Here is a 115,343-nt window from a genome sequence, read left to right on the forward strand (position 1 = left end):
GGTTCTGAGAAAACCGCCCCAGACATCCTCGAACAACTTTTTCGGTCCGCTGATGCCTTGTTGAGCAAACCGCGCCGCCAGCAATCCACCTTCGGCCGCTCGACCGCTGTGCAGCTTTTTACTCTGCGAGCCGTCGTGGATGAAGGCCCACAGCCCACCGCTGAAACTGCCAGCGATGCCCAGTGCCGACACGGTTTGCGCGGCGTCCAGTCCAAGGATCCGCGCGCTCGCCGCTGCTGCGCCGAACACCCCGCAGGTGGCGGTCGAATGCCAGCCCGCGCCGTTGTGCGCCGAATAGCCGCCGCAGGCTTCGAGCACGCGACGGCTGACGTCGTAGCCAATCACCACGGCGGTAATCAACTCGCGGCCGTTGACCGGTTCGGTCTGCATCGACACCGCAGCCATCACCGCCGGCAGCACCACCGCGCCGGAGTGGTCGCAGCCCCCGGTGTCGTCCAGTTCCAGGGCGTGGGCGGCGATGCCATTAAGGATCGCGGCCTGAGCGGCGCCCATGCGCAGATCAGTGCCCCAGACCAGGGTGTCACCGGCTTCACTTGCGAATACCTGACGCGCCTGTTTCGCCACTTCGCTGTCAGCCCCGGCCAATGTCACGCCGAAGGTGTCGAGGATGTGCCGTTTGGCTTGCGCCACCAGGGCCGGTGGCAAATCTTCAAAGCGCGTGTCGACGCAAAACTGCGCGAGTCGCTGCATGCGTTCAGTCATACGAGGTAATCCCGGTAATGCCGCTCATACACCGATGCCGGATGATCCTCGGTCACGGGGACTGCCGAATCGGCCCACCATTGCGCGACCTCGCCGGCCGTGGCGATCCACACGTCATCGTGCTGCTGCATGCCCTCAAGCAATTCACGCAACACGCCAATTCGCCCCGGCGTGGCAATGATTTCCGGGTGCAGGCGCAGCACGTAACACAGCCCAAACCGGCGAAACCCGGCGAAGTCCATTTGCAGGTTGCCCAGGGTGTGGCTGTAAGAGGCGATTCGCGATTGTGCCGGCGGCACCGCCGGGCTGAGGTTGAAGGCGAAATAGGGCTCGTCTTCCAGTTCGTAGTGCAACGGCAGCTCGATCACTTCGGGGGCGGTGGGGTGAGCGAACGGCAAATCATCGCCGCGCCACGACGAAGACCAGCGAATGCCTTGGTTCCTCAGCGCCTCGATGAAGCCCGGCGCACCGTTACCGGCCGGGATGCGAAACCCGCTCGGACGCTGGCCGGTCAGTGCCGCGAGCGCTTCGCAACCCTTGGCAATCTCGGCGCTTTGTCCGGCCAGATCGAGCAGGTCGTAGTTCTGGTGGCGATAGCCGGCGCAGGCGATCTCATGCCCGCCGGCCTGAATCGCCCGAAGGTGTTGCGGGTTTTCCTCGGCAACGATGCCCGGGATGCACCAGCTGCTTTTTACCCCGAGTTCGGCGAACAAACCGAGCAACCGCTCGACGCCGCGCTGGGTGCCGTAACGCCAGACCGACAGCGTCTTGTCGCGGCCGGCGACTTCAGGCGCCTGGGTCAGGATGCCGTGGATGTCGTTGTAGTCGACGGTCAGGACCACGGCGCAGCGGTAGCCTTTGGGCCAGACGGTGGAATCAGCCATGGTGATGCTCCTTGAGCCACCACTGGGCGACATCGCGGCAGGTGGCAAACCACACGTCGTCGCGCTGACGCATATGTTCGAAGAGCTTTTCCAGCAGCAGGATGCGCCCCGGCTTGCCGGTGATCTTGGGGTGAAACAGGGTGGTCAGGCACAGCCCTTCATTCATCGCGCCGTCGTACTCGCGGCACCAGTTGTCGAGGGTCAGTGCGTAGCTGGCGGTGCGGTCCAGCCCCGAGGGGAAGTCCGGCGCCCGGGTGTAGGCGAGGGAGGCGTAGTCGTCCATTTCCCAGCGGCCGGGGATTTCCACCAGCGGGGTTTCATGGCCCGGCACTTTCACGAGGTACGGGCGGTCATCGCCGCGCATGCTGCTGGAGTAAGTCACGCCGGCTTCCACCAGCATCGCCGGGGTCTCGGCTCGCCAGTCGCCGGAGGGGGTGCGGAAACCTTCGGCGCGGATGTTCAGGTGTTTCCAGAACACCTCGCGGGATTTGTTCATCACGTCCTTTTGCTGTTCCAGCGCCAGGGCGTAAAAGGATTCGTGTTTGTAGCCGTGGTACGCCACCTCATGCCCACGCTCGACAATCGCCTGGCACTGTTTCGGCCAGTTTTCCACGACCCAGGCGGGGACGAAAAAGGTCGTCGGGATCCGGTATTCGTCGAGCAAATCCAGAATCCGCGGCAAGGCCCGGTAAGGACCATAACCGCCAAAACCGAAGTACTCGGGCTTGCGCCAGATCGAACCGTTGAGCATCGCATCGCCCGTCGGGCCATCGAGGTCGAAGGCCAGGGCGAGGCAGGCTTTGTGCGGGTCGGGCCAGGAGGGTTGGGGGGAGGAGGACATCGTGGCGCTCCATTTTATCTATAAGTAAAACGCAGTTCCTGTAGGAGCGAAGCTTGCTCGCGAAGAGGCCGGTACATTCAACATCTCTGCTGACTGAAACACCGCCTTCGCGGGCAAGCCTCGCGCCTACAGGGCAAGCATTACTTGCCGGCGTTGATGGTCACGGTCTTGATCGCGCCCAGTTCCAGGTCCCATTTCTTGAGGATCGCCTGATAGCTGCCGTCATCGACCATGCTCTGCAACGCGACCTTCACCGCTTCACTCAACTCAGGCTTTTTCTTGCTCACGCCAAGGCCGGTGAACTGCTGGGAGATTGGCAGGCCCACGGTCTTGTACATGTCCTTTTCCTGGGTCTTGAGATACGGCAGGGTTTCGCTACCCTGCATGGCCGCATCGATACGGCTCTGACGCAATTGCGCGCGGGCATCGGCCGAGCCTTCGGTGCCGACCACCACGATCGCCGGTTTGCCGGCGCCTTCGCAGTGGGCCTTGCTGTATTCAGCAATTTCCGCCGGGAAGGTGGTACGACGGCTGGTGCCGACTTTCTTGCCGCACAGGTCGGTGATCTCGTTGAAGTCCTTGTTCTTCTGCAAGGTGTAGAACTGCGGGCCGCTGGTGAAGTAGTCGACAAAGGTCACGCTGGCCTGGCGTTCAGCGGTGTCGGTCATGCCCGACATCACCATGTCCACGCGGTCGGTGGTCAGGGCATTGATCATTTGCTCGAAGCCGGTTTCCTGCCACTTGATCTTCACGCCCAGACGTTCGGCCAGGGCATTGCCCAGGTCAACGTCGAGACCGGTGAGGGTGTTGGTGGCCGGGTCCTTGAAATCCATCGGCGGGTAGTTCGGCATGATCGCCACAACGACCTCGCCTTTTTCCTTGATGCCGGCCGGAAGCTCAGCGGCGAAGGTGAAGCCGCAAGCCATAACGCCTGCGAGTACTGTTGGGATAACTATTTTCTTCATGGTCGTTCTCTTATGAGTGTTGTGAGCGCCAAACGGCGCTTAGGTTCGAACGGCAGAAATGAAGCTTTGGGTGCGCGGGTTTTGCGGACTTATTAGTATTTCTTCGGGGCTTCCAGCCTCCACGATCTGCCCGCCGTCCATGAACACCATGCGGTTGGCAACCTCACGGGCAAAGCCCAGTTCATGGGTGACGACGATCATGGTCATGCCGGTTTGCGCGAGGTCACGCATCACCGACAGCACCTCACCGACCAGTTCCGGGTCGAGTGCCGAAGTGGGTTCATCGAACAGCATCAGCTTGGGACGCATGGCCAGGGCACGGGCAATGGCGACGCGTTGCTGCTGACCACCCGAGAGTTCGATCGGGTAGCTGTTACGCTTGTCGGCCAGGCCGACGCGAGCGAGCAATTCCACGGCTTCTTCGTGCGCCTCTTTGGGCGAACGCTTGAGCACCTGGCACGGCCCTTCGATGATGTTTTGCAGCACAGTCATGTGCGGGAACAGGTTGAAACGCTGGAACACCATGCCGGTGGACAGGCGTTGACGGGCGATCTGCGACTCATTGAGCTCGTGCAGTTTGTTGCCGACGACCCGGTAACCCACCAGTTCGCCGTCGACCCACAGGCCGCCCTTGTCGATCTTTTCCAGCTGGTTGACGCAACGCAGCAAGGTACTTTTGCCGGAGCCGGACGGGCCAATGATGCACAGCACTTCGCCTTGCTCGACTTCGATATTGACGTCCTTGAGCGCGTGGAACTGGTCGTAATATTTGTTCAGGCTCACGGCCTTGACGATGCTTCTCATGTGGGGCTCCTCAAGAACGCTTGCCGGCGCCGCGAGCGAAACGACGCTCCAGACGGCTTTGACCGAAGGACAGCACGGTGACGGTGGCCAGGTACCAGATACCGGCGACGATCAGCAGCTCCATCACGCGGGCGTTGGCGTAGTAGATGTTCTGGGCGTTGTAGAGCAGCTCCGAGTACTGGATGACGCTCGCCAGGGAGGTCATTTTCACCATACCGATGAACTCGTTGCCCACCGGCGGAATGATCACCCGCATGGCTTGCGGCAGGATGATCCGGCGCAGGGCTTGCAGGCGTGGCATGCCGATCGACTTGGCGGCTTCGTACTGCCCGGTGTCCACCGACAGCAGGCCGGCGCGCACCACTTCGGCGGTGTAGGCGCCCTGGTTGATGCTCAAGCCGAGCAGGGCGGCCACGAACGGGGTCATCAGAGTCACGGTGTCCATCTCGAACACGCCGGGAATGCCGATGGTGGGAAAGATCAGCGCCAGGTTGAACCACAACAGCAGTTGCAGGATCAGCGGCGTACCGCGAAACAGCCAGGTGTAGGTCACCGCGACATAACGCAGGATCGGATTGGCCGACATGCGCATGATCGCCGTGATCACCCCGAAGACGATGCCCAGGGCCATCGCCAGCACCGCCATGACGATGGTGTTGAGCAAACCCCACATGATCGCTTGCGAGGTAAGGAACTGGCCGATGTACGACCATTCGATCTTGCCTTCGGCGAAGGCGCGTACCAGCCCGAGAATCGCAATGACGATGACGGTGGCGAAAAAAATCCGCCCGTAATAACGCCGGGGCACGTGGTGGTATTGGGTAATGTCGAACTGGTTTTCCGCCAGTTTTCGCTCCCGCTGGAGTCGTTCTGCCTGAGTCTGGCTCATGTTGTTTCTCCGTACACTGTTCTTTCAGATCAACCAAAATCCCCTGTAGGAGCGAAGCTTGCTCGCGAAAGCGGTGTGACATTCAACATTGAGGTCGACTGACATGACCTCTTCGCGAGCAAGCTTCGCTCCTACGGATTTTTGCGTGCTGCTTCAGAGGCGGAAACCCTGATAGTTCTCGGTCCATTGCTGCTGCGCCGCGAGGGCGGTTTTCAGACGGCCGATCTGCTCGCGCACCTGTTGCGGCGCCGTGCCACCCCAGCCACTGCGGGCGGCGATGGCAGCTTCGAGGGTCAGACTCTCGCGCACTTCCGCGGTCAGGCGTGGATCAATCTCGGCCAGCAGCGCCGGCGATGCTTCCCACAATTCAATGTCGTGTTTCTCACAGGCCTGGACCAGCGCGCCGGTGATTTCATGCGCTTCCTTGAACGGTACGCCGCGCATGGCCAGCCAGTCGGCGACTTCGGTGGCCAGGGTGAAACCGAGCGGTGCCTGGCGACGCAGCTCTTCGACGTTGACCTTCATGGTTGCGACCATCCCGGCCATGGCCGGCAACACCAGCAGCAGCGTGTCGACGCTGTCGAGCACGCCGTTCTTGTCTTCGCTCAAGTCGCGGTTGTACGACAGCGGCAGGGATTTCAACGTCGATAACAACCCGGTGAGGTTGCCGATCAAGCGGCCAGCCTTGCCCCGGGCCAGTTCGGCAATGTCCGGGTTCTTCTTCTGCGGCATGATCGAACTGCCGGTGGCGTAGGCATCGTCCAGCGCGACCCAGCGAAATTGCCGCGACGACCACAGGCAAAACTCTTCGGCGAGGCGGGAAATGTTGATCCCGAGCATGCTGGCGATAAACAGAAACTCGGCGACGTGATCGCGGCTGGCCACGGCGTCAATGGAGTTTTCGCAGACGCCGCTGTAGCCCATTTCCTTGGCCGACTGCTGCGGCAGGCGCGCGATGGCGGAACCGGCCATGGCCGCCGCGCCGAGTGGCGACAGCGAGGTGCGATTGTCCCAGTCCACCAGGCGTTGCACGTCACGCAGCATCGATTGAGCGTGAGCCAGCAAGTGGTGAGCGAAGACGATCGGTTGCGCTTGCTGCAAGTGAGTGAAGCCTGGACAGATGCTCTCGATGTGTTGCTCGGCCTGATCCACAAGCGCTTGCTGCAAGGCCAGCACTTCGACGGCCAGGGTGCGCACGTGATCCCGTAGGAACAGGCGCAGGTCGTTGGCGGTCTGGTCGTTACGGGACCGCCCGGCGCGCAGTTTGCCACCGAGGGCGCCGAGGCGTTCGGTCAGCAGGCGTTCGATAAAGGTGTGGACGTCTTCGTCGTCAAGGGTCGGCGCAATACTGCCGGCGCGGAAGTCATCACCGATGCGCTGCAAGGCATCGAGCATGGTCTGGGTTTCCTGCTCGCTCAACAGCCCGGCGCGTTGCAGTTCACGGGCATGCGCCTTGGAACCGGCGAGGTCATACGGGGTAAGGCGAAAGTAGCGTTCGGGGCAACGGGACAACGCCGCCAGGGCTTCGGACGGGCCGCTTTTGAAGCGGGCACCCCAGAGACGGTCGGTGGATTGAGACATTGTTGTTTTCCTCGTCGTAGCCGGAAGTTAGTCATTAGTTTGGTGTGATGCCGAAGAGCTTCGCGGGCAAGCCTCGCTCCTACAGATCGGTATGCCGGACCTGGAACCCGTGCCGGGATCGTTAAAAAATCAACCGGGCGTGGTCAGGCCAAAGCAGTTTCAATAGGGGCAGTTATATCGTTGCGAGAGCTGATCGAAGTGTCAGCTTTTAATAGTTCGAAATCAGTGAGTTGGCACTGAAGTACGGGGATTATTAGCGGTTGCCAAGCCTGGTTTTCTGTGTTCATTATTATTTACCAGCACTATTTTTGTTGTTGGACACAGAGTGTTGAATAGGGCGCCAGAGGTAAATAAGCATTATGGAAACCCCACTTTCCAATTCCGGAAACCCGCCACCGAAAACGTCGCATCGGGCGCCGCTGGCCCTCAGTGGCCTGGATTTCAAACTGCTAAAAGTGTTCAAGGCCGTGGTCGAGGCCGGAGGCTTCAGTGCCGCCCAGAACGAGCTGAATGTGGGGCTGGCAGCCATCAGCAAACAGATTTCCGACCTTGAAATCCGCATTGGCATGCGCCTGTGCACCCGAGGCCGGGAAGGCTTTCATCTGACCGAAGAAGGCAGTCTGGTGTACCAGGCATCCATCGACTTGTTTGCCTCGGTTGACAACTTTCGTGATCGGCTTAGTTCGGCGCAGAATGAACTTGTCGGTGACCTTGGGGTAGGTGTTATTGACAATACAATCTCCGACGATAATTCACCGTTAGTGGCTGCGCTTAGAAGAATCAATGAAGAGTCACCTAAAGTAAGGTTCCAACTTCAGTCATCGCAACTGGATGAAGTCGAAAGAGGCGTCGTAGAGGGGCGGTTAGTGGCGGGCATCGTTCCTGTTTATCAGAAGCGTGAAGAGTTCGATTACTACGCGCTGTATGAAGAACGCTCGGAGGTTTACTGCGCGCTCGGTCATCCGCTGTTCTCGATGCCGGACGCCGAAATCGGCAGCCACGTGCTCAAGGATTACGAGTTCATCAACCACCGCTACGCGATTCATCGCGACAAACTCAATTTCGTCCACTACGACAGTTTTTCAGCCTCGGCAACTCAGGTGGAAGCCGTGGCATTGCTGATCAAGACCGGGCGTTTCCTGGGCTTTTTGCCGCAGCATTACGCCGCATCGATGGCGGCTCAGGGACAATTTCGCGCGGTGCGCCCGGACCTGATCAGCATCGTCACGCCGTTCAATCTGATCCTGCGCCACAACACCGTGCGCAGCCCGCTGGTCAAGGCGTTTGCGCAGGCATTGGGTGTGGATCTGAAGGCGCCGGTTTGAAAGTCAGACACATCTGATACGCAAGACAGGGATTATTTCAGGCTGCGCATCGTCATCTGTTTTAATCAATCTGATTTGTTTTTTACAGTACCTTCTCAAGTTTTTTTGGGAAGGCGATCAAAAGATAAATTGATAAGCCGATATAACAAGTCCCGCCCCTTATTCTGCGAATAATAGAATCAATATCTGCAAAGTCAGTAATCACGGAAAAAACAATCATGGTGTGGAAGCCAGCGCAAAAAATGATCAACAAGTAAATTCTTGCGAAAAATATTCTTCTTTTAAACTTGGCGGTGGCCAGCCGCCGAACGCTCGATGGCGGGTAGAGCGGCGTCGGTGGAGTGGGCACGGCGGGCAACGACATTGATCCGCGCACTTTAGCAGCAGCCTCACGGGCTCGGCATCTGCGAAGGCAGGTTGAGGTGCAGCAAGACGTAATCATCTTTGTCGAATCGGCCGCTCAACACCGGCGGCACGGCTGCGAACGGCGAGCCTTGCAAGGCCCGATAATCACGCGCGTCCATCATCAACCACGCCGGCAGTTGAAGCTGTTCCAGCTCCTGAATCGATTCGGTGAACAGCGGCTGTAAGTCCTTGTCGATATTGACCATGAACTTGATCGCCTTCGCGTCTTTACCCATGCCATGCAATACCAGCGGCGCCGGATCGTTTTGCACGAGCGCAAAGGCCGCGCGGCTGAACGTCTGGGTGTCGTAGAGCCGGCGTTCGACCGGTTCGAACACCAGAATGTACACCGACCACAACGCCAGAACCGCGCAAAACGCCAAGGTCTGTGCCCGCCATCGGGGCCTGAAAAGCGTGGCCAGTGCGATCACTTGCAGCGCGGCGAGGATGATCAGCATCGAAGTGATCGAGGTCAGTTGCTCGGGAAACCGTCGATGGGCGTACAGCAACACGCCGATCAATACGCAGGGCGTCAACAACCACACTCCTTGCATCAAACCGCGCAACCAAACGAAAACCCGCCCCCCCGCCACCTGGAACGGGTACGCGGCAATGATCGCGGCCATGGGCAACATCGGCAGCAGGTAGCGGGCCTTTTTTGCTTGGGGAATCGACAGTCCGACCATCACGATCAACGCCGCCGCCGTGCAGTACTGCAACAGGCGCAGCGCCGGACCTGCCTGGCGCTGATGGGGCAGCCAGACTGCCGCCAACACCAGCAGCGCCAACGGATACGCCAGCGCATAGTTGCCCAGCGATCCGGTGAAGTAATACAGCGAACCGCTCACGCCTTCACTGCCGTCCATTCGCCCCAGAAACTGCATGCGCACGACATCCTGCATGAACAGGGGACCGCCACGGCTTTCGGCCAGCCATAACAACATGCCGACGCTTGCGGCCAGCAGCACCGCCGCCGTCAGGCCGAAGCCGAACAGCCGCTGCCATTGGCGATTAAGCAGCCAATAACTGCACAGCATGCCAGTCGGGACCACCAGCCCGATCGGGCCACGAACCGCAAAGCCCAGAAGCAACAGGGCGAAAATCAGCAGCCAGCGCCGGGGTGCCGAAAAGTGGTCCGCGGCATAACCCAGATAGAACACTGCAAAGGCGATCGCCGCGAGCATCAGGTCCTGGGACACCGCTCGGACTTCGGTGACGAAGGTGTTGGTCATCAACATCAACGCGATGCTCAGCAGCGCCCAACGTGGGGAGTAGGGCGCCAGCAAGCGGTACATCAGCGTAACGATTACCGCCCCGGCAATCGCGCTTGGTAACCAGGCACTGAGGCTGTTGACCTGTCCGAAGGGCAATGACAGGACCCAGATGAACAGGGTCGAAAGCGCCGAGTAATCGGCGTAGGGCTGGCCATAGGTGGTCGGAAAAACCGTCGGCCCATGGCGCAGCATTTCCTGGGCAAACAGCACAAAACGCGAATCGAAACCGATGGCGGCCTGCTGATAAACCCCGGCGCTGAACAGCCCCAGCGCCAGCAGCCCCAGCCACAAGGACTGCCGGCGAATGGGCGCCGATACGGCGATCAAGCGACGACCTGATTCGCGGGCCACTGCTGGAACGGAATCGGCAATTTGCGTGATTCCCCACGACCTATCGGGAAGTACAGGAAACCGCTGCGTGCCAGGCGTTCGGCGTCGTACAAATTGCGTCCGTCGAAGATCACCGGCGCCTTCAACCGTTGCTGGATCAGGTTGAAATCCGGGGCCTTGAACTGCTGCCACTCGGTGCAAATGATTAGCGCATCGGCACCGGCCAAAACCGATTCCGGTGTGCCCATTAGCATCAACTTCGACTCCTCGGGATACAGGTGTTGGGTTTCCTGCATGGCTTCCGGGTCGAATGCGCGCACGCTGGCGCCGGCGGCCCACAGTGATTCCAGCAGCACCCGGCTCGGCGCATCACGCATGTCATCGGTGTTGGGTTTGAAGGCCAGGCCCCACACGGCGAAGGTCTTGCCGCGCAAGTCACCCTTGTAGAACGCGTTGATGCGCTCGAACAGCTTGTGCTTCTGCCGCTGATTGATCGCTTCCACTGCCTGCAACAGGTCGCTGGAGCAGTGCGCCTCTTCGGCGCTGTGAATCAGCGCGCGCATGTCTTTGGGGAAACACGAGCCGCCATACCCGCAGCCGGGGTAGATGAAGTGGTAACCGATGCGCGAGTCGGCGCCGATGCCCAGGCGCACCGACTCGATGTCCGCACCCAGATGCTCGGCCAGTTCGGCGATCTGGTTGATGAAGCTGATCTTGGTGGCCAGCATGCAGTTGGCGGCGTACTTGGTCAGCTCGGCGCTGCGCAGGTCCATGAACATGATGCGGTCGTGGTTGCGATTGAACGGCGCGTAAAGGTCGCGCATCACGTCGCGCACGTCATCGCTGTCGCAGCCGATGACGATCCGGTCCGGGCGCCGGCAGTCCGCCACGGCCGAACCTTCCTTCAGAAATTCGGGGTTGGAGACGATATCGAACTGCAGCAAGCGGCCGACCTTGATCAGGCACTTGTCGATATGCGCACGCAAGGTGTCGCCCGTGCCCACCGGTACCGTGGATTTCTCCACCAGAATCACCGGCTGCTCACGATGCCGTGCAACCGCTTCGCCCACCGACAACACGTAACGCAGGTCCGCCGAGCCATCGTCCCGGGACGGTGTACCGACCGCGATAAACAGCACCTGACCATGCTGCACCGCGAGTTTTTCATCGGTGGTGAATTGCAGGCGTTTGGCTTCCAGGCTTTCGCGCACCAGGCTGGCCAGCCCCGGTTCGAAAATGCTCACGTGGCCTTGTTGCAGCAATTCGACTTTCTTCTCGTCAATGTCCATGCAGACCACGTCGTGGCCGACTTCCGCCAGGACGGCGGCTTGCACCAGGCCAACGTAACCGCTACCAAATACACTGATTTTCATGAGGCACTCCTGCGTTCGGGCGCGCGAGCCGGACGTGAGTTGATGGTGATGACTCCGAGCATGACCAGGGCCACGCCGAGGGTTTTTGTAACGCTGAACGCTTCGTTGAACAGCGGCAGGCTGGCGGCCAGCAGATACACCAGCGCGTAGCTGATGCTCAGCAGCGAATAGGCCCGGCCCAGCGGCACATCCCGCAGGGCGGCGAGCCAGGACAGCATTGAAACTCCGTAGGCCAGAATCGCCCCCAGCACCACGGCGACCGCCACTGGATCGATGCTGGAAGTCAGTAGATGTTCGGGGGAAGGCAGGCGCGTCATGCTCCAGCGCATGCCCAACTGCGCCGCGCTGCCGAGCAGCACGCTGCCCATGGCGAAGCTGATTCCGCGACGCAGGCTCATGCGTGTTGCCCCAGCAGAATCACACCGCCGATCACCAGCGCCACGCCCAGCCAGTGCCGGCGGTCGATGGGCTCGTGGAAGACAAACCGGGCGATCAGGGTAATCAGCACGAAATTCAGGCTGAGCATCGGGTAGGCAATGCCGACTTCAAGGCGCTGCAACACCAGCAGCCAGACCAGCAAACCCAACCCCAGCGCAGCGAGTGCCAGCCACAACCACGGCGAGCGCAGTTTCTCGCCCCAGGCTGACGGCTTCGCCCGCCAACTGTCGACGGCGTACTTCTGGGCGATCTGGCCCAGGCAGGTCAGCAGGCACGCGGCCAACAGCAGGAGCAGGCTCATGACGCACCCTGAGGAAAGATCAGAATCACCAGATTGCCTTGTTCATAGCGCTTGCCATCCTTGGGCAGCCGTTCGATTTCTTGCAGCTCGTCCTCACCCTTGACCCGCATCACCACGCCGACCGAGCCGCTCTGACGGGCGTTGCGCATCCACTGCTGAACCTGATCGGGATCGACGCGCTGCTGCACCGAGTCAGGATAAGCAAGGCCATATTTCAGTTCGCCTATCGTGTTGTACAACGCCACGTCCGGGCGCTTCAGACGCCAGGCCAAGGCAGCCGCGGCGCCGAGATCGTTGCTCAACAGTTTCCCGGTCTGCGCCAGTTCATCGGCGTGATGGCGGATGAACTGGTCGGGCATCTTGTTGGCCACCACCGAGTCGGGCAGCCCGGCGGGCAGCAGACCGATCAGCAGCAGGCTGCCGAAGGCCGGTGCGGCCCAGCATTGCAGGGGTCTGAAAGCTTGCAGCAGGTTGGCCATGATCCAGCCGATCAGGCCGATGAACACCAGCACCAGGTTGTGCAGTTCATGGTTATACAGCGGCTTTTTCAGTTGCAGGTAAACCAGTGCGAGCAGGGCGGTCAGCCCCAGCAGCAAGTTCAGCAAACCGTTGAGGCCCAGCACCCGGCCTTGCTCCAGCTTGAGTCGGTCGGCCAGGGTATGCCCCAACAGCAAGGCCAATGGCAGCAGGCAGGGCAAGATGTAGCTCGGCAATTTGCCGTTGCTCAGACTGAAAAACAGCAGCGGCATTACCAGCCACAGCAGCAGAAAACCAATGCGGACCTGGCCACGGGTTGTCCATGCTTGCCGCAACGCCGACGGCAGCAATGCCACCCACGGCAGACTGAACGCCACCAGCAACGGCAAATAGAACCACCACGGCGCGTCATGCTGGGCGTCGTCACCGGCAAAGCGACGGATGTGTTCGTGCCAGAAGAAAAATCGCCAGTAATCGGGTTGCTGCGAGTGAATCGCCAGCGCCCACGGCAGACTGACCGCAATAGCCACGATGATTGCCACGGGGCCGTAGACCAGCAGCTCACGCCAGCGTTTTTGCCAAATCATGAAGGGCAGGGCGATCAGCACCGGCAGTAACCAGGCGAGAAAGCCCTTGGTCATGAATCCCATACCGCAGGCCAGCCCCAGCACCGCCCAACCGGTCAGGCGCGGACCCCGGCGGTCGCTGTCGAGCGCGAACCATAACGCGACCAGGCTCAGATTGACCCAGAAGGTGAATTGCGGGTCGAGATTGGCGTAGCCGGCCTGGCCCGCGACCACGGTGAAACTCATGTACAGCAACGCACAGGCAAAGCTTTTGCGCGGTTCGTTCCACAAACGACGGGCGATCAGAAAACACAACAACACACTCAGGCCCATGCTCAGCGCCGAGGCAAAGCGCACTCCAAACAGGTTCTGGCCAAACAAGGCCTGGCTGGCCGCAATCACCCAGTACCCGGCTGCCGGTTTTTCGAAATAACGCAGGCCCATGAAATGCGGCGATACCCAGTCGCCGCTCAGGAGCATGCCTTGGCTGATCTGCGCATAGCGGGTTTCATCGGGAATCCATAAGCCGTGGCTGCCCAACGGCAACAGATACGCCAACAGAAAAAACCCCAATAGCAGCGGCAGTCCCCAGCGTTTGCTCATGCGCCTTGCACTCCCAGCCAGCCTTCCCGGCCTTCGAGATGGCCGCGCACGACCCGGCCCGCTGGCAAGGCGCCCGGGGCTGCGGGAAGCAGGTCGCCCAAGGGTTTAAAGCCGATACCACGCTGGCGCGCATCGGCCAGCAGTTGACGGAAATCGTTGGCCATCAGAATCCCTTCTACTTCGGCGTGGATCGTATAAACGTTGAGGTGTTCAGGGGTGAAGCGATCGAGGATGAAGGCGTTGAAGTCCTTGGCCGCAACGGCAGGGCCCACCACTTCATCGAAGGTCGGCAGGTCCACCGGAATCTGCGGCGCCCCCAAGCCACCGCCGGCCAACCTTGGTTGGAACAGGCTCTGGCCGCGGCAATCGCTGTTGTAACGAAAGCCGAAGGCCTGCTTGGCCTCGATCACGCGTTCGTCCGCACGCCAACCGGCCGACGCCGAGCACTCAACGGCTTGCCCGAGGATGTCGCTGAGGGTGTCGACGCCCAGGCGGATCTGTTCGATCAGCTGCGCCTCGCTCCACCGCCCGGCATTGGCCTGCCAGCCATGGTGATCCCAGGCGTGCAGACCGACTTCATGGCCCGCATCCCGGGCCTGACGCATCAAGTGCCCGAGGTCGCGGCCGATCGGTTTGCCCGGCCAGGCCGTGCCGGCCAGCAGAATGTCCCAGCCGTACAGGCCGGCCGCGTTGGAACGGAGCATTTTCCAGAGGAATTGCGGGCGGATCAGGCGCCACAGATGGCGCCCCATATTGTCCGGCCCGACGCTGAAGAAAAACGTCGCCTTGACCTGCGCTTCATCGAGGATTTCCAGCAGTCGCGGCACCCCCTCACGGGTGCCCCGGTAAGTGTCGACATCGATCCGAAGGCCTGCCCGCATCAGCATGATTCTTCTTTGGAGTGCTCGGCAATTTCGAGCATGGCCTCGCGCAGGAAGAAATCCAGGGTGTTGCCGATGGTCTCGCTCATCTCCACCGTCGGCGTCCAGTCCAGCAGGCGCTTGGCGTTGGCGATGCTCGGTTTGCGGTGGGATACGTCCTGGTAGCCGGTGCCGTAGAACGCCTTGCTTTCCACGTCGCGGAAACCGGCGAACGGCGGGAAGTTGGCGCGCAACGGGTGCGCTTCGAATTGACGCAACAGTTCTTCGCCCAACTGACGAATGCTGGCCTCGTTGTCCGGGTTGCCGATGTTGATGATCTGGCCATTACAGGCATCGTTCTCGTTGTCGATGATCCGTGCCAGCGCTTCGACGCCGTCGGCAATGTCAGTAAAGCAGCGTTTCTGCTCGCCGCCGTCAAACAGACGAATCGGCGTGCCTTCCACCAGGTTCAGGATCAGTTGGGTGATGGCCCGGGAGCTGCCGATCCGCGCCGAGTCCAGCCGGTCGAGGCGCGGGCCCATCCAGTTGAAAGGACGGAACAGGGTGAAGTTCAGGCCTTTCTGGCCGTAGGCCCAGATCACCCGGTCGAGCAACTGCTTGGAGATCGAGTAGATCCAGCGTTGCTTGTTGATCGGGCCGACGACAAGGTTGGAGCTGTCTTCGTCGAAGTTCTGGTCCTGGCACATGCCATACACTTCGGAGGTCGACGGGAAGATCACGCGCTTGTTGTATTTGACGCAGTAGCGCACCAGTTTCAGGTTCTCTTCGAAGTCCAGTTCGAACACCCGCAGCGGGTTGCGGGTGTATTCGATTGGCGTGGCTATCGCCACCAGCGGCAGGATCACGTCGCACTTCTTGATGTGGTATTCGATCCACTCGGAGTGAATGCTGATGTCGCCTTCGACGAAGTGAAAACGCGGATGGCTGCGCAAGCGGTCAATGGCATCGGAGCCGATATCGAGGCCGTACACCTCGTATCGGTCGTCGCGCAAAAGCCGCTCGGACAGGTGATTGCCGATGAAGCCGTTGACGCCCAGGATCAGCACCCGAGTGCGGCGTGGCGCGCGGCCGGACTCGGCGCCACGCAACACGGAACCGTCGACCAGCCCCAGTTCGCTGGCCAGTTGCGGACCGCTCAGGTACAAGCCGTTGTCGTTACGCTGGCCGGAGGTGATGACCAAAGAGTCTTCGCCACAGGCAATGCGCAGCGGATCGACGCTGATGACCCGGCCCGGTGCCTGGCCTGCGTTGCCCTTGGCAACTTCTGCGCTCCAGACGATCAGCTTGTGTTCGCCAACGGCACAGAACGCGCCTGGGTACGGCTGGGTGACGGCGCGGACCAGGTTGAACAGTTCTTCGGCGGGGCGCTTCCACACAAGCTTGCCGTCGGCCGGGGTGCGACGTCCGAACACCGTGGCTTTGGATTCATCCTGCGGGGTTTCGCTGACGGTGCCTTGACGCAACGCCGGCAAGGCATCGCGCAGCAGGTCGATGGCGGCCACACGCAATTTGCCGTGCAGGCTCAACGCCGTGTCGCTGCGTTCAATGGCCACCCGTTGCTGGGCGATGATTGCGCCGGCGTCGGCGCGCTTGACCATACGGTGAAGGGTCACGCCGGTTTCACTTTCACCGTTGACCAGCACCCAGTTGGCCGGTGCCCGTCCCCGGTAGCGTGGCAACAACGAACCGTGCAGGTTGAACGCACCTTTGCGTGCCGTGGCCAACAGCGGTTCGCTCAGCAGCTGGCGGTAGTAGAACGAGAACAGGTAATCGGGTTTCAGCTTGCTGATGCGCTCGATCCACAACGGATGGTTGGCATCTTCCGGGGCATGAACCGGGATGCCCTTGCGCGCACACAGTTGCGCCACGGAGGCGTAAAAGGTGTTTTCCTTCGGATCATCAGCGTGGGTAAACACCGCGGCGATCTCGAAGCCTGAGTCGAGCAGGGTTTCGATGCCGGCACAGCCGATATCGTGATAGGCGAAGACAACAGCTTTTGCGCTCATGAGAGAACCTGATCGGAAGAAGTGTTAGTGAGGCCGTCGACGGTGACAACGGGTGCTGGCGTGGCGGGTTGGCTACGCAGGACTTTCTCGACGAAGAATCGGGGGCGGGCGCGGACGTCGCTGTACATGCGGCCCAGGTATTCGCCCAACAGGCCCATGCCGATGAACTGCCCGCCGGTGAACACAAACAGCACGGCGAACAACACGAATGTGCCGTCGCCGGCCCATTCGGCGCCGAACACCAGGCGCAGGACGATCAACGCCGTGGCGAACAGCAAGCCGAGTCCGGCCATGGCGAAACCGACGATGCTCAGCAACCGCAGCGGCGTGGTGGTCATGCAGGTGATCAGGTCGAACATCAGGTTGACCAGGCGCATGGGGCTGTATTTGGATTCGCCGTGTTCACGTTCGGCGTGGGTCACCAGGATCTCCGTGGTGTGCCGGGCAAAGCTGTTGGCCAGGATCGGAATGAAGGTGCTGCGTTCGCGGCAGGCGAGCATCGCGTCGACGATGCTGCGGCGGTAGGCGCGCAGCATGCAGCCGTAATCGCTCATGGCCACACCGGTCGAGCGCTGTACGGCCAGGTTGATCAGCTTCGACGGCCAGCGGCGCAGCGCGGAGTCCTGGCGGTTGTTGCGTACCGTGGCAACCACGTCATAGCCCAGCTCGGCCTGCGCCACCAGGCGAGGGATTTCTTCCGGCGGGTTTTGCAGGTCGGCGTCGAGGGTGATCACCACATCGCCTTTGCACTGCTCGAAACCGGCCATGATTGCCGCGTGCTGGCCGTAGTTGCGGTTGAGAATGACCGCCACCACCGGGCTGCACTCTCGATTGGCGGTCTCCTCGAGGATTTGTGCGGAGTTGTCGCGGCTGCCGTCATCGACCAGCACGATTTCATAGTCATGGCGCAACAAACGGCAGGCCGCTTCGGTCCGCCTGAGCAGCTCGGGCAGGCTGTCCTGTTCGTTGTAGACCGGGATGACGATCGACACGCAACGGATCGGATACGGTTTCACAGGCTTTTTTCCAGTGTGTTTTCGATGGCGTCGACGACACGATTGACGTCATCGGTGGTCATGTCGGGGAACAACGGAATCGAGCACAGGCGCTCCGAGTTCCATTCGGTGTTGGGCAGGTGAAGGTCAGGGAAACGCTGGCGGTACCAGGTGTGCAGGTGCGTGGCGATGAAGTGAATGCCGGTGCCGATGTTCTGTTCCTGCAAGGCCCTCATGAAGGCATCGCGATCCAGTCCGCAGCGCTCGGCGTCGATGCGCAGGACGAACAGGTGCCACGCGTGCCGCTGCGGATACGTCGGGATGGCCAGCGGTTGCACCGGTAAACCTTCGAGGCGTTGCAGGTAGGTGCGCGCCAGCTCGGTGCGCTTGGCGTTGATCGCACCCAGACGCTCAAGCTGCACCAGGGCGATGGCGGCATTGATGTCGGCCAGGTTGTATTTGAAACCCGGCTCCATCACTTGTGCCTGAGGTCTGCGACCGTGGGTCAGCCGATCGTAGGCATCAACGCCCAGCCCATGAAACTTGAGCATGCGTACCCGGTTGGCCAGCGCGGTGTCGTCGCTGACGAACATCGCGCCCTCGGCGCAGGTCATGTTCTTGATCGCGTGGAATGAGAAGATCGCCGTGCCTTTAGCGCCGACATGTCGACCTTTATAGAAGGTGCCTGCTGCATGGGCGGCGTCTTCGATGACGGGGATGCCGTGTTTGTCGGCCAATGCGTAAAGTGGATCAAGGTCGAAGGCGGCACCGGCGTAATGCACCGGAATGATTGCCCGGGTGCGCGGCGTGATCGCCGCCTCGATGCTGGCCAGGTCACACATGAGCGTGTCGCGGTCAACGTCGACGAAGACCGGTTTGGCACCCAGCAGGCAGATCATGTTGGCGGTGGACACCCAGGTCTGCGACGGCGTAATGACTTCATCGCCCGGACCAATGCCCAAGGCCAGTAACGTGATATGCATACCACCAGTGGCCGAAGAAAGTGCAACGGCATGACGGCAGCCGACATAGTGGGCAAATTGCTCTTCCAGTTGCTGGGTTTTCGGCCCGGTAGTGATCCAGCCGGAGCGCAATACTTGCTCTACGGCTGCGATTTCCTCATCGCCGATAGTCGGGCGGGAGAAGGGGAGAAACGCCGCATTCATAAGAATCTCCGGGCGAACGGCTTCCTTCAGCAAAATCGCCGAAAGAAGCGTGTTTTCAAGGGGTTGACTGTCGGAGCAGGTAGCCATCAATTGACTTTCCGGGCCGCGACCGGCAGCGTGACGACCCACAAGGGCTCGTCGGCTTGATTGAAGGTTATGCCCGATTTTGTGAAAGGAACATGAAAAACCGGTCTTCGAATCGTTTATCTGAAAGTCATACAGCCACTGTTCAGACTTCTGCCGTTTATCGCGATTTTTAGAAGAGAAGTCCTGCGGAAGTGTTCCCCTTTATATGAACAATGTTTCAATCCTTAGTTGTATTTACTGAATTGTTTCCACTCAAGGCCGTTTCGTTTGATTGACTTAGTTAATACCCACTCTGTTGCTTCGAAGACCAACCCGATGACTGTCTACCTGGCCCGACTGGCGCCCTCCAGTCAGTTGACCATGCGCTACGTTTTGCAGGATGCGGCCGACCGTTTGGGTTTCGAAGACATGAACGTCGAGGAGATTCCCTGGCATCAGCTCCAACCCGACAATGTGATTGCGCTGGTCGCGGCATTGCGCGAAGACGGCTACGCACCGAATACCTCGTCGCTGTACGTCAATGCGGTACGCGGGGTGATGAACGAAGCGTGGCGCATGAGCCTGATCAGTCAGGAACACTTGCTGAAAATGCGCTCGGTGAAAGGGATTGCCGGCACGCGTCTGTCCCAGGGGCGCAACCTCAGGCGCTCGCTGATTCAGGAGATGATGGCGGTGTGTGCCGCCGACCCGCGTCCTCAAGGCCTGAGAGACGCCGCCATCATCGGGATTTTGTACGGTTCGGGAATGCGCAAATCCGAGTCGGTGAACCTGGACCTGTCACAGGTGGATTTCAGCGAGCGCAGCTTGCGGGTCACCGCCAAGGGCAACAAGCAGTTGATCAAATACGCCCCGGCCTGGGCCTTTGAAAAACTGCAGGCCTGGCTGGAACTGCGCCGTTCGCACCTCAAGGAAGGCGAGGTGGACGACCCGTTCCTGTTCAACCGCATCCGTCGCGGCAGCCACATCACCCGCGAGCGCATCACCAAACACGCGATCTATTACATCGCCCGGCAGCGCGGTGCGCAGGTCGGGGTGAAGATCATGCCGCATGATTTCCGGCGCTCGTTCATCACCCGGGTGATCGAAGAGCATGACCTGTCGATCGCGCAAAAACTCGCTCATCACAGCAACATCCAGACGACGGCCAACTACGATGTGCGCGACGACAACGAGCGGCGTCGGGCGGTGGATCGCTTTGATCTGTGATGGCGTGGATTCAGGGTTCACTCAGCACATGGGCATGGCCGATGGTTGATACGTGAACCTCACTGCCAGCGGGCGGCGCGTACAGGCCAGAGCTGCGCACCATCAGTGATCGACCGTGCGGGTCGCCGGCGACGGTAGGCTGCAACTCCACGGTCAAGGTGCAGGTGTTGCCGCTGAAATCCCGCTCTGTCACCACGGCGCGGCACCCGGCGACTTCGGTCGGGCTGGGCTGAATGCTGACCAGTTGCAACTGCTCGGGGCGCAGCATGATCTGCGCCGCATTGTTGTTCCGGTGGTTGTTGACCGGGATGCGGCCCAGATCGCAATGGGCCCACCCGGCCTCGATCCTGGCGGGCATGACCACGGCATCTCCAAGAAACAGCGCGGTCTGTTCGTCGTCGGGATAGCGGTAAAGGTCCAGCGGATGGCCCGACTGCACCAGCCGGCCGTCACGCATTACCGCCAACTGATCGGCGAACGACAAGGCTTCGCTCTGGTCATGGGTGACCAGGATGGTGGTGACGCCGGCGTCGGACAGCAATCGCGCGACCATTTTGCGCATTTCGCCCCGCAGGCCGGTATCAAGGGCCGAAAACGGCTCATCCAGCAACATCAGCCGTGGTTGCTGCGCCAACGCACGCGCCAGCGCCACTCGCTGTTGCTGACCACCGGAAAGCTCATGAGGCCAACGTTGGGCCATGCTCGCATCGAGGGCCACGCTGTCCATCAACTCAGCGATTCGCTGGTGCTTCGCCTCGCCTTTGGTCGACAGCCCGAAACCGATATTGGCGGCCACCGTCATGTGCGGGAACAGCGCGCCGTCCTGGGGGACATAGCCGATCAAGCGCTGATGCGCCGGGACTTCATGGGTGTCGTCGACGAGTGTCTGGCCGTCGAGCGAAATACTGCCCGTGTCCGGGAATTCGAAACCGGCGATCATCCGCAGCAACGTGGTTTTGCCGGAACCCGATGGGCCAACGATGACTGTCCGGCTGCCTTTTGGCACCGACAGGCTGACGTTCTCCAGCGCTCGCTGAGAACCGTAATATTTGCAGATCGCGTGCAGTTCCAGAGCGTTCATCGTCCAGCCGTTCGTTTGGATTGGTAATAAAGAATTGCGGTCAACGGAAGCGACAGCACAATCATCAGCAGGGCGTAGGGCGCGGCGGCGGCATAGTCGATTTCGCTGGTCATGGCCCAGAAACCGGTGGCCAGGGTGCGCGTGCCGGTGGGGGCGAGCAGCAGGGTCGCGGTCAGCTCATTGGTGATCGCCAGAAACACCAGCGCGGCACCGGCGGCGGCCCCGGGCGCGGCCAGGCGCAGGGTGATCAGCCACAGTGCCCGCGCAGGCGAGCGGCCGAGGCTGCGCGCCATGTTTTCCAGTTCGACCGGTGCCTGCGCGATGCCCGCACGCAAACTCACCAGGGCGCGGGGCAAAAACATCAGCAGATACGCCAACAGGACGGTGATCGTGGTCTGGTAGATCGGTCGGGCGAAATGAATGGTAATGGTGACCAAGGCCAGGGCGACGACGATCCCGGGCAACGAGCTGGTGATGTAGTTGCAGCTTTCCAGCAAACGCTGCAGCCGACCCGGCGAGCGAATCGACAGCCAGGCAATCGGGATGGCGGCGCAGGTGGTCAGGACTGCGCCGCAAATCCCCAGCAGCAGGGTTTGTTCCAGCGCCGGCACAAGCTCTGCCAAGTCCCAGACTTGCGGGCCGCCCGCGATCAGCCATTTGCCCAAGGTGATCAGCGGCACACCCAAGGCCAGGGCGCAGGTGGTGATTTGCAGCATCAACCCCAGCACGGTGGCTTGAGCGTCCAGGCGCACCACCCGTTGTTCACGCGCGCTGCCGGAACCGACCCGGGCGTAACGCGCCGTACCGCGAGCGGCCGATTCGGCGGTCAGCATCAGCAGGGAACACAGGGCGAGCACGCTGGCCAGCATGTGGGCAGCGGGGCCGTTGAAGGTGGATTTGAACTGATCGAAGATCGCCGTGGTGAAGGTGTCGAAGCGGATCATCGCGTACAGGCCATATTCGGCCAGCAGGTGCAGGCCCACGAGCAACGCACCGCCACAGATGGCCAAGCGCAGTTGCGGCAACACCACCCGGAAAAAGATCGCCCAGGGCTTTAGCCCCAGGGATTCGGCCACGTCTTCGATCGCCGGGTCGAGCCGGCGCAACGTCGCTGCAATCGGCAAGTACAGGAACGGGAAGTAGGCGATCACCGAGACCAGAATCCCGGCAAACAGGCCGTGAATCGGTGGTACCAGGCTGACCCAGGCATAGCTGTGCACGAAGGCTGGCACCGCCAGCGGCGCGATCGCCAGCAACGACCAGCCACGTCGCCCGGGCAGGTTGGTGCGCTCCGTCAACCAGGCCAGCGCCAGGCCCAGGCTGATGCACATCGGAATCGTGATCACCACCAGCAACACGGTGTTGATCAGTAACTCGCCGACCCGAGGCCGGAACACCAGCGGCACCAGCGTTGTCCAGCCGGTTTGTATCGACACGCCGATGACGAAGGCAATCGGCATCAGTGCCAGCAACGACACCAGCACCGACAAACCGATTACCCAGGCGCCACCGCGACCGGCGAAGACGCTACGGGCGCGTCGTCGCAGGTTGACGGGTATCGCCGCGGGGATACCGGTTGGCAGGGATTCAGGGATCAATTAGAGCAGCCCCGCCTGAGTCATCAGGTCCACGGCTTTTTTGCTGTCGAGTTTCGACGCATCGACCACCGGGGCGTCGAGTTGCGACAAAGGCACCAGTTTCGGATTGGATGGCGCGTTTTTGCCCACGGCGTATTCAAACGACTTGCCAGTCTTGAGGATGTCCTGGCCGTCCTTGCCGGTGATCCATTTGAGCAACGCCTGGGCTTGTTCCTTGTGCTTGCTGGACGCCAATACGCCGCCCCCCGAGACGCTGACAAAGGCCCCCGGGTCCTTGTGCTTGAAGTAGTGCAGGGCCGTGTTGTTGCTGTTTTCGCCGGTCTTGGCTTGATCGCCGAAGCTGTAATAGTGATAGATCACGCCGCTGTCGATCTGCCCGGCATTCACCGCCTTGAGCACGGCGCTGTTGCCGCGATAGGCCGTAACGTTGGTTTTCATCCCTTTGAGCCATTCCAGCGTTGTGGCTTCACCCTTGAGTTCCAGCACTGCAGCGACGATTGCCTGGAAGTCAGCACCAGCCGGAGAAGCGCCCCAACGACCTTTCCACGCCGGACCCGCGAGGTCCATCAGTGATTTCGGCAAGTCGGCCTCGGGCAGTTTCGCAGGGTTATAGACAAACACGGTTGAGCGCGCGGCAATCCCGACCCATTTGCCATGTGCCGGACGATAAGCCGCCTCGACTTGCTCCAGCGTCGTCGGGGCAACCGGCGCAAACAGGCCGGCGTTGTCCACCAGCACCATCGCCGGGGAGTTCTCGGTCAGGAACACATCGGCCGGGGACGCGGCGCCTTCCTGCACGATCTGATTGCCCATCTCGGTATCGTCACCATTGCGCACGGTGACCTTGATGCCGGTTTCCTTGGTGAAGCCCTCGACCCAGGCTTTGGTCAGGCTTTCGTGCTGCGCGTTGTAGACCACAATGCCGTCATCCGCTGCAAACACCTGTGTGGCGCCGAGCAGGGCGGTGGCCAGCAAGGCCGCTTTGAGGAAGGAAGGGGTAGAGGTGAACATTCTGTCGGCAGCTCCTGTTCTTTTGGAAGGCATGCACGTCCATTCGCGGATCAATCAATGCGAACCATTTGCATGTTTGAATCGCAGGGAATGTAGAGCTCAAAATGAGAAAAAAACGTCAAAGAAACCGTTAATACATGTCATTTACATTCAGATTAGCAGCACCTCGGCCCCTTGCCCGATGGGTCTGAATCAAACGGTGTGGTCACTGGCTCGATGGGCAGCCTTTCGAAGTTCCGCCGGCCGCCTGATTGATCGCAGCGGCCAGACGCTTGACGTTGTTCTGATGGGCCACCACCAATTCATCAATGCTGGGACCGGAAGGTGACTGCAACGTGCTGCGGCAAGTAATCAGCGTGTTATCACTGTCGCCAAGGCTGCGCAGGCGCCATTTGACATCGATCAGCGCGTATTGCCCTGGAATCGAGTCGAAGCGCTGCACATCCAGGCGCAGTGACATTTTGCGTTGTGAGTGGCTGTTGAGCAGTTGGTCAACCATGGCGCTGCGCAATTCATCCACCAGGCTCGCGGCCCACCATTCGGTTTCGAGTATCGCCAGGCCGCTGTTGCCCTGGCGGATCACGATCTGCGGACGATCGACCTGGGGCGGCACGCTGATGCTTTCAATCTCGATCTCCGAGGTACCGCCTCTGGATTGATTACCCAATTGCGCCGGAATCAGGGTGTGAAACTGAATCGGATCACTGCGGCAAGCGGTGAGCAGTAACAGCGCGGTGACCAAGGTGATCTTCAGCGAAAAAGCCATGGTGTTGCTCCTGTGGTCAGTTGCGCGGTGGCGCCTGCAGATCCATCGGCGCGGCGTTGTTGGGGCGGCCGCGAATCAGCGATTCCGGATGCCGTCCCAGGTAATCCGAGAGCTCACGCAAGGAGCGCGACATGCGTCCGAGTTCGTCCAGGGTCTGGGTCAGCTGTTCGCGCTGCGGTGAGTCTTCGGCGAGCGTCGAACTGGCCGATTGCAGGGTTTTGCTGACGTCGGCCAGGGTGGTTTGCACGCCCGGCAGCGTCTTGGCGTTGAATTGGGCGAGGCCTTTGCGCAGTTCGACGAGGTTACTGTCAAGATTGCCGGCAATTCGCTCGATCGGCAGTTGGTTGATCTTGTTGACCATGCCTTCGAGTTTTTCCTGCAACTGTTCGAGGCTGCCGGGAATGGTCGGAATACTGACCGGACGGGCGCTCGGATCGAACGCGACTTTCTCGGCCTTGGGGTAGAAATCCAGTGAGATGTACAGCTGGCCGGTCAGCAGATTGCCGCTGCGTGCCTGGGCGCGCAGACCGTTCTCGATAAAGGAACCCATCAAGCGCACGGCTGCGGCTTCATCATTGGGATCATGATTGAGCGCCTTGAGCATTTTGGTATGGGCCGAACCCAGGCGCTGCGGGTAGATCACGATGCCAACGTTGACCGGGAAGCTGCGCTTTTTCGCATCGAAATCCAGATTGATCGACACCACTTTGCCGAACTCCACGCCGAGGAACTCCACCGGTGCATCGACTTTGAGGCCCCGCAGGGCCTGGTCGAAACGCAGGCTCAAGTATTGGCCCTTGCCACTGGGCGGGGCGAGGGCGGTTTGCTGGTCGGGGAACAGTTCATAGGCATACTCTTCGGCCGCCGGTTTATCGTTGGGGCTGTACTCCGGCGCGCGGAAGGCGATGCCGCCCACCAGCAGCGATGACAACGACTCGGTCTTCACCGCGAAGCCATTGGCGCCGACGCTGACATCAATACCGCTGGCGTTCCAGAACCGGGTGTTTTCGGTGACATAGGCATCGTTGGGCGCGTGAATGAACAAGTCGATGTTCACACCGTTGCCGTCAGGGTCCAGCGCATAGGCCACCACCTGGCCGACCGGAATTTTTCGGTAATAGACCGGCGAGCCGATGTCCAGCGATCCGAGGTCCTGGGTGTGCAAGGTAAAGCGTTTGCCCGGTTCGCCATAGGTAATCGCTGGCGGGTTTTCCTGGCCTTTGAAGTGTTTCGAGCGGGTGTTGGACTGGCCGATATCCGCGCCGATGTAGTCACCGGAGAACAGGGTATCGATGCCCGACACGCCGCCGGCACCGATACGCGGACGCACCACCCAGAACTGTGAGTCTTCACGGGTGAAGCTTTCCGCCTGTTTGGCCAGTTTGATCGTAGCGTTGACACTCTTCTGGTCGCTGCTCAGTTCCACGTCCGAGACCTGCCCGATCACCACATTGCGGTATTTGACCTCGGTCTTGTTGGCAGTCAGGCCGCTGCCGGTCTTGAACGTGACCGTGATGGTCGGGCCTTCCTGCATCATGCTGTGGACCACCAGGGAAATGCCCACCAGTACTGCGACGATTGGCACGATCCAGACCAGCGAAACGCTGAAACGACGAGTCTTGATTGGGGCCTGGCCAGGGGCTTGCGGCCCGTCAGTGGCTTGCGACTTCATCCATGTCCTCCTCGGTGTGTGAGTTTTTATCCTGCTCGTTATCCCAGATCAGACGCGGGTCGAAACTCATCGCTGACAGCATGGTGAACACCACCACCAGTCCAAAAAACAGAATGCCCGGACGCGGTTCGATATCGGCCAGGGCTTGAAACTTCACCAGTGAGGCCACCAGGGCCACCACGATCACGTCGAGCATGGACCAATAACCGATGAGCTCGACGAAGCGGTATAACGTCGATCGCTCCTTGCGCGCCCATAGGCTGTTGCGATGCACCGTAATCAGCAGCAGCATTAACGCGACGAACTTGACGCCCGGCACCGCGATGCTGGCGATAAAAATGATCAGGGCGATGTCCCAGGCACCGTGCTGCCAGAAATCCAGCACGCCGCCCATGATTGTGCTGTCAGCACCGTTGCCGACCATCTTCGTATTCATCACCGGCAGCAGATTGGCCGGGACGTAAAACACCAATGAGGTCAGCAGGTAGGCCCAGGTGCGGGTCAGCGAGTTGGTTTTGCGCCGATGCAACGGCGCGCCGCAGCGCTCGCATTCGTGCGGTTCACCTGTCATGTCGCAGGCCAGTCCGCAGCTGTGGCACAGGCAGAGGTTGAGTTCGCTGGCGACCGGAGGCGTTGTCATAGAATGTCCCACAGCTCACGGATATCGCGCCCGGCGATGCGGATCATCATCAGGCTGAGCACGGCCAGGGCAAACAGACCGATGCCGGGCAGCACATCCAGCAACCCGGCGAGCTTGATCACCGCGACCATGGCCCCCAGCAGACAGACTTCGAGCATGCTCCAGGGCCGCAGGGTTTCCAGCCAGCGCATGCAGAAGCTGAAACCGGGCGAGCGCCGGGAGGCGAGGGCATAGCTCAGCACCCAGATCAGCAACAACAGCTGAAAAATCGGCGCGATGATCATCGCGATCGCCGCCACCATGGCAATGAAGGTGATCGGCCCCAGGCTCAGGGCCAGCACCGAGTCCCAGAGGGTTGCGCTGTTTTTCAGGCCTTTGAGGCTGATGCTCATGACCGGGTAGAAATTGGCGAAAATCCACAGCATCAACGCCGTCCAGGTCAACGCCAGGCGTTGTTCCACCGTCAGGCCGTTATAGCGCTGGAGCACACCGCCGCAGCGTGTGCACAGGGTTTTTTGATGTTTGGCGAGCGTGACTTTTTCATACACGCAGTCGCAGTGCTCGCAGATGATCAGTTGGTCAGTCGTAGCCATTGGCCGCACTCGCCAGGACGCAGGAAAGTCAGAGCACCTCCTCAATATAGAAGTGCCTTGCGATTGAGCAAATCGAAAGGCCTAAACAACTGATTGACCGCGTTATCGTTTATCGCGAGCAGGCTCACTCCCACAGGGATCGTCGTCGTTCACAAATGCTGTGTCCGCCGAAAATCCCCTGTGGGAGTGAGCCTGCTCGCGATAGCGGCCTGTCAGCCAACCAGTTCGCGCAGGCGATACCAGAACATCCCGAGCGCCAGCAACGGCGAGCGCAGCATCGGCCCGCCGGGAAAAGTCATGTGCGGCACGGCGCTGAACACGTCGAACCCTCGACTGTGCCCGGCATGGATCGCTTCACCCAATAGCTTCGCGCACCAATGCGTGACGTTCAGCCCATGCCCCGAGTAACCCTGGGCATAAAACACATTCGGGTGCTGACTCAAGCGGCCAACTTGCGGGAAGCGATTGGCGGAGATGCCGATCCGGCCGCCCCATTGATAGTCGATGCGCACATCGCGCAATTGCGGGAAGACTTTGAGCATCTGCGGGCGCATGTACGCCGTGATGTCAGCCGGATCGCGCCCGGAATAATGGCAGGCGCCGCCAAACAGCAAGCGCCGGTCCGCCGAGAGCCGGTAGTAATCCAGGCCGACTTTCTGGTCGCACAACGCGAGGTTCTGCGGGATCAACTGCGCGGCAACCTCAGGTGCCAACGGCTCGGTGGCGATGATGTAGCTGCCGGCCGGGAGCACCTTGCCGCTGAGCTTCGGTTCGAGTTCTTCAAGGTGCGCGTTGCAGGCCAGCACCAGACTTCCCGCGCGTACCGTGCCACCGGCACAGCGAACCTGCACCGTGCTGCCATGGATCAACTCCAGAACCGGGCTCTGCTCGAAGATCTGCACCCCAAGGGATTGCGCCAGCCTTGCTTCGCCCAGCACCAGATTGAGCGGATGCAAATGGCCCGAACCCATGTCGACCAGACCACCGGCATAGACGCTTGAGTCCACCACTTGCTCACGGATCTGCTCCGGCCCGACCAGACGGGTTTCGTGGGCGTAACCTGATTCGGCCAGACTGTCGCGCTCCGCCTTGAACGCCGCGAATTGCGCCTTGGTGTTGGCCAGCTCGCAGAACCCCCAGCGCAGGTCGCACTCAATCCCGTGTTCACGGATGCGATTGCCCACCAGTTCCACCGAGTCGATCCCCGCACGCTCCAGATAGCGCACCCCGTCCTCACCGACGTACCGGGTGAAACCGCTGACGTCATGGCCGATGCCGCGGATCAACTGCCCGCCATTGCGCCCGCTGGCGCCCCAGCCAATCCGCCGGCCCTCCAGCACAATCACCGAGAGCCCGCGCTGAGCCAGCTCGATCGCGGTGTTGACCCCGGTAAAACCGCCGCCGATCACGCAGACATCGGCCACAAGGTCCGAGGCCAGCGTGGGGTAGGGCGTCAGGCCTTTGGCCGTGGCCGCGTAGTAGGAATGTGCGTGTTCGTTATTCATTTGTTGGACTTCACTTTGCTCCAGGAACGGGTCATCAGTCGCATGATCGCCTGGGGCGGGGTGGTCGAAATGTAGAGTTTGTCGAGGACTGCCTGAGGTGGGTAAACCTCAGGGTTGTTCACCAGCTCCGCGTCCATGTACTCCTTGGCGGCGGGGTTCGGGTTGGCATAGCCGACCGAGGCGCTGACCTTGGCAATCACTTGCGGGTCCAGAAGGTAGTTGATGAAGGCATGGGCTTCTTTCGGGTTGCTGGCATCGGCAGGAATCGCCAACAGGTCAAACCACAAGTTACTGCCTTCCTTCGGAATGGCGTAGGCGATGTTCACGCCGTTCTTGGCTTCCTTGGCCCGGTTGGCGGCCTGGAACACGTCACCGGAATAGCCGAAGGCCACGCAGATGTCGCCGTTGGCCAGGTCCGACACGTATTTGGAGGAGTGGAAATAGGTGATGTAAGGCCGGATGCTCAACAGTTTGGCTTCGGCTTTTTTGAAGTCTTCAGGGTTCTCGCTGCGCGGGTCCATGCCCATGTAATTGAGAATCGCCGGGAACACTTCATCGGCCGAGTCCATCATCGACACGCCGCACTGGCTGAGTTTCTTGATGTTTTCCGGTTCGAACAGCACTTCCCAGGAATCGATGCGGTCGATGCCGAGCACTTGCTTGACCTTGTCGACGTTGTAGCCGATGCCGTTGGTGCCCCACAGGTACGGCACGGAATGCTCGTTACCCGGATCGTTTTTCTCCAGCAGCGCCAACAATTTCGGGTCGAGGTTCTTGAAGTTGGGCAACTGCGCACGGTCCAGCTTGAGGAACGCGCCGGCCTTCACCTGACGGGCGAGGAAGTGGTTGGACGGCACGACCACGTCATACCCGGTACGCCCGGCGAGCAACTTGCCCTCCAGGGTTTCGTTGGAATCGAAGACGTCGTAGATCACCTTGATCCCGGATTTGGCCTGGAAGTCGGCGAGGGTGGTTTCGCCGATGTAATCGGTCCAGTTGTAGACGCTGACGGTGGGTTGAGCCTGGGCAACGGCACTGAACAGCACGGCAAGCGCGGCCGGCACCATGGATTTCAATAGACGCATTCGACACCTCTTTAGTTATTAGACTGTGTAGGAGCGAGGCTTGCCCGCGAAGGCGGCCTGACTGTCAACGACGATGTTGAACGGACCGGCCTCTTCGCGGGCAAGCCTCGCTCCTACAGGGGGGCGCGTGATCTCGCGTGGTTTTCAGACGCTAAGCATCAAGAACTCACGCTCCCAGGAACTGATCACTCGCTTGAAATTCTCGTGTTCGGCACGCTTGACTGCCACGTAACCGCGCACGAATTTGTCGCCCAGATACCGTCCGATGGTTTCGCTCTCTTCCATCTGCGTCAGCGCATCCTCGATGGTGATCGGCAGGCGCAGGTTGCGGCGCTCGTAGGCTCGACCTTGCACCGCCGCACTCGGTTCGACGCGTTCAACCATGCCCAGATAACCGCACAACAAACTGGCCGCGATCGCCAGGTACGGGTTGGCGTCAGCCCCCGGCAAGCGGTTCTCCACGCGCATCGAATCTGGCGTCGAGGTCGGCACTCGCAGGCCGACGGTGCGGTTTTCTTCGCCCCATTCAACGTTGACCGGGGCCGAGGTGTCCGGCAGGAAGCGGCGGAACGAGTTGACGTTGGGCGCGAACATCGGCAGCACTTTGGGGATGTACTTTTGCAGACCGCCGATGTGGTGCAGGAAAAGCTCGCTCATCGTGCCGTCGGCATTGGCGAAGATCGGCTGACCCGTGGCAATGTCGACTACGCTCTGGTGGATGTGCATGGCGCTGCCGGGCTCGTCGCCAATCGGCTTGGCCATGAACGTCGCCGCGACGTTGTGCTTGAGCGCCGCCTCACGCATGGTGCGTTTGAACACAGTGATCTGGTCGGCCAGGTCCAGCGCATCGCCATGACGGAAGTTGATTTCCATCTGCGCCGGGCCGTCTTCGTGGATCAGTGTGTCGAGGTCCAGGCCTTGCAGTTCGCACCAGTCGTAGACGTCTTCGAACAGCGGATCGAATTCGTTCGCGGCGTCGATGGAAAACGACTGACGACCGCTTTCCGCACGGCCCGAACGGCCCAGCGGCGCCTTGAGCGGCAGGTCCGGGTCTTCACAGCGCTGGGTCAGGTAGAACTCCATTTCCGGCGCGACAATCGGCCGCCAGCCTTTGTCGGTGTACAGCTGCAGCACTTTCTTCAGCACGTTGCGCGGCGACAGTTCGATCGGGTTGCCGAACTTGTCGAAGGTGTCGTGGATCACGATGGCGGTCGGCTCGATGGCCCATGGAATCACATACACCGCGTCGGCGACGGGCTTGCAGACCATGTCGATGTCGGCCGGGTCGAGCAGGTCGTAGTAGATGTCGTCGTCGACAAAGTCCCCGGTTACCGTTTGCAAAAGCACACTTTCCGGCAGGCGCATGCCTCGCTCATGCAGGAACTTGTTGGTGGGTGCGATTTTGCCGCGTGCAATGCCGGTCAAGTCACTGACCACACACTCGACTTCGGTAATCTTGTGATCTTTCAGCCACGTGAGGAGCTGATCGAAAGGGGCATTCATAAAGACCTCGTTATTGGTTTTTTTTAACGCCGGGGAGGACGGTTTCATCCACCGCACACTTCCCCTGAGACGCGTTGACGACTATCTTGGGCGAGCCTTGCGGTTCCATCTATCCACTTTCAGCAGCACCAAAACGCACCAAACGAGTGCGTAAGGTCATTCATGTCAGCGTCCAGTCCAATTCAGGTCCAAGCGTTCAACACCGACGATGTCGCTGCGCAAATCCGCGCCACGCCGGGTTGGGTTCAGCATTACCAGCAAATGTCGCCGGGGCATTTCGCCGGGCGTGTGCGCTACCTGGACCTGCAAGGCGTGGAGATTTACGAAGAGCAGATGAACACCCGGGTCGAACAGAATTTCAGCGCGCCCGAGGGTTCGCTGGCGTTCTGTTTCGATCGCAGCGACAACGCGCTGTATGTGTTGAATGGCGAAAGCCGCAACATCTGGATCACCCCGGAGAACTACCAGGAAGTCGCCGTGGTGTTTGGTCCGGAGTTCGTGCAGCGTCACGGTTTGAATGTTGCGCGGCTGGAAGGCTTGTTCATGTCGCCGCTGAACTCGGGGCAGAACGCCTTGTTCAGCCGCTGGTTGAGCGGCACCTTGACCCGCCTCGCCGAAACGCTCGACCCGCCGAGCAAAGAAGCGCTGACCCAGCAACTGCTCGAAGACTGCCTGTACATCCTCGACAACGCCTGTGTGTGCCTCGATCACGGCGGCCTGCAGCGCCGCACCGAAGAACGCGCAGTGATGAAGCGCATTGGCGAATGGGCCGCCGACTCACCGGAAGAAACCCTCAACCTGCTGGAGCTCTCCCAGGTGGCCGGGGTTTCCCTGCGGCAGTTGCAGCACGCGTTCAAGGCCTTCACCGGGATGACGCCCACCCATTGGCTGCGCCTGCGCCGCCTCAACAGCGCCCACCGCGAATTGCTTGCGCGAACACCGAATGACACCACCGTTGCCGAAGTGGCGATGAATTGGTCGTTCTGGCATCTGGGGCGGTTTTCCAGCAGTTACCGGGCGCTGTTCAAGGAACTGCCGAGTGAAACGCTCAAGCGCATTCGCCCGAGCAGGACCTGATTCGCAAGTTCAGCCTCGCCGAGAGGGCGCAGTGACTGGCTGAACGACCGGTTTTTTGTTCAAACCGTCGATGCAGGTTTCGCCAGTTCAATCCCGGCCGCACCCAATCGCTTGAGAATTTCAAACAACAAATCGCTTTTAGTCGTGCCGACGATTCTCGGGCTGCTGACGTAGCCCGTGACCGTCAGCGTGATGCCTTCGGGGGTCAGTTTGCTGAACCGGACGAAGGTAGCCGGTTTGTCGAGGATGGTTTCGTTCTCGCGGTACGTGTCGTACAGCAGGTTTTGAACTTGCTCCGGATCGATGTCCAGCGGGAACATCAGCTCCAGTGTCGCCACCCCTTGTGCGCTGCCGCCGAGGGTGACGTTGCGCAGGTTCTGCGAGATCAGTTGTGAGTTGGGCACGATGACGATCGAGCGGTCACTGAGTTGTATTTCGGTGGCCCTGACGTTGATGCGGCGGATGTCGCCTTCGACGCCACTGATGCTGATCAGGTCGCCGACCTTGACCGGGCGCTCGGTCAGCAGAATCAGCCCGGAGACGAAGTTCTTGACGATTTCCTGCAAGCCGAAGCCGATCCCCACCGACAGGGCGCTGACAATCCACGCCAGGTTGGTCCACTCGATGCCCAGGGATGACAAGGTCAGCAGTATCACCAGGGCGTAACCGATATTGGAGAACAGTGTGCTGAGCGAGGCACACATGCCGGGGTCCATGTCGGTCTTGGGCAGGAACTCGTTATCCAGCCATCGGCGCAGTGCGCGAATCAGGTAGATGCCGATGAACAGGGCCAGTAGCGCATTCAGCAAATGGCCCGGGATGATATTGAGTTTGCGCAGGCCATCGCCGCCGAGGATGGCGAACGTCTGGGTAAACAGTTGTCCCAGCGTCGTGCCGACGCCACCGACAAACAGTGAAATGACCGCCAGCAGCATTAAACCGGCGCGACCGACACCGGACAGAATGATCGACGCTTGCTCAAGGCGTACATCGCCGATTCCGAGCAATTGTTTGAGCGCCTTGCCGCTTGGACTCTTGGGTGAAAACAGGTACTCACAGCTGTCTCTGAACAATTGCGTCAGCAAGTAGAAGCCCGACAGGATGATAAAACCCCAGACCAGTTGGTACGTGATGAACCGTGCCAGGGAGATGTAGCCGATCAGCAGCGCAATCAGCGATACCACCGTCGCAAAACCGGCCAACGAATAAATCAGGCCGGCAAGGGTGGTACTCGATTCGGGCGCTTCCCCGGTAGCCGCAACGGCTCTGCGGACTCTGCTGGCTCGCCGGAACAACGTGCCGATAATCAGCGTGACCACCAGCGCGATCAAACCGCGGCCAAACAGAATGGCCGGCGGGCTCATGCCGGTGACGTTGGTGATTTGTGCCAGGCTGACCAGAATCAGCAGTGTGACGGCCAGTATCCTGGGGAAGGGCTGGATTGCCAGTGCCACGGGATCGGAGATGGCCGGCAGCCGCCAGGAAGGATGTCGGGTCGACAGCAGCGCCCGGCTCAGACCGGTAATCAGGATGCACACATAGATGATTTTTTCGAATTCATCGGCAAAGTTCTGAATCAAAGGCGACAACGGCAATTGCCGGGTGAGCGCATAAAACAGCAGTTGCATCGCAAAAGCCGTGGTCAGCAGCGTGGCCACGACAGAGGCCAGTGCGAGCGAGCTTCGACGCAAACGTCCCTCCGGCATTCGATGAATACACACCCAGGTCAGCCCGCGCTCCGCGATTCTTCGGCCCCAGGACCAAACACCCAGGGCCAGCACGATCAATGCGATGGTGAACAGGCGTTCGCCGGGTTGCCAGGCGGCCTTGATTGCGCTGGAAGCCTGCTGGATGAATTCGCTCAGCCGCTGGCGGTCCTCCTTCAGCGGACTGAACAATGGCGCCCAGAACCCCGGCCCCAGGATACTGCCGCTGCGCAGCGTGACTTCGCTTTCCAGCAGGTTGCGGCGAATACCGGCGATTTGAATAAGGAGACCGGCAGCATTGTTTCTGAGTGCTGTCAGGGTTTTGAGGCTGGAATCGACTTTGGTCTTTTGCTCGGAGAGATAGGCTCTTTGCGTCGCGATATCCGATTTCTCTGACTCTACATCGTCGAGTGATACCGGGCCCAACACATCAAGTTGGGCTTGCAGTTGCTTCTGTTCGGGCAGCAGGGATGACTGCAGGCTATCCACGTCGTTGATAAACGACTGAACAGCATCTTGCAGGCCGACCATCTGGGTGAGGTTATTGGCCAGCGAAATCTGTTGCTTGATTCGGTCAAGGCGGATTTGCAGGTTTTGCAGATCACTCTGAGAAATGACTAACGACGAAGTACCCGATGTAATACCTGCAGCCGGCAGTATGTCGGCGGCCGACAGCGCTCCGTCACTGGTTGCAAGCAGCGTGAGCACGACGAACATCATTGACTTCAATGCATTACGCATGGGGGTGCTCGACTCTGTGGTGGGTCGCTCAACCTATGAGGTTAGGCCATCACGCCAAAACGATCGAAAAGAATCCTGTTCGCCGTCAGGATCAGGCAATACCGTGCAGAGAGTGGGTGCCGCGTGATCTACACTCTTTGTTGCTGAATCAAGCCCGGGATCAGCTACCCGGGGTTAGTGCAGAGTGACGGGCTGCGTTGGAGGTCATTATGAGCAAGGTGTCATCCATCGGCCTGAGCATCGCATTGACGGTTGCGTGCACCCAGGGTTGGGCTGCAACGGTCGTTCCGATGAAAGGGCAGAGTTCGCAACAGACCCAGCTGGACATCAATGAATGCAACAGCATCGCGTCCAGTCAGGCCGCGTCGACCGCACAGCCTGCTTCCGGAGGGCGATTGCGCGGTGCTGCCGCGGGGGCCGCCGCGGGATCGGCCGGGGCAGAAGTGCGCGGGCGTCAGCATGACGAGTTTTATGAGCGCATCGATGACGACACGAAACAGGACTATCGGCAGGACCGCGCGAAAGAGACCGCCGTGGCCGGTGCAGTGGTGGGCGGCTCGCGTCAGCGTCAGGAGCGCCGGGCACAAGAGAAAACCAGTGCTGCAACTACCTCGACGGCGTACACCAGTTGCCTGCAGGGCAAGGGGTATCAGGTTAATCCCTGAGCCTTTCGCGGCCGCTGCTCGAGCAGATAAACCATCAGGCAGGCGTACAACGTGACGGCGAGGAACAAGCCCATGCGCACCGCAAACGCGGTGTACACGTCCTTGCCTGCGATGCTGTCCTGAACCGACTGGCCCAGCAGGATAATCAGCGTGATCAGGGTGTTGAGCCAGAACCCCGGGCTGAACCCGGTCGGGCTCAGCGCGTAGAGCTTGCGCGCCAGCACCAGGCCGAACAGCAGCATCCACAGAAAGAACATCCAAAGGTGCACAAACAGGCTGAGGGCGCTCCAGAACAGGATCGCCAGCAGGCCTGCGAGCAAGGTTGAGCCAACGAGTTCGCGACCGGCTGTGTGGGCGTTGGTCGTGGAGCTTTGTTGGCCCAGGCTGACGGCCTTGAGGATGATCGGCAGGTAACCGGCCGGGTCGATCAAGGCGAGCAGGAACGTCGGTAACACAATCAGGGTTGCACGTAGCGCCACTCGGCTGACCTCTTCGGCGGGCAACGTCGGGGCAGGCGGCGGGGAAGGGGCGTTGGGCGGATCCGGGAATAACCCGTGACTGACCGCCACGACCGCTACGGCGAGCAGCAAGCCCTTGACCAGGGCACCGATGACCATCGCCGCCAGATCGAATTCGGCAACGCCGGCCGAGGAAATCATCGTCAGGCCAATCACCAGAAAGGTCACGATCAGGGCATTTCCACCGCGCAGGCCAAAACGGAAGACCAGGAATAGGCTCAGACCGATCAGCAGCACGCCGCTGACGGGGTAATAACGCAGGATCGGGATCAACAACAGGCCAAGGCCCGTGGTCAACATCGCAGCCAGTGCGAGCACCACGGCTGCCTTGAACGGCAACGGGCGATTGATCGAGGCCAGCAGGATCAGGCACAGCACCGGCGCGAGAAAGGGGATCGGCAACCCGAGGCCGAAGCTGGCGGCAAGGCACAGCGCCGTGCCAGTGGCCAGGCGTAATGCGCGCTGTTCCCGGGGCGTGCGTTTAGTAGGCATAGCTCAGCCAGCTCATGAAACCCACAAACAGCCGACCCAACGGGTTCAGCGGGTTGCCTTGAGTCGGGAAGGCCATGACTTCGGCCTGCCCGCCAGCACGGATGGCGCCGCTGTCACGCAAGGTTTTTCGGGCGTCTTCGGAGAGCTCGATAATCACCGGAAAACGCTGGGCCGGTCGCAGCCAGTCGCGGCTGTTCTGGACACTGGGCAAGGTGCCAGGCGCCGGTGTCTGTCCGACACTGACGCCATAACCGACACTGCGCACGCGTCCGTCGAACACTTCGCCCGGGAATGCATCCAGGACGATCGCCACAGGCGTATCGACTTTCACCAGACCGAGGTTGTTTTCAGTCATGTCCGCGCTGATCCAGACATCGTGGATGGCAATCAGGGTCATGACCGGGCCACCGGCCGCGGCGAACTGCCCGGCGTCGGTGCGCAGGTCGGTGACCAACCCCGCCGAACGGGCGCGAATCTGCGTGTTGGACAGATCCAGCTCGGCTTTCGACAGCGCCGTGGCGGCGCTTCGCAGCAGGGCGTTGTCTTCCTCGCTGCCACCTTCTTGCTCGCGCGCTCGTTGCACTTCGGCGCGGGCGGCCGCGACCTGGCTGACCGCCTGTTCACGATTGGCGCGAGACACTTCGAGCAGACGCACGGAAATGGTTCCGGGGTCTTCGCGGTACAAACCTTCCAAACGTTGATTGTCTTGTTTCGCCTTCAGTTCGTTGGCCTGGGCCGCGCGCAAGTTGGCTTGCGCCGAAGCGATGCCGGCGGTGCTGGCGCCGATCTGCCGACGGGTCGATTCAAGGTCTGCGCGGGCGCGGTCGACGGCGATCTGATACGGCTGCGGGTCCACTTCGAACAGCACGTCGCCCGCCTGGATGTCCTGATTGTTGCGCACGTTGACGCGGATCACCCGGCCGGCGACTTCCGAGGCGACCGGAATGACAAAGGCGCCCACGCGGGCTTGTTGCGTATAGGGCGTGAAACGGTCGGCCGCCAGGTACCACGCCAGGCTCAGGAGGATCAGGAGCAGCACCCATTTGATGCCTTTTTTCGCCGGGTCGGCGGCAGGCTCAGGAGGCTTTGGGGCGGGCGCCTCGGGGACAGGCTGCGCGGTTTCACTCATGGCTGTTTACCTTGTGAGGCAGGGAGGGCGGCGGGCTCGCTCAGCAGGTCGCCCCAGTCGGTGCGTTTTTCCATCTGCTGGCGGGTGGCTTCATCGACTTTGGGCTGGGCGCTGTACCAACCGCCACCGAGGGATTTGTACAGGGCAATCAGGTTGCTCACCGCGTTGCTGCGGGCGACCAGGTAGCTGTCCTGCTGTTCGAGCAGTGCGCGCTGAGCATCGAGCACCCGCTGAAAGTCCGAGTAACCTTCGCGGTACTGCGTGCTGGCCAGCACCAGCGAGCGTTTGGCGGCCACTCCGGCTTCGCTCAGGATGCGTTCGCGCTCCAGCGATTTGATCAAACCAGTGGCGGCATCGTCAGCCTCCCGCGCAGCCTGTCGGACTTTGTCGCGGTACGCCTCGATCAGTTGCTGCAACCGCGCATCCTGGACGCGCACGTTATTGCTGATCTGGCCATGGTCGAACAGGTTCCAGCGCAGGCTGGGGCCGCCGATCAGGTCCAGGCTTCGGGACGTACCGTTTAGCGTGTCGGCCGACCAGACGATGCTGCCAAGCAAGGTCAGCGACGGATAGAAATCACTTTCGGCCACGCCAATCAATGCCGACTGGGCGGCGACATTCAGCTCGGCGGCGCGCACATCGGGCCGACGCAGCAGCAGATTGGCCGGCACATCCTGGAGCACGGCGCGATCGACCAGCGGGATCAAGCCTTCGTTGCTCACGAGCATCGGTAACGCGCCGGGCGGTTGCCCGATCAGCACGGCCAACGCATTACGCGTTCGTTGCAACTGGTCTTCGAGGGAGGGGATGGTGCTCAGGGTGCCGAGGTATTGGGTTTTGGCCTGTTGCAGGTCGAGTTCCGCTTGCTGGCCGCTGTTGAACAGTTTTTCGGTGATCTCGAAATTACGCTTTTGTTGTTTGGCGTTCTCCCGGGCAACGCGTAACCGGGCCTCGGTGGTGCGCAACGAAAAGTAGGTGTCCGCGACCTGGGCGCGCAGCAATACCAGCACGTCTTCATAGTTGGCCTGAGCGGCAAAATAACTGGCGTCGGACGATTCAATGGCCCGGCTGAAACGCCCCCAGAAGTCCAGCTCCCAGCCCATGTCGAACCCAGCGCTGTATTGCCAGAAATGGCTGTCCTGGGGATTGGTGCCACCCGATTGCCGGCGATTGAAGTACAAACTGTCGGCGCTGGCTTGCTGCAGTTGCGGGTACAGAGCGCTTTGCGCAATGCCCAGCTGGGCACGGGCTTCCATCACGCGCAAGCCGGCGATTTTCAGGCTGGAATTATTTGCATCCGACTCGGCGATCAGCTGATTCAGTAGCGGATCGTTGAAGACCTGCCACCACTGGCGGATATCCGGATTCGGTCCGCGTTGACTGGCGTGTTCAAGGGCTGCGGTATTCCAGTGTTCGACCCACGTTTCGCCCGGCGGCTGGAAGTCCGGCCCCAGCCGCACGCAGCCACTCAGGCCAAGTGCGCCGAGCAGGAGGAGGTGGCCTGGCAGTCTTTGCAAGGAACGGCCTCGAGGCATCGCGTATCGTCCAACCAGAGAAGGTCACTGGAGCATAGCCGTCCAAATGAGCAACCGGCTGTTAAGCTTCTCAGGCAACCTCAAACCTTCTGCGATCATTGATAGGCAGGACACTCATGAGTCTTTTTGTGCTGGGGGGGGAATTTCTGGGAGAAGGCGCGGACGTTGTTTATCCGCTCTGCCAAGGTGGTCAATCCCGAGGCGGTGTAAGGCGTGCCTGCTAGCGCGAAATGATCCCGTGATCGATCGCGTACTTGACCAGGGCTGCGGGTTTGTCGATGTTCAGTTTGCGGCGGATGCTCAAACGATGGGTTTCCACAGTGCGCACGCTGATGTCGAGCTCGCGGGCCATTTCCTTGTTGTTCAATCCTTGCGCCATTTTGTACAACACTTGGCTTTCGCGAGGGGTCAGCTCATTGTCGGTGCTTTTGTCGGCTATCAGCCGCTGGGCGATTTCGGCGCTGTAGAACGTGCCGCCACTGACGATGGCTTCGATGGCCGCAATGATTTCCCGCGACGGTGAGTTCTTCAACACATAGCCGCTGGCGCCGGCGCGAACGGATTCACTCACGTATTCATAATTGTCGTACATGCTCAGCATCAGCACCTTGAGCGACGGATACTGGCTGCGCAGCACGCGGGTCAGCTCAAGCCCGTTCATGTCGCGCAGGCTGATGTCGACCAGCAACAAGTCTGGCTGGCAGCGCCCGACCATCTCGATGGCCTGCGCGCCACTTTCGGCTTCGCCCACCACTTCCAGGGGCGCCATGACCGCGAGCAGCGCTTTGATCCCGTCGCGGACCAGGGAGTGATCGTCGACCAAGGCGACGCGGATCGGATAGGGCAGGTTCATCGCAGATATTCACTCTTGTTGTAAGGGGGTGGGTCAGCGTTTCGCACCGGGCATTTTCATCGGCAGCAGCACGTCCAGCTCACTTCTTCCAGGCATCGATATCAGGTCGAACCGCCCGCCAAAATGTTCGACACGCTCACGGATATTACGCAGGCCGATGCCCGCGTGGCGACGTTCGACCTGGGCGACATTAAAACCGACACCGTCGTCGACCACCGTCAACCGCACGGATTCCTGTGACCCATGCAGGGTAATCGAAACGTTTTTAGCCTGTGCGTGGCGTTCGATGTTGGTCAGGCCTTCCTGCACAATCCGGAACAGCGAAACCGCCGCGCCGTCGACCAGGTCACAGTCAAATTCATTATCGTCGTAAGTCACGGTGAGACCGCTGCGCTGCTCGAATTCGGCGGCGAGCTGCCCGATCGCCGCCGGCAGGCCCAGCGTGTCGAGCAATGACGAGCGCAGATCGTGAGAGAGGCTGCGAACCTCGCCAATCGCGTCGCCAAGGCGCTCCGTGGCATCTTTCAGCGTATTCAAACCCTTGTCATTGGCCTGGCCATTCTCCAGCAGCAGGCTGGCCAGTTCGAACTGGAATTTTATGGAGACGAGCACCTGGCTGATGCCGTCGTGCAGCTCTCGGGAAACCCGTGAGCGCTCTTCCTCCTGGAGGCTGACGATCCGCTGGGTCAGACGCTGGAGCTTTTTGTCCGCCAGGCGATGCTCGCTGACGTTGAGCGTCATGCCGCTGGCGAAGACAAACAGCACGGCCACGAGGGCCACCGCGGCAATCGCCAGCATGGTTTTGCGGATGCCGTGGGCCACTTCGTCACGCGCCTGCTGGGTGGCGCGCTCAACGTCTTCAAGGTAGATGCCGGTACCGAGCATCCAGCCCCAACGGTCCAGCATCACTACATACGCGAGTTTGTCGGTGACCTGGCCGGAAGATGGTTTGTTCCAGGCGTAGCGCTGAAAACCTTCGCCGGATTGCGCACTTTTGAGCAGTGCCTGAATCACCGGCAAACCTTGGGGATCTTTCATGTCCCACAGGTATTTGCCCACCAGTTCCGACTGGCGCGCGTGCATCAGGCTGCGACCCTCACGGTCGTAGACGAAGAAGTAGCCGTTGATGCCAAAGCTGAGCTTGCGCAGTTCTTCCAGCACCTGTTGCTGGGCGTGCTCGTCACCGTGGCCGTCGTCGTAGAGCGGCGCGATCAGGCTCTGGGCCATTTCCACGTAGTTTTTAAGCTCGGCGCGTTTGCTCGCCAGAATGCTGTCTTCAATCAGCTGCGCCTGTTGATCGCCGAGTTGGCGATTGAGGGAAATCACCAGCGCGCAGATCACCGCGATCGCCAACACCAGCGGCAGAATCCCGAGCGCGACGATTTTGTGTTTGAGCTGCATCTTGGCTCCTGACCGGACCGAGGGAAGGCGATGGCCCGGCATCATATGCCAAAGATACGCGCGTCCAGTAGCGGTGCTGGACGGAATGACCTGCGGCGGGGATGTCTGTCAGGTGAAATGCAAAACCCTTGTAGGAGCGAGCCTGCTCGCGACAGCGGTAGGTCAGAGGACATTGATGGCGAATGTCAGTCCACTATCGCAAGCAGGCTCGCTCCTACAGAGGAATCAGCGCATCTACGTAGAACTACGTAGACGCCATGTACGTAGTAACGCGGATTTATTTGTGGACGGCATGCGGGGATATTGGGCCAGCTCCGCACCGCGGACACAATTATAAAAAATTACCGCCGCAGTCCACTGGCTGTCGGCAGGAGACACGCTATGCCCCGTATGGCTAAACACCTCGCCTGGTTTGCCGTGGCTGTTCTGGGAGCGTTTGCGCTAAGTGTCGTGGCCTTGCGCCGCGGCGAAGCGATCAACGCCCTGTGGATCGTAGTCGCAGCAGTCGCTATCTACCTCGTTGCCTACCGCTACTACAGCCTGTTCATCGCCACCAAGGTGATGCAACTCGACCCCAATCGTGCCACGCCCGCCGTCATCAACAATGATGGCCTGGACTACGTGCCGACCAACAAACACGTACTTTTTGGTCACCACTTCGCGGCCATCGCCGGTGCAGGTCCGCTGGTCGGTCCCGTTTTGGCGGCGCAGATGGGCTATCTGCCCGGTACGCTTTGGCTGATTGCCGGCGTGGTGCTGGCCGGTGCGGTTCAGGACTTCATGGTCCTGTTCATGTCCACCCGCCGCAACGGCCGTTCCCTGGGCGATATGGTCCGCGAAGAAATGGGCCGCATCCCCGGGACCATTGCGCTGTTCGGCTGCTTCCTGATCATGATCATCATCCTTGCGGTGCTGGCATTGATCGTCGTGAAAGCCTTGGCCGAGAGCCCGTGGGGAATTTTCACGGTGATGGCGACCATCCCGATCGCGATGTTCATGGGCATCTACATGCGCTACATCCGCCCGGGTCGCATTGGTGAAATCTCCATCATTGGTGTGCTGTTGCTGCTCGGTTCGATCTGGCTCGGTGGGCAGATTGCTGCTGATCCGGTCTGGGCCAAAGCGTTTACGTTTACTGGCATTCAGATCACCTGGATGTTGATCGGCTACGGTTTTGTCGCCGCGGTATTGCCGGTGTGGCTGATTCTGGCCCCGCGTGATTACCTGTCGACTTTCCTGAAGATCGGCACCATCGTGGCCTTGGCGATCGGCATTCTGATCACCATGCCCGACCTGAAAATGCCGGCACTGACCCAGTTCATCGACGGCACTGGCCCGGTGTGGAAAGGCGGGTTGTTCCCGTTCCTGTTCATCACTATCGCCTGCGGCGCGGTCTCGGGTTTCCATGCACTGATTGCCTCCGGCACCACGCCGAAACTGTTGGCCAGCGAAGGTCATGCCCGTTACATCGGTTACGGCGGCATGCTGATGGAATCCTTTGTCGCCATCATGGCGATGGTCGCGGCTTCGGTGATCGAACCGGGCGTGTACTTCGCCATGAACAGCCCGGCGGCGCTGGTTGGCTCTGATGCTGTGTCGGTTGCTCAGACCGTCAGCAGCTGGGGTTTTGCAATTACTCCGGAAGCGCTGCAAGCGGTGGCCAAGGACATCGGTGAAACCACGATCCTGGCCCGTGCCGGCGGTGCGCCGACTCTGGCGGTCGGTATCGCGCAGATCCTGCATCACGTTCTGCCAGGTGAAAACACCATGGCGTTCTGGTACCACTTCGCGATCCTGTTTGAAGCGTTGTTCATCCTGACAGCCGTCGATGCGGGCACCCGTGCCGGGCGTTTCATGTTGCAGGATTTGCTCGGTTCGTTCGTACCGTCGCTGAAGCGCACTGAATCCTGGACCGCCAACCTGATCGCGACCGCTGGTTGCGTGGCAATGTGGGGTTATCTGCTGTACCAAGGCGTGATCGACCCTCTGGGCGGCATCAACACCTTGTGGCCGCTGTTTGGTATCTCCAACCAGATGCTGGCCGGTATCGCGCTGATGTTGGCGACCGTTGTGCTGATCAAAATGAAACGTCAGCGTTACGTCTGGGTGACCATGTTGCCAGCCGTGTGGCTGCTGATCTGCACCACCACCGCAGGCTTCATCAAGCTGTTCGATGCCAACCCGGCGATCGGTTTCCTGGCCCTGGCCAAGAAGTACAGCGATGCGCTGGCCAACGGCCAGATCCTCGCCCCGGCGAAGAGCATCGACCAGATGCACCACGTGATCTACAACGCCTACACCAACGCAACGCTGACCGCGCTGTTCCTGCTGGTGGTCTTCAGCATCCTGTTCTTTGCGCTCAAGGTCGGCATTGCGGCCTGGGGCTCCAAGGAGCGTACGGATAAAGAAGCCCCATACCAGGCGCTGCCGCAAGCGTGAGGGAGGAGGGCGCCAAATGTTCAATGACCTGAGTCGCCTCGGTAAATACCTCGGTCAGGCCGCGCGCTTGATGGTGGGCATGCCGGACTACGACACCTACGTCGAACACATGCAGGGCAAACACCCGGACAAGCCGGTGATGAGCTACGAAGTGTTCTTCCGGGAACGCCAGGAAGCGCGTTACGGGAGCAAGGCCGGGCCTAAATGTTGTTGAGGTAACTGGCGGCTTGATGCAATCCCCGTGGGAGCGGGCTTGTTCGCGAAAGCGGTGTGTCATTCAACACTGATGTTGACTGACACGACCTCTTCGAGAGCAAGCCCGCTCCCACTTTTGTTTTGTGTTGTCTTTTAAATCCTCGACGGCGTCCTCGGCGCCGGTAAATCTTCAACCATGGACTAAACTCAGCGAGCCAATCGACTGCGAGGTGTTGTTCATGGCAAAGGACAAGAAATCCACCAAGAAACGTCATTCCGTCGACATCGCGAAGATGTCCAACAAGGACTACCTGAGTGAACTGCGCCGACTGCATGTCGAAATAGTGAAGTTGCAGGAATGGGTGCGGCATGAGGGCATCAAGATCTGCATTGTCTTCGAGGGCCGCGACGGGGCGGGCAAGGGCGGCACCATCAAGGCGCTGACCGAGCGCGTGAGCCCACGGATCTTTCGCGTTGTGGCGTTACCTGCCCCGACCGATCGCGAAAAAAGCCAGATGTATGTGCAGCGTTATCTGCCACATTTGCCTGCGGCTGGCGAAGTGGTGATCTTTGATCGCAGTTGGTACAACCGTGCGGGCGTCGAGCGCGTGATGGGGTTTTGCACCAAAGAGCAGGCAGTCAGTTTCCTGAGGGCTGTCCCCTTGGTCGAGCGCGCAATCGTCGACTCGGGCATCATGTTGTTCAAGTATTGGCTGGAAGTCAGCCCGCAGGAACAGACCCGACGACTTGAAGCGCGGATTGAGGACGGCCGCAAAATCTGGAAGCTCACCCCAATGGACCTGAAGTCGTACAGCCGCTGGTATGACTACTCGCGTGCACGTGATGACATGTTCAAGGCGACGGATACCGGACATGCTCCCTGGCTGGTAGCCAACTCGAACGACAAACGACGGGCTCGTCTGAACATCATCACCGATTTGCTCAGCCGCATTCCTTATGAAGAGGTGCCGCGCGAGAAAGTGAAGTTGCCCAAGCGTCAGCGGCCAGGCGGTTATCACGAACCGGATTACCCACTAAAACGCATTCCCGAAAAGTTCTGAGTGCGTCGTCAAATCTTTCATGGGTACTAAAGCGAATAAAACTATTGATAAAAAGGTACATAAGCTTTAAACGGGAAGAACACTGGCGTATTGCTAGCAACTAAAAAGTGGATATCGCCAGTTTTGGCACAGGGAGCGCTGATGAGTTTTTGTCCATTGTCCGACTCCCCGCAGCAATCCGTTGTCGCCACGCTACCGAAGAGTCGGCCAGGTGCTGTCGGCACAGCCTGCAAGGGCCATGAAGAAACGGTTGAACAATTGCTGACCTCGGCTCGCCACTGGTCTCACACCACCGCATGGGGGGTGTACCGTGCCGGCGAACACATGCATCTGGTCGGGCAGGGCGACCCGCAGGCGAAGTGGCCGTCCAGTGTGGCGAGTGAAGAATTTGAGGCCTTTTGCCAGGCCCGACACTTGCACCGATGGCCCACCGGTCGAGGCGAAAGTGTATTGGGATGGCTGCTCGCGCCCATCAAGGATGCTGCGGAACCGGCGCTCGCCGAATTTGCCCAGCGCCTGGGCATGCAGGTACAGACCGATACCCTTGCCCGAGCGCAAATTACTCAACGGGTGCTGTATGAAATTACCTACCTCGCGAGTTCGACCCGCGACCGGTTTGTATTTCTGGTGGGGGTTCACCGGCTACTCGCCAGCCTGATCGACGCCGAGAACTTCTATCTCGCACTCTATGACCCGCACACCGGCAAGATTGACTATCCGTATTACGTCGACATCATCGACGTTGATGCCGTGGAGGCCGAACACTACGAGTACCTTGATGTTTCACACCTGTCGTTGACCGGCCAGGTGTTGACCACCGGCCAGCCGTTGCTGATCGACGCCGCCGGCATTCGCGCAGCTCAGGCCGAGGGCCGCTTCTACTGCGTGGGGGATCGTCCCGAGTTCTGGATGGGCGCGCCGTTGAAAAATGCCTCGGATGACGTGTTTGGCATGCTGGCCATGCAGGTCTACGACGTTTCCCGTACCTACAGCGCCGAAGACCGCGCATTGTTTCTGGTGGTGGTCCGCCACGTGGCCATGGCGCTGGACCGGATCCTGCACCGCGAGAATCTCGAAGGGATCGTCATGCGTCGCACCCTGGAGCTTTCGGCACTCAACGACGCCTTGAGGCAGGAAGTGGCAGAACGTGAGCGCGCCGAACATTTGCAGAGCGCGCTGTTCCAGATTGCTGAACTGTCAAGCCAGCCTGGCGATATGGCTGAACTGTTTCAAACATTGCATGGCATCGTCGGTGATCTGCTGTTCGCGCAGAACTTCTACATCGCACTGTTCGACGACACGACCACTGAAGTGACTTTTCCGTATTACGTTGATGATCGGCAGACAACTTGTCCGTCGGCACGGCGTGGACGCCGGGGCCTGACTGAGTACGTTATTCGTCAGCGTCGTCCTTGCTTGATTGACGCCGACGAGGCTGAACGATTGCATGTGCACGGTGAAATCGAAATTGCCGAAGAGTGTTACCGGTCCTACTCCTGGCTGGGCATTCCCTTGTTCGATGGCGATGTGGTGCGTGGTGTACTGGCGGTACAAAGCTATACCTCGCAAGTGCGGTATACCCTGCGTGATCAGGAACTGCTGACGTTTGTGTCGCGGCACATCGACACCGCGTTGTCGCGACGCACGGCCGCCGAAGCCATCCATTCCGCCAACCTCAAGCTCGAAGCCCGGGTGCAGAGCCGCACCCGAGAACTCGATCACGCCAATGCCAAGCTGCAACACGAAAACTCCCACGATGCGCTGACCGGGCTGCCGAACCGAACCTACCTGCAACAGCACCTCAATCAGGCCTGGTTGCGATTCGGCAGCGAAGGCGGGCACCTGGCGGTGATGTTCATCGACCTTGATCGTTTCAAAATGGTCAACGACAGCCTCGGCCACCATTTTGGCGATCTGCTGTTGAGGCAAGCCGCCCACCGTTTGCGCAGTTGCCTGCGTGACACCGACATGCTCGCACGACTGGGGGGCGATGAATTTTCGGTGCTCGCTCCCGACGCGCCGATGGACGTGGTGATCGAAATCGCCGAACGGATCCTGGTGGCGTTTGACCTGCCATTTTTTATCAATGGCCATGAGGTTTTTTCATCCTGCAGTATCGGTATTGTCAGCGCCGACAATCAGTTCCATCACGAACCGGCCGACTTGCTGCGCGATGCCGATGCGGCGATGTACCGGGTCAAGAGTGCCGGTCGCGACAGCTACGCGGTGTTCAATCAGGAAGTGCGCCGAGAAGTCTCGGACCAGATGGAGCGCGAAGGGGCCTTGCGCAATGCGCTGAAACGCACCGACGAACTGCTGCCGTATTTCCAGCCGATTGTCAGCGTTGAAACGGGTGAACTCCTGGCCCTTGAAGCGCTGATCCGCTGGCATCAGCCGGGCGGCCGAGTGATCGCACCAGGGGAGTTTTTGCCGAACGTCGAAGGGTTGCGCCTGATCGGTCGACTGGACCTGTACATGCTCACCAGCGTTGCAGTAATCCTCGCACTCCCTCAACACGCCAATTGGCCGCCGGTGCACGTGAATTGCTCCAGCTACAGCATGACGCGCCCGGACTTTGCCAGTGATGTGCTTGCCCTGTTGGCGCAGCACCGGGTCGCGCCGTCGCGGATCTGCCTGGAATTGACCGAAGGTGCCCTGGTGGCCGAGCCGGCTATTGCCCGGCAGAACATGCAGCAATTGGCCGACAATGGCATGTCGGTGGTGCTCGATGACTTCGGTGCAGGATTTTCATCCCTGAGCTACGTGCATCAATACCGTTTCAGCGGCTTGAAGATCGACAAGTCTTTCATCCTTGAACTGACCACCAGCGCCCGCAGTCGGGCGATCGTGCGGGCAATTGTGCGGATGGCCGAATCGCTGGACCTGAGCGTGGTGGCCGAAGGTGTCGAGGATGAAGCGACGCTGATCTTGCTGCGCGAAATGGGGGCAGGGCAGGCTCAGGGTTACTATTTTGCCAAGCCCATGGGGTTGCAGGCGTTGCTGGATACGTTACTTGTCTCTCGCTAAAACGGGGTGTGTTATTGCGGCAATGCATAGACCTTGAACAGCTTTTTAGCCGTGTCGTCGGCGCCCCCCAGGTATTTGTCGAATGCCTGCTCAATCTCGCCCGAGCGGTACATGTCACTTAGCGCGGTATCGACCAGCAAACGGAAGTCTTCATCGTTTCGATCCACTGCCATTGCAGTCGGTGCGTACTCGAAAATTCGGTCGAGCAAAACCAGATTGCTTGCAGACTTATCCGTGGCGAGAAGATTTTTCAGCACCATGCGTTCGGCGAAGAAGGCATCGGCCTTTCCTTCGGCGACCTGCTTGAGGCCTGCCGCGGTATTTTCGACAGTGACAAGCGTGGCCACGACCCCGAGTAATCGCATCCGCTCACGGATCCATGTCTCGGTGACTCCGCCTGCAATGGCGGCATAGGTCTGGTTGGACAACCCATGGTTGATCGTCGCTCGCCACGTTGGTCCGGTGTTAGCCACCTTGCCAGCAAGCGCATTGAGCAACGGCTGCGGTGCATCCTGACGCACCACTACCGAAAGGCCAGCCGTGTAGACCGGTACTGAGTAGCTCACCCTCTTGCGCCGCTCCAGAGTGGGGGCGGTCGGTGTACAGAGAATGTCGATTTTCCCCGAGCTGACGGCATTTATCTCGTCGGTGGGTGAGACCGACAGGTAGCGTATTTGCAAACCAGGCAGAGCCAATTCGGTCTTGACCTTGTCGGCGATCTTCAGGCACAGATCGATCGCATAACCGCTCGGTATATCGCTTGCCTGGGCGCTAAAAGGGGGGAAGTTCGGCAAGTAGCCGAGGGTGAAGGATTGAGTCGTCCGCACGCGCTCAAGCGTATCGGCACCCGCCAATACCGGCATCAGCGTGAGCAGGCAGACGAGCAGCAGGTTGTTGGCTTTGGACAATTTAACGTTCATATCCTGGTTCCCCGAATTCAGATGGCTGGCAGTCCTGAAGACGACGGTCAAGGGATGTTGGCCTGAGTCTGAGGCGGTGCAGATGGCTCGACAAACCGTTTGGAGAGGAAGCCGTAAAGCAGGTAGCCGAACGCCAGGACAAGGGCGCCGCCGAACACGGCTTCTTTGCCGCAGGCATACAAAGCGTACAAGGAGTAAGCCACGGCAATCAGTAACAGCGCCGTATTGCGGGTGTATACGCCTGCGCTGACTTTGGCTTTGTACATCATGACCAGCAGGCCGGTGGCCGCCGTCACATAGGGGATCAGGTTGGTCACTGCCGCCAGGCTGACGAGTTTTGCAAACTGAGCGCTGGCGTTGGGCGATATGGTCGACAGCGCCATCAAGGTCTGCAACACACCGCAGACAAGCATGCCGACAATGGGCGCGTTCAGCGCACTGACCTTGCTGAACAGTTTGGGAAACATGCCCTGGTCAGCCGTCATCTTGGCCGTTTGCGCCAGGGTGAACTGCCAACCCAGCAGCGAACCGACACAAGCCAATACTGCCAGCGCCATGATGATATTGCCGACTGTCGGGTTGAACATGTGTGCATAGACGAGCGCGAAAGGGGCCGATGAGTTGGCCAGTTCGGCATTGGGTATGATGCCCTGAATAACGGACGTCGACAGCACGTAAACCACTGCTGCACCGAGCGTGCCGAACAGGCAAGCCAGCGGCACCGTGCGCTTGGGATCGTCCACGGCATCGGAAGCCTGAGCCGCCGACTCCATGCCGAGGAAGGCCCACAGCGTCAGGGGGATCGCTTTGCTGATGGCTTCGGAGATGGGCAGTTCGTTGGGGTTCCATGCGGCAGCCAGCACGTCAGGCTTGAACCAGAACCAACCGATGATGCACAAGCCGGCCACCGGGATGATGACACCCCACACGGTGATCGCACCGATCTTGCCGGTGATGCCGGGGCCGCCAAAGTTGGCCACGGTGGTCAACCAGAGCAAGCCGACCGTTCCGATGAACAATGGAATGGCGCCACTTCCCAGCCACGGCAGGAACGATGTCATGTACCCCACCGCGGAGATGGCGACGGCCACGTTGGCGATAGCCAGCGAAAGGAAGTACAGGTACGAGCAGAGGAAAAACCCTGATTTGGCGTGTGCCTCTTCGGTGTAGGCAGACAACCCTCCTGGACGCGGGCAGAAAATACCGCACTGGGAAAAGCAGTAGGCGATGGACATTGAGCCAATGGCCGTGACGATCCATGACAACAATGAAACAGCCCCGAGTTGCGCCATGCTTGTCGGCAACATGATGATGCCTGAGCCCATCATGTTCACCGTGACCAGTGTGGTGAGCCCCATGAGGCTCATTTTCTTGCTTGAGTCGGCCATCGGAAACTCCTGGATCTGCTCGACGCATTGACCCTGTGCCCGACGCTTGGATACTTGTCGTCGGGCAAGGGCTTAACCTTGGTGTTTTTTTGACCCCATCTGCCTAGCGCTAATCAGGGTGGCTTTTCGCTGGCAGTGACAGTCAGCTTGTCCGCTTCGGTAACCCAGCCTCCGCCAGTGGCCTTGTAAACATCGACCATGGCGCTGAACACCGAACCCCGGGTCCGGGTGTAATTCAACTCGGCGTCGAACAAGCTGCGTTCGGCATCCAGTACTTCTATGTAGCTGGTGTACCCGTTGTCGTAGCGCAAGCGCGCAAACCGGGTGTAAGTACGCAACGCCTCGACCTGATTGGCCTGGGACACCATCTGCTCGCGGGATTTGCTCGCCGCCACCAGTGCGTTTTCAACATCCCTGAAAGCCGACTGAATGGTCTTTTGGTAGGCCAGCAAGGTTTGTTGCTGGAACGCCTCGGCTTGCTGGACTTCACCGGCGATGCCACCCGCGGTGAAAATCGGCATGCTCGCGGCGACACCATAGGACCAGGTGGCGGCCGGCCCGGTGAACAAATTCGAGAGTTGATCACTGACTGAGCCCAGTAGCCCGGTCAGGGAGATCGTCGGGAAATACAGCGCCTTGGCGGCACCGATGCGGGCATTGGCGGAAATCAGATCCAGCTCGGCCTGACGCAGATCGGGGCGTCGTTCCAATAAGTCCGAAGGCAAGCCGGCAGGCACCAACGGTAGCGTCAGTTGGGCCAGGTCACGTCCGCGCAGGATTGGGCCCGGGTTGCGTCCCAACAGCACGGCCAGGTTGTTTTCCTGCTGCGCAACCTGGGACTCGAATTGCGATACAGAGGCCTGGGTGCGCTGGAACTCGGAGAGGTTTTGCGCCAGTTCCATTTCGGAAATGGTGCCGGCACCAAAGCGCAGTTTGAAAATCTCGTAGGAGTCGCCGCGGGCCTTGGCAGTGGTGCGGGCGATTTCCAGTTCGCGGTCGAGATCGCGAAGCAGGATGTAGCTGGATGCCACCGACGACACCAGGCTCAGAATGACCGTGCGCCGGCCTTCTTCAGAGGCCAGCAGGTCAGCGCGTGCGGATTCATTGAGGCGCCGCAAACGACCCCAGATATCCAGCTCCCAGCTGACACTGAGGGTGGCCTGGTAGTTGTTGTAAATCGGATCAACGTTGGCATCCAAAGGCACCGGGCCGTTGTCGCGTGGCGCCCTGGACCGACTGCCTTGCGCGCCGGCGCCGATTTGCGGAAACATCTGCGAGCGCACCACTCCGTAACGGCCCTGGAATTCCTCGACCCGGGCGGCGGCAATCTTGATGTCTTTGTTTTCCGCCAGCGCCGTGCGAATCAGGTCATTGAGCGCCGGATCCTTGAACTGTTCCCACCACAGCGTATTGGACAGGTCATGGGCCTCCTGGTCTGCATAACGGTAGGTTGCCGGGGTGTCCGTGGTCGGACGCTGGTAATCCGGGCCGAGCATGCAGCCCGTCAGGCCCAGGCACACCACGAGGGGAAGATGAAAGGTGCGCATCTCAATCCCCCTCATGTCGGTGTTGCGCAGCGCCGCCGGGAATCTCCCCGGTCGACGTAGACGGCGGTGGCTGAGTGGTCTGCCTGACCGTGCCTTTTTTCTCGGTCAACCGTTCGACCAGGTAGTAAAACAGCGGGATAAAGAAGATTGCGATGACCGTCGCCGCCAGCATCCCGCCAATGACCCCGGTGCCGATGGAGTGGCGACTGTTTTCGGATGCACCGACGGCAATGGCCAGCGGGACGCAGCCAAGAATAAACGCCAGGGATGTCATCACAATCGGGCGCAAGCGCTCCTTCGCGGCGGTCATCGCGGCATCGTAGGCAGACATGCCGCTTTCGCGGTTCAGTACCGCAAACTCGAAAATCAGGATGGCGTTCTTGGCGGCCAGGGCCACCAGCATGGTCAAGCCGATCTGGAAATAAACGTCATTGCTCAACCCTCGGATCAGCACAGCCAGCAGCGCACCGAACAATGCAAAGGGCACCGCCAGCAGCACCCCGACAGGCAGTGACCATTTCTCGTATTGAGCCGCCAGGATCAGGAACACCATGATCAGGCCGAAGATGAACACCCGGGACGAGGCACCGCCGCTTTTTTTCTCCTCGAAGGCTTCACCACTCAAGGCCAGGGCGTAGTCGTTGGTCATGATTTCAGCGCTTATTTCTTCCAGCGCCTTGAGTGCCTGGCCGGAGCTGTAACCGGGGGCTGCGTTGGCGGTGAGTTTGACTGCGGGGAAGTTATTGAAACGGGTCAGCAGGTCGGGACCGGTGACGTAGCGGGTGGTCAGCACGGCTTTGAGCGGCACCATCTCCTGGTTTTTGTTGCGCACGTAGATCTGTTGCAGGTCCTCGGCCTTGAGGCGATAGCTTGGTTCTGCCTGCAGGATCACCTGCCACAGCCGGCTGAATTTGTTGAATTGCGACACATAGAGCGAGCCGAACATGGTCTGCATGGTGCTATAGACTTCTTCCACCGGCACACCCAGCGACTCTGCCTTTTCCCGGTCTACGTCGACCAGCAATTGCCGGGAAAACACGTTGAAGGTGGAGGTGATGGCGCCGAGTTCGGGGCGCTGCCTGGCTTTGGCGACAAACGTGCCGACCATTTCTGCCAGTTGATTGACGCCGGCATCCCCCTTGCTCTGAATCCATACCTCCATGCCGCCGGTGGTGCCAAGGCCGGGAATGGACGGCGGATTCACCGGCAGAATGATCCCGCCTTGAACGTTGGCAAAAGCATGGACTGCTTTCTGGATGACGGCGGGGGCGCTTTGTTCCTTGATTGTGTCCGAGTCCTTGTAGCGCTCCTCGAAATCCTTGAACCCGACAAAAAAGGCGCCGGCATTGTTCTTGTTCTGGCCGTCGAGCAGGCTGTAACCATTAACGATGGCAACGCCCTCGACGGCCTCGTCGTTCATGAAGAAGTCACTGGCTACTTTGCCCACCTCGCCGGTGCGATCGAGACTGGCGGCATCGGGCATGATCACGGCCCCCAGCAGATACCCCTGATCTTCCGGCGGCAAAAAGGCGCTGGGAATGCGCTGCGCCATGAGCAGAATCAACGCGATCATGCCGGCGAACAGTAACAACGCCATCACGAAGCGCTTGATCATGAAGGCCACCGAGCGCGAGTAGCCCTCGGTCATGCGTTCGAAGCTGTGCTCGAACCAGCGGAAAAAAGCATTTTTTTCGCCGTGTTGGGGTTTGAGCAGCAGGGCCGCCAAGGCAGGCGAAAGTGTCAATGCCACCAGACCGGATATCACCACAGAGATGGCGATGGTGATCGCGAACTGTTTGTAGAGCTGACCCGTGATCCCGCCCATGAAGGCCACCGGGATGAACACCGCGCACAGCACCAGCACGATGGCCACCACCGGGCCTGCCACTTCATCCATGGCTTTTTTCGCGGCGTCCTTGGGCGTCATCTTATGGACGTGCATGTTGCGTTCGACGTTCTCGATCACCACGATGGCGTCGTCGACCACGATACCGATGGCCAAGACCATCCCGAACAGCGTCAGCATGTTCACTGAAAAGCCCAATGCCGACATCCCGATGAAGGTGCCGACGATCGACACCGGCACCGCAAGCACCGGGATCAGGGTGGCACGCAGGCTCTGCAGAAAGATGAACACCACGATGACCACCAACACCAGCGCTTCGAAAAAGGTGTATATCACCTCGGAAATCGAGGCGCGGGTAAATGCGGTGGTGTCCATTACGATCTTGTATTCGATGCCCTCGGGGAAGGTCGTCTTCATGTCTGCCAGGGTCTTGGTAACCGCAGCAGACACGTCGAGGGCGTTGGCGCCCGGTTGTTGATACACCGCAATCAGCGTTGCCGGACGGCCCTGATAGGTGCTGCGCAGCGAGTAGTCTTTTTGTCCGAGTTCGGCACGGCCGATGTCCTTGAGACGAACGATTGCCGCCCCTTCGTTGCTGGCGCGCAGAATGATGTTCTCGAACTCTACCGGCTCGGTCAGACGTCCCTTGGTGGTCACGGCAAACGACTGCTCTACCGCCTGGCCGGTGGGCGACTGGCCAACGCGACCGACAGCAAATTGCTGGTTCTGATTGGACACGGCTTTTTGCACGTCTGCCGCAGTGATGCCCAACTGGGCCATCCGGTCGGGCTTGAGCCAGATCCGCATGGCGTAGTCGGGTGTGCCGAAAATACTGGCCTGGTTGGCGCCCGGAATACGCTTGATCGCATCCAGAATGTAGAGGTTGGCGTAGTTGGCCACATAGGTGCTGTCAAAACGATCACCTGCGGAGTACACGGCGAGGACCATCATGAAGGCCGAAGATTTCTTCTGCACCTGAATACCCTGGCTCTGAACCGCGGAGGGCAGTTGCGGCAGGGCCAGGTTGACCCGGTTCTGCACGTCTACCTGGGCAAGGGAAGGGTCGGTGCCAATCTCGAAGAACACATTGAGGGTCATGTTGCCGGTCGCTGAGCTCGACGAGTTCATGTAGATCATGTTGTCGGCGCCGTTGACCTGCTGCTCGATTGGCGCTGCCACATTATTGGCCACGACCTGGGCATCCGCGCCCGGGTAGGTGGCTGACACCGTAATCTGCGGCGGTGTGATATCCGGGTACTGGGCGACCGGCAAACTGACCATCGCCACTGCACCGGCCAAGGTGATGATGATCGAGATAACGGAAGCAAAAATGGGACGATCAATGCAATAGTGAGAGATGCTCATGGGCGACGCCCACTGTCTTGCACCGACGCGGTGGCTGTCGGTTTTGCCGTCGTCTCGGTTGCCGGGGGAGGGGGGGCGATGATATTCAGCGGCCCTCCGGGGGTCACTCTGATCGCACCATCGACCACGATGCGTTCACCGGCTTGCAATCCTTGGGTGATAAACCAGTCATTGCCATGCCAGTCACCCACTTCGACCACCCGTTGCTCGGGCTTGCCCTGTGCATTGATCACCCAGACGAAACGGCTTTTGGCTCCCTCCAGAACGGCCTTCTGCGGCACCGTAATGGCGTTCGGCCTGGAAGCCCCGATGGCCCGCACCCGCACGAACTGTCCGGGTCTGAGTAGGCCTGTCGGGTTGGCAACCACCGCCCGGACCAGAAAGGTCCCGGTATCCTGGCTATAAGAAGGCGCTGCAAAATTCAGGCGGCCACGCTCAGGGACAACGGTGCCGTCGGCCAGCACGACCTCTACGACGAACTCACTGCGCAGGGGAAAAATGAGGTGACCGGAAGCAATCTCGTCGCGGAACTTGAGCGTCTCGTTTTCCGAAAGACTGAAGTTGACGTAGATAGGGTCCATCTGTGAAACGGTGGTCAGCAGCCCGGATTCACCCGGCGTGACGTAACTGCCTTCCTGCTTTTTGGCAAAACTTGAAAGGCCGGTGAGGGGCGAGGCTATGGTGGTGTAACTGAGGTTCAACTGTTCGGTTCGAACCGTGCCCTCGGCGGCAAGCACGGCAGCCCGTGTCTGACGCTCATCACCGACAGCATTGTCCAGATCCATCTTGCTGACCGCATTCTGCGCCGCCAAGGGACGGACACGGGCCAGCGTAGCCTTGGCGACTTCCCAGCGTGCCTGTTGTTGAGCCAATTGGCCCTGAGCCGACAGCAATGACGCTTCAAAAGGTTTACGGTCCATCTGGAACAGCGTTTGCCCGGTTTTTACCAAATCGCCTTCGGTGTACAGCCGCTTCTCCAGGAAGCCGGCAACCCGGGCGCGGATCTCAACCTCGCGGGAACTTTGTGTCTGGGCAACGAATTCGAATGTTACCGGGGTGTCGCGGGCGGTGACCGTCATGACCGTCACATCGGGGGCTTGGCGAGCCAGGGTCACGGGCTCTTTGCCGCAACCGACCAGGCTCAAGACCCCGACCATAATGGCAACAGGCAAGCCGACGAGCTGCCTGACAACAATCATGTTTGCGCCCATTCTCACGCTCCCTAAACGCTTAGCCACGCTTTCGTAAAACGCTAACACCCGCAGACCGTGGCATTTCTGACAATAATCAATGAATACGACCGGCCAGCCGCGAGACCCATGGATTGGCGCTCAAGCCGTGCAGCAGCACGCTGAGTAAAACGGTACAGGCAGCGACAGATACCAAGGTGCGACTGGTTTCTAGAGGGTAGTCCAATATCATGACGGCGAAGACGATGCTGGCCAGGCCGCGTGGGCCGAACCAGCCGATGAACAGGCGGGTTTCGAAATCAAAGCCGGTTCCTGTCAGGCTGATCAGCACGGGCACTATGCGAATCACGGTCAGACTAAGCACTGCATACAGGCAGATGTTCAGGGTGAGATTGTTCCAGGCCCAAGGGATCACAATTGCGCCGAATACGACCCACGTGATGACCGACAGCAGACTGGCGAATTCTTCACTGGCTTCGAGCAGATGATGCTTTTGTTCGGTAAACAAAAAGCTGGCGAGCAACCCACCGACGAACGCGCCGATAAAACCGCTACCGCCCAATGTTTGCGCGGTGGCAAAGCACAAAATGGCGAGCCCCGGCAGTGTCAGTTGCGACCACATGGGGGCTTGCCAATGGTGTTTTGCGGCGTAACGCTGCAACAGCCAGGCAATGAGCGTAAGCGCCACACCACTGATTGCACCGATGCCCAGCTCCTCGATAACCAACTCTACCGCGAGTGAAAGCGGCGACTGCGTCTGCTCTTCGACCAGCAGTGCAAGGAACATCAGCAGCACTGGAACACAGATCCCGTCATTCAGCCCGCTTTCTACGTTCAGTCCTTCACGCACGGGGGCGGGCACCTTGGGATTACTCACCACCGCCTTCCCCAGCGCAGCGTCGGTGGGCGCCAGAAGGGTCGCCAGTATGGCCAGTTCCAATGGCGGTATTTGCGGGAACAGCCAGATACCGACCAGCCAGCCACTGAGCATGGTCAGTGGCAGACCTATCATCAATAAACGCAATGGCAACCCTTCGTGCGCCCTTAAAACCTTGAGGTCAGCGTTGGCCGCATCGCTAAAGAGAACAATGGCCAGTGTCAGCTCTGCCAGAATCCTGAGGCCGTCCTTGTCAATCCGGGGTTGCAGAATTCCCAGGAACGCAGGGCCAAGAATCAGGCCGGCAAGCATGAACATGAGTGGACCGTTGAGCAGGCGAGATTCGAAGCGCCCCGCAAATATGCTGTAGGTCAGGAGGAAGGCGGCAAGCAGAGCTAAGTTCTGATACATCGCAGACCTGCTTATCCAGGTTGATGTAAAGGCAATGGTGTCATTGCCAGGACGAGGCGCAGCTGAAATCAAAACATCAGGTTAGTCCACATGCTCGGGTTTGACCGGGTCGCCCGACTTCAAACCCAGCTGCGCCCTGACATCGTCGAGACTGGAGAAGCGATAACGCAGGATGAGTTCGTTCGTTGTCGATTCGTCTGATTTAAATCAAGGCAGGGCCACTCGGTACGTCCATTGAAACAAGTATTGCCTTGCCAACTGACTCAGTGGTGACCCAGGTTTCAGTTTTTTCTCTCGACCAACGATAAGAACGGTCGCTCCTGCACGTTCGATACTGATGGAGTGCGGTGAGTGTGGGTTTTGTGGCTTTCTTGATCGATGTCAACCACATGGAGCGGACGGTTCTGTAGTCTCCAGAGATCGACATACCCGTGCGTAACGGGTTGCCTTGACTCAAGGCGACACCTCCATGATCTATCCGCTGATTCTGACGTTGCATCTGTTTGCCGCCCTGATCTTTATCGGCACGGTGTTCTTCGAAGTGCTGTTCCTTGAAAGCATCCGCAAACAGCTACCCACCAGGGTCATGTTGCTGGTGGAGGAAGGCATCGGCCGGCGAGCGCGCTCGCTGATGCCGTGGGTGCTGCTGGTATTGTTCGGTGCGGGGCTCGGCATGGTCTGGCTACGCTACCTGCCAGTCCTTGCCTCACCATTGGCTTCATCGTTAGGCACATTGCTTGCCTTGAAAGTCGCGGTGGCCGTGAGCGTACTGCTGCACTTCCTGGTGGCCATGTTTTTGTTCAAGCGTGGCCGAATGAGTCCGCGGTACCTTCAGTTCATCCACGGCAGCCTGTTTTGTCACATGATCGTTATCGTGCTGCTGGCCAAGGGAATGTTTTATCTGACCTGGTGATCGGCTTTGACGGGTAGTCTGTTCTTCCAAGACTTTGCTTGTGCTTGATGCAAATCAAGGCGTATTGATCGTTGAACCCCGACACTGATGATCCGCAGCCAGTGTCGGAGACCTTCATGCTCGATTTCTTTTACAACCCCGGCGAGCTGGTCGCCCGGTGCGATCAGGGCGTGCTCGACCCCAACTGTCATGCCGACACGCAAAAATTCCATGAGGGTATCGGATCACTGGATCTGCTTCGCGCGTTGCGCGTCAGCCGCCAGAAGCGACGTCCGCTGTCCCTGAACGTGCAGCTACCCTCCAGCCTCAAGCTTTCCTTTTGTTCCCCTCGTGACAGCGCCGACGAGCACCAGGTTATTGAGCAGTACCTCCAGCATCTGGAGCAGGAGATCGACCTCGTCGGTTGCCACCTGGATGCGCAGCAACGGGTGGAACAGTTTCATCTGGGCGGCGGAACACTCACCACTGCTCACATAGGGCGGCTGATGAGTCACCTGCGTAGCCGTTTCAACTTTCTCTTACATGATTGCGGCGACTACAGCGTCGAGGTGGACCTCTATCAAACCGATTGGGCGACCATGGGTGTGCTGCGCGACCACGGTTTCAACCATGTCAGTATCGGCGTTCCGGATTTCGACAGCGACTGTGAAAGGTCGGTGGCCTGTTACCAGAACCCGGCGCCGATCCAGTCGCTCATGGACGCGGCGCGGACCTTTGGTTTTCGATCCATCAACGTCGATCTGGGTTTTGGTCATGCCTGGCAGACGCCAGACAGTTTTGCGTTGAAGCTGGCGAGCATTATCAAGCTGGAGCCAGACCGGCTGATGGTGTTCGATTATGCCCGGCCACCACGGCGCTATCGTCCTGTGCCCGGTGACAAAGTCAGAGCGCCGTGCAGCCAGGTCGATAAAGGCGCGATGCGCCAAATCTGCTTTGATCAACTGCTTTGCGCGGGTTATCACTACATCGGTATGGGGCAGTTTGTCCGGCCCGATGATGATTTGGCCGTCGCCCAGGAGCGAGGCCGGTTGCGCCGTACCTGTGAGGGTTTCTCCCGTCACGGCTATTGCGATCATGTTGGATTCGGTCTGGGTGCCATTAGCCAGATCGACGATTTGTACACGCAAAACACCGACGAGATTGAACGCTATCAGCAGCAACTGGACATGCGGCAATTGCCGACGTGTCGAGGCTGGCGCTTCGAGGCGGGGGAGCAAATCAGGCAAATGGTCATGGAGCGACTGGCGTGTGATCTGGAATTGGATATACGCGCCATCGAAAGACGTTATGGGCTGGTTTTTTCCAGGTATTTCTCGTCGGTCTGGCCGTTGCTGGAGCAATTGAGTCGTGAGGGGTTGATTGAGTTGTCGGACCGCTTCATCAGCATTCTCCCTGCCGGTCGGCCGGAAGTGGATGCCATCTGCAACCTGTTTGAAAAGGATGTGGGCGGTGCGAGGTGTTAACCCATTTGCGAGTTGATTGATCATGAAGCCTTCCTTTGATTTCAATCGCGCCCTGGTTGAAAAGTATGACCGCCCGGGGCCGCGCTACACTTCTTACCCAACCGCGCCACAGTTCCATCAGGCCTTTGCCGTTGACGACTATCAGCGTGCCGCCCGCGAGAGCAACCAGGCGAGCGCGTCGAAACCGCTGTCGGTGTATATCCACATTCCGTTTTGCAAAAGTCTTTGTTACTACTGCGCCTGCAACAAAATCATTACCCAGAAAACCCATCGCGCCGTCGAGTACCTTCGGTACCTCAAGCTTGAGATTGCGATGCAGGCGGCCTTGTTCGATAGCACCCGTAAACTCACGCAATTGCACCTGGGCGGCGGCACGCCTACTTATTTAACCAGTGAACAGCTCGCGGACCTGATGGATTGCCTGCACCAGGCGTTCAACATGGATGACAGCGATGACCATGAGTTTTCCATCGAAGTCGACCCGCGCACCATCAGCACCGAGCAGATCCAGTCGCTGCGCCAGTTGGGCTTCAATCGCCTGAGCTTCGGTGTTCAGGATTTCGACCCCGACGTGCAGGCCGCGGTCAATCGCCAGCAAAGTGAAGAGCAGATTTATGCGCTGGTTGCTGCGGCACGCGAGGCGCAATTCAAGTCGATCAGCGTCGATCTGATCTATGGCCTGCCGTTGCAAACCGTGCAGAGTTTCGACGTCACCCTCGGCAAGATCATCGCGCTGCGTCCGGACCGGATTGCCGCCTACAGCTACGCGCATCTGCCGGAAATGGTTCGCGCACAACGGTTGATTCGTCCCGCCGACATGCCGCCGCCGGAGCGCAAGCTGGAATTGCTTGAACTGACCATCCGCCGTCTGACCGCGGCCGGTTACGTCTATATCGGCATGGATCATTTCGCCTTGCCGGACGACGAGCTGTCGCTGGCCCGGGCCAATGGCACCCTGCAGCGTAACTTTCAGGGCTACTCCACCCACGCCGACTGCGACTTGATCGGCCTCGGCGTGTCCTCGATCGGCAAGGTCGGCGACAGCTACAGCCAGAGCGTCAAGGAGCTGTCTCAGTACTACGCGCGTCTGGACCAAGGCCTGCTACCGGTGCATCGCGGTTACCGCTTGAGCGCAGACGACTTGCTGCGCCGCGAAGTGATCAGCGACCTGATGTGCCATGGCCGTATTACGTTTAACCGCTATGAAATGCGTCATGACATTCTCTTCACCGAGTACTTTGCCGACGCCTTGGCCCAACTGGAGGAGCATGTTCGCGACGGACTGCTGCAGATCCACTGCGACGAACTGGTGCTGTTACCACAGGGGCACTTGATGATGCGCAGTGCCGCGATGGCGTTTGACGCCTATCTGGGTAGTGAGCAAAAAGGCCTGTTTTCACGCACGGTTTGAGTCATTGGCGCCTGTCCTCAAGGGCTAATTTCTCAAGTTGATTTCAATCAAGGGCAGGGGGCGCAACGCTCCCTAACATGACCGAAAGCCCTTTTGAAATCAGCGAGCCCATGACAATCCATCCGCCTTCGATACACGGCAACCTGCGCGCCTGGGGCGTCGGGCTGGTGGTCATGCTAATGCTGATGCTCGCCACCTTTGAGGCGGTGCAAGCCAAGCAATACGGCGACATCGAGCAGCAGCGCATCGAGAAAACCTTCCCTCAGACCGATTCCGTTTCCGCCCCCGAAGGCCGGTTCAAGGTGCGCACGCTGTCCGCCGCCGGCAAAGTGCTCGGCTATGTGTTCCAGAGTCTGGACGTGGTGGACATTCCTGCCTACTCGGGCAAGCCGATCAATACCCAGGTGATCCTCGACACTGCTGGTGCGATTCAGGATGCCTATGTGCTGGAGCACCATGAGCCCATTCTGCTGATCGGCATTCCTGAGGCAAAACTTCACGGCTTCAGTGCCAGGTACAAGGGCATCAAGGTCAGCCAGCGGGTGGTCGTCGGCCATTCCAGCGACCCGAAGGCCGTCACCGTCGATGCGATTGCCGGGGCTACCGTCACGGCGATGGTGGTCAACGAGGTCATCATGCGCGCCGCCCACGACGTGGCCGTATCGCTCAAGCTGATCGAGGACACGGGCGGTGTGGCGCGCATGCCTGCCACCGTGCGCCAGGACTTTTTCGAACCCGTCACCTGGGAACAACTGACCGGCAACGGCGCCATCCGCCGCTTGAACCTGACCCGTGGCCAGGTCGACGCCGCCTTCAAGGGCACCGACGCCGAAGGCGTGGAAAACGCCGCCGCCGATCAGGTGGATGAGACCTTTATCGAGCTCTACACCGCCGACCTGAATCCGCCGACCATCGGCCGTGCGCTGCTGGGCGACAATCAATATCGCTTACTTATGCAGGACCTCAAGCCCGGCGAGCAGGCCATTGTGGTGCTGGGTCGTGGGCTTTTTTCCTATAAAGGCTCGGGGTATGTGCGCGGCGGGATTTTCGATCGGGTGCAATTGCGCCAGTTCGGCAACGTCATCAGTTTTCGCGACATGGACCACCAGCGGCTCTCCGACGTCTTTGCCAAGGGCATGCCGGAATTCACTGAAATGTCGATTTTCATTGTGCGCGAGCCGGCCCGGTTCGACCCGGGATCGCCCTGGTCCCTGGAGTTGCTGGTGCGTCGTCAAACCGGGCCGCTCAGTGGCACGTTCAGCAGCTTCGAACTGCCTTATCAACTGCCCGAGCCATACCTTGAGCGGCCACTGCCCAGCGCCGAAGAATTGGCCGCCCTCGAGGAAGCCGGTCGGCCGATATGGTTGACCATCTGGTACCAGAAATCCTTTCAGATCACCGTGCTCGGCAGCGCATTACTGCTGCTGATGGCGATCCTGTTCCTGCAGGACTCCTTCACGCGTCGGCCACGTTTTCTGCACTGGCTGCGCCGAGGTTACCTGGTCTTTACCGTGGTGTTTCTCGGCTGGTATGCGCTGGGGCAACTGTCGGTGGTCAATGTGCTGACCTTCGCCCATGCGCTGTTCGATCACTTTCGCTGGGAGCTGTTTCTCACCGACCCGCTGATCTTCATGCTCTGGGTCTTCACCGCTGCGAGCATTCTGCTGTGGGGGCGGGGCGTATTCTGCGGCTGGTTGTGCCCGTTCGGTGCGTTGCAGGAGCTGATCAACGAAGCCGCGCGCAAGCTGAGAATCCCCCAATACGAATTGCCTTTCGCGGTGCATGAACGGCTGTGGGCCATCAAATACATCATTTTGCTGCTGCTGTTCGGCCTCTCCCTTGAGTCGATGTCCACCGCCGAATTGTTCGCCGAGGTGGAACCGTTCAAGACCGCTGTCACCCTCAAGTTCGACCGCCAATGGTGGTTCGTCCTCTACGCGGTAGCACTGCTGGTCATCAACCTCTTCACCCGCAAAGTCTATTGCCGCTACATCTGCCCGTTGGGAGCCGCGCTGGCGATTCCGAGCAAATTTCGCCTGTTCGACTGGCTCAAACGCCGCAAGGACTGTGGCACTCCCTGCCAGCTGTGCGCCAAGGAGTGCGAGATCCAGGCGATTCATCCCGATGGCCGAATCAATGCCAACGAGTGCCACTACTGCCTCGATTGCCAGATGACTTACCAGAACGACAACAAGTGTCCGCCGCTGATCAACAAGCGCAAGAAGCGCGGCAAACCGGCACCCATCGCTGTGCAACTGATACCTGTCGTGGAAGTGAGCGCTCTGGAATGAATCCCGCGAGCGCCTGTGCGCTGCGACCGTTTTTATCCCTTCAAGGAACACACCTGATGAACGACACAGAATCCAAGAAAACCACTGAAGTGCCGGAATCGACCGGCCTCAGTCGTCGCGGTTTCCTGGGCACCAGTGCGGTGACCGGTGCGGTACTGGCCGGTGCCACGGCCATCGGTGGCGCGGTGTTTACCCGTGAGACCTGGGCGGCTGCGGCCAAGGACGCGCAACTCAAAACCCACGTCGGGCCGGGCGAACTGGACCAGTACTACGGTTTCTGGAGTGGCGGTCATCAGGGGGAAGTGCGGATCATGGGCATTCCGTCGATGCGCGAGCTGTTGCGTGTACCGGTGTTCAACGTCGACTCCGCCACTGGCTGGGGCCTGACCAACGAAAGCAAACGGATCATGGGCGACAGCGCGCATTTCCAGAATGGCGACTGCCACCACCCGCATTTGTCCATGACTGACGGCAAGTACGACGGCAAATACCTGTTCATCAATGACAAGGCCAACAGCCGTGTTGCGCGAATCCGTCTGGACATCATGAAGTGCGACAAGATGCTCACCGTGCCCAATGTGCAGGCCGTTCACGGGCTGCGCCTGCAAAAAGTGCCGCACACAAAATACGTGTTCGCCAATGCCGAATTCGTGATTCCACACCCCAATGACGGCAGCACCTTCGACCTGCAGGACAAGAACAGCTACACGATGTTTAACGCCATCGATGCCGAGAAAATGGAGATGGCCTTCCAGGTCATTGTCGATGGCAACCTGGACAACACCGACGCCGACTACACCGGCAAATACGCGGCGTCCACCTGCTACAACTCGGAGAAGGCCTACGACCTGGGCGGCATGATGCGCAACGAGCGCGACTGGGTGGTGGTGTTTAACATCCCGCGCATCGAAGCGGCGATCAAGGCTGGCAAGTTCATCACCCTGGATGGCTCGAAAGTGCCGGTGGTCGACGGTCGTAAAACCGATGGCAAGGACAGCGCATTCACCCGTTACATCCCGACGCCGAAGAACCCCCACGGCCTCAATACCTCGCCTGATGGCAAATACTTCATTGCCAACGGCAAGCTTTCGCCGACCTGCACCATCATTGCCATCGCCAAGCTTGACGATCTGTTCGACGACAAATTCAAGGACCCGCGCGACGTGGTGGTCGGTGAACCCGAGCTCGGTCTGGGCCCGCTGCACACCACTTACGACGGCCGCGGCAATGCCTATACCACGCTGTTTATCGACAGCCAGGTGGTGAAGTGGAACGTGGAGGAGGCCATTCGCGCGTACACCGGCGAGAAGGTCAACTACATCAAGCAGAAACTCGACGTGCAATACCAGCCAGGCCACAACCATGCGTCGCTGACCGAAACCAGTGAGGCCGACGGCCAATGGCTGATGGTGCTCAGCAAGTTTTCCAAGGATCGCTTCCTGCCGACCGGCCCGCTGCACCCGGAAAACGATCAACTGATCGATATCTCCGGCGAGGAAATGAAACTGGTGCATGACGGCCCGGCCTTCGCCGAACCCCACGACTGCGTCATGGCCCGCCGCGACCAGATCAAGACCAAGAAGATCTGGGACCGCAACGACCCGTTTTTTGCCGAGACGGTGGCGATCGCCGCCAAAGACGGGATCAAGCTGGAGACCGACAACAAGGTCATCCGCGACGGCAACAAAGTCCGCGTCTACATGACCTCGATGGCCCCGGCCTACGGTTTGCCGGAGTTCACCGTCAAACAAGGCAACGAGGTCACGGTGACCATCACCAACATCGACCAGATTGAAGACGTGACCCACGGCTTCGTGATGACCAACCATGGCGTGAGCATGGAAATCAGCCCGCAGCAGACCTCGTCGATCACCTTCATCGCCGACAAGGCCGGCCTGCACTGGTACTACTGCAGCTGGTTCTGCCATGCGCTGCACATGGAAATGGTCGGCCGCATGAAGGTCGAGAAGGCCTGACCGTTGCCCATCGACAGGAGCGAAGCAATGACTGATAGCAAGGGAAACCCGGTGACGGTCATTGCATTTGCGCTCCTGCTGATGTCCGGCAGCGCGCTGGCGGTGCAACCCATCACCTCGTTGCCGCTGCGGGTGGACGCCAATCAACGCTGGCACCTGCCGGTGGGGGAATACCGGGGCTCGTTCAGTGTCGATCAACCGATGCAGATTCTCTGCGAGCCCGGCGCGGTATTTCAGGGGGAGGGGCAGGGCAACGGTGTGATCATCAGCGCGCCGGATGTCGCCATCGAAGGCTGCACCTTTCTAAACTGGGGACACGACCTCACCGCCATGAATGCGGCGGTGTTTATCCAGCCCAAGGCCCATGGTGCGGTGATTAAAGGCAATCGCCTGCAGGGTAAGGGCTTCGGTATCTGGGTCGACGGCACTCAGGATGTGAGCCTGATCGACAACCGCATTCAGGGTGATCCGGCGATGCGTTCGCAAGATCGCGGCAACGGCATTCACCTGTATGCCGTGCATGGCGCCAAGGTCATTGGCAACCAGGTGCGCGACACCCGCGATGGCATCTACATCGACACCTCCAACGGCAACCTGCTGCAGGGCAATACCCTTGAAGACCTGCGCTACGGGGTGCATTACATGTTCGCCAACGATAACCAACTGATCGGCAACACCACCCGCCGCACCCGCACCGGCTACGCCTTGATGCAAAGCCGCAAGCTCACGGTGATCGGCAATCGCTCCGAACAGGACCAGAACTACGGGATCCTGATGAACTACATCACCTATTCAACCTTGCGTGACAACTTCGTCACTGACGTGCGCGACGGCTCGACCGGCGACAGCATGATCAGCGGCGCCGAGGGCAAGGCGCTGTTCATCTACAACTCGCTGTTCAACAGCATCGAACACAACCACTTCGAGCACAGCGCCGTGGGCATCCATCTCACCGCCGGCTCGGAAGACAACCGCATCGCCGACAACGCGTTTGTCGGCAACCAGCGGCAGGTCAAGTACGTCGCCACCCGCTTGCAGGAATGGTCGGTGGATGGCCGTGGTAACTACTGGAGCGATTACCTGGGCTGGGACCGCAACAACGACGGCCTCGGCGATATCGCCTACGAACCCAATGACAACGTCGACCGCCTGCTCTGGCTGTACCCGCAGGTACGACTGTTGATGAACAGCCCCGGCATCGAGTTGCTGCGCTGGGTGCAACGGGCCTTTCCTGTGATGAAATCGCCGGGGGTGCTGGACAGCCATCCGCTGATGAAATCATCCACTCAACCCCTGACCCAGGAGCCCAACTCATGAACGTCATCGACATCGAAGGCGTCAGCCAGCGCTATGGGCATGCCACCGTGTTGCATCAGCTCAACCTCAGCCTGGCGGAAGGTGAAGTGCTGGGTTTGTTCGGTCATAACGGCGCGGGCAAGACCACCAGCATGAAACTGGTGCTGGGCCTGCTCCAGCCCAGCGAAGGGCAGGTCCGGGTGTTCGGTCGCTTGCCCTGCGATCCCCACGTACGACGCCTGCTCGGTTATCTGCCGGAGAACGTGACGTTTTACCCGCAGCTGAGCGGTGTTGAAACCTTGCGCCATTTCGCGCGACTCAAAGGCGCCGCGTCCGCCCAAGTGGACGCACTGCTGGAGGAAGTCGGCCTGGCCGGTGCGGCGCATCGGCGGGTCAAGACCTACTCCAAGGGCATGCGTCAACGGTTGGGGCTGGCGCAGGCGCTACTCGGCGAGCCGCGTTTGTTGCTGCTCGACGAACCAACAGTCGGCCTCGACCCCATCGCCACTCAGGACTTGTATCGGTTGCTCGATCGCCTGCGCAGCCAAGGCACCAGCATCATTCTGTGTTCCCACGTCTTGCCCGGTGTCGAGGCGCACATCAACCGCGCCGCGATTCTGACCCAGGGACGTCTGCTGGCACTGGGGAGCCTACGCAGTTTGCGCGAGGAAGCCGGGTTGCCGACGCTGATTCGCGCCAACGGCCTCAAGCACGCCGGGCCCTTGCAGCAACGCTGGAACAACGCCGGGCACCTCACCGAGCGCTGGGGCGTCGAAGGTCTTGAAGTGGCCGCACTCAATGGCAGCAAGCTCGGGCTGTTGCGCCAGCTGCTCAATGAAGACGAGCCGGCCGACGTGGAAATCCATCAACCGTCGCTGGAAGATATTTACCGCTACTACATGAGCCGGGCCGGTGCGGCGCCAATCGGGGAGGCCGTATGAACGCTGTCTGGAACATGGCCCGCAAGGAATTCAGTGACGGTTTGCGCAATCGCTGGTTGTTGGCAATCAGTGTGTTGTTCGCGGTGCTGGCCATCGGCATCGCCTGGCTGGGCGCCGCGGCCTCCGGGCAGTTGGGTTTCACCTCGGTGCCGGCCACCATCGCCAGCCTCGCCAGTCTGGCGACGTTTTTGATGCCGTTGATTGCGTTGCTGTTGGCCTATGACGCCATCGTCGGCGAGGACGAGAGCGGCACGTTGCTGCTGTTGCTGACGTACCCCTTGGGTCGCGGGCAGATTCTGCTCGGCAAGTTTGTCGGCCACGGGTTGATCCTGGCGCTGGCGACGCTGATCGGTTTCGGCTGCGCCATGCTGGCCATCGCGGTGCTGGTGGACAACGTCGAACTGAGCCTGCTGCTCTGGGCCTTCGGTCGGTTCATGGCGTCGTCGACGTTATTGGGCTGGGGGTTTCTGGGGTTGGCCTATGTGCTGAGCAGTGCGTCGGCCGAAAAATCCACGGCGGCCGGGCTGGCACTGGGCGTGTGGTTCTTCTTCGTGCTGGTGTTCGACCTGGCCCTGCTGGCGCTGTTGGTGCTCAGCGAAGGGCAGTTCAACCCGAAAGTGCTGCCCTGGTTGCTGCTGCTCAATCCCGCTGACATCTATCGCCTGATCAACCTTTCCGGTTTTGAACCCGGTGCCGGCAACACGGGAGTGCTGACGCTTGGCAGCGATTTGCCGATGCCGGGCTCGATGCTCTGGCTATGCCTGTCGCTGTGGGTGGCGGTGCCATTGGGTTCGGCCTGGTTGTTGTTTCGTCGCCGGGCGACATGAATTTTCACTTTGATGGTTTTGGAGTAGTTGACGATGAATGCGTTTTATCTGACGACGATGCGCGCGGTGGCGGGCCTGATGATGTGCCTCCTGCTGACGGCCTGTGACAACCCAGTGCAAGCCACTTACAGCGACACCGCCGCGGCCTTTCATCCCAGTGATGAATGCCATGTCTGCGGGATGATTATCGACGGATTCCCCGGGCCCAAGGGCGAAGTGGTCGAGCGAGCGGGGATCAAGAAGTTCTGTTCCACGGCGGAAATGATCGGCTGGTGGTTGCAGCCGGAAAACCATCATAGCGATGCCAAACTGTATGTCCATGACATGGGCCGCAGCCCGTGGAACGCGCCGAATGACGCCCACCTGATCGATGCCAAAGACGCCTTCTACGTGGTCGGTACCCAACTCAAAGGCGCCATGGGCGTGGTGCTGGCGTCGTTCTCAAGTCGCGAGGCCGCTGAAAAGCTTGCCGCTGAACAGGGCGGTCGCTTGCTGCGCTTCAGCGAGATCACTCCGGCGCTGCTGGCACAGCACTAACGTCGTTTTAAAAGCCTGATCGCCGTCAAGTCGTTTTTTCGTCTCCTGCTCAAAGATAGGGCTCGCTACGTCCCCAGTGCTGGCATCCGTGATGCCCAGGAGAAAATGATGAAAACCGAGTTTCAAGATCGTTTGGCGGTGGTCACAGGTGCCAGCTCCGGGATCGGCCTTGCGCTGTGCGCCGCGCTGTTACCGCGCGGGGTTAAGGTGCTGGCGATGTCACGGACCCTCGGTGAATTGCCGGCCTTGCAGCAGATCTACGGCGAGCGGTTGCAGTGGTTTGCCGGGGACGTCACAAGTCAGCAAGACCTGAGCGAACTGGCCGAGCGCGCTGCGGCGATGGGCCCCGTGGACTATTTGGTGCCTAACGCGGGTGTCGCCGAGATGGCCGACAGCCTGGATATGCAGGCCTTCCAGCGTCAGTGGGCGGTCAACGGCGCCGGGGCGTTGAACACCCTGGCGGCGTTACGCGGTGAATTGGCGAGCCCGGCTTCGGTGGTGTTTGTCGGGAGCTTCCTGACCGGCTCGAGCTTTCCCGGGTTGGCCGCTTGCATTGCCAGCAAGGCGGCGCTCGCGGCTCAGGCGCGGACGTTGGCGGTGGAGTTTGCGAGCTTTGATGTGCGCATTAATCTGGTCTCGCCGGGACCGACCGCCACCGCGATGTGGGACAACCTGGGGTTGAGCGAGGGGGAACTCGGCGACGTCGCCGACACCCTGGGTAAACGTCTGTTGCCCGGTCACTTTCTCGACGCAGGGGCGGTGGCCAATGTGATTGTTTTTCAACTGTCGCAGGGCGCTCGGGGTGTTTACGGCCAGGACTGGAAGGTTGATAACGGTTACACCTTGGGCTGAAGTCCGTTCGGGGTACATATCCGTTTCTGCGGTAACGGCTACTATTGGTTCCGCTTTTACAGCGGGTCACTTGGAAAAGCGCCAAGTAACCAAACGCTTTCGCCCCTGACGTACGGTGCCTCGCCTAGGCTCGGCATGCCCTCGCTCCGGTCCTGCTCCGTGGGCCCGCCGCCATCGGCCATCCATGGCCGGGGGCGGCTACCGCGGCATCCTTGCCGCGCTGCCCACTGCGCAGAACCTGCGCTCGGCCTTCCGACGGGGCAGATCAAGATCAAGCTCAAAAGCCAGATCAAAAGCCAAAGCGAGGCGGCCTGATAGCCGACCTGATGTCTGTCAAGGTCATCGGCGGTGGACCTCTATGTCATGCCCGCCAAAAATCCAACTGTGGGAGCGAGCCTGCTCGCGAAGGCGGACTTACATTCAACATTGATGTCGACTGACAGGGCCTCATCGCGAGCAGGCTCGCTCCCACAGGGGAATGCGTACGCTTGAAGATACAGGCCGGCCGGTAGGCCGCCTCGCAGTGTTTTTGCGGTAGTCGCCCCCTCGAGAGGCCCACCGAACGAAAAGGGTAAAAGCGAAACCAATAGCCGCCGTTACCAAAGAAACGGATATACCCCCAAGGCCTAGTGCGAAGTCCCCTCGGCAAACTCAATCTTGTTCCCCACGTTGTACTTGCCCGAAGGCTTGTTCATCGGAATGCGTTTGATCTCCTGCAAGGTGTTGCTGTCGTAGACGATCAGCGCGCCATCGGTGGCCCAGATGCTCAGCAGCAAGTAGCGGCCGTCGCGAGTGAACTCAACATGAGCGGCGGTTTTACCGGGCATCGGGCGCAAGGTGTGGGCAATCTCCAGCGTCTGTTTGTCGATCAGGTGGATCGCATCGTTGTCGGGCCCGAAGAACACATCAGTCCAGGCATACCGCGAGTTGACATGACTGCGCATGAAAAACCCGGGCCCCAGGGTCGGAATTTCCTTGATCAGTTTCCAGGTCTTGAAGTCGATGACCGAGATCAGACCCTTGCTGATATTCGGCGTGGCGAACACCCATTCACCGTTGCGTTTCCAATAGGTCCCCGACCCCAAATGCGGCATGCCCGGCAGCGGTATGTCGGTGACCACCTTGCCGCTGTCGAGGTCGATGACCTGGCCGCCCTGGGCCTTGCGCGACGTGGCCAGCAGCTGTTTGTAGTCCGGCGAAAAGGAAAAATCATCGAGAAAATCCCCGGCAGGAATCCGCCGGGGTTCGAAATCCGGTGTGCCCGCCCAGGACAGCTCCCAGACTTCCTTCACGTCCTTGAGTGCGACGATGAAACTGTCGCGCGGCGGGGCGGAGTAAACCGCGCTGACCCGTGACGCGGTACCGTTCTGACCGATGGTCGGGATGGTTTTGACCAGCGACAGATCGCGGGCATCGAGCACCACCAGGTTGCCGGGCAAATAGTTGCCCACCAGCACCCAGCGTCCATCCTTGCTCACCGCTAGGTTGCGGGTGTTAAGGCCGGCGCGGACCTCGGCGATCAGCTTCAGGTTGTGCAAGTCATACAGGCTGATCCAGCCGTCACGGGAAGCGAAGTAGACGAAGCGCCCATCGGGCGAGAACTTCGGCCCGCCGTGCACGGCGAAGTGCGAAGCGAACCGCGTGAGCACCTCAAATCGGTCACCGTCGAGGATGTCGATGTGATGGTCGCCAGCTTCTACCACCACAAACAGGTTCATCGGGTCGGCGCCGTGCTGGGGCGTGGAGGGCAGTTTGCTCAGGTCCGCGAGCATCGAGTAACTGCCGAGAATGTCGTCATTGCTCCAGGTGGGCGGGGTGGCAGGCGGTTGCTGAAGGTAATCCACCAGCGCGTCGATCTGCGCGGGGCTGAACACGTTGGCATAGCCGGTCATCTGGCTCGCGGGGCGACCGTTTTGAATCACGCTGCGGATTTCATCAGGTTTGATCCGGCTGAGGCTCTCAGGCAACAACGCCGGCCCAGCGCCGCCGAGACGGTTGATACCGTGACAGCTTTGGCAATGCTGCTGATAGAGTTGCGCCGCGTGTTCAAGTGCCGGCACTGCTGCGCCGGCCTGGGCCGCACTGACCCCTAACAGGTGGGCAAGGACGATGCGCCTCATATCGCCACCTTGGCGCGACGTAGCAGGGCTTGGGTCGGGTAGAGTCGCGCCGGGTATTCCAGCTGTTCTGCGTCAAACATATCGACCACTGAGCCGATTACCGTCAGTGTCGGAATACCCGGTGGACAATCCCGCGCGAGGGTCGGCAATTGGTGCAGCTTGCCTCGGGCGACGTGCTGGTCGGGTCGCGTGCCGTTGCTGATCAGCGCCGCCGGTGTGTCGGCCGACAGCCCGGCTTCGATCAAGCGTTGAGCGATGATCCCCAGGTTCGACAAGCCCATGTAAAACACCAGCGTCTGGCTACTGTCGGCGAGGCTGCTCCAGGGCAACGACAATTCGCCATCGCGTTGCAAATGGCCGGTGATGAACCGGCAGGAATTGACCAGGTCGCGGTGGGTCAACGGTATGCCTGCATAGGCGCTGCAGCCGGAAGCGGCGGTGATTCCCGGCACCACCTGGCAATCAATGCCGCGTTGCAGCAGGTACTCCAGCTCCTCGGCACCGCGACCGAAAATGAACGGGTCGCCGCCCTTGAGCCGGACCACGCGTTGCCCTTGATCGGCGAGGTCGGCCAGCAGCTCGTTGATCTGTTCCTGGGGCAGGCTGTGGCAGCCACTGGCCTTGCCGACGTAATGCCGAGCGCAGGTCAGGGGAATCAAGTTCAGCAGTTCGGGGCTGATCAGCCGGTCGTACACCACGGCGTCGGCCTGCATCAACAGGCTCCAGGCGCGCAGGGTCAGCAGGCGTGGATCGCCGGGGCCGGCGCCGACCAGGGCAACTTCGCCCGGCCGGAACGGCGACTCAAGTGTGGCCGGTATAGCAATTGATGGAGGCATGGGACGTCCTTGGTGCTTCATCAGGTTGGCCGGCCCCAGCCTTTGTCAGGTGGTTGGCCGGACGGGCTATTCAGTGGGTGATGCAGGGATGTTCGTTGACGGCGTAACACCGATTTCGTCATCGCTGAGGTGGCAGCCGGGGTCCTGGCCCCACAGATCTCCCTCGGCCCAGGCACGCGTGCGGGTGTTGCCGTTGCAGATGGGCAACCAGCGGCATTGCGCGCAACGACCACCGACGGCGCGGGGATGCTCACGCAAGCGCAACAGCAGGGCATCCGGCTGATCCAGCCACAACGTGCGGAACGGCGTGCGGCGGACATTGCCCACCGAGTGCTGCCACCAGTAGGTGTCCGGGTGCACTTCGCCGGTGTTGTCGATATTGGCAATGCCGCTGCCGGAGGCGTTGCCACCCCAGGCGCGGAGCATGTTTTCCAGGCGTGGGTAATGCTCGGGAATACGCAGGGCTGCCCATTGCAGCAGCAGAATGGCATCGGCATCGTTGTTACCGCTGACAAAATCGCTGTCGCGCCCCTGTTGGATGTCTTCCCAGGCTCGCTCAAAGATCAACGTCATGGCCTCGCGGCTCATCTGCTGGTGCGCGTCGAGTTTGCGACTGCGTTTACCGCGACCGCTGTAGTTGAGGTGCGACAGATAAAACTTCTGCACGTCGAACTCGCGCATCAGCGCCAGTAATTGGGGTAACTGCGGATGGTTTTCCTGGGTCAGGGTAGTGCGCAGCCCGACGCGAATGCCTTGTTCGCGACAGAGCCGGATCGCCTGCATGGAGCGGGCGAAGCTGCCCTTGAGTTGGCGGAAAGCGTCATGGGTGGCTTCCAGTCCATCGATGCTGATGCCGACGTAATCGAAATTCGCTGCGCTGATCTGCGCAATGTTCTGCTCATCGATCAGCGTGCCGTTGGTGGACAAGGCCACAAAGAAACCTTTGGCCCGGGCGTAGGCGCTGAGCACAAACAGATCCTCGCGCAACAGCGGTTCGCCACCGGAAAGTATCAACACCTTCACCCCGGCATCATGCAAATCGTCGATCACGGTCAGCGCGGCGGCCGTATCCAGTTCGTCGCGAAAGACACTGTCGGCCGAGGTGGCGTAGCAATGTTTGCAGGTCAGGTTGCAGCGCCTGAGCAGGTTCCAGATCACCACCGGCGCCCGGTTACTGCCCGGTGGACTGGTTCTGGGTGCAGGCGCCTGGCCTGCCAGCGCACGCAGGTATTGGCTGATCCTCAACATGCAACTCTCCTTGAGTCAGGGCGTGTTCAGTGCGAAGCGACAGGTAATCGCAAGCCGGTTTTCTTCAGGATGCGGCTGCTCACCAGCATCTCGTCGGCAAAACAGGCCTCGCCCAACAAATAGCGCAGGTGCTCGCGGTAGCTGTTGATCTCATCGCGGCTGCGGCCATGCACCATGGCGAACAGGTTGTAGCGCCATCCGGTTCGGCGCGGGCGGCGATAGCAGTGGCTGACGAAAGGCTGCGCGCCGATCAGCGCGCCGAGGCGCGTTATGTCGGTGTCGCGCACATCCCAGACCGTCATGCCGTTGTGGCGATAGCCCAGTCGGTAGTGATTGGGTACGGCGGCAATGCGCCGAATCGCGCCCTCGGCCTGCAAGCGCTTAAGTAGGTCCAGGGTGGATTCGATGCTTAATTCCAGTTGTTCGGCGAGCCACGCCCACGGGTCATCCAGCAACGGCAGACCGGCCTGGGTCAACGCAATCAGACGCTGGGCGAGGGTGTCTTCAGACCGGGAAATACAGACCGACATGGTAAGTCTCCTCCTTAGGCAGGTTGAGCAGGGGCAGGCCGGTCAGGGTTTCGATGCGCTGCAGCGTCTCGGCGATGCCTTCTTCGGTCGCGCAGCCAAGCACGAACCACATGTTCCAGGCGTGTTCGCGTCGGTAGTTGTGCGCCACTTCCGGCAGGCCATTGAGCTGTTCGGCGACGTCATCGAAACGTTCTTCCGGCACCGCCAACGCGGCGAGGGTGAAGGCGCCGCCCAGCCGTTCAATGTCGAACATCGGGCCGAAGCGTGTGAGCACGCCATCAGCGAGCAGGGTGTGCAATCGGTCGAGCAGTTCAGTGTTGCTGCTCTGCAGTTCGGCCGCCAATACCCGCCAGGGGTGGCGCACCAGCGGCAAGCCCAATTGCAAACGGTTGATCAGTCGGCGGTCGAGGTCATCCATGGGTCGGTACTCCGGTGCGCGAGGGCGCAAAACGGCCGCCGCACTGTTTGAAGACCTGGGTGCTGAACAGTAATTGATGGGGCAGGTCGCTCAGTAGATGCTCCTCCAACAACGCCTGGATCTGCGCCTCAACCTGCTCACGTTGACGCCCGTGCACCATGCAAAACAGGTTGTACCGCCACTGCGGCAGGCGCCGGGGCCGCTGATAGCAGAGGTTGATGCCGGGCGCTCGCCCCAGGCGCTGGCCGACTTCGTCAATCAGCGCATCGGGAACATCCAGCACCAGCATGGCGTTGGCGGTAAAGCCCAGCGCTCGATGGTGCAGCACCAGGCCGATACGGCGAAACAGCCCTAGCTCGCTCCATTGGCGCATCTGTTCGAGCACCTGGTTTTCGTCAGCGTTGAGCCGTTCGGCGAGAGCCTGATACGGGCGCGACACCAGCGGCAACCCGCCTTCGAGGTGCCGGCGCAGCGCCAATGCTTGTTTGGGGTTCAATCCTGGTGTCATGAGTTTTCTCCCAGGGCAAAGCCCAGGTCGATGCGGTAGGCGGTCAACATCGGCAGGTCCAGCGGCATGAGGCCGGTGTCGTCCTCCAGTTCCTTGAGCACGCGGTCGATGTGTTGGCGATCAGGGCCGGTCAGCACAAACCACAGGTTGTAGAAATGCTCCCGTGCGTAGTTGTGATTGACCTCCGGGTACTGACTGACGCGATCGGCCACCTGTTGCAGGCGGTCGGCGGGCACGGCGAGGGCGGCGAGGGTGCTGGCCCCGGCGCGGCTGTGTTCGAACACCGGGCCGATGCGTGAGAGGGTGCCGGCCTGATCCATTTCTTCCAGGCAGGCCATCACCTGGGATTCGCGGCAACCGAGAATCCTGGCCATCTCCTTGTACGGTGACGGACACAGCGGCATGCCGTGCTGAAAGCGGTCGATGAGTTGGCGGCTGAGTCGTTCAAGGTCCATTTCAATACCCCATTTTCTGCGCGCGACTGCTGAAGAAGATGCCGCTCGGTGCTCTGGCGGGCAGGGTGCTCAGCAGCTTCAGGCGGTACGGATCCCAGACCTGGACCTGATCACCGTCGCGTAATGACAGCCACAATTGGTCGCCGCGTGCGGTGAATTCCATGTGCAGCACCGCTGGCCCGGGGCGCAGATCGGCGACCACGGCGTGGGTTTCGGTGTCGATGACCTGAACCCGATCGTTGTCCGGGTAGGCGAAATTGACCCACAGCTGCCGACCGTCCGGGCGCGACGTGACGAACACCGGTTGGCCGGCCACCGGAATCACGGCGGTCTGCTGCCAGGTGCGTGAATCCATCACCAACACTTGATGCCGGCCGACGGCGGGCACGAAGGCCTGGTTATCGGCGACGGCCCAGCCTTCCAGGTGCGGCATCTTGTAGACCGGGAGTTTCGCCTGACCGCGTCCGTAATCGCCGAGTACTCGCTGCACGCCGCGTTCTGGATGCCAGAGGTCGAGTTGCGCCATGCCGTCTTCACCGAACAGGCCGGCCATGTAATAGCGTCCGTCCGGGGTGATCAAGGCGTCGTAGGGTTGCTCACCAATGCCGGTGAAACGGCTGATTTGTGGTGTGCTGCCCTGACTGAAATCGGCGGTCCAGATCTCGCCGGTATCGAACAGGCTGAACACGAAACGTTGCCCCGGCGCGTCCACCAGGCCGACCACCCGGGAGCGCTTGCTGCCATCGGCCAGGGGCGTGGCCGGAATATCGGCCACCTGCTGAAGGGTGTCGGCATCAAAGACCTTGACCCCGCCGGGCACGTAGTTGGACACGGCGATCAGCTTGCCGTCCTGACTGATGGCGCCACCAATGCTGTTGCCGCCCTGGATGACGCGATGGTCGATACGCCAGGTCAGCAAGTCGATTTTGCTCAACCCGCCGTCGCGCCCGAACACATAGGCGTAGCGCTGGTCACGGGAGAACACCACCGAGGCATGGGACAGATCGCCCAAACCCTCGAGTCGGGCCAGTGCGGTGTGGGTGTCGCTTTCGATGATTTGTACGCTGGCGGTGGCGCGCTCCACGACCAGGCCCAAGTCGCCGGTGCCACGCAATGGTGGCTGAACGCAAGCGGACAACAACAGCCCGGTCGCCGCTGACAGCAGGATTGAACGGATCATGGTGCGGGATATCCCTGGAGAAGTAGATCGACCAGCCAACGGATGTCGCCGGGGCTGAGCAACGGGGCCCAACCGGGCATCGCGGTGCCGGGCCGGCCTTGGGTGACGGTGGCAATCAGGCTGTCCCTGGATTTGCCGGCCAGCGCTGCGCGCGTCAGTTCGGGGCCTAGCCCGCCAGTCAGGTGCAGCCCATGGCAGGCACCGCAGTCCTGGGTCAGCAGGTGTTCGAGTTGCGCCTGACGCTGGGCGTCCGGCGCCGCAACCGCGGTTGCGCAAATGAGGAGGAGGGCCGCCAGAATCACAGCGTGTCGATACACCATCAAGACGCCCTCCTGGCGGTTATTTGAGTGTCAGTACCCAAGTCGCGAGCGTTTTCGCTTCTTCTTCAGTCACCGGGTTGGCCGGCATGGGCATCGGCCCCCAGTTGCCTTGTGTACCGTTCTTGATGTGGCTCGCGAGGGTGTCCACGGCTCCGGGTACGCCAGCGTTCTTGGCCGCTACATCCTTGAGCGCAGGGCCGACAATCTTGGTGTCGATGGAATGACAGGCTGCGCAGGGTTTGCTCTTGAACAGCTCCAGCGCGTCTTGGGCCATGGCCGGTTGCACACTCAGCGCAGCGGTCAGGGCGAACAGTGAAAACAGAGTATTTTTCATGGTGTTTCCTTGCATTGATGGAGCTCAATAGATGTCGTGTTGGGTGTTGTAGACGTTGAACTTTCCGGTGGGTGTGATCAGTCGCTTGTCCTTGATGACTGACTTGAGCTTCAGTGTTTTGTCGTCGATCACCACCAGCGCCGACTCGTCTGCCTGGCCACTCCACACGGAGAACCAGACTTCATCGCCGGCCTTGTTGTATTCCGGTTGCACGACGCGCATGGCGCCTTGCTTGATGCCCGCGTATTCAGCGATGGGCAGCACGGTGTAGCCGGCGTCGAGTTTGTCGAGGTTGAACACCGCCACTGACTGGCTGAGTTTTGTATCCGGGTTGAGGGTGGTATCGACGTACAGATGACGGGAGTTGGGATGGGTTTTGATGAACAGCGATCCACCGCCCTGACCCTTGAGCGAGGCGACCTGCTTCCAGGCGTATTGCGGGTGTTTGGTCGGGTCGGTGCCGATCAGCGAGATGCCGTCATCACCCAGATGGCTGGTGGCCCAGACCGGGCCATAGGTCGGGTGGTTGAAGTTGGCGCCGCGACCCGGGTGAGGGGTTTTGCCGACGTCCACCAGTGCGGTCAACTTGCGCTCCTTGGAGTCGATCACGGCGACCTTGTTGGAGTTGTTGGCGGCGGTCATGAAGTAGCGGTGCGTGCTGTCCCAACCGCCGTCATGCAGGAACGGCGCGGCATCGATGTAGGTGACAGTGAGGTTTTTGATGTCCTGGTAATTGACCAGCATGACCTTGCCGGTTTCCTTGACGTTGACGATGAACTCCGGCCATTCATGGGAGGCGATGATCGCTGCGACCCGAGGCTCGGGGTGATATTCCTGTTTGTCGACGGTCATGCCGCGGGTCGAAACGATCTGCTTCGGCTCCAGGGTTTCGCCATCCATGATGGTGAACTGCGGCGGCCAATAAGAACCGGCGATGGTGTATTTGTCTTCGTAGCCTTTGAACTTGGAGGTCTCGACCGAGCGCGCCTCGATGCCCACTTTGACTTCGGCGACCTTGGTCGGCTCCACCGGCCACAGGTCGATCATGTCGATCCGGGCGTCTCGACCGATCACCAGCAGGTAGCGGCCTGAGGCAGAGATCCGCGAGATGTGCACCGCGTAACCGGTCTCGATGAGTTTGACGATCTTCTTGCTGTCACCGTCGACCAGGGCGATCTTGCCGTCATCGCGCAACGTCACCGAAAACAGGTTCGGCAGGTTGAGTTTGCTCAGCTGCTTCTTCGGACGATCTTCGGGTTTGACCAACACTTTCCAGGTTTTCAGCGTCTCGGCCATGCCCCATTCCGGTGGCGTCGGCGGCGTGTGCTGAATGAACTTGGCCATGACCGTGATCTGATCCTTGGTCAGCGCATTGGACGTCCCCCAGTTCGGCATGCCCGCCGGTGACCCGTAGGTAATCAAGGCTTCCAGATATGGTTGCCCGCGGCTTTGGGTAATGTCCGGCGTCAGCGGTTTGCCCGTGGCTCCTTTGCGCAAAACGCCGTGGCAGCCTGCGCAGCGCTGGAAATAGATTTCCTTGGATGAGTCGAACTCGGCCTGGCTCATGTCGGGAGCGCCAGCAGTTTTAACCATGGGCAGGTTGGCCACCACTGCGGCGGGCTCTTCAGCGCTGGCGGCATGACCCACCACCAGGGCCAGTGACGAACACAATGCAGCGCGGGTCAGGGCAAACGTTTTTCTATTGCTGATCAGCATTCCATTTCTCCTCAGGCAAGACCTTTGCGATGTGCTGAAACGGCAGCACAGAACGCAGGTTCTTAGTGCCGTGCAAGGCTATGCCCGAGCAGGCCAATGTTCGCTTGACGACGATCAAGTTTGCCGGCCATCTCACTTGCCAGGTTGTCGCAGGGGCCCGTAGCGTGTTCCTTGAATCCGCTTTTGGAACAGGCAGCCCATGGACCGTAACCCGTCTTGCGAACCCTTCTATCAACCGCTCAACAATGAGGAGGCGCTGTTCGAGCAAGCCTGGCGACACGGCATGCCGGTGCTGATCAAAGGCCCGACGGGATGCGGCAAGACCCGCTTTGTCCAGCACATGGCCCATCGGCTGAAACTGCCGCTGTACACCGTGGCTTGCCATGACGATCTGAGCGCGGCCGACCTGATCGGACGCCACCTGATCGGTGCCCAGGGCACCTGGTGGCAGGACGGACCGCTGACCCGCGCGGTGCGTGAAGGCGGCATCTGTTACCTCGACGAAGTGGTCGAGGCGCGTCAGGACACCGTGGTGGTGTTGCATCCATTGGCCGATGATCGTCGTGAACTGTTCCTGGAACGCACCGGCGAAGTGCTGAAGGCGCCGCCGTCCTTCATGCTGGTGGTCTCCTACAACCCCGGTTACCAGAACCTGCTCAAAGGCATGAAACCCAGCACCCGCCAACGTTTCGTGGCGATGCGTTTCGGCTATCCGCCGGTGGCCGACGAAGAACGTATCGTGGCCCGGGAAGCCCAGGTGGACACCGCGCTGGCGGCGCAAGTGGTGCGGTTGGGCCAGGCGCTGCGCCGGCTCGATCAACATGATCTGGAAGAGGTCGCCTCAACGCGGCTGCTGATCTTTACCGCGCGCATGATCCGCTCCGGCATGAGCCCGCGTGAGGCCTGCATGGCCTGCCTGGCCGAGCCGCTGAGCGACGATCCGTTGACCGTTGCCGCGCTGATGGACGTGGTTGATGTCCACTTCGGCTGAGTCCACGGGCGTCTTGCGCCGTCACTTGCCGGGCGATCTGGCGATGTGGTTTTTCATTCTGGCCGAGCTGTCGGTGTTCGCCATCCTGATCCTGGCGTTCGCCGTGACCCAAGCGCTCAAACCGCAGATGTTCAGTGAAAGCCGCCTGTTGCTGAACACCTCAACCGGGTTGGCGATGACCCTGAGCCTGCTCACTGCGGGGCTGTTCGCCGCGCTGGCGCAGGAGCAAGTCAGGCGCTCGCGGCCGCGTCACGGTGCGGTCTTCCTGCTGATGGCGTTACTCGCCGCCAGTGTCTACGTGGTGCTGAAACTCACGGAATACCGGCACTTGCTCGCCTCGGGGCTGGGCATGGAGCACAACACCTTTTTCACCCTCTACTGGATCCTCACCGGTTTTCATTTTCTCCACGTACTGCTCGGCATGGTCATTCTCGGGTGGCTCGCGGAGCGCTGTCGCCGTGGCTTGTACGACGCCAGCAAGCGCAGCGGGTTTGAATCCGGCGTGCTCTATTGGCACATGGTCGATCTGATCTGGGTCATGCTGTTTCCGCTGGTCTACGTGCTGAGTTGACGAGGTTCTCATGTCTGTTTCCAGGGTATTGCTCGCCTGTTGGGCGGCGCTTGCCACGTTAAGTGTGTGCACGGTGGCGTTGGCCCACGTTGGCGCGACATCGCTGCTGTCGATGGCCATCTTGCTGGTGGCGGTGGGCAAGGCGTGGCTGATCACCGATGGCTTCATGGAGATGCGCCACGCGCCGCGACTGTGGCGCCGGTTGATGTTGAGCTGGGCTCTGGTGTTGGCGGCGGTTGTAGGCCTGACGCTGGAGGTGGTCCGCTGAAGGAATACAGCCCGTAAAACAGCCCGACTTTCAACGTGGGAGCGAGCCTGCTCGCGAAGGAGCCGTCACATTCAACATCCAAGTTGACTGACACTCTGCCTTCGCGAGCAGGCTCGCTCCCACATTCGATCTGCGTTGTCAGTAATACCCGACCAAAACCATCTGACTTTCTTGATCGCCATCAAGCAGGTTCCAACCCTTCGCTTCCTATCATGGACGGGCCAAGCAAAGAGGAAGCGACCATGTCAGAGACCTTCACCAAAGGCATGGCCAGGAATATCTATTTCGGGGGAAGCATCTTCTTCTTCCTGATATTCCTGGCCTTGACCTATCACACGGAACAGACCTTTCCGGCCCGCAGCAATGAGGCGCAGCTCACCGAATCCGTGGTGCGCGGAAAGTTGGTCTGGGAGCAAAACAATTGCATCGGCTGCCACACGCTGCTGGGCGAGGGCGCCTACTTTGCGCCTGAGCTGGGCAACGTGTTCCAGCGGCGCGGTGGGGAAGCGGGCTTCAAACCCTTTCTGCATGCCTGGATGAAAATGCAGCCACTGGGCGTACCCGGCCGGCGCGCGATGCCGCAGTTCAAGTTGAGTGACCAGGAGGTGGATGACATCGCCGAGTTCCTCAAATGGAGCTCGAACATCAACACCAATGGCTGGCCGCCAAACAAGGAGGGCTAAGCGATGAGCATTGCTAATCCGCATCTGAAATTTGCCTCGCAAGCCGTGGCCAAACCTTACTTCGTGTTCGCCCTGATGCTGTTTCTCGGGCAGGTGCTGTTCGGGTTGATCATGGGCCTGCAATACGTGATAGGGGACTTTCTGTTCCCGATCATTCCCTTCAACGTGGCGCGGATGGTGCACACCAACCTGCTGATCGTCTGGCTGCTGTTCGGGTTCATGGGCGCTGCCTATTACCTGATTCCGGAAGAGGCCGACCGCGAACTGCACAGTCCGAAGCTGGCGATCATCCTGTTCTGGGTCTTCGCCGCCGCGGGTGTGCTGACGATCCTGGGCTATCTGCTGGTGCCGTATGCCGGCCTGGCCAGGCTGACCCACAACGAATTGCTGCCGACCATGGGCCGGGAGTTCCTGGAGCAACCGACCATCACCAAGATGGGCATTGTGGTGGTGTGCCTGGGCTTCCTCTACAACATCGGTATGACCCTGCTCAAAGGTCGCAAGACCACCGTCAGCATGGTGATGATGACCGGGTTGATCGGGCTCGCGGTGTTCTTCCTGTTCTCCTTCTATAACCCCGGCAACCTGGCCCGCGACAAGTTCTACTGGTGGTGGGTGGTGCATCTTTGGGTGGAAGGCGTGTGGGAACTGATCATGGGTTCGATGCTCGCGTTTGTCCTGATCAAGATCACCGGGGTAGACCGGGAAGTCGTGGAGAAATGGCTGTATGTGATCATCGCCATGGCGCTGATTACCGGGATCATCGGCACCGGTCACCACTTCTTCTGGATTGGTGCGCCTGAGGTCTGGTTGTGGGTCGGTTCAATCTTCTCGGCACTCGAACCTCTGCCGTTCCTGGCCATGGTGATCTTCGCCTTCAGCATGGTGAAGAACCGCCGCCGGCAACACCCAAACCGGGCCGCCACCCTGTGGGCCAAGGGAACCGTCGTCACAGCGTTCTTCGGTGCTGGCGTCTGGGGCTTCTTGCATACCCTGGCTCCGGTCAACTTCTACACCCACGGTTCGCAACTGACGGCGGCGCACGGCCACCTGGCTTTCTACGGTGCTTACGCGATGATCGTGATGACCTTGATCAGCTACGCCATGCCACGACTGCGCGGGTTGGGTGAAGCAGGCGATGAGCGCTCGCAGACCTTCGAAATCTGGGGCTTCTGGTTGATGACCCTGTCGATGGTGATGATCACGCTGTTCCTCACCGCTGCCGGTGTCGTTCAGGTCTACCTGCAACGCTGGCAGGTCGATGGTGTCGCGTTGCCCTTCATGGCCACGGTCGAACAACTGCAGGTGCTGTTCTGGGCCCGTTTTGGCGCCGGTCTTGGTTTCCTTGCGGGACTGCTCTGTTACCTGTTCAGCTTCAAGCAACGTGCCCGCGCAGCCTTGCGCGCCCCGGCGGCCGTGGTGCCTTCATGAGCTGCTGTCAAGGTTAGAAAAGGTCGGCCCGGCTGAGACAGCGGGCCGTTTTTTTGCTTTACAAAAAGGGCAATGATCATGGCCTTTACCGTCGAACTGGAAGAGTGGGTCGGCAGCGTCTGGCATCGCTTCATCACCCGGCGCGCCAGCCCGGACTTCCCCGAAGCACGCGTTGAACTGGCCAGCCAGCAACGTCCGCTGGCGCTGCTGTTTCGCGCCATGGGCGGCGCCAGTGGCATCGGTGTCGAAGCCGCCAGCGACCGCGATCTGCTGTTGCGGCGCAACGTGTTGCAGCAGATCGCCGGCACCTGCAAGCAAGTGCCCCTGGCGTGGTGCGATGCGAGCAACCTTCGTCTACCGTCGAGCCTCGCGGTGTTTCCCGAAGTCGCACTGAACGAAGAACTCTATCGTTGGCTCGCCTTGCTGGCGGCACAGGCCGGCCAGATGCGGCACTGGGGACGGGACAATCAACGCTGGACGCAACTGCTGTTAGGGCGTTATCCCGCGTTGCGTGCCCGGTACAAACGTCTGGTCGATGCTCACCTGCAATTGCGCCCGGATCCGGCCACATTGAGTCGTGGCGAAGCGGCCCTGGAACGGGCGTTATGCCAGGCGCTGCGCGAGCCCGGCAGTGTCGAACATTTTCCCCGCAGCGAACGGGCCGCGTGGCCGTTGCCCCTGTGGTTGTACCCGCCGCAAAACCTTGCGAGCCCTCAGGCTGCCGACCTGGGGGAGGAGTCCGAAGAATCGTTGACGACCCCGCCCGGTGAGCAAAAGGGCGCAAGCAAACGCGCCAAGCGGATAGATGAAAGCACCCGCGACGGCGGGTTGTTAATCGTGCGTCTGGAGAACCTGTTCAGCTGGACCGAACACGTGGACCTGGATCGCTGGTCGGACGACAGCGAGGACCCGGACGCGGCCAAAGTCGCCGAGGACCTCGACGAGTTGAGCCTGTCGCGCACCCGTCTGCGCAAGGGCGGCGGCCTCAAGCTGCACCTGGATTTACCACCGGCCGATGTCGACGATATTCCCCTGGGCGAGGGCATCAAGTTGCCGGAGTGGGACTATCGCAAACAGCAGATGCAAGACGCCTTCGTCAATCTGCAAATGATGGTGCCCCGGGACTGCGAGGCGCAGCCACTGCCGCCACGGCTGAAAGCTTCGGCGCACCGTCTGCGGCGCCAGTTCGAGCACCTGCGCAATGACCGCCAATGGTTACGCCAGCAACCCCAAGGGTCTGAACTGGATATGCAGGCCTGGCTGGATTTTCACGTTGAACGCGAGCATGGCCAGTGTGCGGAACGCGGTTTGTTCATGGAACAACGGCAGACACGCCGTGACCTGGCGTGCCTGTTGCTGGCCGATGTGTCGATGTCCACCGACGCGCACCTGAACGATGAGCATCGGGTGATTGATGTCATCCGCGACAGCTTGCTGCTGTTCGGTGAGACCCTGTCGGTGCTCGGTGATGATTTCGCCTTGTACGGGTTTTCCTCGTTGCGCCGTCATCAAGTGCGGATGCAGGAACTCAAGTCTTTCACCCAGCGTTATGACGACAACACCCGCGGGCGTATTCAAGGGCTCAAACCGGGTTATTACACGCGCATGGGCGCCGCCATCCGCCAGGCCACCCAACTGCTGGGCAAGAGCAAGCGCCGCAGCAAATTGTTGCTGCTGCTCACGGATGGCAAACCGAATGATCTGGACTTGTATGAGGGACGTTACGGTGTTGAAGACACCCGCGAAGCGGTGCTGGAGGCGCGGCGCAAGGGGTTGACGCCGTTTTGCATCACGATTGATCGCGAGGCCGGGGATTACCTGCCTTACATGTTCGGCGCCAATGGCTACACCTTGATCCGTCAGCCCGAGCAATTACCTCTGCGATTGCCGCAGCTGTACCGCCAGTTGACCCAACCTTGAGGGGGGGACGCAGCATCAACTGATGCCGCGTGGCAGCCAGAAAAACATCGTCACGCAGAAGATCGTCAGGCCAATGCAGAACCACGTGAATCGGCGCAGCCGACATTGCGCCGCGTGTGCGGCCAATACTGGCAAGGGCATGCCGCACTGGCGGCACTCGGTTTCTTGTGCGGGGTTGGCGCGTTGGCAATACAAGCAGACGGGCATGGCACTCACTCAAACTGCTCCAGGCGCAGACGATCGAGAATGGCGATCTGGCGGCCGTCCTGGGTGATGATGTTTTCATCGATCAGGCGACGGATAATCCGCGAAAAGGTTTCCGGCTGGATCGACAGGTGCCCGGCAATCAGTTGCTTGGCCATTGGCAATTCGAATTGGCTGCCAACGGTTTGCTGGCGCACCAGTTGCGTCAGCAGATAACGCACGACCCGGTGGGTGGCGTTTTTCAGTGACAGGGTTTCGATTTCGTTGACCCGTTGATGCAAGCGAACGCACAGCTTGCCGAGCAGCGCAAAGGTCAGGCGGCTGTTACTTTGCAGCAGGCGCATATAGGTGCTGTTGGATAACCGATAGAGCTGAGTGGGGCAGATCGCTTCGGCCGAGGCCACATAGTTCGGGGTGTCCATCAGCATCATCGCTTCGGCGAAGGTTTGCCGGTCACCAATGACCTCAAACACTTTCTCCTGCCCGTCCGGCGTCAGGCGATAGATTTTCACCGCGCCGGCAATCACGAAATAGAACGAGTCTGCCGGCTCGCCCTGACGGAACAACGGTTCGCCTTTGTCGATGCTCAGCAAATGGCTGGTACTCATCAACTCATCCAGCTGTTCTTCGTTCAACGGCTCGAACAAGTGATGACTGCGCAGAATCTGGTGATGGACGCGATGAAGCACCATAAGAATTCATCCTGAAGTTTGAAGAGGGGATGGCGATCAAGTCAAACGAGGCCCAGCGAGACACCGCTGGCCAACGCCAGCACCGAGGTCAGCACCACAAACCAGGCCAATGGCTGGATGACTTTTTTCATGACGACTCCTGGGGATCGAGAAGGATCAGGTTTTCCTTAATTTCTGAACCATTGAGCAAGACGCGGGCCATGCCTGGAGTCCTTTGTTTACTGGGGCTGCCAGATAGGAGGGTAAAAACGACCACGGGGTTTAGGGTTCAAATAACCCTTTGATGGTCATTTCTACCCTGGCCCGGTCCCGCAGGGGCGCGGGTCCTCTCACCACAGCGGGCGAATGAACATCAGGGCACGGCCCTTGCACACTTGATCTGCGACAAAGGCAATTAATCGTCAATACCCGATGATTGCCCCCGGACTTGCCTCGACGCGTGTGGGTTGGCGTCAGGTCAGCAGCAAGGTAAAGGAGTAGCTTTATGCAAGTGCTTGACCGCCGTAAAGCGATGGCTATCGCGCCGCTGTTGCGTTTGGCCTTTCGGCCGTTTTTCCTCGCCGGCTGCCTGCTGGCGGTGCTGGTCATTCCGCTCTGGCTGTTCGCCTTCAGTGGTGAGCTTTCCGGCTGGCAGCCGGCGGGTGGCTGGCTGAACTGGCATCGACACGAATTGCTGTTCGGATTCGGCTTGGCGATCATCGCCGGCTTTCTGCTGACGGCGGTGCAGACCTGGACCGGTCGCCCCGGCATCAGCGGGCAACCACTGGCCATGCTGGCGCTGCTGTGGTTATTGGCGCGCGTGGCCTGGCTGGTCAATGCACCGTTGCCGGTGCTTGCGGTGCTGGAACTGGCGTTCCCGCTGGCGGTGGCTGCGCTCATGGGATTCACCTTGTGGAAGGTGCGGCAGAAACGTAACTACCCCATTGCGGTGGTGTTGCTGCTGTTAGCAGCGGCCGATGGGTTGTCCCTGTATGGTCTGGTCGAAGGTCATGAAGGCTGGCAGCGTCAAGGCGTGTTGACGGGTATGTGGCTGGTGGCGGCAATGATGGGTTTGATCGGTGGGCGCGTCATTCCGTTCTTCATCCAGCGCGGCCTCGGCAAGGTCGAGGGCGTAACCCCTTGGCCGTGGCTGGATTGGCTGCTGCTGATTGGCTCACCGCTGGTAGCGTTGCTCTATGCCGCGGGACCTGCGCTTGCCCCCGATTTCTGGGTGGGCCTGTTGTTCGCGGTGTTGGCCGCTGGGCATCTGGTGCGCCTGGTGCGCTGGCATGATCGCGCCCTCTGGCATGTGCCGTTGTTGTGGTCGTTGTACCTGGCTTATGCCTGGCTGGCGGTGGCCTGTCTCGGGATGGCGCTGTGGCATTTCGGTGTGCCGATCAATCCGAGTCTGGCGGTGCATTGCCTGACCATTGGCGCCATGGGCGGCCTGGTGCTGGCGATGATTGCACGAGTCAGCCTGGGGCATACCGGCCGCGCGCTGGAGCCGCCGTCGGGCATGACCCTGGCGTTCATTCTGCTCAACCTGGCCTGTCTGAGCCGGGTCGTGTTGATCCTGTTTTTCCCCTTGCCGGCGTTGTGGCTGGCCGGTCTGTGTTGGGTGCTGGCGTTTGCGCTATACGCCTGGCGCTATGGGCCGATGCTGTTGCAGTCCCGGGTGGACGGCCATCCGGGCTAAGCACGCTAACTGATGGAGGCTGCCGGTGATGTATCCCTTTTTACTGGTCACCCACTTGCTGGCGGCGATTGCCTTCATCGGCACGCTGTTTTTCGAGGTGGTGATCTGGCACAACGCCCGCCAGCAGGTGGCCGTTAGCGCGCAAACGAGCGCCGATCAAGCGATTGCAGTGCGTTCGCGCAAGGTGCTGCATGGCGTGGTGTTGCTGTTGTATGCCGCCGGTATCAGCCTGGCGTGGCAACACCGGGGTGTATTGAGTCAGCCGCTGGCGAGCAGTTTTGGTACGTTGCTGAGCCTGAAGATCATCCTGGCCCTGAGCATCATCGGCCATTACTTTCTGCTGGCGTACTGGCTGAAAAGTGCATGCCTGACCACGACCCGCGCCACTTGGATTCGCCGCAGCATCCTCGGGCACATGGTGTTGATCGTGATCCTGGCCAAGGCCATGTTCTATTGGCACGGTTGATCGCGCTGGAGAACCCGCAACCCTGTAACGGCGCCATTCGCGAGCAGGCTCGCTCCCACATTGGGATACCGTTCCCCTGTGAGAGCGAGCCTGCTCGCGAAAGCTGTGTTCACTGGTTTTGTATGACCCGCAATCGATCAATGGCGAGGTTTAAGTGCGTTGACGAACAACACGTTGTTTTCCAGATGGATGTGTTGCATCAAGTCATCACGGAACTCCAGCAGCCCGCGATACAGGGCACGCCAGGTATTACAGGCATCGGCCGGCGGGGTGATGTTGTTGGTCAGCGCAAGCAGCCTTTCCAATGCTTCGCCATGTTGATCATGTTCAAAGCGCAGCACCTGGATCGGCGGTGCGGCCTGAGGGCCGATGCCTTGTTGCAGCATCGGGAAGAGCACTTGTTCTTCCTTGAGCATGTGGCCTTCAAGTTCTTGTTGCATGTCGGTCAAGAGATCGGCCAGGCCGTTGGGGCAACTGCTGCGGGCACCATGGACCTGCTCGACGCGGCGGGCCAGACGAATCAGTTCCGGCAGTTGTTCGCGATGGCGGGCGTGGTAGCGCGCCAGAAGATGGGCGATCAACAGCTCCGAGGGTTCGTTGCGCCAGTCGTGCTGGGTTTCGCCGGTGTCTTGCAGCCGGTGCAGCGCATCGGCAATCAGGGCCGGATCGAGGCCTTTGCCAGCGGCCGCTTCAAGCAGGCTTTTATGCCCGCCACAACAGAAGTCCAGTTTAAAGGTGTGGAAGATCCGCGTGGCGCCGGGAATGTCGCACGCCAGTTGGCCGAGGCTTTGTTCCAATAGAGTCAGGCTCATCAGGGGTTCCTTGTTTGGATTTCAACGGTTCCCCAGGCTCATTGCATCTGACATGCCATATTTAACGTATTGAAAAATATGGCTTAATTTTTAGTTGTGGTGATAGACACCCGGACACTTTAGGGTGAATCCAACCATAGAGGGTAATAACTACCATGCTGCGTGAAAGCCTGGCGGCCGACCTGATCGTCGAGTTGCCGAATGCTGTGCGGTTGCAACGTTTGGTCCAGACCCTGCGCGAGTACTTCAACAGTGGCGCCGTGGGATTGCTGCGTCTGGATGACGACAGCCTCAGGCCGGTCGCGACGGTGGGGCTGGTGCATGAAGCGTTGGGCCGCCGGTTTGTCATCGCTCAGCATCCGCGGCTGGCGGCGATCATGGCGTCGCGCGAACCCACCTGGTTCGAGCCCGACAGTCGGCTGCCGGATCCATATGATGGCTTGCTCGACAATCACGCCGGCGAACCGATGCCAGTGCATGACTGCATGGGCGTGAGTCTGTATGTGGAAGGTCGGATCTGGGGGGCGATCACCCTCGATGCGCTGCATGCCGGGACCTTCGACAGCCGTGCGCGGGAAGAACTCAAGCGCTGCACCTTGCAGATCGAAGCCGCCGTGCGAGTCACCCGACTGGAACAGGAAAACCGCAGCCTGCGCTTGTCCCGCAGCGATATTCAAGACGTACGCAGACCGGCGGACGAAGGCGAAATCCTCGGGCAAAGTGAAGTGCTGCACCAGTTGCTCAATGAACTGGATGTACTGGCCGATTCCGAGCTGCCGGTGTTGCTGCTGGGCGAGACCGGCGTCGGCAAAGAGCTGTTCGCCCGGCGCTTGCATCGTCTGTCGCGTCGCAGTCATAAGCCGCTGGTGCAGGTCAACTGCGCCGCTTTGCCGGAGTCTCTGGCGGAAAGTGAATTGTTCGGCCATGTCAAAGGCGCGTTTTCCGGCGCCACCAGTGACCGTGCCGGGCGTTTCGATGCGGCCAACGGCGGCACGCTGTTTCTCGATGAAGTCGGTGAATTGCCATTGGCGGTGCAGGCGAAACTGCTGCGCACCCTGCAGAACGGCGAGATCCAGCGTCTCGGCGCCGACAAGCCGTTGCACGTCGATGTGCGCATCATCGCCGCGACTAACCGGCACCTGCCGGACAGCATCCGCGATGGTTTGTTTCGGGCGGATCTGTATCACCGGCTCTCGGTCTATCCGGTGCCGATTCCGCCGTTGCGCGAGCGGGGTAACGATGTGTTGATGCTGGCCGGGCACTTCCTTGAGCTGAATCGGGCGCGGCTTGGCTTGCGCGGTTTGCGTCTGTCGCCGGCCGCCGAGCGCGCGCTGCTGACTTACAACTGGCCGGGCAACGTGCGCGAGCTGGAACATGTGATCAGCCGAGCCGCGTTGAAGACGCTCAGCCGCGGCACGAGTCGTACCCTGATCATGACGCTGGAACCCGAGATTCTGGACCTCGACAGTGCCATGGGCGGGCAGGGCGTGGTCGTCGAAAGTCCTCTGGACGAAACGGCTGACGCGCCGTTCCAGCCCCTGGGGGAAGCGGTCGACGATTACCAGCGCAAGAAAATTCTCCAGGCCTTGAGCCTGTCCGGGGATAACTGGGCCAGCGCCGCGCGGATCCTGGAAATCGATCCCAGCAACCTGCACAAACTGGCGCGGCGGTTACGCCTCAAATAAGGCGGGGCATGCTCAGTGTTGATGGTGGTCAAGGTGCTGTTGCGCGAAGTCTCGCACGCTGGGCAGAACCTTTTCGGAGATCACCGTCATGCCCCTTTCTCTGGCACAGATGCGCCGCAACTACACCCTTTTTGGCCTGCAAGACGAGGCGGCGCTGGACGACCCGCTGGCCATGTTCCGACAGTGGATGCAACTGGCCCGCGACACCGAGCGCGCGCCTGTCGAAGCCAACAGCATGGTGTTGGCGACCGTCGACAGTGAAGGTCGCCCGCACTGTCGGGTCCTGCTGCTCAAGGGCTTTAGTGATGAAGGCTTCACGTTTTTTGGTCATTACCAGAGCGACAAGGGGCAGCAGTTGGCTGCTAATCCGTATGCTGCGATGACCTTTTTTTGGCCGGGGCTGGAGCGTCAGGTGCGGATCGAGGGTCAGGTGTCCAGGCTCGCCCCGACGCTGTCGGATGCGTACTTCGATTCCCGCTCACAGGACAGTCGCCTGGGCGCCTGGGCCTCACCGCAAAGCCGACCATTGGCCAATCGGGCTGAGCTTGAATCGCTGTTGACACAAACCACCCAACGGTTTGCCGGCCAGACCGTGCCGCGGCCCGAGCATTGGGGCGGCTACTGCTTGCAGCCGGATCGCCTGGAATTCTGGCAAGGCCGTGCCGACCGCTTGCATGACCGCCTCGATTACCGGTTGCGCGATGGCGTATGGCAACGGAACCGCCTGGCACCTTGAACCCGCAGAACACGCAGCGATGGAGAACAATGTGGGAGCGAGCCCTGCTCGCGATAGCAGTGGGTCAGTCGACATCAATGTTGCCTGACAAGCCGCTATCGCGAGCAGGCTCGCTCCCACAGGTATCGTGTGGCCTACACGTTCTTCATATGTCCCTGTAGAGGTACCTCCTTGGAGGAATAGGCTCATCGGGCATTCCAGTTCAGGCTTTGCCCCATACCCTCATTTACGGGAAGGCTTGGATATGGCCCATCTGGCGCAACGCACGTTTGAACCCCTGAACATAGCCGTACTGACCATCAGCGATACGCGCACCTTTGACACCGACACCTCGGGGCAGACCCTCACGGATTTGCTGCAAACGGCCGGGCATGTATTGATCGATCGTAGTCTGGTCAAGGACGATATTTATCAGATCCGCGCCAAGGTTTCCCACTGGATCGCCGACCCCAAGGTGCAGGTGGTATTGATGACCGGAGGCACCGGTTTCACCGCGCGCGACAACACACCACAAGCGGTCTTGCCGTTGCTGGACAAACACGTGGAAGGCTTCGGTGAACTGTTCCGTCAGGTGTCCCTTGCGGAAATCGGCATGTCCAGCCTGCAGTCACGGGCATTGGCAGGGATGAGCAATGGCGTGCTGGTGTGCTGCGTTCCGGGTTCGCCGGGCGCGTGTCGAACGGCCTGGAACCAGATCCTGCTCGAACAGCTGGACAGCCGCACCGGCCCATGCAATTTCGCCCCCCATTTGAAACCGCAAGGGCAACGGGTCGTCGACGCCTGCGAGACCCGCTCATGACCGGCCGGGTGTGTGACCTTGGTCACTTGATGCCGGTGGACGAGGCCATCAATCGTTTGCTGGACCAGGCACCGCCGCCGCCCCTGGCGCAAAAGATCGACCTGGATCAAGCCTTGGGTCGGGTGCTGGCGGCGGACATTCATTCCCCCGTCAACCTGCCGGCCTGGGACAACAGCGCCATGGACGGTTATGCCCTCAGGGCCGCTGACCTGCCACCGGAGGGTGGCTGGTTGTTGATTGGCGGACGAATCGCAGCGGGGGATTCGGCGTGCTCACCGTTGCTCGCGCAGCAAGCAGTGCAGATTTTTACCGGCGCTCCATTACCTGCAGGCGCCGACACCGTGGTGCCGCAAGAGCGCTGTCGGATCGAGGGCGAGCGCGTGTGGTTCCCGCCCGTCAGTACTGGCGATCACGTGCGCAAAGAAGGTGAGGAGGTTCGCCGCGGCGACCTGTTAATCCAGGCCGGCAAACGTCTGCGTGCGCAAGAAGTGGGGTTGCTGGCTGGCGCTGGCATCGGGCGGGTCGAGGTCTATCGACCGTTGCAGGTGTGCTTGCTCAGCAGTGGCAATGAACTGCGTGAGCCGGGTGATTCATTGGCGCCCGGGCAGATTTACAACAGCAATCGCTACTGCCTCGCCGCGTTGTTGAGCGGTTGGGGGGTCGAGGTGCATGACTATGGCGTCATGGCCGATGAGTTGGCCGCCAGCCGGCATGCCTTGAGCCTGGCGTCTTCGGAATGCGACCTGTTGTTGAGTTCGGGGGGCGTCTCGGTGGGTGAGGAAGATCACCTCAAACAAGCGATCGAGGAACTCGGCAGCCTGGATTTCTGGCGGCTGGCCATTCAGCCGGGCAAGCCGCTGGCCTTCGGCGAAGTCGCCGGCAAACCCTGGATCGGCATGCCGGGCAATCCTTCGGCGGCGCTGATTACCGCGTTGGTGGTGGTGCGCCCGTTCCTGCTCAGGGCTCAGGGCGTCAGCGATGTGTTGCCGGCGCCACTGGCCGTGCCCGCCGGGTTCGATTGGTTGCAGCGCAACAAACGTCGGCAGTACCTGCGGGCTCGGCTGACACCCGGTGCTGATGGTCAGTTGAGCGTGGAGCTGCACCCTCAGCAAAGCTCGGCGATGTTGACCGCCGCGTGCTGGGCCGATGGCCTGGCGGTGATCGAGTGCGAGCAGCAAGTGCTCAAGCACGACAACGTGATGTTCCTGTCCTTCGCCGACCTGATGCATTGATCGCAATTGATTGCCGTCAAGGCCGTGCCTGCCGGTCTCGCTAGACTGGCAGCGCCTTTTTCGATCGCTGTGCCACAGGCATCGAGGGAGGGTCCAGACGCGTTTTTCCATGAGGATTACCCATGCAACTGGTCTGCCCGGCAGGCAACCTGCCTGCGCTGAAAGCGGCGGTGCGCCAAGGCGCCGATGCCGTTTATGTCGGTTTTCGCGATGACACCAATGCCCGGCATTTTGCAGGGCTGAACATGGACGACAAACAATTCGACGCGGCGGTCGCCCACATCCGTCAGCACCAACGCAAACTCTACGTCGCGGTCAACACCTACCCGCAACCCAAGGGCTGGGAACGCTGGCAGCGCGCGGTTGATCGCGCCGCCGATTTTGGTGTGGATGCGCTGATCGCCGCCGACCCCGGCGTACTCAACTACGCCAGCCAGCGGCATCCGCAACTGGCGCTGCACCTGTCGGTGCAGGGTTCGGCGACCCATGCCGCGGCCCTGGAGTTTTATGCGCAGCGCTACGGAATTCGTCGCGCGGTACTGCCTCGGGTGTTGTCGTTGGCGCAGGTGCGCCAGGTCGCTGCAAGCAGCCCGGTGCCCATCGAAGTCTTTGGCTTCGGCAGCTTGTGCATCATGGCTGAAGGGCGTTGCCATCTGTCTTCGTACATTACCGGTGAGTCGCCGAACCTCTGTGGCGTCTGCTCGCCGGCCAAAGCGGTGCGCTGGAGCGAAGACGCCGACGGCTTGAGCGCACGGCTCAGTGAAGTGCTGATCGACCGTTACACCCCTGAGGAACCCGCCGGTTATCCGACCTTGTGCAAAGGCCGTTTCCTGGTCGGCGGCAAACGCTTTCATGCGCTGGAAGAACCCACCAGCCTCGACACCCTGGACTTGCTGCCGGAATTGACGGCCATCGGCGTCGAGGCGGTCAAAATCGAGGGCCGGCAACGCAGCCCGGCGTATGTCGAACAAGTCACCCGTGTCTGGCGTGCGGCGCTGGATGCCCATCGTGGCTCGCCGGGCAGTTTTCGGGTCAAGGAGGAATGGCGCCGGGTGTTGGCCGGTTTGTCCGAAGGCAGCCAGACCACTTTGGGTGCTTACCATCGATCATGGCAATGAGGGAGGCGACATGAAGCTCAGCCTTGGACCGGTCCTGTTTTATTGGGACAAAGCGCAACTCAGCAACTTTTACGCCGAGATGTCGGCCTTGCCCCTGGATGTGATTTATCTGGGGGAAACCGTGTGCTCGAAACGCCGGTCATTTTCATTGGATCAATGGTTGGGCCTGGGGCGCGAGTTACAAGAATGCAGCCAGGCACAACTGGTTCTCTCCAGCCTGACGCTTATCGAAGCGGCCTCTGAGCTCTCTAGCCTGCGGCGGCTCTGCGACAACGGCCAACTGTTGGTGGAAGCCAACGACATGGGCGCGGTGCAGTTTCTGGCCGAGCGCAAGTTGCCGTTCGTGGGCGGTCCTGCGCTGAATGTGTACAACGGGCATACGCTCACGCAACTGCTGGACGGCGGGATGACCCGTTGGGTGCCGCCCGTGGAGTGTTCGGCGACGCTGATTAGCGATGTGCTCGATCAGGTGCGGGAACTGGGTCGAGAGGTCCCGGAAGTCGAAGTCTTTGCTTACGGGCATTTGCCGTTGGCCTATTCCGCACGCTGCTTCACCGCGCGGGCGGAAAACCGGCCCAAGGACGACTGCCAGTTTTGCTGCATCAACTACCCCGACGGTCTGCCGCTGACCAGTCAGGAAGGGCAAGCACTGTTCACCATTAACGGCATTCAAACAATGTCGGCCGAGGTGACCAATCTCCTGGCAGATTACGCGGGTCTGGTGGCCTGCGGCGCTGATTTGTTGCGACTGAGCCCTCGTTATCAAGGCATGGCGCAGGTCATTGCCGCCTATCAACGGGTTCGTCTGGGCGAGACACCGCCGGTGTTCGTCGACGGTTGTAACGGTTACTGGCATGGCAAGGCCGGCATGTTGCGCATCGAGGAGGTCGGCCTGTGTTGAATCGGAAGAAGTGGCTGCTCAAAGGCGCCGATCGGTTGTTGCCACTGGTGCGCCGGGTGCCTTTTGCCGTGCAGCGTCTGGCGTTGCAGCAGGCGTTGAATCGTTGCCTTGCCGAGCCGTTGCGCGACGGCGAGTTTGAAGTGTTGCGTGGGCGCTGGTTGTGCCTGCGGATTCCGGATTTGGGCTTGTCCTGGTATTTGACGCTGACCCGTCAAGGGTTGCGAATTGCCGAGCATGCCACGGCGCATGTGACCATCAGCGGTAACTGGCGCGAGTTTTTATTGCTGGCCAGCCGTCAGGAGGATCCGGATACGTTGTTCTTTCGCAGGCGTTTGGTGATTGAGGGGGATACGGAGTTGGGGCTGGCGCTGAAGAACCTGATCGACAGCCTCGATCCCGACGTGTTGCCTGTGTGGCTGTGGCGCAATCTGGAGCGGGCAGGGAAGGGGTTGGCGACGGTTTGACCCACACAGATTAACTGTGCGAGCGAGCTTGCTCGCGAAGGGGCCAGTCCATCCATATGGAGGCTGACTGACACGCCGCCTTCGCGAGCAGGCGCGCTCCCCCTGTTGGATTTTCGGTGGCTGTCAGACCATCGTTTACTGGCGTTTTTCATGCTGGCGAGCATCACTCGCAATCAACTGCCTGATCTCTTCGAACAACTCATCCCCCTGCGCTGGCGTGCAATCCTCGCCATTGCGTTTACGCAACCCGTAATGGCTAAGAATCAAGTGCACGTCCGCGTGCAGGCCATGTTGCTTCAGGCAGTTTTCGACGCATTGCAGCGGGCAGCCGTCCAGCGCAAAAATCCGCCGTCCCGAGCGGGCCTTGTTGACCAGCGCCGCCACATGCCCGCCAACACCGACGATGCAGGACATTTCCGCCAGTCCGCTGCGATCAAGCCGCACCGCCAGGGTATTGGCCAGTTGGGCAACGTTGGAACAGCCTGAGCAGGCATAAATCAGTGGCAAGGTTGAACGGGGCATCAGCACTCTCCATGGATGGACTTCTTCAGTCTGCAAGAGCGGTGGCATTGCGCATTGACGGCGGTCAATTACGACTATTGGAAGGCCGCGAGATCCTCTTCGGCGAGGATGCTGATAGTGCGGCGTTCCATCGCGATCAGGCCGCTGTCCACCAGGCGGTGCAAGATCCGCGAAAAGGTTTCCGGCTGAATGCCCAGCTTCGAGGCCACCAGGCGTTTGGACACCTGCAACACAATCAAACCGCTGACCGGGTTGCGTTCCTGCAACAGGAAATTGATCACCCGGCGGCTCGCACTGGCCATGGTCAAGGTGTCGATGTCGCGCAGACGCAGGTGCAGGTGCACGCTCATGCTCGCCAGGATCGCCAGGCAGACTTTCGGCTGATCTTCGAGGGCATTGCGGTAGTGGTTGCCCTCGATACTCACCAGTACGCTGTCTTTCAGCGCCGTGGCGCTGACCGGGTAGAGACGGGCCTGGCTGAACAGTAAGGCTTCGGCAAAGGTCTGGCCCGGCTGAATGATCTCCACCAGATTCTCCTGGCCTTCGCCGGTCAGCCGATACAACTTGATCTGGCCGCTGACCAGCAGAAAGAAACGCTTGGCCGGATCCCCTTGGTGCATGAGTGTGCTGTGACAACTCAGGCGCTTGAGCATCGCCAGGCCGCAGACCTCCTCGAAGATTTTCTCCGGTAGTTGGCTGAACAGATGGTGACGGCGCAACGTTAAAACGATGGAAGGGTGGGTCAGCATGGCGTACCTCCGCTGACGCTCATAGTAGAGAGCGTCGGCCAGATGACCTATGCCTCTGCCGGCCTACCTCCAAAGAGGCATACCCGTCATCCGGCATTGCGCAGATGTTCCATGGCCCATACGGCAGCCTCGACCCGCGAGCGCAAGCCGAGTTTGTGCAGCAGGTTTTTCACATGAACCTTGACCGTCCCTTCAGTGATGCCGAGCTTGTGCCCGATGACTTTGTTGCTGAAGCCGCTGGCGATGGTTTTCAGCACCTGACGTTCACGCTCGGTCAGTTCCACCACGGTCTGGCGCTGGGGTGAGCGCAGTGCCTGGGCCATGACCTGGGTCAGCCCCGGGCTGATCACCAATTCGCCGTTCAAGGCATTGCGGATGTACTGAATCAGCAGTTCGGGCTCCATGTCCTTGAGCAGGTAGCCGTCGGCATCCAGGCGCAGTGCGTCGCGAATATCGTCTTCGGCATCCGATACCGTGAATAGCAGCACCTTGCCGGTGTAGTGCATCGCCCGTAACTGGCGCAGGGTTTCAATGCCATTCATCACCGGCATGTTGTTATCGAGCAATACCAGATCCGGTTGCAGCGGCTCGATCAGTCCGAGCGCTTCTTCACCGTTGCTGGCTTCACCGACGATCAGGAAATCATCTTCGAGCTCGAGCATCTGGCGGATGCCGTGACGCATCATCGGATGGTCATCGACCAGCAGGATGGTGTGTTGCAGGGACGGGTTCATGTGACGCTACCTTCTGTTTTTTGTCCCAGAAACTCCGGTTGGAATTCCAGTTGGACACGGGTGCCTTGCGGCTCCCTGGAGACTATTTCGAGTTGACCGCGCAAGCTGCGGGCCCGCTCATCCATGATTTTCAGGCCGTGATGCTCGCGTTGGTCGACGTTGCCGCTGAAGCCACGTCCGTCGTCTTCGACGATCAGCCTCACGGTTTCACCGTCCTGACGCAGTTGCAGCCAGGCGTTTTGCGCATGGGCGTGACGCAGGCAATTGGAGAGCGCCTCGCGGGTGATCTGCAGAATGTGGATTTGTTCGCTGGCCGATAATTGAAAGGCCAGCGCGTCGACGTGCAGGTGCACCTGGCACTCCCCGCGACGGGAGAACTCTTCGGCGGTGTCCTTGAGCTCCTGCACCAGCCCCGCATCGTGAATCTGCAAGCGAAAGGTGGTCAGCAATTCGCGTAACTGGCGGTAGGCATTGTTCAGCCCTTCGCGCAGTTCGGCGGTGACGTTTTCCAGGGTCTCGATCGGTTCGCCACGACGCATCAGGGTTTGCAGGCGGCTGACTTGCAGCTTCATGTAGGACAGGGCCTGGGCCAGTGAGTCGTGCAGCTCGCGGGCAATGATCGTGCGTTCGTCGAGCAGCAGCAGGCGATGATCCTGTTCCCGTTGGCGCTTGAGCGAGAGCGAGGTGCCAATCAGGTTGGCCAGGGCCTGGATCAGTTGGGTTTCCCAGGCTTGCGTCGGGTGTCCATCGACAAAATGCGCCTTGAGCTCACCCAGTTCGCTGCCCTGGTTGCTGATGCTGAAGGTTTGCGGGCTGGCTTTATGGTGTTTCTGGCACGTGGCGCAATCGCTGCTGGCGCAAACTTCGCGGATGTTGGCGCCATGCAGGGCGAGCAACTGTTGGGCCGGGGCATGTAATTGACCTTGCAGGCACAGCGACAGGCGCAAGCCGGGCAGGCGTTGCTGAAAGCGCCGGATCAACTCATCCAAACCTTCGGCATTGGCCAGGCGTGTGGCCAGGCTTCGACTGCTTTGGTACAGCAATTCAAGGGCAGCATTGGCTTGTTGCAGGTTCAGGGTTTTTTGCTGCACCTGACTCTCAAGGGTGCGATGCGAGTCTTCGATCGTCTCGGCCATGGCGTTGAAACTCATGGCCAATTGGCCCAATTCGTCCTGGGACTGATGGTTGACCCGCACCTTGAAATCGCCACGACGAAAACGCTGGGTCGCGTCCACCAACTCTTTCAAGGGCGTGACCACGCCATATTGCAGTTCGTACAGCCCAAGCAGCAGGACGATCATCGTGGTGAACAGCGCCAAGCCCTGGATAACTTGTTGCCAGCCTTGCTTCTGTTCGCTTTGGCGCTGCAACAGGTCGACGAAATGGTTCAGTTGCTCAACGAAGGACAAGGCCTGGACCTGAAAATAGGCGGCATCACCGCGCTCCAGTGCCGGACGCAAATCCTCGTTCCATTGTTGCTGGATTTGCCCGTAGCTGATCTGCAGCGCGGTGGTCGGGCCATCTTCCAGCACGGCTTTGAGTGACTGGCTGTTTAGACGGGTTTGCAGGCTGTCGGTGATGGCCAGGATTTCTTCGCCGGTTGCCCCTGCGGCCAGTTTCCAGCTCAGGTGGTAAGTCTCCATGCGCACAGAGCCAGCGGTGTTGATGGCAGCCGCATCACCCTGGCTGAACCAGGCGATCAGTCCGGCGCTCAACGAACTGGCGAGGGCGAGCACGGCAATCAGGATCACGGCCAGCCCGGCGCGAGCGGGCAGGGAGCTGCGCAACCAGCGCATCATCAGCGCAGGTCCCGGAAAATTTCAGGAAAACAGAGCATGCGGAACCCCAGGTCAGGGCTTTGCCGCCGATCCCGGGCGCGCTACCTCTAAAGAGTTGTCGACTGATCCTTGTCAGCAAAAACCTTGGCGAAAAACCTTAAAACACTGATAAACAAACGGTTTCAGGGTTCTTCTGTACTACCTCCTTAGAGGTAGACCCCGCAAGCATAGGCCTATGCCCCCATGGGCTTCGTTGACGTAGGTCAAGTTTTTGCGGGGTTGGCCTCTCTAGTCTGCCGCCATGGCTAACTGACTGGAGAGCATTGTGACCGAACCCCGTGTACGACAAGGCCTGGTGCTGGGCATGAGCACATTGGCCTTCACTGTCTGCTTCATGGTCTGGATGATGTTTGCCGTGCTCGGGGTGCCGATCAAGGACCTTCTCCAGCTCAACGAAACCCAGTTCGGCCTGCTGGCCGCGACGCCGGTGCTGACCGGTTCGCTGGTGCGTCTGCCACTGGGGCTGCTGACCGACCGCTTTGGTGGGCGCAGCGTGTTCTTCCTGCTGATGCTGGCCTGCGTCGCGCCGCTGTACCTGATCAGTCACGCCACCGCCTATTGGCAGTTCCTGGTGCTGGGCTTGTTCGTCGGCCTGGCCGGCGGCTCGTTCTCGGTGGGGATTGCCTACGTCGCCAAATGGTTCGACAAGGAGAATCAGGGCTTCGCCATGGGCATCTTCGGCGCCGGTAACGCCGGAGCCGCGGTGACCAAGTTTCTGGCCCCGGCATTGATCGCTGCCGGCAGCTGGCAGTTGGTGCCGAAAGTTTTCAGCGCCATTCTATTTATCACCGCGCTGTTGTTCTGGTTCCTCAGCGCCGAGAACAAAAACCACCGCAGCGCTTCGGGCGCCACGTTGCGTGAGCAATTGAGTTCGCTGAAGGACCCGGCCGTGTGGCGCTACTGCCAGTACTACTCGATCGTCTTCGGTGGCTACGTCGCCCTCGCGCTGTGGATGACCAAATACTACGTACAGGAATACGGTTTCAGCCTGCAAAGCGCGGCGCTGCTGGCGGCCTGTTTTTCCCTGCCCGGTGGCGTGCTGCGTGCGGTCGGTGGCTGGATGTCGGATCGCTGGGGTGCGCAAAGCGTGACCTGGTGGGTGTTGTGGGTCAGCTGGATCTGTCTGTTCCTGCTCTCGTATCCCCAGACCCAACTGCAAGTGCAAACGATCAACGGCCCGGTGGATTTTCACATCGGCCTCAACCCTGCGCTGTTCACCGTACTGCTGTTCGTCATGGGCATCGCCTTCGCGTTCGGCAAGGCCTCGGTCTTCAAATACATCGCCAATGACTACCCGAAAAACATGGGTGCGGTGTCCGGCATCGTCGGCCTCGCCGGTGGCCTGGGCGGCTTCGTGTTGCCAATCCTGTTCGGCGCCCTGGTGGACCTCACCGGCGTGCGCTCTTCCTGCTTCATGTTGATGTACGGCGTGGTCTGGGTCTCCCTCACCTGGATGTACTTCAGCGAAATACGCAAAAGCCCGGTGCTGGGTAAAGCGCCGCTGCTGACACCGTCCCCGATTTCCAGCATTGCCCTAGGAGAAGAACATGTCCGTTCTGCAAAAGCCTGACAAAGGCCCGGTCATTCATGACTGGCGCCCCGAGGACCCCGCGTTCTGGGGAAGTAGCGGCAAACAGACCGCCACGCGCAACTTGTGGATTTCCATTCCTGCGCTGCTGCTGGCCTTTGCGGTGTGGATGGTCTGGAGCACGGTGATCGTGCGTTTGAACGCCATCGGTTTCTCCTTCACCACCGACCAGCTGTTCTGGCTGGCGGCGTTGCCGGGGCTGTCCGGGGCGACCTTGCGGATCTTCTATTCCTTTATGGTGCCGATCTTCGGTGGCCGTCGCTGGACCGCCCTGAGCACCGCGTCGCTGTTGCTGCCATCGATCTGGATGGGCTTCGCCGTGCAGGACCCGAGCACCTCCTACAGCGTGTTCGTGTTGATTGCGTTGCTCTGCGGTTTTGGTGGCGGCAACTTCGCGTCGAGCATGTCCAACATCAGTTTCTTCTATCCCAAGTCGCAGCAGGGCACGGCCCTTGGCCTCAACGCGGGGCTGGGTAACCTGGGCGTCTCGGTGATGCAGTTCTGTGTGCCGCTGGTGATTACCTTCGGTGTGTTCGGTTTCATGGGCGGCTCGCCGCAAGCACTGCCGGACGGCGGCCAGTTGTGGTTGCAGAACGCCGGCTTCATCTGGGTGCCGTTTATTGTCCTGGTGACCGTGCTGGCCTGGTTTGGCATGAATGATCTGTCCAGTGCCCGGGCCTCGTTCAGCGAACAGGCGGTGATCTTCAAACGCAAACACAACTGGCTGATGTGCTGGTTGTACCTGGCGACCTTCGGTTCGTTCATCGGTTTCTCCGCCGCGTTTCCGCTGCTGATCAAAACCTCGTTCCCTGACGTCATTGCCTTGAAATTCGCTTTCCTCGGCCCGTTGGTGGGTGCGCTGGTGCGTCCATTGGGCGGCTGGCTGGCGGACAAGCTCGGCGGTGCGAAGGTGACCTTGTGGAACTTCGTGCTGATGATCGTGATGGTCTTCGGTGTTCTGCACTTTCTGCCGCAAAGCGGCCAGGGCGGTAACTTCTACGGCTTCCTCGGTATGTTCATGCTGCTGTTCATCACCACCGGCGTCGGCAACGGTTCCACCTTCCGCATGATCCCGGTGATCTTCCGTACCCAACATGAAAAAGCCTCGGCCGGCAAACCAGCCGCCGTGCGCGAACAAGCGCTCAAGGATGCCGGCAAAGAATCAGCTGCGGTCCTGGGCTTCAGTTCGGCCATGGGCGCCTTCGGCGCGTTCTTTATTCCCAAATCCTTCGGCACTTCGATGGCCCAGACCGGCGGCCCGGAGATGGCCTTCTACATGTTCGTCGGCTTTTACCTGAGCTGCATCGTGGTGACCTGGTGGTGGTACGCGCGCAAAGGCGCCGCGACACCCTGCTGAGTCGAGCCGAATCCAACCATTGCGTGGGCGGGGCACAGACTCCGCGACAAAGCCTGAGAGGACTACACCGTGAGTCATTTACTGGATCAATTGCGGTTTTTCAACCGCAAGCAAAACGAGTTTTCCGACGGTCATGGCGAGACCCGCAAAGAGTCCCGTGACTGGGAGAACGTCTACCGTTCGCGCTGGCAGTACGACAAGATCGTGCGTTCCACCCACGGGGTGAACTGCACCGGTTCCTGCTCGTGGAAAATCTACGTCAAGAACGGCCTGATCACCTGGGAAACCCAGCAGACCGACTACCCGCGTACCCGTAACGATCTGCCGAACCATGAGCCCCGTGGCTGTCCACGTGGTGCCAGTTACAGCTGGTACATCTACAGCGCCAACCGGCTCAAGTACCCGAAAATCCGCAAGCCATTGCTCAAGCTCTGGCGCGATGCGCGGCAGACCATGGCGCCAGTGGAAGCCTGGGCCAGCATCGTCGAGGACAAGGCCAAGGCCGACTCCTATAAAAGCAAGCGTGGCATGGGTGGCTTCATCCGCTCCAACTGGGAGGAGGTCAACGAGATCATTGCCGCGGCCAACGTCTATACGATCAAGCAATACGGCCCGGACCGGATCGTCGGCTTCTCGCCGATCCCGGCCATGTCGATGGTCAGCTATGCCGCAGGCTCGCGTTACCTGTCACTGATCGGTGGCGCCTGCCTGAGCTTCTACGACTGGTACTGCGACTTGCCACCGGCCTCGCCGATGGTCTGGGGCGAGCAGACCGACGTGCCGGAGTCGGCCGACTGGTACAACTCCAACTACATCATTGCCTGGGGTTCCAACGTCCCGCAAACCCGTACCCCCGACGCGCACTTCTTCACCGAAGTCCGTTACAAGGGCACCAAGACAGTCGCGATCACCCCGGATTACTCGGAAGTCGCCAAACTCACCGACCTGTGGCTGAACCCTAAGCAAGGCACCGATGCGGCGCTGGCCCAGGCGTTCAACCATGTGATCTTCAAAGAATTCCACCTGGACAAACCGAGCGCCTATTTCACCGACTACGCCAAGCGCTTCACCGATTTGCCGGTGCTGGTGCTGCTCAAGCAAATGGTCGACAAGGCACCGGGCGCCGGTTACCAGCCGGACCGTTTCCTGCGCGCCAGCGACCTGACCGACAACCTCGGCCAGGAAAACAACCCGGAATGGAAAACCATCGCGCTGGATGTCAGTGGCGAACTGGTGTCCCCTCAGGGCTCCATCGGCTATCGCTGGGGAGAGAAGGGCAAGTGGAACATCCTTCCCCGCGAAGGCGGCGAAGGCCGTGAGATCGATCTGAAGCTGAGCCTGATCGGCGATGACGTGGCCGAAGTGGCGTTCCCGTATTTTGCCGGCGAGTCCCACGAACACTTCCAGCACGTGGCCGGCGATGCCGTGCAATACCGCCGCGTGCCGGTACACAGCGTGGTGCTGGCGGACGGCAGTGTGGCCAAAGTCGCCACCGTGTTCGACCTGTCGGCGGCCAATCTGGCGATCGACCGTGGCCTGGGGGGTGAAAACGTCGCCAAGGATTACAACGACGCCTCGGTGCCCGGCACCCCGGCCTGGCAGGAGCAGATCACTGGCGTCAGCCGTGAGAAAGCCATCCAGATTGCCCGTGAGTTCGCCGACAACGCCGACAAGACCAAGGGCCGCTCGATGATCATCGTCGGCGCGGCGATGAACCACTGGTACCACATGGACATGAACTACCGCGGGCTGATCAACATGCTCATGCTCTGCGGGTGTGTCGGTCAGACCGGTGGCGGTTGGGCGCACTACGTGGGTCAGGAAAAACTCCGTCCGCAATGCGGCTGGCTGCCACTGGCATTCGGCCTGGACTGGAACCGTCCGCCTCGCCAAATGAACGGCACCAGCTTCTTCTACGCCCACAGCTCGCAATGGCGTCACGAGAAAATGAGCATGCACGATGTGCTCTCGCCATTGGCCGATAAATCAAAATTCCCCGAGCATGCCCTGGACTACAACATCCGCGCCGAACGCGCCGGCTGGTTGCCCAGCGCACCGCAACTCAACACTAACCCTTTGCACATTTGCCGTGACGCGGCGGCGGCCGGCATGGACCCGAAAGACTACGTGGTCAAGTCGCTGCAGGACGGTTCGCTGCGCTTCTCTTGCGAACAGCCGGACAGCCCCGTCAACTTCCCGCGCAACATGTTTATCTGGCGTTCCAACTTGCTGGGCTCCTCGGGCAAGGGCCACGAGTACATGCTCAAGTACCTGCTGGGCACCAAAAACGGGGTGATGAACGAAGACATCGGCCAGGTCGGCGATTGCAAACCTGAAGAAGCCGAATGGGTGGATGAGGGCGCCATCGGCAAGCTCGATCTGGTCACCACGCTGGACTTCCGCATGTCCTCGACCTGCGTCTATTCCGACATCGTCTTGCCGACCGCAACCTGGTACGAAAAAGACGACATGAACACCTCGGACATGCACCCGTTCATTCACCCGTTGTCGGCAGCGATCGACCCGGCGTGGGAATCGCGTTCCGACTGGGAAATCTACAAAGGCATCGCCAAGGCGTTTTCCAGTATGTCCGAAGGGCACCTGGGCGTTGAAAAGGATCTGGTGACCATCCCGCTGATGCACGACAGCGTTGGCGAACTGGCCCAACCGTTTGGCGGCACCGACTGGAAAAGCGACGGCGTGGCACCGGTGCCGGGCAAAAACGCACCGAATCTGCACGTGGTGGAGCGTGACTACCCGAACATCTACAAACAGTTCTCGTCCCTCGGACCACTGCTGGAAAAACACGGCAACGGCGGCAAGGGCATCAACTGGAACACCGAAGACGAAGTGAAATTCCTCGGTGAACTCAATCACAAAGAAGGCGATGCCGGTATCAGTCACGGCCGTCCGAAAATCGACACGGCCATCGATGCCGCTGAAGTGATTCTGTCCCTGGCGCCGGAAACCAACGGCCAGGTGGCGGTCAAGGCCTGGGCCGCGCTGTCAGAATTCACCGGCATCGACCACAGCCACCTGGCGCTGTCGAAGGCCCACGAGGCGATTCGTTTTCGCGACATTCAGGCACAGCCGCGCAAGATCATTTCCAGCCCGACCTGGTCGGGCCTAGAAGACGATCACGTCAGCTACAACGCCGGCTACACCAACGTTCACGAAGGGATCCCGTGGCGCACCATCACCGGTCGCCAGCAGTTCTATCAGGATCACCCGTGGATGCAGGCATTCGGCGAGCAACTGATGAGTTATCGGCCGCCGGTCAACACCCGCACCATCGAAGGGGTGAAAGGCAAGCGCAGCAACGGCGAGATCGAAATCGTCCTGAACTGGATTACCCCGCATCAAAAATGGGGCATCCACAGCACCTACAGCGACAACCTGCTGATGCTCACCCTCAGCCGTGGCGGGCCGATTGTCTGGCTCTCGGAGAACGACGCGAAAAGCGCCGGCATCGAGGACAACGACTGGATCGAGTGCTTCAACGTCAACGGTGCACTGACCGCCCGGGCGGTGGTCAGCCAGCGCGTCAAGGACGGCATGGTGATGATGTATCACGCACAGGAACGGATCGTGAACGTGCCAGGTTCGGAAACCACCAAGACCCGTGGCGGCCACCACAACTCGGTTACCCGTGTCGTGCTCAAACCGACCCACATGATCGGCGGCTATGCGCAGCAAGCCTACGGTTTCAACTATTACGGCACGGTCGGTTGCAACCGCGATGAATTCGTCGTGGTGCGCAAAATGTCCAAAGTCGACTGGCTCGATGGTTCAAGTGGCGATGACCTGCCACGTCCGCTGCCGACCGATATTGAGGAGAACTGAGATGAAGATTCGCTCACAAATCGGCATGGTTCTGAACCTGGACAAATGCATCGGTTGCCACACCTGTTCGATCACCTGCAAAAACGTCTGGACCAGCCGCGAAGGCATGGAATACGCCTGGTTCAACAACGTCGAATCAAAACCCGGGATCGGCTACCCGAAAGAATGGGAAAACCAGGACAAGTGGAAGGGCGGCTGGATCCGCAACGCCAACGGCACGATCAACCCGCGCATCGGCGGTAAATTCCGCGTGCTGGCAAACATTTTCGCCAACCCGGACCTGCCGAGCCTCGACGACTACTACGAACCGTTCGACTTTGATTACCAGCACCTGCACACCGCGCCGCTGGGCGAGCATCAGCCCACCGCGCGTCCGCGTTCGCTGATCTCCGGCAAGCGCATGGAAAAAATCGAGTGGGGTCCGAACTGGGAAGAAATCCTCGGCACCGAATTCGCCAAACGTCGCAAGGACAAGAACTTCGACAAGATTCAGGCGGACATTTACGGCGAGTACGAAAACACGTTCATGATGTATTTGCCGCGCTTGTGCGAGCACTGCCTCAACCCGACGTGCGCGGCGTCGTGCCCGAGCGGTGCGATCTACAAGCGTGAAGAAGACGGCATCGTCCTGATCGACCAGGAAAAATGCCGTGGCTGGCGGATGTGCATCAGCGGCTGCCCGTACAAGAAGATCTATTTCAACTGGAAAAGCGGTAAGTCCGAGAAATGCATCTTCTGCTACCCGCGTATCGAAGCCGGGATGCCGACCGTTTGCGCGGAAACCTGCGTCGGGCGCATCCGCTACCTCGGCGTGCTGCTGTATGACGCCGACCGCATCAGCGAAGTGGCGAGCACCGCCAATGAGCAGGACCTGTACGAGAAACAACTGGAGATCTTCCTCGATCCGAACGATCCGGCAGTGATTCGTCAGGCCCTGGCCGATGGCGTACCGCAATCGGTGATCGATTCCGCTCAGCGTTCGCCGGTCTACAAAATGGCCGTGGACTGGAAACTCGCCCTGCCGCTGCACCCGGAATACCGCACCTTGCCGATGGTCTGGTACGTGCCGCCACTGTCGCCGATCCAGAACGCCGCGACCGCCGGCACTGTCGGCATGAACGGGGTGATTCCGGATGTCGACAGCCTGCGTATTCCCCTGAAGTACCTGGCGAACCTTTTGACGGCGGGTGATGAAAAACCGGTCAAGCGTGCGCTTAAACGCTTGCTGGCGATGCGCGCCTACAAACGTTCCGAGCAAGTCGACGGCGTGCAGGACCTGCAGGTGCTGGCGGATGTCGGCCTGAGTGTGGCCCAGGTCGAGGAGATGTATCGCTACCTGGCAATCGCCAACTACGAAGACCGCTTTGTGGTACCGAGCGCCCACCGTGAAGACGCCATGAGCGACGCCTTTGCCGAGCGCTCCGGTTGCGGTTTCAGCTTTGGTAGCGGCTGCAGCGGCAGCTCCGACACCAACATGTTCGGTGCGAAGAAAGCCAACCGCCGCGACATCCTGAAAACCGTCCAGTTGTGGGAGGAATGAGCATGCAAATTCTCAAAGTGATTTCGCTGCTGCTCGATTACCCGACCGAGACACTGATTGGCGGTCGCGACGAACTCGAGCAAGCGATCATCCAGTCACGGGAAATCAGCCCCAAGCAACGCGGCGCGTTGTTCGAATTGTTGGAGTTGATCTGCGCCAATGACCTGATGGATGGGCAGGAGCACTACGGTGCGCTGTTCGGTCGAGGTCGCTCGCTGTCGCTGCTCTTGTTCGAGCACGTGCATGGCGAATCCCGCGATCGTGGCCAGGCGATGGTCGACATGATGGCGCAATACGAAGAAGCCGGTTTTGCCATCGGTGTCAAAGAGCTGCCCGATTACATCCCGCTGTATCTGGAGTTCCTGTCCACCCGCGAAGACATCGAGGCCCGGGAGGGCCTGGCGGATGTGTCGCACTTGCTGGCCTTGCTCGCGGCGCGTCTTGAAGAGCGTGAAAGTGCCTATGCCAGCTGCTTCCGGGCGCTGCTGCAAATTGCCGGGGCCGAGCCGCATCAAGCGGTGGCCGACCTGCGGGCGCAGGTGGCGGCGGAGCCGCGCGACGACTCCCTGGAAGCCCTCGACAAGATCTGGGAAGAGGAGGCCGTGGACTTTCTCCAGGCCGAACAGCAGGACCGTTGCAGTGGACTGCCAAGCGCACCGGGCAAGGCCCGGGAAGAAAGTGCGGTGCCGTTGCACTGGGTGGATTTTCAGCATGAAGGGTTGGCCGTCGTGCCGGCCAAGGAGGTAGGTAATGTCTAAATGGAACCTGTTGTTGTTCGGGGTCTATCCCTACGTCGCCCTGGCGATTTGCCTGATTGGCAGCTGGGCGCGTTTCGATCTGTCGCAGTACACCTGGAAGGCCGGCTCGAGCCAGATGCTCAATCAGCGCGGCATGCGCGTGGCGAGCAACTTTTTCCACATCGGTGTGTTGTTCGTACTGGCCGGACACTTTGTCGGCCTGCTGACCCCGGCGTCGGTGTATCACCACGTGATCAGCACTGAGAACAAGCAGTTGCTGGCGATGGTGTCCGGTGGCTTCTTCGGTCTGTTGTGCCTGATTGGCTTGCTGATGCTGGTCAATCGGCGGCTGACCGATCCACGGGTCCGCGCCACGTCCAGCCCCTCGGACATTCTGGTTCTGCTGGTGCTGCTGGCGCAGTTGCTGCTGGGGCTGCTGACGATCGTTGCGTCCACCGCGCACATGGACGGCTCGGTGATGGTGATGCTCGCCGATTGGGCACAGAACACCGTGTTGTTGCGTCCGGTGGAAGCCGCGGCGGCCATCGCGCCGGTCGGGCTGATCTACAAGCTGCATGTGTTTCTCGGTTTGACCCTGTTTGTGCTGTTCCCCTTCACCCGTCTCGTACACATGATCAGCGCACCGATCTGGTACCTGGGGCGTCGTTATCAAATCGTTCGTCAGAAGTACTGAGGAGACAATCATGTCAGGTGGATGCGGATGTGGTGGCGGTAATGGGGGCAGCGGTGGCTGCGGTTCTTCAAAAAAAGCGGAGGCCGTTCTCGACATGGCGCCGGTCGCAGAGGCGCAGTTCGAGGCGCTGCCGGTTGAGCCCGCAGGGGCCGATGACGCCCCGGCGCAGTTGATCGCCAGCAGTGAACAGGAGTGGCCGATCATCAGCGTCAACGAGGTGTCGATCACCCCGGAAGCGATGGCGCTGGAGCTGCAATATCATCCGGCCGAAAGCCGCGAAGAAGCGGTGTACTTGGCCGCCCGGGCGTTGGTGATCCGCGAGTTGTTGCAGCAGCGCATTGCCGAACTCGGCGTATCGATGGAGATCGGTGCTGGCGAGAACGAAGAAGAAGCGGCCACGCGTTTGTTGCTTGAACGCGAGGTGCATGTGCCGCAGTGCGACGAGGAAACCAGTCTTCGTTACTACGAAAACAATCGCGGGCGCTTTCACAGCGCACCATTGCTGGCGGTACGGCACATCCTGCTCGAATGTGCGCCGGACGATGTCGAGGCGCGCAGCCTTGCGCATGTTCAGGCGGAAGTCCTGCTGCAACGTCTGGATGAATTCCCCGGCACTTTCGCCGAACTGGCGTTGAAATATTCGGCCTGCCCGTCGAAGGCTCAGGGTGGTTCTTTGGGGCAGATCAGCAAGGGCCAAACCGTGCCTGAACTGGAACGTCAGTTGTTCACTCTGGCGCCGGGCCTGGCCAGCAAACCGCTGGAAAGTCGCTACGGCTGGCATGTAGTCAGTGTCGATCAGCGAATCGAAGGCATGCCGTTGCCCTATGAAGTGGTGTCGACGGCGATCCGCACGCAGTTGCAGCAAGGCGTGTGGCAAAAAGCCCTGGTGCAGTACCTGCAAACCCTGATCGGTGCGGCGGATATTCGCGGTATCCATTTGCAGGGCGCCGACTCACCGCTGGTGCAGTGAGCATCGAGGCAAACCGGGAGATGTGATGAACGCTGTAATGCAGGATGGCTTTGGACGGCAGATTGATTATCTGCGGATGTCGGTGACGGACCGCTGTGATTTTCGCTGTGTGTATTGCATGGCGAAAAACATGACCTTCCTGCCGCGTCAGCAGGTGCTCACCCTTGAAGAGTTGCAGCGTTTGGCAACGCTGTTCGTTGGTCTGGGTGTACGCAAGATTCGCCTGACCGGCGGCGAGCCGCTGATTCGTCCGGGCATTGTCGACCTTTGTCGCAACATCGCCGCGTTGCCCGGTTTGCGCGAATTGGTGATGACCAGCAACGGCTCGCAGCTGGGCCGTCTGGCCCGGCCGTTGGTCGATGCCGGGGTGAAGCGGATGAACATCAGCCTCGATAGCCTGGACGGGCAGAAGTTTCGCGCGATCACCCGCATTGGCGATCTCGATCAAGTGCTCAACGGCATTGAGGCAGCACGGGACGCGGGGTTCGAGCGGATCAAACTCAACTGCGTGGTGATGAAGGGCCGCAACTTTGATGAAGTCCCGGCGTTGGTGCAGTACGCCATTGACCAGCGCATCGATATCAGTTTCATCGAGGAAATGCCCTTGGGCGATGTCGGGCGTTCCCGGGGTGAATCGTTTTGTTCCAGCGACGAGGTTCGGGCGCTGATCGCCAGCCAGCATCGGTTACTCGACAGCACCGAAAACAGCGGCGGACCGGCACGCTATGTGCGTCTGGAACGCCATCCCGAGACCCGGATCGGCTTCATTTCACCCAACAGCCACAACTTCTGCGGCAGCTGCAACCGGGTACGGATGACCGTTGAAGGGAAGCTGTTGCTGTGTTTGGGGCAGGACGATGCCCTGGATTTAAGAGGATTGCTGCGGCGTTATCCGCTGGATGATCAGCCCGTGATCAATGCCGTGCAGAAGGCCTTGCGCGGCAAACCGTTGCGCCACGATTTCAGCCCCGAAGGGGAGGTGCAGATTGTACGGTTCATGAACATGAGTGGCGGTTGAGCTGATCTGTAAAACACAGCAAATCACTGTGGGAGCGAGCCTGCTCGCGATAGCGGTAGAACAATCGACATCAATGTTGAGCGTGCTGCAGTCATCGCGAGCAGGCTCGCTCCCACATTAGATTTTCTTCTGCCGTTATCGGACGTTCTTTCGCCGGGGAATCTTGATGTCGATCAATTGCAGATCAGCACTTTTTCCGTAGCCTTCACTGCATGTTGTGGTTTTAGATTTTTTTAAATCTATATGTAGTATCTGGAGGCCAAATGCAAAGCACGCTGATCGCAGTAGGATGTAACCGCTTGCACAAACGCGATGGCAGTCAGGTCGCCTTCGATGCCGACAAAATCCGTCAGGCATTGATCGCCGCCGGCAAGGCGACGGGGGAGTACGCCGAGGTTGAGGTTGAAGGCTTGCTTAACGCGGTATTGGCCAGGCTCGAAGGTTTGCCAAGACTCCATGTCGAGCAAATCCAGGACCGTGTTGAACGGGTGTTGATGGACGCCGGATATTTCCTCGCCATGCGTGCCTACATCGTCTACCGCGAACAGCACGGGCGCTTGCGCCGCGACCGCCGGACCATGGTCGAGGTGGCGACTTCGATGAACGAATACCTGGACCGTGAAGACTGGCGGGTCCAGGCCAACGCCAATCAGGGGTATTCACTGGGCGGACTGGTGTTGAACGTGTCGGGCAAGGTCACTGCCAACTACTGGCTGGACGAGGTGTACAGCGAGGCCATAGGCCAGGCCCACCGCGAGGCGGATTTGCATGTGCACGACCTCGACATGCTCGCCGGTTACTGCGCCGGCTGGTCGCTGCGCACCCTGTTGCACGAAGGGCTCAACGGTGTGCCGGGGCGTGTTGAAGCCGGTCCGCCAAAGCACTTGAGCAGTGCCTTGGGGCAGATGGTGAATTTTCTCGGCACCCTGCAAAACGAATGGGCCGGTGCCCAGGCGTTCAGCTCGTTCGACACCTATCTGGCGCCCTACGTGCGCAAGGATCAACTGAGTTTTCAGGAAGTACGCCAGGCGATCCAGGAGTTCATCTACAACCTCAACGTACCGTCACGCTGGGGCACGCAGACGCCATTTACCAACCTGACCTTCGACTGGGTGTGCCCCCAGGATTTGCGTGAGCAAATACCCGTCATCGGCGGTGAAGAAATGCCGTTTGCCTATGGTGAACTGCAAGCCGAAATGGAGCTGCTCAACCGCGCTTACATCGAAGTGATGCAGGCCGGCGACGCGAAAGGGCGGGTGTTCACCTTTCCGATCCCGACCTACAACATCACCCATGACTTTCCGTGGGACAGTGAAAACGCCGATCGTCTGTTCGAGATGACTGCGCGGTACGGCCTGCCGTATTTCCAGAACTTCCTCAATTCTGATCTGCAACCCAATCAGGTGCGTTCAATGTGCTGCCGTTTGCAGCTCGATGTGCGCGAGTTGCTCAAGCGTGGCGGCGGCTTGTTCGGCTCAGCGGAACAGACCGGATCGCTTGGCGTTGTCACCATCAACTGCGCACGGCTGGGCTATGTGTTCAAGGGTGATACCAGTGGATTATTGCAGCGTCTGGACACACTGATGGAACTGGCGATGGAAAGCCTGGAGGTCAAGCGCAAGGTGATTCAGCACCACATGGATGCCGGTTTGTACCCGTACACCAAGCGCTACCTCGGAACCCTGCGCAACCATTTCTCGACCATCGGCCTCAACGGCATGCATGAAATGCTGCGCAATTTCACCGGCGACGAGGAGGGCATGCACACCGAGCATGGCCGGCAGTTTGCCCTGAACATGCTCGATCATGTGCGCGCCACGTTGCTGCGTTTCCAAGAGGAAACCGGCCACATGTACAACCTGGAGGCGACGCCAGCTGAGGGCACGACTTACCGTTTTGCCAAGGAAGACCTCAAGCGTTACCCCGGCATTCTCCAGGCTGGCAGCGTGCAAGCGCCGTATTACACCAACTCTTCCCAACTGCCCGTGGGCTACACCGAAGACCCCTTCGAGGCCCTGGAGCTTCAAGACGAACTGCAATGCAAATACACCGGCGGCACCGTCTTGCATCTGTACATGGCCGAGCGGATTTCCTCGACCGAGGCGTGCAAGCAACTGGTGCGCAAAGCCCTTGGCCGCTTCCGCCTGCCGTACCTGACCGTGACCCCGACGTTCTCCATCTGCCCGGTGCACGGCTACCTCGATGGCGAGCATGAGTTCTGCCCCAAATGCGACGAGGTCTTGCTGCTGCAAGAACAGAAGCTCGGCACCGTTCATTGATTTCGATCCACTCAACCGCAAGGAGCTTCACCATGACTGCATCGCAAGCACTGCCCCAGGCTCAACGTCAACGCTGCGAAGTCTGGACCCGGGTGATGGGCTATCACCGCCCTGTGTCGGCGTTCAATCCGGGTAAACAGTCGGAGCACCGTGAGCGGGTGCACTTCACTGAAAGCGCGGCGCTGGCCGGGCGCCAATGAGTCGAACGCTTCGGGTCGGGGGCATGGTGCCCCTGACCACTATCGACTATCCGGGACAGCTCGCCTGCGTGCTGTTTTGCCAGGGTTGCGCCTGGCGTTGTCGTTACTGCCATAACCCGCAGTTGATCCCGCCTCGTGGCACAGACGAAGTGGATTGGCGGCGGGTGCTGGCGTTTCTGCAACGGCGTCAGGACCTGCTCGATGCGGTGGTGTTCAGTGGCGGTGAGCCGACCCTGCAGGACGGTTTGCTCGGCGCCATGGAGGAGGTGCGGGCGATGGGGTTTCGCATTGGTTTGCACAGTGCCGGTATCAAGCCGGCTGCATTCGCCAAGGCATTGCCTGGCGCTGATTGGGTTGGCTTCGATGTGAAGGCGCTGCCGGAGGATTGCCAGGCGATCACCCGGGTCGAAGGCAGCGGTACCGCCAATTGGCGCAGCCTTGAGCATCTGCTGGCAAGTGGTGTCGATTATGAATGTCGTACCACTGTGCACTGGCAT

General features: G+C 60.2%; 100 protein-coding genes and 1 pseudogene (2 of these 101 running past the window's edge). 44 read left to right on the forward strand and 57 right to left on the reverse strand.

The window, feature by feature from the left end:
- The 7 genes from JIO00_RS13820 to argH all read right to left on the reverse strand — a co-directional run.
- On the reverse strand, window positions 1–723 hold the 5' portion of the coding sequence (locus JIO00_RS13820; RefSeq protein ID WP_200668508.1) for an MmgE/PrpD family protein. 657 nt of this gene lie to the left of the window's left edge; only the first 723 of its 1,380 coding nucleotides appear in the window; it begins with the start codon at window positions 721–723; the stop codon falls past the left edge of the window.
- On the reverse strand, window positions 720–1,607 hold the full coding sequence (locus JIO00_RS13825) for a polysaccharide deacetylase family protein (RefSeq protein WP_077748388.1): 888 nt from the start codon (window positions 1,605–1,607) through the stop codon (window positions 720–722). Before JIO00_RS13825 ends, JIO00_RS13820 begins: the two co-directional genes overlap by 4 nt.
- Window positions 1,600–2,448 carry a polysaccharide deacetylase family protein gene (locus JIO00_RS13830; RefSeq protein WP_169857790.1) on the reverse strand — a complete coding sequence of 283 codons (849 nt, stop codon included), beginning with the start codon at window positions 2,446–2,448 and terminating at the stop codon, window positions 1,600–1,602. Before JIO00_RS13830 ends, JIO00_RS13825 begins: the two co-directional genes overlap by 8 nt.
- A 140-nt stretch (window positions 2,449–2,588) precedes the next feature.
- Window positions 2,589–3,413, reverse strand: a complete 825-nt coding sequence (locus JIO00_RS13835; protein ID WP_042932091.1) for an ABC transporter substrate-binding protein — start codon at window positions 3,411–3,413, stop codon at window positions 2,589–2,591.
- A 39-nt stretch (window positions 3,414–3,452) separates the two neighbouring features.
- Complete coding sequence (locus JIO00_RS13840; RefSeq protein WP_010460050.1) at window positions 3,453–4,217, reverse strand: amino acid ABC transporter ATP-binding protein; 765 nt, start codon at window positions 4,215–4,217, stop codon at window positions 3,453–3,455.
- A gap of 10 nt (window positions 4,218–4,227) precedes the next feature.
- Window positions 4,228–5,106 (reverse strand): amino acid ABC transporter permease, encoded by an 879-nt coding sequence (locus tag JIO00_RS13845; RefSeq protein ID WP_010460052.1) that lies wholly within the window; start codon window positions 5,104–5,106, stop codon window positions 4,228–4,230.
- Window positions 5,107–5,259: 153 nt separating this feature from the next.
- Window positions 5,260–6,687 carry an argininosuccinate lyase gene (gene argH / locus JIO00_RS13850; RefSeq protein ID WP_200668509.1) on the reverse strand — a complete coding sequence of 476 codons (1,428 nt, stop codon included), beginning with the start codon at window positions 6,685–6,687 and terminating at the stop codon, window positions 5,260–5,262.
- A gap of 359 nt (window positions 6,688–7,046) precedes the next feature.
- Between argH and JIO00_RS13855 the strand changes: the two genes are divergently transcribed.
- Window positions 7,047–8,012: a LysR family transcriptional regulator gene (locus JIO00_RS13855; RefSeq protein ID WP_083376808.1), complete on the forward strand. Its 966-nt coding sequence runs from the start codon at window positions 7,047–7,049 to the stop codon at window positions 8,010–8,012.
- 82 nt (window positions 8,013–8,094) lie between these two features.
- Here JIO00_RS13855 and JIO00_RS13860 read toward each other — a convergent pair whose 3' ends face one another.
- From JIO00_RS13860 to arnB, 10 genes and pseudogenes are all read right to left on the reverse strand, one after another.
- Window positions 8,095–8,376: a hypothetical protein gene (locus JIO00_RS13860; protein ID WP_200668510.1), complete on the reverse strand. Its 282-nt coding sequence runs from the start codon at window positions 8,374–8,376 to the stop codon at window positions 8,095–8,097.
- Window positions 8,377–8,401: 25 nt separating this feature from the next.
- The gene (locus JIO00_RS13865) at window positions 8,402–10,015 is read right to left on the reverse strand and encodes an ArnT family glycosyltransferase (RefSeq protein WP_442793951.1); all 1,614 of its coding nucleotides are present in this window, start codon (window positions 10,013–10,015) and stop codon (window positions 8,402–8,404) included.
- Window positions 10,013–11,394 (reverse strand): annotated as a pseudogene (locus JIO00_RS13870) (UDP-glucose dehydrogenase family protein); the annotation flags it as partial. The pseudogene JIO00_RS13870 and the gene JIO00_RS13865, both read right to left, overlap by 3 nt.
- The gene (gene arnF / locus JIO00_RS13875) at window positions 11,391–11,792 is read right to left on the reverse strand and encodes a 4-amino-4-deoxy-L-arabinose-phosphoundecaprenol flippase subunit ArnF (RefSeq protein WP_077748391.1); all 402 of its coding nucleotides are present in this window, start codon (window positions 11,790–11,792) and stop codon (window positions 11,391–11,393) included. The gene arnF and the pseudogene JIO00_RS13870, both read right to left, overlap by 4 nt.
- Entirely contained in the window at window positions 11,789–12,133 is a 345-nt protein-coding gene (gene arnE, locus JIO00_RS13880) for a 4-amino-4-deoxy-L-arabinose-phosphoundecaprenol flippase subunit ArnE (RefSeq protein WP_010460060.1), read from the reverse strand. Before arnE ends, arnF begins: the two co-directional genes overlap by 4 nt.
- Window positions 12,130–13,779, reverse strand: coding sequence for a lipid IV(A) 4-amino-4-deoxy-L-arabinosyltransferase (arnT, locus tag JIO00_RS13885; protein WP_102593779.1), 1,650 nt, complete (start codon window positions 13,777–13,779; stop codon window positions 12,130–12,132). Before arnT ends, arnE begins: the two co-directional genes overlap by 4 nt.
- Window positions 13,776–14,660, reverse strand: coding sequence for a 4-deoxy-4-formamido-L-arabinose-phosphoundecaprenol deformylase (gene arnD / locus JIO00_RS13890; RefSeq protein WP_200668512.1), 885 nt, complete (start codon window positions 14,658–14,660; stop codon window positions 13,776–13,778). The genes arnT and arnD overlap by 4 nt, the downstream gene beginning before the upstream one ends.
- A complete protein-coding gene (arnA, locus tag JIO00_RS13895; RefSeq protein WP_200668513.1) occupies window positions 14,660–16,666 on the reverse strand; it encodes a bifunctional UDP-4-amino-4-deoxy-L-arabinose formyltransferase/UDP-glucuronic acid oxidase ArnA in 2,007 nt (668 codons plus the stop codon). Before arnA ends, arnD begins: the two co-directional genes overlap by 1 nt.
- Window positions 16,663–17,682 (reverse strand): undecaprenyl-phosphate 4-deoxy-4-formamido-L-arabinose transferase, encoded by a 1,020-nt coding sequence (gene arnC, locus JIO00_RS13900; protein WP_200668514.1) that lies wholly within the window; start codon window positions 17,680–17,682, stop codon window positions 16,663–16,665. Before arnC ends, arnA begins: the two co-directional genes overlap by 4 nt.
- The gene (gene arnB, locus JIO00_RS13905) at window positions 17,679–18,827 is read right to left on the reverse strand and encodes a UDP-4-amino-4-deoxy-L-arabinose aminotransferase (protein ID WP_145307359.1); all 1,149 of its coding nucleotides are present in this window, start codon (window positions 18,825–18,827) and stop codon (window positions 17,679–17,681) included. Before arnB ends, arnC begins: the two co-directional genes overlap by 4 nt.
- A 402-nt stretch (window positions 18,828–19,229) precedes the next feature.
- Between arnB and JIO00_RS13910 the strand changes: the two genes are divergently transcribed.
- Window positions 19,230–20,120 carry a site-specific integrase gene (locus JIO00_RS13910; RefSeq protein ID WP_010460071.1) on the forward strand — a complete coding sequence of 297 codons (891 nt, stop codon included), beginning with the start codon at window positions 19,230–19,232 and terminating at the stop codon, window positions 20,118–20,120.
- Between the two features lie 10 nt (window positions 20,121–20,130).
- Here the strand turns inward: JIO00_RS13910 and JIO00_RS13915 are convergent, their stop codons facing one another.
- The 10 genes from JIO00_RS13915 to JIO00_RS13960 form a co-directional block, all read right to left on the reverse strand.
- On the reverse strand, window positions 20,131–21,201 hold the full coding sequence (locus JIO00_RS13915; protein ID WP_200668515.1) for an ABC transporter ATP-binding protein: 1,071 nt from the start codon (window positions 21,199–21,201) through the stop codon (window positions 20,131–20,133).
- Window positions 21,198–22,799, reverse strand: coding sequence for an ABC transporter permease (locus JIO00_RS13920; protein ID WP_200668516.1), 1,602 nt, complete (start codon window positions 22,797–22,799; stop codon window positions 21,198–21,200). The genes JIO00_RS13915 and JIO00_RS13920 overlap by 4 nt, the downstream gene beginning before the upstream one ends.
- On the reverse strand, window positions 22,800–23,810 hold the full coding sequence (locus tag JIO00_RS13925; protein ID WP_200668518.1) for an iron ABC transporter substrate-binding protein: 1,011 nt from the start codon (window positions 23,808–23,810) through the stop codon (window positions 22,800–22,802).
- 205 nt (window positions 23,811–24,015) lie between these two features.
- A complete protein-coding gene (locus JIO00_RS13930) occupies window positions 24,016–24,576 on the reverse strand; it encodes a PqiC family protein (protein WP_083376798.1) in 561 nt (186 codons plus the stop codon).
- 16 nt (window positions 24,577–24,592) lie between these two features.
- On the reverse strand, window positions 24,593–26,248 hold the full coding sequence (locus tag JIO00_RS13935; protein WP_010460081.1) for a PqiB family protein: 1,656 nt from the start codon (window positions 26,246–26,248) through the stop codon (window positions 24,593–24,595).
- The gene (locus JIO00_RS13940; RefSeq protein WP_102593783.1) at window positions 26,229–26,888 is read right to left on the reverse strand and encodes a paraquat-inducible protein A; all 660 of its coding nucleotides are present in this window, start codon (window positions 26,886–26,888) and stop codon (window positions 26,229–26,231) included. The genes JIO00_RS13935 and JIO00_RS13940 overlap by 20 nt, the downstream gene beginning before the upstream one ends.
- A complete protein-coding gene (locus JIO00_RS13945; protein WP_010460085.1) occupies window positions 26,885–27,481 on the reverse strand; it encodes a paraquat-inducible protein A in 597 nt (198 codons plus the stop codon). Before JIO00_RS13945 ends, JIO00_RS13940 begins: the two co-directional genes overlap by 4 nt.
- Before the next feature lie 212 nt (window positions 27,482–27,693).
- Window positions 27,694–28,986: an NAD(P)/FAD-dependent oxidoreductase gene (locus JIO00_RS13950; protein ID WP_200668519.1), complete on the reverse strand. Its 1,293-nt coding sequence runs from the start codon at window positions 28,984–28,986 to the stop codon at window positions 27,694–27,696.
- Entirely contained in the window at window positions 28,983–30,071 is a 1,089-nt protein-coding gene (locus JIO00_RS13955) for a polyamine ABC transporter substrate-binding protein (protein ID WP_010460089.1), read from the reverse strand. Before JIO00_RS13955 ends, JIO00_RS13950 begins: the two co-directional genes overlap by 4 nt.
- 144 nt (window positions 30,072–30,215) lie before the next feature.
- Window positions 30,216–31,574 (reverse strand): glutamine synthetase family protein, encoded by a 1,359-nt coding sequence (locus JIO00_RS13960; protein ID WP_145307202.1) that lies wholly within the window; start codon window positions 31,572–31,574, stop codon window positions 30,216–30,218.
- Between the two features lie 162 nt (window positions 31,575–31,736).
- Between JIO00_RS13960 and JIO00_RS13965 the strand changes: the two genes are divergently transcribed.
- Window positions 31,737–32,651, forward strand: coding sequence for a helix-turn-helix domain-containing protein (locus tag JIO00_RS13965; RefSeq protein WP_010460092.1), 915 nt, complete (start codon window positions 31,737–31,739; stop codon window positions 32,649–32,651).
- 59 nt (window positions 32,652–32,710) lie between these two features.
- On the opposite strand, the gene JIO00_RS13970 is transcribed toward JIO00_RS13965, so the two are convergent.
- Window positions 32,711–35,098 (reverse strand): DUF3772 domain-containing protein, encoded by a 2,388-nt coding sequence (locus JIO00_RS13970; RefSeq protein ID WP_042932089.1) that lies wholly within the window; start codon window positions 35,096–35,098, stop codon window positions 32,711–32,713.
- 209 nt (window positions 35,099–35,307) lie between these two features.
- Here JIO00_RS13970 and JIO00_RS13975 point away from each other — a divergent pair, with 209 nt between their 5' ends.
- A complete protein-coding gene (locus tag JIO00_RS13975; protein WP_010460096.1) occupies window positions 35,308–35,763 on the forward strand; it encodes a YMGG-like glycine zipper-containing protein in 456 nt (151 codons plus the stop codon).
- On the opposite strand, the gene JIO00_RS13980 is transcribed toward JIO00_RS13975, so the two are convergent.
- The 5 genes from JIO00_RS13980 to JIO00_RS14000 all read right to left on the reverse strand — a co-directional run bounded on the left by JIO00_RS13980 (window position 35,748) and on the right by JIO00_RS14000 (window position 41,691).
- Window positions 35,748–36,773 carry a DUF2955 domain-containing protein gene (locus JIO00_RS13980; protein ID WP_010460098.1) on the reverse strand — a complete coding sequence of 342 codons (1,026 nt, stop codon included), beginning with the start codon at window positions 36,771–36,773 and terminating at the stop codon, window positions 35,748–35,750. The two genes, JIO00_RS13975 and JIO00_RS13980, sit on opposite strands and share 16 nt — an antisense overlap.
- Window positions 36,763–37,902, reverse strand: coding sequence for an HlyD family secretion protein (locus JIO00_RS13985; RefSeq protein ID WP_200668520.1), 1,140 nt, complete (start codon window positions 37,900–37,902; stop codon window positions 36,763–36,765). The genes JIO00_RS13980 and JIO00_RS13985 overlap by 11 nt, the downstream gene beginning before the upstream one ends.
- A complete protein-coding gene (locus JIO00_RS13990; protein WP_102593790.1) occupies window positions 37,899–39,437 on the reverse strand; it encodes an efflux transporter outer membrane subunit in 1,539 nt (512 codons plus the stop codon). The genes JIO00_RS13985 and JIO00_RS13990 overlap by 4 nt, the downstream gene beginning before the upstream one ends.
- Before the next feature lie 220 nt (window positions 39,438–39,657).
- The gene (locus tag JIO00_RS13995) at window positions 39,658–40,290 is read right to left on the reverse strand and encodes a response regulator (protein WP_010460104.1); all 633 of its coding nucleotides are present in this window, start codon (window positions 40,288–40,290) and stop codon (window positions 39,658–39,660) included.
- A gap of 33 nt (window positions 40,291–40,323) precedes the next feature.
- A complete protein-coding gene (locus JIO00_RS14000) occupies window positions 40,324–41,691 on the reverse strand; it encodes a cache domain-containing protein (RefSeq protein WP_077748407.1) in 1,368 nt (455 codons plus the stop codon).
- Between the two features lie 381 nt (window positions 41,692–42,072).
- Here JIO00_RS14000 and JIO00_RS14005 point away from each other — a divergent pair, with 381 nt between their 5' ends.
- The 4 genes from JIO00_RS14005 to JIO00_RS14020 all read left to right on the forward strand — a co-directional run bounded on the left by JIO00_RS14005 (window position 42,073) and on the right by JIO00_RS14020 (window position 48,413).
- A complete protein-coding gene (locus tag JIO00_RS14005) occupies window positions 42,073–44,130 on the forward strand; it encodes a carbon starvation CstA family protein (protein ID WP_010460108.1) in 2,058 nt (685 codons plus the stop codon).
- A gap of 16 nt (window positions 44,131–44,146) precedes the next feature.
- Window positions 44,147–44,344 (forward strand): YbdD/YjiX family protein, encoded by a 198-nt coding sequence (locus JIO00_RS14010; RefSeq protein WP_010460111.1) that lies wholly within the window; start codon window positions 44,147–44,149, stop codon window positions 44,342–44,344.
- Window positions 44,345–44,564: 220 nt separating this feature from the next.
- Window positions 44,565–45,386: a polyphosphate kinase 2 gene (gene ppk2 / locus JIO00_RS14015; RefSeq protein WP_010460112.1), complete on the forward strand. Its 822-nt coding sequence runs from the start codon at window positions 44,565–44,567 to the stop codon at window positions 45,384–45,386.
- A gap of 141 nt (window positions 45,387–45,527) precedes the next feature.
- Window positions 45,528–48,413, forward strand: coding sequence for a sensor domain-containing phosphodiesterase (locus JIO00_RS14020; protein ID WP_200668521.1), 2,886 nt, complete (start codon window positions 45,528–45,530; stop codon window positions 48,411–48,413).
- 11 nt (window positions 48,414–48,424) lie between these two features.
- On the opposite strand, the gene JIO00_RS14025 is transcribed toward JIO00_RS14020, so the two are convergent.
- The 6 genes from JIO00_RS14025 to JIO00_RS14050 form a co-directional block, all read right to left on the reverse strand.
- Complete coding sequence (locus JIO00_RS14025) at window positions 48,425–49,333, reverse strand: amino acid ABC transporter substrate-binding protein (protein WP_083376791.1); 909 nt, start codon at window positions 49,331–49,333, stop codon at window positions 48,425–48,427.
- A 47-nt stretch (window positions 49,334–49,380) separates the two neighbouring features.
- Window positions 49,381–50,721: a putrescine-ornithine antiporter gene (gene potE / locus JIO00_RS14030; protein ID WP_010460119.1), complete on the reverse strand. Its 1,341-nt coding sequence runs from the start codon at window positions 50,719–50,721 to the stop codon at window positions 49,381–49,383.
- Window positions 50,722–50,834: 113 nt separating this feature from the next.
- A complete protein-coding gene (locus JIO00_RS14035) occupies window positions 50,835–52,268 on the reverse strand; it encodes an efflux transporter outer membrane subunit (RefSeq protein ID WP_010460121.1) in 1,434 nt (477 codons plus the stop codon).
- Window position 52,269: 1 nt separating this feature from the next.
- Window positions 52,270–55,479 carry an efflux RND transporter permease subunit gene (locus tag JIO00_RS14040; RefSeq protein ID WP_077748410.1) on the reverse strand — a complete coding sequence of 1,070 codons (3,210 nt, stop codon included), beginning with the start codon at window positions 55,477–55,479 and terminating at the stop codon, window positions 52,270–52,272.
- Complete coding sequence (locus tag JIO00_RS14045; protein WP_371857840.1) at window positions 55,476–56,558, reverse strand: efflux RND transporter periplasmic adaptor subunit; 1,083 nt, start codon at window positions 56,556–56,558, stop codon at window positions 55,476–55,478. Before JIO00_RS14045 ends, JIO00_RS14040 begins: the two co-directional genes overlap by 4 nt.
- A 208-nt stretch (window positions 56,559–56,766) precedes the next feature.
- Window positions 56,767–57,957 (reverse strand): cation:proton antiporter, encoded by a 1,191-nt coding sequence (locus JIO00_RS14050; protein WP_102593712.1) that lies wholly within the window; start codon window positions 57,955–57,957, stop codon window positions 56,767–56,769.
- A gap of 469 nt (window positions 57,958–58,426) precedes the next feature.
- On the opposite strand from JIO00_RS14050, the gene JIO00_RS14055 reads away from it, so the two are divergent.
- From JIO00_RS14055 to JIO00_RS14100, 10 genes are all read left to right on the forward strand, one after another.
- Window positions 58,427–58,870: a CopD family copper resistance protein gene (locus tag JIO00_RS14055; protein WP_077748412.1), complete on the forward strand. Its 444-nt coding sequence runs from the start codon at window positions 58,427–58,429 to the stop codon at window positions 58,868–58,870.
- 116 nt (window positions 58,871–58,986) lie between these two features.
- Complete coding sequence (locus JIO00_RS14060) at window positions 58,987–60,333, forward strand: coproporphyrinogen III oxidase (RefSeq protein WP_102593711.1); 1,347 nt, start codon at window positions 58,987–58,989, stop codon at window positions 60,331–60,333.
- A 22-nt stretch (window positions 60,334–60,355) separates the two neighbouring features.
- The gene (hemN, locus tag JIO00_RS14065; RefSeq protein ID WP_200668522.1) at window positions 60,356–61,744 is read left to right on the forward strand and encodes an oxygen-independent coproporphyrinogen III oxidase; all 1,389 of its coding nucleotides are present in this window, start codon (window positions 60,356–60,358) and stop codon (window positions 61,742–61,744) included.
- A 110-nt stretch (window positions 61,745–61,854) separates the two neighbouring features.
- Complete coding sequence (gene nosR / locus JIO00_RS14070; RefSeq protein ID WP_200668523.1) at window positions 61,855–64,035, forward strand: transcriptional regulator NosR; 2,181 nt, start codon at window positions 61,855–61,857, stop codon at window positions 64,033–64,035.
- Between the two features lie 53 nt (window positions 64,036–64,088).
- Window positions 64,089–66,011, forward strand: a complete 1,923-nt coding sequence (gene nosZ / locus JIO00_RS14075) for a TAT-dependent nitrous-oxide reductase (RefSeq protein ID WP_370655154.1) — start codon at window positions 64,089–64,091, stop codon at window positions 66,009–66,011.
- A gap of 27 nt (window positions 66,012–66,038) precedes the next feature.
- Window positions 66,039–67,328, forward strand: coding sequence for a nitrous oxide reductase family maturation protein NosD (locus JIO00_RS14080; protein ID WP_077748417.1), 1,290 nt, complete (start codon window positions 66,039–66,041; stop codon window positions 67,326–67,328).
- Window positions 67,325–68,248, forward strand: a complete 924-nt coding sequence (locus tag JIO00_RS14085) for an ABC transporter ATP-binding protein (RefSeq protein ID WP_010460143.1) — start codon at window positions 67,325–67,327, stop codon at window positions 68,246–68,248. The genes JIO00_RS14080 and JIO00_RS14085 overlap by 4 nt, the downstream gene beginning before the upstream one ends.
- Window positions 68,245–69,075 (forward strand): ABC transporter permease, encoded by an 831-nt coding sequence (locus tag JIO00_RS14090; protein ID WP_010460145.1) that lies wholly within the window; start codon window positions 68,245–68,247, stop codon window positions 69,073–69,075. Before JIO00_RS14085 ends, JIO00_RS14090 begins: the two co-directional genes overlap by 4 nt.
- A gap of 33 nt (window positions 69,076–69,108) precedes the next feature.
- A complete protein-coding gene (locus JIO00_RS14095) occupies window positions 69,109–69,612 on the forward strand; it encodes a nitrous oxide reductase accessory protein NosL (protein WP_200668525.1) in 504 nt (167 codons plus the stop codon).
- A gap of 108 nt (window positions 69,613–69,720) precedes the next feature.
- Window positions 69,721–70,464 (forward strand): SDR family NAD(P)-dependent oxidoreductase, encoded by a 744-nt coding sequence (locus JIO00_RS14100; protein ID WP_102593707.1) that lies wholly within the window; start codon window positions 69,721–69,723, stop codon window positions 70,462–70,464.
- A 626-nt stretch (window positions 70,465–71,090) separates the two neighbouring features.
- On the opposite strand, the gene JIO00_RS14105 is transcribed toward JIO00_RS14100, so the two are convergent.
- The 11 genes from JIO00_RS14105 to nirS form a co-directional block, all read right to left on the reverse strand.
- On the reverse strand, window positions 71,091–72,584 hold the full coding sequence (locus JIO00_RS14105; RefSeq protein ID WP_200668526.1) for a nitrite reductase: 1,494 nt from the start codon (window positions 72,582–72,584) through the stop codon (window positions 71,091–71,093).
- Window positions 72,581–73,420, reverse strand: coding sequence for a uroporphyrinogen-III C-methyltransferase (gene cobA / locus JIO00_RS14110; protein WP_200668527.1), 840 nt, complete (start codon window positions 73,418–73,420; stop codon window positions 72,581–72,583). Before cobA ends, JIO00_RS14105 begins: the two co-directional genes overlap by 4 nt.
- Before the next feature lie 66 nt (window positions 73,421–73,486).
- On the reverse strand, window positions 73,487–74,668 hold the full coding sequence (gene nirJ / locus JIO00_RS14115; protein ID WP_200668528.1) for a heme d1 biosynthesis radical SAM protein NirJ: 1,182 nt from the start codon (window positions 74,666–74,668) through the stop codon (window positions 73,487–73,489).
- A 26-nt stretch (window positions 74,669–74,694) separates the two neighbouring features.
- Window positions 74,695–75,198, reverse strand: coding sequence for a siroheme decarboxylase subunit beta (gene ahbB, locus JIO00_RS14120; RefSeq protein WP_200668530.1), 504 nt, complete (start codon window positions 75,196–75,198; stop codon window positions 74,695–74,697).
- Window positions 75,173–75,616 carry an Lrp/AsnC family transcriptional regulator gene (locus tag JIO00_RS14125; protein WP_200668532.1) on the reverse strand — a complete coding sequence of 148 codons (444 nt, stop codon included), beginning with the start codon at window positions 75,614–75,616 and terminating at the stop codon, window positions 75,173–75,175. The genes ahbB (JIO00_RS14120) and JIO00_RS14125 overlap by 26 nt, the downstream gene beginning before the upstream one ends.
- Window positions 75,609–76,124, reverse strand: coding sequence for a siroheme decarboxylase subunit beta (ahbB, locus tag JIO00_RS14130; protein ID WP_102593703.1), 516 nt, complete (start codon window positions 76,122–76,124; stop codon window positions 75,609–75,611). The genes JIO00_RS14125 and ahbB (JIO00_RS14130) overlap by 8 nt, the downstream gene beginning before the upstream one ends.
- Complete coding sequence (locus JIO00_RS14135) at window positions 76,121–76,579, reverse strand: Lrp/AsnC family transcriptional regulator (protein WP_010460166.1); 459 nt, start codon at window positions 76,577–76,579, stop codon at window positions 76,121–76,123. Before JIO00_RS14135 ends, ahbB (JIO00_RS14130) begins: the two co-directional genes overlap by 4 nt.
- A gap of 1 nt (window position 76,580) precedes the next feature.
- Window positions 76,581–77,759, reverse strand: a complete 1,179-nt coding sequence (locus tag JIO00_RS14140; RefSeq protein ID WP_200668534.1) for a cytochrome D1 domain-containing protein — start codon at window positions 77,757–77,759, stop codon at window positions 76,581–76,583.
- Window positions 77,756–78,079 carry a c-type cytochrome gene (locus tag JIO00_RS14145; protein WP_017338897.1) on the reverse strand — a complete coding sequence of 108 codons (324 nt, stop codon included), beginning with the start codon at window positions 78,077–78,079 and terminating at the stop codon, window positions 77,756–77,758. Before JIO00_RS14145 ends, JIO00_RS14140 begins: the two co-directional genes overlap by 4 nt.
- A gap of 19 nt (window positions 78,080–78,098) precedes the next feature.
- Window positions 78,099–78,413: a c-type cytochrome gene (locus tag JIO00_RS14150; protein WP_042932083.1), complete on the reverse strand. Its 315-nt coding sequence runs from the start codon at window positions 78,411–78,413 to the stop codon at window positions 78,099–78,101.
- 24 nt (window positions 78,414–78,437) lie between these two features.
- Complete coding sequence (nirS, locus tag JIO00_RS14155; protein WP_231990971.1) at window positions 78,438–80,006, reverse strand: nitrite reductase; 1,569 nt, start codon at window positions 80,004–80,006, stop codon at window positions 78,438–78,440.
- A 322-nt stretch (window positions 80,007–80,328) separates the two neighbouring features.
- On the opposite strand from nirS, the gene JIO00_RS14160 reads away from it, so the two are divergent.
- From JIO00_RS14160 to JIO00_RS14185, 6 genes are all read left to right on the forward strand, one after another.
- The gene (locus JIO00_RS14160; RefSeq protein ID WP_010460176.1) at window positions 80,329–81,120 is read left to right on the forward strand and encodes a CbbQ/NirQ/NorQ/GpvN family protein; all 792 of its coding nucleotides are present in this window, start codon (window positions 80,329–80,331) and stop codon (window positions 81,118–81,120) included.
- Window positions 81,104–81,691: a cytochrome c oxidase subunit 3 family protein gene (locus tag JIO00_RS14165; RefSeq protein WP_200668536.1), complete on the forward strand. Its 588-nt coding sequence runs from the start codon at window positions 81,104–81,106 to the stop codon at window positions 81,689–81,691. The genes JIO00_RS14160 and JIO00_RS14165 overlap by 17 nt, the downstream gene beginning before the upstream one ends.
- A gap of 10 nt (window positions 81,692–81,701) precedes the next feature.
- Complete coding sequence (locus JIO00_RS14170; RefSeq protein WP_200668537.1) at window positions 81,702–81,959, forward strand: cytochrome C oxidase subunit IV family protein; 258 nt, start codon at window positions 81,702–81,704, stop codon at window positions 81,957–81,959.
- Between the two features lie 242 nt (window positions 81,960–82,201).
- Complete coding sequence (locus tag JIO00_RS14175) at window positions 82,202–82,642, forward strand: c-type cytochrome (RefSeq protein ID WP_010460184.1); 441 nt, start codon at window positions 82,202–82,204, stop codon at window positions 82,640–82,642.
- A gap of 3 nt (window positions 82,643–82,645) precedes the next feature.
- Entirely contained in the window at window positions 82,646–84,073 is a 1,428-nt protein-coding gene (locus tag JIO00_RS14180; protein ID WP_083376773.1) for a cbb3-type cytochrome c oxidase subunit I, read from the forward strand.
- A 78-nt stretch (window positions 84,074–84,151) separates the two neighbouring features.
- Window positions 84,152–85,993, forward strand: coding sequence for a nitric oxide reductase activation protein NorD (locus tag JIO00_RS14185; RefSeq protein WP_145307133.1), 1,842 nt, complete (start codon window positions 84,152–84,154; stop codon window positions 85,991–85,993).
- Window positions 85,994–86,008: 15 nt separating this feature from the next.
- On the opposite strand, the gene JIO00_RS14190 is transcribed toward JIO00_RS14185, so the two are convergent.
- Together JIO00_RS14190 and JIO00_RS14195 are read right to left on the reverse strand one after the other, a co-directional pair.
- Window positions 86,009–86,209 carry a protein DnrP gene (locus JIO00_RS14190; protein ID WP_077748430.1) on the reverse strand — a complete coding sequence of 67 codons (201 nt, stop codon included), beginning with the start codon at window positions 86,207–86,209 and terminating at the stop codon, window positions 86,009–86,011.
- Window positions 86,206–86,889, reverse strand: a complete 684-nt coding sequence (locus JIO00_RS14195) for a Crp/Fnr family transcriptional regulator (protein WP_010460193.1) — start codon at window positions 86,887–86,889, stop codon at window positions 86,206–86,208. Before JIO00_RS14195 ends, JIO00_RS14190 begins: the two co-directional genes overlap by 4 nt.
- A gap of 484 nt (window positions 86,890–87,373) precedes the next feature.
- On the opposite strand from JIO00_RS14195, the gene JIO00_RS14200 reads away from it, so the two are divergent.
- Window positions 87,374–88,564 (forward strand): NnrS family protein, encoded by a 1,191-nt coding sequence (locus JIO00_RS14200; protein ID WP_010460195.1) that lies wholly within the window; start codon window positions 87,374–87,376, stop codon window positions 88,562–88,564.
- Between the two features lie 28 nt (window positions 88,565–88,592).
- Entirely contained in the window at window positions 88,593–89,030 is a 438-nt protein-coding gene (locus JIO00_RS14205) for a CopD family copper resistance protein (protein WP_010460197.1), read from the forward strand.
- Window positions 89,031–89,167: 137 nt separating this feature from the next.
- Here JIO00_RS14205 and ytfE read toward each other — a convergent pair whose 3' ends face one another.
- Window positions 89,168–89,842, reverse strand: coding sequence for an iron-sulfur cluster repair protein YtfE (gene ytfE / locus JIO00_RS14210; protein WP_017338886.1), 675 nt, complete (start codon window positions 89,840–89,842; stop codon window positions 89,168–89,170).
- 155 nt (window positions 89,843–89,997) lie between these two features.
- Between ytfE and norR the strand changes: the two genes are divergently transcribed.
- The 7 genes from norR to ubiT all read left to right on the forward strand — a co-directional run bounded on the left by norR (window position 89,998) and on the right by ubiT (window position 96,777).
- Window positions 89,998–91,527, forward strand: a complete 1,530-nt coding sequence (gene norR / locus JIO00_RS14215; RefSeq protein WP_010460201.1) for a nitric oxide reductase transcriptional regulator NorR — start codon at window positions 89,998–90,000, stop codon at window positions 91,525–91,527.
- A gap of 88 nt (window positions 91,528–91,615) precedes the next feature.
- Window positions 91,616–92,263, forward strand: coding sequence for a pyridoxamine 5'-phosphate oxidase (gene pdxH, locus JIO00_RS14220; protein WP_010460203.1), 648 nt, complete (start codon window positions 91,616–91,618; stop codon window positions 92,261–92,263).
- 244 nt (window positions 92,264–92,507) lie between these two features.
- Window positions 92,508–93,062, forward strand: a complete 555-nt coding sequence (gene moaB / locus JIO00_RS14225; RefSeq protein WP_154911720.1) for a molybdenum cofactor biosynthesis protein B — start codon at window positions 92,508–92,510, stop codon at window positions 93,060–93,062.
- Window positions 93,059–94,294: a molybdopterin molybdotransferase MoeA gene (locus tag JIO00_RS14230; protein WP_010460208.1), complete on the forward strand. Its 1,236-nt coding sequence runs from the start codon at window positions 93,059–93,061 to the stop codon at window positions 94,292–94,294. Before moaB ends, JIO00_RS14230 begins: the two co-directional genes overlap by 4 nt.
- A gap of 122 nt (window positions 94,295–94,416) precedes the next feature.
- A complete protein-coding gene (ubiU, locus tag JIO00_RS14235; protein WP_010460211.1) occupies window positions 94,417–95,412 on the forward strand; it encodes a ubiquinone anaerobic biosynthesis protein UbiU in 996 nt (331 codons plus the stop codon).
- Between the two features lie 10 nt (window positions 95,413–95,422).
- Complete coding sequence (locus JIO00_RS14240; protein WP_200668538.1) at window positions 95,423–96,313, forward strand: U32 family peptidase; 891 nt, start codon at window positions 95,423–95,425, stop codon at window positions 96,311–96,313.
- On the forward strand, window positions 96,307–96,777 hold the full coding sequence (gene ubiT, locus JIO00_RS14245) for a ubiquinone anaerobic biosynthesis accessory factor UbiT (RefSeq protein WP_010460215.1): 471 nt from the start codon (window positions 96,307–96,309) through the stop codon (window positions 96,775–96,777). The genes JIO00_RS14240 and ubiT overlap by 7 nt, the downstream gene beginning before the upstream one ends.
- A 135-nt stretch (window positions 96,778–96,912) precedes the next feature.
- Here the strand turns inward: ubiT and JIO00_RS14250 are convergent, their stop codons facing one another.
- The 4 genes from JIO00_RS14250 to JIO00_RS14265 form a co-directional block, all read right to left on the reverse strand.
- Window positions 96,913–97,299, reverse strand: coding sequence for a putative zinc-binding protein (locus JIO00_RS14250; RefSeq protein WP_145307114.1), 387 nt, complete (start codon window positions 97,297–97,299; stop codon window positions 96,913–96,915).
- A 74-nt stretch (window positions 97,300–97,373) separates the two neighbouring features.
- Complete coding sequence (locus JIO00_RS14255) at window positions 97,374–98,048, reverse strand: Crp/Fnr family transcriptional regulator (RefSeq protein ID WP_200668539.1); 675 nt, start codon at window positions 98,046–98,048, stop codon at window positions 97,374–97,376.
- Window positions 98,049–98,134: 86 nt separating this feature from the next.
- Window positions 98,135–98,782 carry a two-component system response regulator NarL gene (gene narL / locus JIO00_RS14260; protein WP_010460222.1) on the reverse strand — a complete coding sequence of 216 codons (648 nt, stop codon included), beginning with the start codon at window positions 98,780–98,782 and terminating at the stop codon, window positions 98,135–98,137.
- Window positions 98,779–100,581: a HAMP domain-containing protein gene (locus JIO00_RS14265; RefSeq protein ID WP_200668540.1), complete on the reverse strand. Its 1,803-nt coding sequence runs from the start codon at window positions 100,579–100,581 to the stop codon at window positions 98,779–98,781. Before JIO00_RS14265 ends, narL begins: the two co-directional genes overlap by 4 nt.
- A gap of 304 nt (window positions 100,582–100,885) precedes the next feature.
- On the opposite strand from JIO00_RS14265, the gene JIO00_RS14270 reads away from it, so the two are divergent.
- The 11 genes from JIO00_RS14270 to JIO00_RS14320 all read left to right on the forward strand — a co-directional run.
- Window positions 100,886–102,190, forward strand: a complete 1,305-nt coding sequence (locus tag JIO00_RS14270) for an MFS transporter (RefSeq protein ID WP_077748434.1) — start codon at window positions 100,886–100,888, stop codon at window positions 102,188–102,190.
- Window positions 102,168–103,565 (forward strand): NarK family nitrate/nitrite MFS transporter, encoded by a 1,398-nt coding sequence (locus tag JIO00_RS14275; protein ID WP_017338874.1) that lies wholly within the window; start codon window positions 102,168–102,170, stop codon window positions 103,563–103,565. The genes JIO00_RS14270 and JIO00_RS14275 overlap by 23 nt, the downstream gene beginning before the upstream one ends.
- A 69-nt stretch (window positions 103,566–103,634) precedes the next feature.
- Entirely contained in the window at window positions 103,635–107,408 is a 3,774-nt protein-coding gene (locus JIO00_RS14280) for a nitrate reductase subunit alpha (RefSeq protein WP_200668541.1), read from the forward strand.
- A 1-nt stretch (window position 107,409) separates the two neighbouring features.
- Complete coding sequence (gene narH / locus JIO00_RS14285; protein ID WP_010460230.1) at window positions 107,410–108,948, forward strand: nitrate reductase subunit beta; 1,539 nt, start codon at window positions 107,410–107,412, stop codon at window positions 108,946–108,948.
- Between the two features lie 2 nt (window positions 108,949–108,950).
- Window positions 108,951–109,706, forward strand: coding sequence for a nitrate reductase molybdenum cofactor assembly chaperone (narJ, locus tag JIO00_RS14290; protein WP_010460232.1), 756 nt, complete (start codon window positions 108,951–108,953; stop codon window positions 109,704–109,706).
- Window positions 109,699–110,379, forward strand: a complete 681-nt coding sequence (narI, locus tag JIO00_RS14295; protein WP_010460234.1) for a respiratory nitrate reductase subunit gamma — start codon at window positions 109,699–109,701, stop codon at window positions 110,377–110,379. The genes narJ and narI overlap by 8 nt, the downstream gene beginning before the upstream one ends.
- A 10-nt stretch (window positions 110,380–110,389) precedes the next feature.
- Window positions 110,390–111,349: a peptidylprolyl isomerase gene (locus JIO00_RS14300; protein WP_077748439.1), complete on the forward strand. Its 960-nt coding sequence runs from the start codon at window positions 110,390–110,392 to the stop codon at window positions 111,347–111,349.
- 25 nt (window positions 111,350–111,374) lie between these two features.
- The gene (gene moaA / locus JIO00_RS14305) at window positions 111,375–112,367 is read left to right on the forward strand and encodes a GTP 3',8-cyclase MoaA (protein ID WP_077748440.1); all 993 of its coding nucleotides are present in this window, start codon (window positions 111,375–111,377) and stop codon (window positions 112,365–112,367) included.
- Window positions 112,368–112,630: 263 nt separating this feature from the next.
- Entirely contained in the window at window positions 112,631–114,646 is a 2,016-nt protein-coding gene (locus JIO00_RS14310) for a ribonucleoside triphosphate reductase (protein WP_200668542.1), read from the forward strand.
- 32 nt (window positions 114,647–114,678) lie between these two features.
- Window positions 114,679–114,846 carry an anaerobic ribonucleoside-triphosphate reductase gene (gene nrdD / locus JIO00_RS29950; protein WP_010460242.1) on the forward strand — a complete coding sequence of 56 codons (168 nt, stop codon included), beginning with the start codon at window positions 114,679–114,681 and terminating at the stop codon, window positions 114,844–114,846.
- On the forward strand, window positions 114,843–115,343 hold the 5' portion of the coding sequence (locus tag JIO00_RS14320; RefSeq protein ID WP_077748442.1) for an anaerobic ribonucleoside-triphosphate reductase activating protein. It continues 195 nt past the right edge of the window; only the first 501 of its 696 coding nucleotides appear in the window; its start codon is at window positions 114,843–114,845; its stop codon lies off the right edge, out of view. Before nrdD ends, JIO00_RS14320 begins: the two co-directional genes overlap by 4 nt.

The sequence above is a fragment of the Pseudomonas sp. SW-3 genome, from assembly GCF_016615645.1.
Classification (GTDB): Bacteria; Pseudomonadota; Gammaproteobacteria; order Pseudomonadales; family Pseudomonadaceae; genus Aquipseudomonas; species Aquipseudomonas mandelii.

Excerpts from the sequence above, each read along its gene's own strand:
- JIO00_RS13825 (WP_077748388.1), bottom strand. The coding sequence starts at position 1,607 with ATGGCTGATTCCACCGTCTGGCCCAAAGGCTACCGCTGCGCCGTGGTC.
- JIO00_RS13830 (WP_169857790.1), bottom strand. The coding sequence starts at position 2,448 with ATGTCCTCCTCCCCCCAACCCTCCTGGCCCGACCCGCACAAAGCCTGC.
- JIO00_RS13835 (WP_042932091.1), bottom strand. The coding sequence starts at position 3,413 with ATGAAGAAAATAGTTATCCCAACAGTACTCGCAGGCGTTATGGCTTGC.
- JIO00_RS13840 (WP_010460050.1), bottom strand. The coding sequence starts at position 4,217 with ATGAGAAGCATCGTCAAGGCCGTGAGCCTGAACAAATATTACGACCAG.
- JIO00_RS13845 (WP_010460052.1), bottom strand. The coding sequence starts at position 5,106 with ATGAGCCAGACTCAGGCAGAACGACTCCAGCGGGAGCGAAAACTGGCG.
- argH (WP_200668509.1), bottom strand. The coding sequence starts at position 6,687 with ATGTCTCAATCCACCGACCGTCTCTGGGGTGCCCGCTTCAAAAGCGGC.
- JIO00_RS13855 (WP_083376808.1), top strand. The coding sequence starts at position 7,047 with ATGGAAACCCCACTTTCCAATTCCGGAAACCCGCCACCGAAAACGTCG.
- JIO00_RS13860 (WP_200668510.1), bottom strand. The coding sequence starts at position 8,376 with ATGTCGTTGCCCGCCGTGCCCACTCCACCGACGCCGCTCTACCCGCCA.
- arnF (WP_077748391.1), bottom strand. The coding sequence starts at position 11,792 with ATGAGCCTGCGTCGCGGAATCAGCTTCGCCATGGGCAGCGTGCTGCTC.
- arnE (WP_010460060.1), bottom strand. The coding sequence starts at position 12,133 with ATGAGCCTGCTCCTGCTGTTGGCCGCGTGCCTGCTGACCTGCCTGGGC.
- arnT (WP_102593779.1), bottom strand. The coding sequence starts at position 13,779 with ATGAGCAAACGCTGGGGACTGCCGCTGCTATTGGGGTTTTTTCTGTTG.
- arnD (WP_200668512.1), bottom strand. The coding sequence starts at position 14,660 with ATGCGGGCAGGCCTTCGGATCGATGTCGACACTTACCGGGGCACCCGT.
- arnA (WP_200668513.1), bottom strand. The coding sequence starts at position 16,666 with ATGAGCGCAAAAGCTGTTGTCTTCGCCTATCACGATATCGGCTGTGCC.
- arnB (WP_145307359.1), bottom strand. The coding sequence starts at position 18,827 with ATGAATGCGGCGTTTCTCCCCTTCTCCCGCCCGACTATCGGCGATGAG.
- JIO00_RS13910 (WP_010460071.1), top strand. The coding sequence starts at position 19,230 with ATGACTGTCTACCTGGCCCGACTGGCGCCCTCCAGTCAGTTGACCATG.
- JIO00_RS13915 (WP_200668515.1), bottom strand. The coding sequence starts at position 21,201 with ATGAACGCTCTGGAACTGCACGCGATCTGCAAATATTACGGTTCTCAG.
- JIO00_RS13925 (WP_200668518.1), bottom strand. The coding sequence starts at position 23,810 with ATGTTCACCTCTACCCCTTCCTTCCTCAAAGCGGCCTTGCTGGCCACC.
- JIO00_RS13930 (WP_083376798.1), bottom strand. The coding sequence starts at position 24,576 with ATGGCTTTTTCGCTGAAGATCACCTTGGTCACCGCGCTGTTACTGCTC.
- JIO00_RS13935 (WP_010460081.1), bottom strand. The coding sequence starts at position 26,248 with ATGAAGTCGCAAGCCACTGACGGGCCGCAAGCCCCTGGCCAGGCCCCA.
- JIO00_RS13940 (WP_102593783.1), bottom strand. The coding sequence starts at position 26,888 with ATGACAACGCCTCCGGTCGCCAGCGAACTCAACCTCTGCCTGTGCCAC.
- JIO00_RS13945 (WP_010460085.1), bottom strand. The coding sequence starts at position 27,481 with ATGGCTACGACTGACCAACTGATCATCTGCGAGCACTGCGACTGCGTG.
- JIO00_RS13950 (WP_200668519.1), bottom strand. The coding sequence starts at position 28,986 with ATGAATAACGAACACGCACATTCCTACTACGCGGCCACGGCCAAAGGC.
- JIO00_RS13955 (WP_010460089.1), bottom strand. The coding sequence starts at position 30,071 with ATGCGTCTATTGAAATCCATGGTGCCGGCCGCGCTTGCCGTGCTGTTC.
- JIO00_RS13960 (WP_145307202.1), bottom strand. The coding sequence starts at position 31,574 with ATGAATGCCCCTTTCGATCAGCTCCTCACGTGGCTGAAAGATCACAAG.
- JIO00_RS13965 (WP_010460092.1), top strand. The coding sequence starts at position 31,737 with ATGTCAGCGTCCAGTCCAATTCAGGTCCAAGCGTTCAACACCGACGAT.
- JIO00_RS13970 (WP_042932089.1), bottom strand. The coding sequence starts at position 35,098 with ATGCGTAATGCATTGAAGTCAATGATGTTCGTCGTGCTCACGCTGCTT.
- JIO00_RS13975 (WP_010460096.1), top strand. The coding sequence starts at position 35,308 with ATGAGCAAGGTGTCATCCATCGGCCTGAGCATCGCATTGACGGTTGCG.
- JIO00_RS13980 (WP_010460098.1), bottom strand. The coding sequence starts at position 36,773 with ATGCCTACTAAACGCACGCCCCGGGAACAGCGCGCATTACGCCTGGCC.
- JIO00_RS13985 (WP_200668520.1), bottom strand. The coding sequence starts at position 37,902 with ATGAGTGAAACCGCGCAGCCTGTCCCCGAGGCGCCCGCCCCAAAGCCT.
- JIO00_RS13990 (WP_102593790.1), bottom strand. The coding sequence starts at position 39,437 with ATGCCTCGAGGCCGTTCCTTGCAAAGACTGCCAGGCCACCTCCTCCTG.
- JIO00_RS13995 (WP_010460104.1), bottom strand. The coding sequence starts at position 40,290 with ATGAACCTGCCCTATCCGATCCGCGTCGCCTTGGTCGACGATCACTCC.
- JIO00_RS14000 (WP_077748407.1), bottom strand. The coding sequence starts at position 41,691 with ATGCAGCTCAAACACAAAATCGTCGCGCTCGGGATTCTGCCGCTGGTG.
- JIO00_RS14005 (WP_010460108.1), top strand. The coding sequence starts at position 42,073 with ATGCCCCGTATGGCTAAACACCTCGCCTGGTTTGCCGTGGCTGTTCTG.
- JIO00_RS14010 (WP_010460111.1), top strand. The coding sequence starts at position 44,147 with ATGTTCAATGACCTGAGTCGCCTCGGTAAATACCTCGGTCAGGCCGCG.
- ppk2 (WP_010460112.1), top strand. The coding sequence starts at position 44,565 with ATGGCAAAGGACAAGAAATCCACCAAGAAACGTCATTCCGTCGACATC.
- JIO00_RS14020 (WP_200668521.1), top strand. The coding sequence starts at position 45,528 with ATGAGTTTTTGTCCATTGTCCGACTCCCCGCAGCAATCCGTTGTCGCC.
- JIO00_RS14025 (WP_083376791.1), bottom strand. The coding sequence starts at position 49,333 with ATGAACGTTAAATTGTCCAAAGCCAACAACCTGCTGCTCGTCTGCCTG.
- potE (WP_010460119.1), bottom strand. The coding sequence starts at position 50,721 with ATGGCCGACTCAAGCAAGAAAATGAGCCTCATGGGGCTCACCACACTG.
- JIO00_RS14035 (WP_010460121.1), bottom strand. The coding sequence starts at position 52,268 with ATGCGCACCTTTCATCTTCCCCTCGTGGTGTGCCTGGGCCTGACGGGC.
- JIO00_RS14040 (WP_077748410.1), bottom strand. The coding sequence starts at position 55,479 with ATGAGCATCTCTCACTATTGCATTGATCGTCCCATTTTTGCTTCCGTT.
- JIO00_RS14045 (WP_371857840.1), bottom strand. The coding sequence starts at position 56,558 with ATGACGGTCACCGCCCGCGACACCCCGGTAACATTCGAATTCGTTGCC.
- JIO00_RS14050 (WP_102593712.1), bottom strand. The coding sequence starts at position 57,957 with ATGTATCAGAACTTAGCTCTGCTTGCCGCCTTCCTCCTGACCTACAGC.
- JIO00_RS14055 (WP_077748412.1), top strand. The coding sequence starts at position 58,427 with ATGATCTATCCGCTGATTCTGACGTTGCATCTGTTTGCCGCCCTGATC.
- JIO00_RS14060 (WP_102593711.1), top strand. The coding sequence starts at position 58,987 with ATGCTCGATTTCTTTTACAACCCCGGCGAGCTGGTCGCCCGGTGCGAT.
- hemN (WP_200668522.1), top strand. The coding sequence starts at position 60,356 with ATGAAGCCTTCCTTTGATTTCAATCGCGCCCTGGTTGAAAAGTATGAC.
- nosR (WP_200668523.1), top strand. The coding sequence starts at position 61,855 with ATGACAATCCATCCGCCTTCGATACACGGCAACCTGCGCGCCTGGGGC.
- JIO00_RS14080 (WP_077748417.1), top strand. The coding sequence starts at position 66,039 with ATGACTGATAGCAAGGGAAACCCGGTGACGGTCATTGCATTTGCGCTC.
- JIO00_RS14085 (WP_010460143.1), top strand. The coding sequence starts at position 67,325 with ATGAACGTCATCGACATCGAAGGCGTCAGCCAGCGCTATGGGCATGCC.
- JIO00_RS14090 (WP_010460145.1), top strand. The coding sequence starts at position 68,245 with ATGAACGCTGTCTGGAACATGGCCCGCAAGGAATTCAGTGACGGTTTG.
- JIO00_RS14095 (WP_200668525.1), top strand. The coding sequence starts at position 69,109 with ATGAATGCGTTTTATCTGACGACGATGCGCGCGGTGGCGGGCCTGATG.
- JIO00_RS14100 (WP_102593707.1), top strand. The coding sequence starts at position 69,721 with ATGAAAACCGAGTTTCAAGATCGTTTGGCGGTGGTCACAGGTGCCAGC.
- JIO00_RS14105 (WP_200668526.1), bottom strand. The coding sequence starts at position 72,584 with ATGAGGCGCATCGTCCTTGCCCACCTGTTAGGGGTCAGTGCGGCCCAG.
- cobA (WP_200668527.1), bottom strand. The coding sequence starts at position 73,420 with ATGCCTCCATCAATTGCTATACCGGCCACACTTGAGTCGCCGTTCCGG.
- nirJ (WP_200668528.1), bottom strand. The coding sequence starts at position 74,668 with ATGTTGAGGATCAGCCAATACCTGCGTGCGCTGGCAGGCCAGGCGCCT.
- ahbB (WP_200668530.1), bottom strand. The coding sequence starts at position 75,198 with ATGTCGGTCTGTATTTCCCGGTCTGAAGACACCCTCGCCCAGCGTCTG.
- JIO00_RS14125 (WP_200668532.1), bottom strand. The coding sequence starts at position 75,616 with ATGGATGACCTCGACCGCCGACTGATCAACCGTTTGCAATTGGGCTTG.
- ahbB (WP_102593703.1), bottom strand. The coding sequence starts at position 76,124 with ATGACACCAGGATTGAACCCCAAACAAGCATTGGCGCTGCGCCGGCAC.
- JIO00_RS14135 (WP_010460166.1), bottom strand. The coding sequence starts at position 76,579 with ATGGACCTTGAACGACTCAGCCGCCAACTCATCGACCGCTTTCAGCAC.
- JIO00_RS14140 (WP_200668534.1), bottom strand. The coding sequence starts at position 77,759 with ATGATCCGTTCAATCCTGCTGTCAGCGGCGACCGGGCTGTTGTTGTCC.
- JIO00_RS14145 (WP_017338897.1), bottom strand. The coding sequence starts at position 78,079 with ATGGTGTATCGACACGCTGTGATTCTGGCGGCCCTCCTCCTCATTTGC.
- JIO00_RS14150 (WP_042932083.1), bottom strand. The coding sequence starts at position 78,413 with ATGAAAAATACTCTGTTTTCACTGTTCGCCCTGACCGCTGCGCTGAGT.
- nirS (WP_231990971.1), bottom strand. The coding sequence starts at position 80,006 with ATGGTTAAAACTGCTGGCGCTCCCGACATGAGCCAGGCCGAGTTCGAC.
- JIO00_RS14160 (WP_010460176.1), top strand. The coding sequence starts at position 80,329 with ATGGACCGTAACCCGTCTTGCGAACCCTTCTATCAACCGCTCAACAAT.
- JIO00_RS14165 (WP_200668536.1), top strand. The coding sequence starts at position 81,104 with ATGTCCACTTCGGCTGAGTCCACGGGCGTCTTGCGCCGTCACTTGCCG.
- JIO00_RS14170 (WP_200668537.1), top strand. The coding sequence starts at position 81,702 with ATGTCTGTTTCCAGGGTATTGCTCGCCTGTTGGGCGGCGCTTGCCACG.
- JIO00_RS14175 (WP_010460184.1), top strand. The coding sequence starts at position 82,202 with ATGTCAGAGACCTTCACCAAAGGCATGGCCAGGAATATCTATTTCGGG.
- JIO00_RS14180 (WP_083376773.1), top strand. The coding sequence starts at position 82,646 with ATGAGCATTGCTAATCCGCATCTGAAATTTGCCTCGCAAGCCGTGGCC.
- JIO00_RS14185 (WP_145307133.1), top strand. The coding sequence starts at position 84,152 with ATGGCCTTTACCGTCGAACTGGAAGAGTGGGTCGGCAGCGTCTGGCAT.
- JIO00_RS14195 (WP_010460193.1), bottom strand. The coding sequence starts at position 86,889 with ATGGTGCTTCATCGCGTCCATCACCAGATTCTGCGCAGTCATCACTTG.
- JIO00_RS14200 (WP_010460195.1), top strand. The coding sequence starts at position 87,374 with ATGCAAGTGCTTGACCGCCGTAAAGCGATGGCTATCGCGCCGCTGTTG.
- JIO00_RS14205 (WP_010460197.1), top strand. The coding sequence starts at position 88,593 with ATGTATCCCTTTTTACTGGTCACCCACTTGCTGGCGGCGATTGCCTTC.
- ytfE (WP_017338886.1), bottom strand. The coding sequence starts at position 89,842 with ATGAGCCTGACTCTATTGGAACAAAGCCTCGGCCAACTGGCGTGCGAC.
- norR (WP_010460201.1), top strand. The coding sequence starts at position 89,998 with ATGCTGCGTGAAAGCCTGGCGGCCGACCTGATCGTCGAGTTGCCGAAT.
- pdxH (WP_010460203.1), top strand. The coding sequence starts at position 91,616 with ATGCCCCTTTCTCTGGCACAGATGCGCCGCAACTACACCCTTTTTGGC.
- moaB (WP_154911720.1), top strand. The coding sequence starts at position 92,508 with ATGGCCCATCTGGCGCAACGCACGTTTGAACCCCTGAACATAGCCGTA.
- JIO00_RS14230 (WP_010460208.1), top strand. The coding sequence starts at position 93,059 with ATGACCGGCCGGGTGTGTGACCTTGGTCACTTGATGCCGGTGGACGAG.
- ubiU (WP_010460211.1), top strand. The coding sequence starts at position 94,417 with ATGCAACTGGTCTGCCCGGCAGGCAACCTGCCTGCGCTGAAAGCGGCG.
- JIO00_RS14240 (WP_200668538.1), top strand. The coding sequence starts at position 95,423 with ATGAAGCTCAGCCTTGGACCGGTCCTGTTTTATTGGGACAAAGCGCAA.
- JIO00_RS14250 (WP_145307114.1), bottom strand. The coding sequence starts at position 97,299 with ATGCCCCGTTCAACCTTGCCACTGATTTATGCCTGCTCAGGCTGTTCC.
- JIO00_RS14255 (WP_200668539.1), bottom strand. The coding sequence starts at position 98,048 with ATGCTGACCCACCCTTCCATCGTTTTAACGTTGCGCCGTCACCATCTG.
- narL (WP_010460222.1), bottom strand. The coding sequence starts at position 98,782 with ATGAACCCGTCCCTGCAACACACCATCCTGCTGGTCGATGACCATCCG.
- JIO00_RS14265 (WP_200668540.1), bottom strand. The coding sequence starts at position 100,581 with ATGATGCGCTGGTTGCGCAGCTCCCTGCCCGCTCGCGCCGGGCTGGCC.
- JIO00_RS14275 (WP_017338874.1), top strand. The coding sequence starts at position 102,168 with ATGTCCGTTCTGCAAAAGCCTGACAAAGGCCCGGTCATTCATGACTGG.
- narH (WP_010460230.1), top strand. The coding sequence starts at position 107,410 with ATGAAGATTCGCTCACAAATCGGCATGGTTCTGAACCTGGACAAATGC.
- narJ (WP_010460232.1), top strand. The coding sequence starts at position 108,951 with ATGCAAATTCTCAAAGTGATTTCGCTGCTGCTCGATTACCCGACCGAG.
- narI (WP_010460234.1), top strand. The coding sequence starts at position 109,699 with ATGTCTAAATGGAACCTGTTGTTGTTCGGGGTCTATCCCTACGTCGCC.
- JIO00_RS14300 (WP_077748439.1), top strand. The coding sequence starts at position 110,390 with ATGTCAGGTGGATGCGGATGTGGTGGCGGTAATGGGGGCAGCGGTGGC.
- moaA (WP_077748440.1), top strand. The coding sequence starts at position 111,375 with ATGAACGCTGTAATGCAGGATGGCTTTGGACGGCAGATTGATTATCTG.
- JIO00_RS14310 (WP_200668542.1), top strand. The coding sequence starts at position 112,631 with ATGCAAAGCACGCTGATCGCAGTAGGATGTAACCGCTTGCACAAACGC.
- nrdD (WP_010460242.1), top strand. The coding sequence starts at position 114,679 with ATGACTGCATCGCAAGCACTGCCCCAGGCTCAACGTCAACGCTGCGAA.